The sequence below is a fragment of the Streptomyces griseiscabiei genome (assembly GCF_020010925.1).
Lineage (GTDB): Bacteria > Actinomycetota > Actinomycetes > Streptomycetales > Streptomycetaceae > Streptomyces > Streptomyces griseiscabiei.
The window spans coordinates 2,237,970-2,353,312 of record NZ_JAGJBZ010000002.1; the positions used below are offsets into that span (position 1 = coordinate 2,237,970).

Annotated in this window: 96 protein-coding genes, 1 tRNA gene and 1 riboswitch (2 of these 98 cut by a window edge); of the genes, 59 read left to right on the top strand and 38 right to left on the bottom strand. The window is 71.5% G+C overall.

What is annotated here, in order from left to right; translation table 11 throughout:
- The 5 genes in view from J8M51_RS27075 to J8M51_RS27095 are tightly spaced (each overlapping or abutting the next) and all read right to left on the bottom strand, a layout consistent with a single transcriptional unit that may run on beyond the window.
- Nucleotides 1-27: the 5' end (the start) of a branched-chain amino acid ABC transporter permease gene (locus tag J8M51_RS27075; RefSeq protein WP_086752393.1), read on the bottom strand. 990 nt of this gene lie to the left of the window's left edge; 27 of the gene's 1,017 nt are visible here — the first part of the coding sequence; its start codon is at nt 25-27; its stop codon lies beyond the left edge, outside the window.
- Nucleotides 24-896 carry a branched-chain amino acid ABC transporter permease gene (locus tag J8M51_RS27080; protein WP_086752391.1) on the bottom strand — a complete coding sequence of 291 codons (873 nt, stop codon included), beginning with the start codon at nt 894-896 and terminating at the stop codon, nt 24-26. Before J8M51_RS27080 ends, J8M51_RS27075 begins: the two co-directional genes overlap by 4 nt.
- Entirely contained in the window at nt 893-1,624 is a 732-nt protein-coding gene (locus tag J8M51_RS27085) for an ABC transporter ATP-binding protein (RefSeq protein WP_086752389.1), read from the bottom strand. Before J8M51_RS27085 ends, J8M51_RS27080 begins: the two co-directional genes overlap by 4 nt.
- The gene (locus J8M51_RS27090) at nt 1,621-2,349 is read right to left on the bottom strand and encodes an ABC transporter ATP-binding protein (RefSeq protein ID WP_216587810.1); all 729 of its coding nucleotides are present in this window, start codon (nt 2,347-2,349) and stop codon (nt 1,621-1,623) included. The genes J8M51_RS27085 and J8M51_RS27090 overlap by 4 nt, the downstream gene beginning before the upstream one ends.
- A complete protein-coding gene (locus J8M51_RS27095) occupies nt 2,346-3,674 on the bottom strand; it encodes an ABC transporter substrate-binding protein (protein ID WP_086763366.1) in 1,329 nt (442 codons plus the stop codon). Before J8M51_RS27095 ends, J8M51_RS27090 begins: the two co-directional genes overlap by 4 nt.
- A 260-nt stretch (nt 3,675-3,934) precedes the next feature.
- On the opposite strand from J8M51_RS27095, the gene J8M51_RS27100 reads away from it, so the two are divergent.
- The 9 genes from J8M51_RS27100 (at nt 3,935) to J8M51_RS27140 (ending at nt 14,540) form a co-directional block, all read left to right on the top strand.
- Nucleotides 3,935-5,302, top strand: coding sequence for an amidase family protein (locus J8M51_RS27100; protein ID WP_086763364.1), 1,368 nt, complete (start codon nt 3,935-3,937; stop codon nt 5,300-5,302).
- A 16-nt stretch (nt 5,303-5,318) separates the two neighbouring features.
- Nucleotides 5,319-6,344, top strand: coding sequence for a carbon-nitrogen hydrolase family protein (locus J8M51_RS27105; RefSeq protein WP_086763362.1), 1,026 nt, complete (start codon nt 5,319-5,321; stop codon nt 6,342-6,344).
- A gap of 30 nt (nt 6,345-6,374) precedes the next feature.
- The gene (locus tag J8M51_RS27110; protein ID WP_086763360.1) at nt 6,375-7,112 is read left to right on the top strand and encodes an IclR family transcriptional regulator; all 738 of its coding nucleotides are present in this window, start codon (nt 6,375-6,377) and stop codon (nt 7,110-7,112) included.
- Between the two features lie 131 nt (nt 7,113-7,243).
- A complete protein-coding gene (locus J8M51_RS27115) occupies nt 7,244-8,863 on the top strand; it encodes a thiamine pyrophosphate-dependent enzyme (protein ID WP_267299539.1) in 1,620 nt (539 codons plus the stop codon).
- Nucleotides 8,864-8,905: 42 nt separating this feature from the next.
- The gene (locus J8M51_RS27120) at nt 8,906-9,847 is read left to right on the top strand and encodes a malate dehydrogenase (RefSeq protein ID WP_267299540.1); all 942 of its coding nucleotides are present in this window, start codon (nt 8,906-8,908) and stop codon (nt 9,845-9,847) included.
- A 49-nt stretch (nt 9,848-9,896) separates the two neighbouring features.
- Complete coding sequence (locus J8M51_RS27125; RefSeq protein ID WP_086760277.1) at nt 9,897-11,357, top strand: aldehyde dehydrogenase family protein; 1,461 nt, start codon at nt 9,897-9,899, stop codon at nt 11,355-11,357.
- 91 nt (nt 11,358-11,448) lie between these two features.
- The gene (locus J8M51_RS27130) at nt 11,449-12,156 is read left to right on the top strand and encodes a class I SAM-dependent methyltransferase (RefSeq protein ID WP_086760275.1); all 708 of its coding nucleotides are present in this window, start codon (nt 11,449-11,451) and stop codon (nt 12,154-12,156) included.
- 129 nt (nt 12,157-12,285) lie between these two features.
- Nucleotides 12,286-13,389, top strand: a complete 1,104-nt coding sequence (locus tag J8M51_RS27135; RefSeq protein ID WP_086760279.1) for a hypothetical protein — start codon at nt 12,286-12,288, stop codon at nt 13,387-13,389.
- Between the two features lie 2 nt (nt 13,390-13,391).
- Nucleotides 13,392-14,540, top strand: a complete 1,149-nt coding sequence (locus J8M51_RS27140) for a hypothetical protein (protein ID WP_086760273.1) — start codon at nt 13,392-13,394, stop codon at nt 14,538-14,540.
- A 7-nt stretch (nt 14,541-14,547) separates the two neighbouring features.
- Here the strand turns inward: J8M51_RS27140 and J8M51_RS27145 are convergent, their stop codons facing one another.
- Both J8M51_RS27145 and J8M51_RS27150 read right to left on the bottom strand, forming a co-directional pair.
- Nucleotides 14,548-15,381, bottom strand: coding sequence for a class II glutamine amidotransferase (locus J8M51_RS27145; protein WP_086760271.1), 834 nt, complete (start codon nt 15,379-15,381; stop codon nt 14,548-14,550).
- A 112-nt stretch (nt 15,382-15,493) separates the two neighbouring features.
- Nucleotides 15,494-17,464: a helix-turn-helix domain-containing protein gene (locus tag J8M51_RS27150; protein WP_267299541.1), complete on the bottom strand. Its 1,971-nt coding sequence runs from the start codon at nt 17,462-17,464 to the stop codon at nt 15,494-15,496.
- 253 nt (nt 17,465-17,717) lie between these two features.
- Between J8M51_RS27150 and J8M51_RS27155 the strand changes: the two genes are divergently transcribed.
- The 14 genes from J8M51_RS27155 to J8M51_RS27220 all read left to right on the top strand — a co-directional run bounded on the left by J8M51_RS27155 (nt 17,718) and on the right by J8M51_RS27220 (nt 38,490).
- Nucleotides 17,718-19,520, top strand: coding sequence for an FAD-dependent oxidoreductase (locus J8M51_RS27155; protein ID WP_398856944.1), 1,803 nt, complete (start codon nt 17,718-17,720; stop codon nt 19,518-19,520).
- Between the two features lie 114 nt (nt 19,521-19,634).
- On the top strand, nt 19,635-20,579 hold the full coding sequence (locus tag J8M51_RS27160) for a dioxygenase family protein (RefSeq protein ID WP_086753555.1): 945 nt from the start codon (nt 19,635-19,637) through the stop codon (nt 20,577-20,579).
- Nucleotides 20,579-21,646 carry a maleylacetate reductase gene (locus J8M51_RS27165; RefSeq protein WP_086753557.1) on the top strand — a complete coding sequence of 356 codons (1,068 nt, stop codon included), beginning with the start codon at nt 20,579-20,581 and terminating at the stop codon, nt 21,644-21,646. The genes J8M51_RS27160 and J8M51_RS27165 overlap by 1 nt, the downstream gene beginning before the upstream one ends.
- Nucleotides 21,647-21,747: 101 nt before the next feature.
- Nucleotides 21,748-22,659, top strand: coding sequence for a YceI family protein (locus J8M51_RS27170; RefSeq protein WP_086753587.1), 912 nt, complete (start codon nt 21,748-21,750; stop codon nt 22,657-22,659).
- A 143-nt stretch (nt 22,660-22,802) separates the two neighbouring features.
- Nucleotides 22,803-22,985: an FxSxx-COOH cyclophane-containing RiPP peptide gene (gene fxsA, locus J8M51_RS27175; protein WP_086753559.1), complete on the top strand. Its 183-nt coding sequence runs from the start codon at nt 22,803-22,805 to the stop codon at nt 22,983-22,985.
- The gene (locus J8M51_RS27180; protein WP_086753561.1) at nt 22,985-24,220 is read left to right on the top strand and encodes an FxsB family cyclophane-forming radical SAM/SPASM peptide maturase; all 1,236 of its coding nucleotides are present in this window, start codon (nt 22,985-22,987) and stop codon (nt 24,218-24,220) included. The genes fxsA and J8M51_RS27180 overlap by 1 nt, the downstream gene beginning before the upstream one ends.
- A 328-nt stretch (nt 24,221-24,548) precedes the next feature.
- The gene (locus tag J8M51_RS27185) at nt 24,549-25,886 is read left to right on the top strand and encodes a TIR-like protein FxsC (protein ID WP_086753563.1); all 1,338 of its coding nucleotides are present in this window, start codon (nt 24,549-24,551) and stop codon (nt 25,884-25,886) included.
- Nucleotides 25,876-29,910 carry an FxSxx-COOH system tetratricopeptide repeat protein gene (gene fxsT / locus J8M51_RS27190; protein ID WP_086753565.1) on the top strand — a complete coding sequence of 1,345 codons (4,035 nt, stop codon included), beginning with the start codon at nt 25,876-25,878 and terminating at the stop codon, nt 29,908-29,910. Before J8M51_RS27185 ends, fxsT (J8M51_RS27190) begins: the two co-directional genes overlap by 11 nt.
- Nucleotides 29,911-30,054: 144 nt before the next feature.
- Nucleotides 30,055-31,299 (top strand): TIR-like protein FxsC, encoded by a 1,245-nt coding sequence (locus J8M51_RS27195; RefSeq protein ID WP_179202935.1) that lies wholly within the window; start codon nt 30,055-30,057, stop codon nt 31,297-31,299.
- 72 nt (nt 31,300-31,371) lie between these two features.
- The gene (gene fxsT, locus J8M51_RS27200; RefSeq protein ID WP_086753570.1) at nt 31,372-35,331 is read left to right on the top strand and encodes an FxSxx-COOH system tetratricopeptide repeat protein; all 3,960 of its coding nucleotides are present in this window, start codon (nt 31,372-31,374) and stop codon (nt 35,329-35,331) included.
- Nucleotides 35,332-35,503: 172 nt separating this feature from the next.
- Nucleotides 35,504-35,725 (top strand): hypothetical protein, encoded by a 222-nt coding sequence (locus tag J8M51_RS27205; RefSeq protein ID WP_086753572.1) that lies wholly within the window; start codon nt 35,504-35,506, stop codon nt 35,723-35,725.
- Between the two features lie 26 nt (nt 35,726-35,751).
- Nucleotides 35,752-36,987, top strand: coding sequence for an FxsB family cyclophane-forming radical SAM/SPASM peptide maturase (locus J8M51_RS27210; protein ID WP_086753589.1), 1,236 nt, complete (start codon nt 35,752-35,754; stop codon nt 36,985-36,987).
- A gap of 47 nt (nt 36,988-37,034) precedes the next feature.
- Nucleotides 37,035-37,108: transfer RNA gene (locus J8M51_RS27215), tRNA-Pro, on the top strand.
- Nucleotides 37,109-37,406: 298 nt separating this feature from the next.
- Nucleotides 37,407-37,537: riboswitch (cobalamin riboswitch) on the top strand.
- A gap of 296 nt (nt 37,538-37,833) precedes the next feature.
- Entirely contained in the window at nt 37,834-38,490 is a 657-nt protein-coding gene (locus J8M51_RS27220; RefSeq protein ID WP_086753573.1) for a hypothetical protein, read from the top strand.
- 28 nt (nt 38,491-38,518) lie between these two features.
- Here the strand turns inward: J8M51_RS27220 and J8M51_RS27225 are convergent, their stop codons facing one another.
- Nucleotides 38,519-39,586: a helix-turn-helix domain-containing protein gene (locus J8M51_RS27225; RefSeq protein ID WP_086753575.1), complete on the bottom strand. Its 1,068-nt coding sequence runs from the start codon at nt 39,584-39,586 to the stop codon at nt 38,519-38,521.
- A gap of 269 nt (nt 39,587-39,855) precedes the next feature.
- On the opposite strand from J8M51_RS27225, the gene J8M51_RS27230 reads away from it, so the two are divergent.
- The gene (locus tag J8M51_RS27230) at nt 39,856-40,398 is read left to right on the top strand and encodes a peptidoglycan-binding domain-containing protein (RefSeq protein ID WP_086753577.1); all 543 of its coding nucleotides are present in this window, start codon (nt 39,856-39,858) and stop codon (nt 40,396-40,398) included.
- Nucleotides 40,399-40,454: 56 nt separating this feature from the next.
- Here J8M51_RS27230 and J8M51_RS27235 read toward each other — a convergent pair whose 3' ends face one another.
- Nucleotides 40,455-41,489 carry a glycoside hydrolase family 43 protein gene (locus J8M51_RS27235; RefSeq protein WP_398856950.1) on the bottom strand — a complete coding sequence of 345 codons (1,035 nt, stop codon included), beginning with the start codon at nt 41,487-41,489 and terminating at the stop codon, nt 40,455-40,457.
- Between the two features lie 113 nt (nt 41,490-41,602).
- Between J8M51_RS27235 and J8M51_RS27240 the strand changes: the two genes are divergently transcribed.
- Entirely contained in the window at nt 41,603-42,586 is a 984-nt protein-coding gene (locus J8M51_RS27240) for an aldo/keto reductase (RefSeq protein ID WP_086753579.1), read from the top strand.
- Nucleotides 42,587-42,616: 30 nt separating this feature from the next.
- Here J8M51_RS27240 and J8M51_RS27245 read toward each other — a convergent pair whose 3' ends face one another.
- Complete coding sequence (locus J8M51_RS27245) at nt 42,617-43,036, bottom strand: MarR family winged helix-turn-helix transcriptional regulator (RefSeq protein WP_086753593.1); 420 nt, start codon at nt 43,034-43,036, stop codon at nt 42,617-42,619.
- A 285-nt stretch (nt 43,037-43,321) separates the two neighbouring features.
- Here J8M51_RS27245 and J8M51_RS27250 point away from each other — a divergent pair, with 285 nt between their 5' ends.
- Nucleotides 43,322-44,308 (top strand): alpha/beta hydrolase, encoded by a 987-nt coding sequence (locus J8M51_RS27250; RefSeq protein ID WP_267299542.1) that lies wholly within the window; start codon nt 43,322-43,324, stop codon nt 44,306-44,308.
- 127 nt (nt 44,309-44,435) lie between these two features.
- Here J8M51_RS27250 and J8M51_RS27255 read toward each other — a convergent pair whose 3' ends face one another.
- The 3 genes from J8M51_RS27255 to J8M51_RS27265 all read right to left on the bottom strand — a co-directional run bounded on the left by J8M51_RS27255 (nt 44,436) and on the right by J8M51_RS27265 (nt 49,237).
- A complete protein-coding gene (locus tag J8M51_RS27255) occupies nt 44,436-46,655 on the bottom strand; it encodes an NADP-dependent isocitrate dehydrogenase (RefSeq protein ID WP_086753583.1) in 2,220 nt (739 codons plus the stop codon).
- Nucleotides 46,656-46,924: 269 nt separating this feature from the next.
- Nucleotides 46,925-48,007, bottom strand: a complete 1,083-nt coding sequence (locus tag J8M51_RS27260; RefSeq protein WP_216587828.1) for a mechanosensitive ion channel family protein — start codon at nt 48,005-48,007, stop codon at nt 46,925-46,927.
- 267 nt (nt 48,008-48,274) lie between these two features.
- Nucleotides 48,275-49,237 carry a lysylphosphatidylglycerol synthase transmembrane domain-containing protein gene (locus tag J8M51_RS27265; protein ID WP_086751717.1) on the bottom strand — a complete coding sequence of 321 codons (963 nt, stop codon included), beginning with the start codon at nt 49,235-49,237 and terminating at the stop codon, nt 48,275-48,277.
- Nucleotides 49,238-49,380: 143 nt separating this feature from the next.
- Here J8M51_RS27265 and J8M51_RS27270 point away from each other — a divergent pair, with 143 nt between their 5' ends.
- Nucleotides 49,381-51,285 carry an ABC transporter ATP-binding protein gene (locus J8M51_RS27270; protein ID WP_179202854.1) on the top strand — a complete coding sequence of 635 codons (1,905 nt, stop codon included), beginning with the start codon at nt 49,381-49,383 and terminating at the stop codon, nt 51,283-51,285.
- Nucleotides 51,286-51,376: 91 nt separating this feature from the next.
- On the opposite strand, the gene J8M51_RS27275 is transcribed toward J8M51_RS27270, so the two are convergent.
- Complete coding sequence (locus J8M51_RS27275) at nt 51,377-52,129, bottom strand: hypothetical protein (RefSeq protein WP_256964009.1); 753 nt, start codon at nt 52,127-52,129, stop codon at nt 51,377-51,379.
- A gap of 198 nt (nt 52,130-52,327) precedes the next feature.
- Here J8M51_RS27275 and panD point away from each other — a divergent pair, with 198 nt between their 5' ends.
- Nucleotides 52,328-52,747 (top strand): aspartate 1-decarboxylase, encoded by a 420-nt coding sequence (gene panD, locus J8M51_RS27280; protein ID WP_086751723.1) that lies wholly within the window; start codon nt 52,328-52,330, stop codon nt 52,745-52,747.
- 47 nt (nt 52,748-52,794) lie between these two features.
- On the top strand, nt 52,795-53,139 hold the full coding sequence (locus J8M51_RS27285; protein WP_086751725.1) for a GNAT family N-acetyltransferase: 345 nt from the start codon (nt 52,795-52,797) through the stop codon (nt 53,137-53,139).
- Between the two features lie 397 nt (nt 53,140-53,536).
- Here the strand turns inward: J8M51_RS27285 and gndA are convergent, their stop codons facing one another.
- A complete protein-coding gene (gene gndA, locus J8M51_RS27290) occupies nt 53,537-54,976 on the bottom strand; it encodes an NADP-dependent phosphogluconate dehydrogenase (protein WP_086758812.1) in 1,440 nt (479 codons plus the stop codon).
- A gap of 335 nt (nt 54,977-55,311) precedes the next feature.
- Between gndA and J8M51_RS27295 the strand changes: the two genes are divergently transcribed.
- Nucleotides 55,312-56,430 carry a transglycosylase family protein gene (locus J8M51_RS27295; protein WP_086758814.1) on the top strand — a complete coding sequence of 373 codons (1,119 nt, stop codon included), beginning with the start codon at nt 55,312-55,314 and terminating at the stop codon, nt 56,428-56,430.
- Nucleotides 56,431-56,475: 45 nt separating this feature from the next.
- On the opposite strand, the gene J8M51_RS27300 is transcribed toward J8M51_RS27295, so the two are convergent.
- Entirely contained in the window at nt 56,476-57,645 is a 1,170-nt protein-coding gene (locus J8M51_RS27300) for a DMT family transporter (protein WP_179203246.1), read from the bottom strand.
- Nucleotides 57,646-57,873: 228 nt separating this feature from the next.
- Here J8M51_RS27300 and J8M51_RS27305 point away from each other — a divergent pair, with 228 nt between their 5' ends.
- From J8M51_RS27305 to J8M51_RS27325, 5 genes are all read left to right on the top strand, one after another.
- Nucleotides 57,874-58,614 (top strand): (2Fe-2S)-binding protein, encoded by a 741-nt coding sequence (locus J8M51_RS27305; RefSeq protein ID WP_086758819.1) that lies wholly within the window; start codon nt 57,874-57,876, stop codon nt 58,612-58,614.
- A gap of 95 nt (nt 58,615-58,709) precedes the next feature.
- Nucleotides 58,710-59,870 carry a glycogen synthase gene (glgA, locus tag J8M51_RS27310; protein ID WP_086758820.1) on the top strand — a complete coding sequence of 387 codons (1,161 nt, stop codon included), beginning with the start codon at nt 58,710-58,712 and terminating at the stop codon, nt 59,868-59,870.
- 56 nt (nt 59,871-59,926) lie between these two features.
- Nucleotides 59,927-61,147: a glucose-1-phosphate adenylyltransferase gene (gene glgC / locus J8M51_RS27315; protein ID WP_086758822.1), complete on the top strand. Its 1,221-nt coding sequence runs from the start codon at nt 59,927-59,929 to the stop codon at nt 61,145-61,147.
- Nucleotides 61,148-61,324: 177 nt separating this feature from the next.
- Complete coding sequence (locus J8M51_RS27320) at nt 61,325-62,671, top strand: wax ester/triacylglycerol synthase family O-acyltransferase (RefSeq protein WP_086758824.1); 1,347 nt, start codon at nt 61,325-61,327, stop codon at nt 62,669-62,671.
- Between the two features lie 262 nt (nt 62,672-62,933).
- Complete coding sequence (locus J8M51_RS27325; RefSeq protein WP_086758826.1) at nt 62,934-64,436, top strand: SDR family NAD(P)-dependent oxidoreductase; 1,503 nt, start codon at nt 62,934-62,936, stop codon at nt 64,434-64,436.
- Here J8M51_RS27325 and J8M51_RS27330 read toward each other — a convergent pair.
- On the bottom strand, nt 64,415-64,912 hold the full coding sequence (locus J8M51_RS27330; RefSeq protein ID WP_086758828.1) for an inositol oxygenase family protein: 498 nt from the start codon (nt 64,910-64,912) through the stop codon (nt 64,415-64,417). The two genes, J8M51_RS27325 and J8M51_RS27330, sit on opposite strands and share 22 nt — an antisense overlap.
- Nucleotides 64,913-65,409: 497 nt before the next feature.
- On the opposite strand from J8M51_RS27330, the gene J8M51_RS27335 reads away from it, so the two are divergent.
- Together J8M51_RS27335 and J8M51_RS27340 are read left to right on the top strand one after the other, a co-directional pair.
- Nucleotides 65,410-65,580, top strand: coding sequence for a hypothetical protein (locus J8M51_RS27335; protein WP_005484384.1), 171 nt, complete (start codon nt 65,410-65,412; stop codon nt 65,578-65,580).
- Between the two features lie 51 nt (nt 65,581-65,631).
- A complete protein-coding gene (locus J8M51_RS27340; RefSeq protein WP_086758830.1) occupies nt 65,632-66,114 on the top strand; it encodes a GNAT family N-acetyltransferase in 483 nt (160 codons plus the stop codon).
- Nucleotides 66,115-66,121: 7 nt separating this feature from the next.
- On the opposite strand, the gene J8M51_RS27345 is transcribed toward J8M51_RS27340, so the two are convergent.
- A complete protein-coding gene (locus J8M51_RS27345) occupies nt 66,122-67,489 on the bottom strand; it encodes an amidase (protein ID WP_086758832.1) in 1,368 nt (455 codons plus the stop codon).
- A 153-nt stretch (nt 67,490-67,642) separates the two neighbouring features.
- Entirely contained in the window at nt 67,643-69,067 is a 1,425-nt protein-coding gene (locus J8M51_RS27350) for a lipase maturation factor family protein (protein WP_086758836.1), read from the bottom strand.
- Between the two features lie 77 nt (nt 69,068-69,144).
- Here J8M51_RS27350 and J8M51_RS27355 point away from each other — a divergent pair, with 77 nt between their 5' ends.
- Nucleotides 69,145-71,229: a SpoIIE family protein phosphatase gene (locus J8M51_RS27355; protein ID WP_267299543.1), complete on the top strand. Its 2,085-nt coding sequence runs from the start codon at nt 69,145-69,147 to the stop codon at nt 71,227-71,229.
- Nucleotides 71,230-71,453: 224 nt separating this feature from the next.
- Nucleotides 71,454-72,323, top strand: a complete 870-nt coding sequence (locus J8M51_RS27360) for an Fpg/Nei family DNA glycosylase (protein ID WP_086762913.1) — start codon at nt 71,454-71,456, stop codon at nt 72,321-72,323.
- Nucleotides 72,324-72,417: 94 nt separating this feature from the next.
- Here the strand turns inward: J8M51_RS27360 and J8M51_RS27365 are convergent, their stop codons facing one another.
- The 4 genes from J8M51_RS27365 to J8M51_RS27380 form a co-directional block, all read right to left on the bottom strand.
- Nucleotides 72,418-73,077 carry a hypothetical protein gene (locus J8M51_RS27365; protein ID WP_086762911.1) on the bottom strand — a complete coding sequence of 220 codons (660 nt, stop codon included), beginning with the start codon at nt 73,075-73,077 and terminating at the stop codon, nt 72,418-72,420.
- A 272-nt stretch (nt 73,078-73,349) separates the two neighbouring features.
- Nucleotides 73,350-73,865, bottom strand: a complete 516-nt coding sequence (locus J8M51_RS27370; RefSeq protein WP_086762909.1) for a hypothetical protein — start codon at nt 73,863-73,865, stop codon at nt 73,350-73,352.
- 155 nt (nt 73,866-74,020) lie between these two features.
- On the bottom strand, nt 74,021-74,566 hold the full coding sequence (locus tag J8M51_RS27375) for a sigma-70 family RNA polymerase sigma factor (RefSeq protein ID WP_086762915.1): 546 nt from the start codon (nt 74,564-74,566) through the stop codon (nt 74,021-74,023).
- Nucleotides 74,567-74,768: 202 nt separating this feature from the next.
- Complete coding sequence (locus J8M51_RS27380) at nt 74,769-75,230, bottom strand: universal stress protein (RefSeq protein ID WP_086762907.1); 462 nt, start codon at nt 75,228-75,230, stop codon at nt 74,769-74,771.
- Nucleotides 75,231-75,376: 146 nt separating this feature from the next.
- Here J8M51_RS27380 and J8M51_RS27385 point away from each other — a divergent pair, with 146 nt between their 5' ends.
- Entirely contained in the window at nt 75,377-76,234 is an 858-nt protein-coding gene (locus tag J8M51_RS27385) for a polysaccharide deacetylase family protein (protein ID WP_086762905.1), read from the top strand.
- A 40-nt stretch (nt 76,235-76,274) separates the two neighbouring features.
- Here J8M51_RS27385 and J8M51_RS27390 read toward each other — a convergent pair whose 3' ends face one another.
- Nucleotides 76,275-76,946: a class F sortase gene (locus J8M51_RS27390; protein ID WP_086762903.1), complete on the bottom strand. Its 672-nt coding sequence runs from the start codon at nt 76,944-76,946 to the stop codon at nt 76,275-76,277.
- 344 nt (nt 76,947-77,290) lie between these two features.
- Here J8M51_RS27390 and J8M51_RS27395 point away from each other — a divergent pair, with 344 nt between their 5' ends.
- Nucleotides 77,291-77,782, top strand: a complete 492-nt coding sequence (locus tag J8M51_RS27395; RefSeq protein WP_086762901.1) for a hypothetical protein — start codon at nt 77,291-77,293, stop codon at nt 77,780-77,782.
- 154 nt (nt 77,783-77,936) lie between these two features.
- Here the strand turns inward: J8M51_RS27395 and J8M51_RS27400 are convergent, their stop codons facing one another.
- From J8M51_RS27400 to J8M51_RS27415, 4 genes are all read right to left on the bottom strand, one after another.
- Complete coding sequence (locus J8M51_RS27400) at nt 77,937-78,455, bottom strand: hypothetical protein (RefSeq protein ID WP_086762899.1); 519 nt, start codon at nt 78,453-78,455, stop codon at nt 77,937-77,939.
- A 239-nt stretch (nt 78,456-78,694) separates the two neighbouring features.
- Nucleotides 78,695-79,459, bottom strand: a complete 765-nt coding sequence (locus J8M51_RS27405) for a bestrophin-like domain (protein ID WP_086762897.1) — start codon at nt 79,457-79,459, stop codon at nt 78,695-78,697.
- 27 nt (nt 79,460-79,486) lie between these two features.
- A complete protein-coding gene (locus tag J8M51_RS27410) occupies nt 79,487-79,615 on the bottom strand; it encodes a hypothetical protein (RefSeq protein WP_267299544.1) in 129 nt (42 codons plus the stop codon).
- 16 nt (nt 79,616-79,631) lie between these two features.
- Nucleotides 79,632-79,883, bottom strand: a complete 252-nt coding sequence (locus J8M51_RS27415; protein ID WP_267299545.1) for a hypothetical protein — start codon at nt 79,881-79,883, stop codon at nt 79,632-79,634.
- A gap of 527 nt (nt 79,884-80,410) precedes the next feature.
- Between J8M51_RS27415 and J8M51_RS27420 the strand changes: the two genes are divergently transcribed.
- The 3 genes from J8M51_RS27420 (at nt 80,411) to J8M51_RS27430 (ending at nt 84,671) form a co-directional block, all read left to right on the top strand.
- Nucleotides 80,411-81,409 (top strand): SCO0930 family lipoprotein, encoded by a 999-nt coding sequence (locus tag J8M51_RS27420; RefSeq protein WP_086762089.1) that lies wholly within the window; start codon nt 80,411-80,413, stop codon nt 81,407-81,409.
- Nucleotides 81,410-81,717: 308 nt separating this feature from the next.
- Nucleotides 81,718-82,530, top strand: coding sequence for an SAM-dependent methyltransferase (locus J8M51_RS27425; protein WP_086762087.1), 813 nt, complete (start codon nt 81,718-81,720; stop codon nt 82,528-82,530).
- A complete protein-coding gene (locus J8M51_RS27430; RefSeq protein ID WP_086762085.1) occupies nt 82,527-84,671 on the top strand; it encodes a putative bifunctional diguanylate cyclase/phosphodiesterase in 2,145 nt (714 codons plus the stop codon). The genes J8M51_RS27425 and J8M51_RS27430 overlap by 4 nt, the downstream gene beginning before the upstream one ends.
- A gap of 153 nt (nt 84,672-84,824) precedes the next feature.
- Here J8M51_RS27430 and J8M51_RS27435 read toward each other — a convergent pair whose 3' ends face one another.
- A complete protein-coding gene (locus J8M51_RS27435) occupies nt 84,825-85,709 on the bottom strand; it encodes a LysR family transcriptional regulator (RefSeq protein ID WP_152173094.1) in 885 nt (294 codons plus the stop codon).
- 93 nt (nt 85,710-85,802) lie between these two features.
- On the opposite strand from J8M51_RS27435, the gene J8M51_RS27440 reads away from it, so the two are divergent.
- From J8M51_RS27440 to J8M51_RS27465, 6 genes are all read left to right on the top strand, one after another.
- Nucleotides 85,803-86,537, top strand: coding sequence for a succinate dehydrogenase (locus J8M51_RS27440; protein ID WP_086759109.1), 735 nt, complete (start codon nt 85,803-85,805; stop codon nt 86,535-86,537).
- Between the two features lie 2 nt (nt 86,538-86,539).
- On the top strand, nt 86,540-88,498 hold the full coding sequence (locus tag J8M51_RS27445) for a fumarate reductase/succinate dehydrogenase flavoprotein subunit (RefSeq protein ID WP_086759107.1): 1,959 nt from the start codon (nt 86,540-86,542) through the stop codon (nt 88,496-88,498).
- Complete coding sequence (locus J8M51_RS27450; protein WP_086759105.1) at nt 88,495-89,244, top strand: succinate dehydrogenase/fumarate reductase iron-sulfur subunit; 750 nt, start codon at nt 88,495-88,497, stop codon at nt 89,242-89,244. The genes J8M51_RS27445 and J8M51_RS27450 overlap by 4 nt, the downstream gene beginning before the upstream one ends.
- A 193-nt stretch (nt 89,245-89,437) precedes the next feature.
- Entirely contained in the window at nt 89,438-90,463 is a 1,026-nt protein-coding gene (locus tag J8M51_RS27455; protein WP_086759103.1) for a hypothetical protein, read from the top strand.
- Between the two features lie 156 nt (nt 90,464-90,619).
- Entirely contained in the window at nt 90,620-91,390 is a 771-nt protein-coding gene (locus J8M51_RS27460) for a GNAT family N-acetyltransferase (RefSeq protein WP_086759101.1), read from the top strand.
- A 4-nt stretch (nt 91,391-91,394) separates the two neighbouring features.
- Nucleotides 91,395-92,411 (top strand): lysophospholipid acyltransferase family protein, encoded by a 1,017-nt coding sequence (locus J8M51_RS27465; RefSeq protein WP_267299546.1) that lies wholly within the window; start codon nt 91,395-91,397, stop codon nt 92,409-92,411.
- Here J8M51_RS27465 and J8M51_RS27470 read toward each other — a convergent pair.
- The 6 genes from J8M51_RS27470 to J8M51_RS27495 form a co-directional block, all read right to left on the bottom strand.
- A complete protein-coding gene (locus tag J8M51_RS27470) occupies nt 92,299-93,306 on the bottom strand; it encodes an LLM class flavin-dependent oxidoreductase (RefSeq protein WP_086760024.1) in 1,008 nt (335 codons plus the stop codon). The genes J8M51_RS27465 and J8M51_RS27470 overlap by 113 nt on opposite strands.
- 200 nt (nt 93,307-93,506) lie before the next feature.
- A complete protein-coding gene (locus tag J8M51_RS27475; protein WP_086760616.1) occupies nt 93,507-98,702 on the bottom strand; it encodes a family 43 glycosylhydrolase in 5,196 nt (1,731 codons plus the stop codon).
- Nucleotides 98,703-98,993: 291 nt separating this feature from the next.
- Nucleotides 98,994-99,959, bottom strand: a complete 966-nt coding sequence (locus J8M51_RS27480) for a GNAT family N-acetyltransferase (RefSeq protein WP_267299547.1) — start codon at nt 99,957-99,959, stop codon at nt 98,994-98,996.
- 194 nt (nt 99,960-100,153) lie between these two features.
- Entirely contained in the window at nt 100,154-100,876 is a 723-nt protein-coding gene (locus J8M51_RS27485) for an FAD:protein FMN transferase (protein ID WP_086755162.1), read from the bottom strand.
- Between the two features lie 4 nt (nt 100,877-100,880).
- A complete protein-coding gene (locus J8M51_RS27490) occupies nt 100,881-101,603 on the bottom strand; it encodes an FMN-binding protein (RefSeq protein ID WP_086755163.1) in 723 nt (240 codons plus the stop codon).
- Nucleotides 101,604-101,629: 26 nt separating this feature from the next.
- Nucleotides 101,630-102,973: a ferredoxin reductase family protein gene (locus J8M51_RS27495; RefSeq protein WP_179203045.1), complete on the bottom strand. Its 1,344-nt coding sequence runs from the start codon at nt 102,971-102,973 to the stop codon at nt 101,630-101,632.
- Between the two features lie 147 nt (nt 102,974-103,120).
- Between J8M51_RS27495 and J8M51_RS27500 the strand changes: the two genes are divergently transcribed.
- From J8M51_RS27500 to J8M51_RS27515, 4 genes are read left to right on the top strand one after another with little or no spacing between them, the layout of a single operon-like run.
- Nucleotides 103,121-103,810, top strand: coding sequence for a response regulator transcription factor (locus J8M51_RS27500; protein ID WP_086755165.1), 690 nt, complete (start codon nt 103,121-103,123; stop codon nt 103,808-103,810).
- On the top strand, nt 103,807-105,309 hold the full coding sequence (locus J8M51_RS27505) for a sensor histidine kinase (protein WP_086755166.1): 1,503 nt from the start codon (nt 103,807-103,809) through the stop codon (nt 105,307-105,309). The genes J8M51_RS27500 and J8M51_RS27505 overlap by 4 nt, the downstream gene beginning before the upstream one ends.
- A gap of 10 nt (nt 105,310-105,319) precedes the next feature.
- Nucleotides 105,320-106,483, top strand: coding sequence for a sensor histidine kinase (locus J8M51_RS27510; protein ID WP_086755171.1), 1,164 nt, complete (start codon nt 105,320-105,322; stop codon nt 106,481-106,483).
- A 52-nt stretch (nt 106,484-106,535) separates the two neighbouring features.
- Complete coding sequence (locus J8M51_RS27515; protein WP_086755167.1) at nt 106,536-107,180, top strand: response regulator transcription factor; 645 nt, start codon at nt 106,536-106,538, stop codon at nt 107,178-107,180.
- Between the two features lie 61 nt (nt 107,181-107,241).
- On the opposite strand, the gene J8M51_RS27520 is transcribed toward J8M51_RS27515, so the two are convergent.
- The 3 genes from J8M51_RS27520 to J8M51_RS27530 all read right to left on the bottom strand — a co-directional run bounded on the left by J8M51_RS27520 (nt 107,242) and on the right by J8M51_RS27530 (nt 110,799).
- Nucleotides 107,242-108,696 (bottom strand): DUF1996 domain-containing protein, encoded by a 1,455-nt coding sequence (locus tag J8M51_RS27520; RefSeq protein WP_086755168.1) that lies wholly within the window; start codon nt 108,694-108,696, stop codon nt 107,242-107,244.
- A 206-nt stretch (nt 108,697-108,902) separates the two neighbouring features.
- The gene (locus J8M51_RS27525) at nt 108,903-109,946 is read right to left on the bottom strand and encodes a zinc-dependent alcohol dehydrogenase (RefSeq protein WP_086755169.1); all 1,044 of its coding nucleotides are present in this window, start codon (nt 109,944-109,946) and stop codon (nt 108,903-108,905) included.
- Between the two features lie 85 nt (nt 109,947-110,031).
- Nucleotides 110,032-110,799 (bottom strand): SDR family NAD(P)-dependent oxidoreductase, encoded by a 768-nt coding sequence (locus J8M51_RS27530; RefSeq protein ID WP_086755170.1) that lies wholly within the window; start codon nt 110,797-110,799, stop codon nt 110,032-110,034.
- Nucleotides 110,800-111,220: 421 nt separating this feature from the next.
- Between J8M51_RS27530 and J8M51_RS27535 the strand changes: the two genes are divergently transcribed.
- The 5 genes from J8M51_RS27535 to J8M51_RS27555 all read left to right on the top strand — a co-directional run.
- Nucleotides 111,221-111,970, top strand: coding sequence for a response regulator transcription factor (locus J8M51_RS27535; protein WP_086763800.1), 750 nt, complete (start codon nt 111,221-111,223; stop codon nt 111,968-111,970).
- 297 nt (nt 111,971-112,267) lie between these two features.
- Entirely contained in the window at nt 112,268-113,509 is a 1,242-nt protein-coding gene (locus J8M51_RS27540; RefSeq protein ID WP_216590101.1) for a cytochrome P450, read from the top strand.
- A 57-nt stretch (nt 113,510-113,566) separates the two neighbouring features.
- Nucleotides 113,567-113,764 carry a ferredoxin gene (locus J8M51_RS27545; protein ID WP_086763690.1) on the top strand — a complete coding sequence of 66 codons (198 nt, stop codon included), beginning with the start codon at nt 113,567-113,569 and terminating at the stop codon, nt 113,762-113,764.
- Nucleotides 113,761-114,990 carry an NAD(P)/FAD-dependent oxidoreductase gene (locus J8M51_RS27550; RefSeq protein ID WP_267299548.1) on the top strand — a complete coding sequence of 410 codons (1,230 nt, stop codon included), beginning with the start codon at nt 113,761-113,763 and terminating at the stop codon, nt 114,988-114,990. Before J8M51_RS27545 ends, J8M51_RS27550 begins: the two co-directional genes overlap by 4 nt.
- A protein-coding gene (locus J8M51_RS27555; RefSeq protein WP_086757747.1) for an SDR family oxidoreductase crosses the window boundary here: on the top strand, nt 114,959-115,343 show its 5' end (the start). It continues 467 nt past the right edge of the window; only the first 385 of its 852 coding nucleotides appear in the window; its start codon is at nt 114,959-114,961; its stop codon lies off the right edge, out of view. Before J8M51_RS27550 ends, J8M51_RS27555 begins: the two co-directional genes overlap by 32 nt.

Genomic DNA, 115,343 nt, shown 5'->3' on the forward strand with positions numbered 1-115,343 from the left:
GGTGGCGGGGGCTGTCTGGACGGTCATGCGGGCACACTCCTGCCGAACAGGCCCTGCGGGCGGAACACCAGAACGAGGAGGAAGACCAGATGGCCCGCGAGCAGGGGCAGGTCGGGGGAGATCTGGGCACCGACGGACTGCGCCACCCCGAGCACCATGCCGCCGGCGAGCGTGCCCCACAGGGAGCCCAGGCCGCCGATGATGACGGTCTCGAACGCGAACAGCACGGTGAGCTGACCCTCGTACGGGGTCACACCACCCTGGCGCATGGTGTACAGGACACCGGCCAGGGCGACGGTGCCGAAGGCGATGACCGAGGTCAGGGCGTACACACGGCGGTTGTCGACGCCCATCAGCCGGACCACCGAGCGGTCGTCGGCCGTGGCCCGGACGATCCGGCCGGACTGGGTGCGGTGCAGGAAGAACTGCAGCGCCACCAGCACCGCGACCGCCGCCACCAGGGTGATCAGCGGGAACCAGCCGATCGACAGATCGCCGCCGAGATGGATGCTCGCCGTACCGAGGGAGCCGATGGACAGGGGCTGGGAGTCGTTGCTGAACACCTGCACCAGGACGTTCGGAATGATCACGGAGATGCCGAACGTCACCAGCATCGGGGCGAGTTCGCCGATCCCCATCGCCCGGTCCAGCATCGACCGCTGGACGAGGTAGCCGAGCGCGCCGACCGCGACCATCGACACGACGATGCTGAGCGGGACGGGCACCCCGTAGTGACTGGCGGTCACCGAGGCGACGTAGCCGCCGAGGATCATCAGGTCGCCGTGGGCGAGGTTGGCGACCCGCATCACCCCGAACACGAGGGACAGGCCGGCCGCCGCCATGGCGAAGATGCCGCCGAGCAGCATGCCCTGCACGATGGTGTTGATCCAGGTCATGGGGTGGTCACCTCCGGGTGGGCACCGGTGCCGAAGTAGGCAGCGGTGACCTGGTCACGGGTGAGGTCGGCGGCCGGACCGGTCAGTACGACGCGGCCCTCCAGGACGCAGGCGATCCGGTCGGCCACCGCGAACGTGCGGTGCAGGTCCTGTTCGACGAGGACGACCGTCGCCCCCGTCGCGCGAATGCCGGGCAGCGCGGTGTACAACTGGTCGACGACGAGCGGGGCCAGACCGAGGGAGACCTCGTCGAGCAGCAGCAGCCGGGGGTTGCCCATCAGCGCGCGGCCGATCGCTACGGCCTGCTGCTCGCCGCCGGAGAGTCGGGCCGCCTTGCGGGTCCGGCGGTCGGCGACGAGCGGCAGCGTCTCGTACACCTTGGCCAGGTCCCAGGGCCCCTTCCGCCCGGTGGCGGCGCCCACCTGGAGGTTCTCCTCGACGGTGAGGGACGGGAAGAGGCGCCGGCCCTCGGGTACCAGGCCGATGCCCTGGCGGGCCCGCTGCACGTCCGACGCTCCGGTGACGTCCTCGCCCGCGTAGCGCACCGTGCCGCGAAACGGCCTGAGCGAACCGGCGATGGTCCTCAGCAACGTCGACTTGCCGGCCCCGTTGGCACCCACCAGGGCCAGCAGCTCGCCCTCCGCCACCGCCAGGTCGATGCCGAACAGGGCCTGGAAGTCGCCGTATCCCGCGTCCACGGACTCCACACTCAGCAGTGCCGCGCTCATGCCGCCGTACCTCCGAGGTAGACCTGGGCGACCTCGTCACTGGCCAGCACCTCGTGCGGGTCGCCGTCGGCGTGGATCCGGCCGAAGGCCAGACACACCAGCCGGTCGACGACCTGGACCAGGGCCTTCACCACGTGCTCGATCCACAGGATCGTCAGGCCCGACTCCTTCAACGACAGGACGGTGGCGACCAGTTCGGTGGCCTCGCCCTCGGTGAGCCCGCCCGCGATCTCGTCCAGGAGAAGCAGGTCGGGCGCGGTGGCCAGCGCCCGGGCCAGCTCCAGGCGCTTGCGGCCCAGCAGCGGCAGTGAGCCGGCGGGCTTGTTGGCCAGGGGGAGCAGACCCGTGGTCTCCAGCGAGCGCAGCGCCAGCTCACGGGCGGCGCCGCCCCGCAGGCCCGCGCCGCGCTCGGCGCCGACCAGGGCGTTCTCGAACACGGTCAGGTCGCCGAACGGGCGGGGGATCTGGAACGACCGTCCGATGCCGAGCCGGCAGCGCTCGGCGGTCGAGGTCCGGGTCACGTCCCGCCCCGCCAGCCGCACACTGCCGCCGGTCGCCCGCTCGACCCCCGAGATCGCGCTCAGCAGGGTGGACTTGCCCGCGCCGTTCGGGCCGACGATGCCGACGGCCTGGCCCCGGGGGACGGTCAGCTGAACGTCCTCCAGTACCCGCAACTCGCCGAAGCTGACAGCCAGATGCTCGACCTCCAGCAGGGGGGCGGTCACAGGGCCTTCGCCTTGCCGTCGAGCTTGACCTGGGGCAGCAGCGTGTTGCTGACGACATCGAGGTCGTACGTCTTGCCGCCGCCCTTGACCCACTGGGTGCCGACCATGGGGATCGTCGCGACGTTCTTGACGGGGTTGCCCTTGCCGCCACCGGTCCAGGAGAGGTGGCCGAGCACCGTGTCCAGGGTGGTCCTGCCGATCTGCGCGGCGACGGCCTCCCGGTTCTTCGGGTCGGCGTTGCGCAGGACGTGGTTCGCCACCTCGAACAGCGCGTGGTTGGGGCCGAGGCCCTGGTTCCACGAACGCCCCTTCGACAGCGGGGACTTCTCGTAGTCGGCGGCGAGCTGTGTCGCCGTCTGCCCGGTGAGGGTGGACGTGAAGGGGAACTGGGGCACCCACCAGCTCGCGGTGCACAGCCCGTCGCCCAGCCCGTTCGGCAGCGATGCCACGGAGGACTCGAACAGGATGGCCTTGGAGATCGTTGCCACCTTCGGCCTGAACCCCTGCTGCGCGGCCTGGGTCCAGAACGTCGCGAAGTCCGGCGGCGTCGGCACCCCGGCGAGGATCTCCACGCCCTCCTTCTTGAACGTCGCGATGACCGACGAGAAGTCCTTGGTGCCGCCCTCGTAGGAGCCGGGATCGACGAAGGTGAACCCCTTGGTCGCCGCCTGGGCGCGGTAACCGGTCGCCTTGTCACGGAAGGCGTTGCCGTCCGAGTCGTTCGGCCACAGGACACCGACCTTCTTGTTGGTGTCGAACAGTCGCCACATGTCGCTCTCGACCGTCGCCAGGTGCTCGATGCCGTCGAAGAAGTGGAACGTGTACGTGAAGGTCTTCTTCGCCGAACCGCCCCGCCCGAAGAAGTACGCCTGCCAGGGCTCGATCGTGGAGACGCAGGGCACGCCCTCGCTCTCGCACTTGTCGGCCACCGGGTGGACGGTCTCCGGAGTGGCGGTGACCAGGATCAGGTCGACCCGCTCCTGTGAGATCAGCTCGTCCGCGACGGTCGACGCCTGCTGCGGGTCGGAACCGGTGTCCCGGTCCAGGATCTCCACCTCGTACTTCTTGCCGTTGTGGGTGATCCCCTTGGCGAAGAAGTCCCGGGCCTGCTTGAGAAGGTAGGCGTCGGACTCGGCGAACGCGGCGTAGGCGCCGGTACGGGGACTGACATAGCCGATCTTGATGGTGCTGCCGGACGAGCTTCCCGAGCCTTTGAGGCCGGAGCCGCAGGCCGAGAGCAGCGGCACGGCGCCCATGGCGGCTGCGCCGAGCCCGAGGCCCCTGAGGACGGCACGACGAGTGGGCTGGTTCGCGGGGTGTTCCATGGCGGGCTCCTGAGTGCCTTCAGCCGCAGGGACCGAGGTGTGCTGCGGCGGATGGAGAACGTGGCGCGAAGGTAGGGGCGCCGTCCCCGTCTGGGCAGGACATGGATTCGATATGAGAGACGGCTACGCAAACCGTTGCGAAACGGCGCCGGACGCCGAGGTGACCGGAGCACGGCCACCGGCCCGGTGAGCGCTACCGTGGTCTCGCATTGCGAAACCACCCTGTTCGCGCCCTTGAGCACCCCCTCTAAGGTCCGCACATGCAGACCGCCCTCGCCCGCCTCGCCGCCGGAGAGGTCACCAGCGTCCGGCTCACGCAGGAACTCCTCGCGCGAGCGGAGGAGACCCGTGACCTCGGCGCCTTCATCACCCTCGACGCCGACGGCGCGCTGGACGCGGCCCGGTCCGCGGACCGCGACCCCCGGCGCGGGCCGCTGCACGGGCTGCCGCTCGCCGTCAAGGACAACATCCACGTCGCGGGCCTCCCCAACACGGCCGGCAGCCGGGCCCTGGCCGGTTTCGTCCCCGCGCGGGACGCGCCCGTGGTGACCCGGCTGCGGAAGGCCGGGGCGATCGTCCTGGGCAAGGCGAACATGCACGAGTTCGCCTTCGGGGCGACCGGCACCCGGGGTTCCTTCGGTCCCGCGCGCAACCCCGCCGACCCGGCCCGGTTCGCGGGCGGCAGCAGCGGCGGAACGGCCACCGCCGTCGCCTCCGGCGCCGCGCCCGCGGGGCTCGGCACCGACACCGGCGGCTCGGTCCGCGTCCCCGCCGCGCTCACCGGCATCGCGGGCCTGCGGCCCACCACCGGCCGCTACCCGGGCTCCGGAGTCACCCCGCTGTCCTGGACACGTGACACCGTCGGACCGATGGCCCCGACCGTCGCCGATCTGGTGGTGCTCGACACCGTCCTGGCGGCCGACCCGGCACCGGTGGGCCGCCCACGACCGGCGGACATCGTCCTCGCCGTCCCGCAGCACCACTTCACCGAACTCCTGCACCCGCGTACCGCAGCCGTCTGGGAGCGGAGCCTGGACACCCTCGCCCGCGCCGGGGTCACGCTGGCGCCCGTACGGCTGCCGGACGTGGAGTCGGCCGAGGAACTGATCGGCTTCCCGGTCACCCTGTACGAGGCCGGCCAACTGCTGCCGCCCTACCTGCGGGGTGCCACCGGGGAAGAACCGGCGAACTGTCTGTCACGGGTCGCGGACCCGGACGTGCGCACGGCGCTGGCCGAGTTCGTTCTCGACGACGCTCCGAGGGCCGTGACCGACATGGAGTACCGAGGGGCCCTGCGCAACCGCGACCGGGTCCTCGTCGACGGCTACGCCCGGATCTTCCGCACCGCGGACGCCGTGCTCTTCCCCACGACACCGCTGCCCGCCGGACTGATCACGACGGAGTCCGAGCAGGTCGAACTGCACGGAAGACCCAGGCCGGCCTTTCACACCTACATCCGCAACACCGGACCCGGCAGCGTCGCCGGTCTTCCCGGTGTCACCGTGCCCGCCCCGTCGGCGGACCCGGGACTGCCGGTCGGGCTGGCCCTCGACGGGGCCCCGTACGCCGACCGTCGGCTCCTGGGCATCGCCCTGCTGGTCGAACAGCTCCTCATCGAGGGAGCATGAAGAGAAGGAGACCGACATGACCGAGTCCGTACGCACGTTCCGAGCCGCCGCCGTCCAGGCGGAGCCCGCCTGGACGGACGTCGAGGCGGGAGTGGCCAAGACCGTCGACCTCATCGCCGAGGCGGCACGTGGCGGTGCCCGGCTCATCGCCTTCCCCGAGGTGTGGATCCCCGGCTACCCGCACTTCCTGTGGCTGGGCGCGGTCGCCGACCAGATCCCGCACATCGCCCGCTACCACGCCAACTCGCTCGCCCCCGACAGCCCGGGCATGACGACGATCCGCCACGCGGCCCGCCGCCACGACATCACCGTCGTCCTCGGCCACAGCGAGAAGGACCACGGCACCCTCTACATCAGCCAGACCGTGATCGCCTCCGACGGCAGCGTCCTGCTGCACCGGCGCAAGCTGAAGCCGACCCACGTCGAGCGCTCCCTGTTCGGCGAGGGCGACGGCAGCGACCTCAAGGTCGTGGACTCCCCGCTCGGCCGGATCGGCGCGCTGAGCTGCGCGGAACACGTACAGCCGCTGAGCAAGTACGCCCTGTACGCACAGCACGAGCAGGTGCACGTGGCCAGCTGGCCCTGCTTCGGCCTCTACCGCGACCTCGCCTTCCAGCTCAGCGCCGAGGCCAACATCGCGGCGACCCAGGTGTACGCCATCGAGGGCGGCGCCTTCGTCCTGATGGCGACGCAGGTCATCAGCCCGGCCGGCATCGACCTGTTCGCGACCACACCCGAGCAGCGGCGCCTGCTCACCGCGGGCGGCGGCTGCTCCCGCGTCTTCGGCCCCGACGGCCGCACGATCAGCAAGGAACTCGCCGAGGACGAGGAGGGACTGGTGTACGCCGACATCGATCTCGACCTCATCGACATCGCCAAGAACGCCTACGACCCGGCCGGCCACTACAGTCGGGCGGACGCCGCCTACCTCGTGCACCGCCGCGCGCGGCGCACGCCGGTGGTCGCGGACGGCGCGGACGGCCCGGCCGAGACGGACTTCCCTCCGCTGGAGGGCGAGACCACCGAGGGCGGCGCCGCCTGATACCCCCACGTGCCACGAGGTGACCCGACGATGACCGAGCCCGCCGAAGACTCTCCGGCAGCCGCCAAGCCCTCCGTCCAGACACTCGACCGGGGACTGCGCCTGCTGGAGGTGATCGCGATGTCGGACGTCCCGCTGACGCTGCCGGAACTGAGCCAGCAGATGCGGCTGCACCGCTCGATCGTCTACCGCCTGCTGCGCACGCTCCAGGACCACCAGCTGGTCGCCCACACCCCGCGCGGGTACGTCATCGGCACCCGCGCCCAGTCACTGGGCCGCCGTACCCTGCCCATGCTCCAGCGGATCGCCAAACCGGAGATCGCCAAGCTCACCGCACGTGTCGGCCTGACCTCCTTCTTCGTCGTCCGGGACGCCGAGGAAGCGGTCACGCTCGTCTCCGTCGAGGTCGAGAGCGCCCGGCTGCGCACCGTGTACAGCCCCGGCGACCGGCATCCGCTGACCCTGGGCTCCCCGGGCATCGCGATGCTCGCCGCCGAGACCCCGCGGCCCGGCGAACGTCCCGAGGTGGCCCGGGCCCGGGCATGTGGATACGCCACCACCCGCAACGAGGTCGTGCCCGGCCTCGCCACCGTCTCCGCACCCGTGGTGTCCGCACCGGGGCAGGCGGTGGCCGCGGTCTCCATCCTCTTCACCGTGGAGCGCCCGGGACCGCAGCAGATCGCGGCGGTCCTCGACACCGCCCGCGTGATCACCGGACGACTGCGCACGGAACTGTCCACCGGCGCCGTGCTGCCCGGCCTGGACTGACGCCCCGTCAGGACGGTCGTGGCCTCCTCGGGCCTCCCGTCGGCGGACCGTGTTTCGCATTGAGAACGTGCGGGTGTCCACGGCCGGCAGTGGCCTCTAGCGTCCCCCTACTGCCAGGAAGGGAAGCCGCGATGACCACAGGTGCGACGGCGAAGACCGTCAAGGAACAGACCTTCGACGTCCTTCGCCTGTATGGACTCACCACCCTGTTCAGCAACCCCGGATCCACCGAGGTCGGCTTCCTCGCCGACCTGCCCGCCGACTTCGAGTTCGTCCTCGGCCTGCACGAGGGCTCCGTCGTCGCGATGGCGGCGGGACACGCCCTCGCCGCCGGCGACCCGGCCCTCGTGCTGCTGCACACCACCGCCGGCTACGGCAACGCGGTGAGCGCCCTGGCCACCGCGCGCGCCAACCGGGCGCCCCTGGTCGTGATCGTCGGCCAGCAGGACCGCAGGCATCTGGCCCACGAGCCGTTCCTGGCCGGCCGGCTGGACGGGCTCGCGGGGGAGTACCCGGTGTGGCAGCACACCCCGGCCCGCCCCCAGGACGTGCCCGGAGCCCTCGCCCGTGCCTGGCACGAGGCCCGGGAGGGCCGGGGTCCGGCCGTGGTCGTGGTCCCCATGGACGACTGGTTCGAACCCGCCGACGAGAGCGTGCCGCTCGCCGCCCCGGCCGTGCTGGAAGGCGGCCGGACCGTCCCCGACAGCGCGCTCCGGGACCTCGCCGCGTTCCTCGGCGCGGCCACCGCGCCCTGCCTCGTCGCGGGCGCCGGGAACGACTCGCCGGAAGGCTGGCACGCCCTCACCGAACTGGCCGAGCGCCTTCAATGCCCGGTCTTCCAGGAGGCGTTCGGGGCCCGCGCGGGCTTCCCCCAGGACCATCCGCTCTTCGCCGGACACCTCCCCGCCGTCCGCTCCCGGCTGCGCGCGGCACTGGCCCCGTACGACAGCGTCCTCGTCGTCGGAGCCGCCGCCTTCCGCCAGTACACGTACGAGCCCGGCGACTTCACCGAGCCCGGCACCCGGGTCGCCGTCGTCTCCGACGACCCGGAGGAAGCCCACCGCAGCCCCGCCGAACTGGTCCTGCTGGCCCAACCGGCCGACACCGTACGCCGCTTGACCCCGATGGTCGCCGCCCGCCCCCGCGCCGGGGCGACGCCCCCGGCCGAGGCACCCCGGCCGCCCCGGGACGGCGAGCCGCTGCGCGCTGCCGATGTGCTCACGGCGCTCGCCGAGCGCCTCGCCCCCGACACGGTCGTCGTGGAGGAGAGCCCCTCCAGCCGCCCCGATCTGCACCGGCTGCTGCCCGCCCGCACCTCCCTCGGCTTCCTCAGCGCCGCCATGGGCGGACTCGGCTTCGCGATGCCCGCGGCCATCGGCGTCCGCAAGGCCGCCCCGGACCGCCCCGTCGTCACCGTCATCGGCGACGGCTCCTCCCTCTACTCGATCCAGGCCCTGTGGAGCGCCGCCCACTACGGCGTCGGCGTGCTGTTCGTCGTCCTCGCCAACGGCCGCTACGCGATCATGGACCGGCTCTCCGAACGCGAGGGGGCCGCCGCTCCGGCCTGGCCCGCCTTCACCGAGCTGAGCGTGGGGACGCTCGCCCGGGGCCTCGGCTGCCCGGCCGAGCGGATCGAGGACCACGCGACCCTGCTGTCCGTTCTGGACAAGGTCGTCCCCGGACTGGCGGACCGGCGGGAGCCGCTCGTCCTGGAGGTGGCCGTCGAGGCCGACTCCACGTACCACTCCTGAACCCGCCCGTGACTCTCCGGCACTTGTGAAAGGGAACCCCGCGTGAAGGTCGTCATCATCGGAGGCGCCGGCGGTATCGGCTCCTCCGCCGCGTTCAACCTGCTGTCGGCACAGGGAACGTACGAGATCGTCCTCGTCGACACCCGGCCGAACATGATCACCAGCCACACCATGGACCTGGAGAACGCCCTCGGACTCGGCACCACCGCCGACGTGGTGCGTGGCGGCACCCCCGAGGACGCCCTCGACGCCGACGTCGTGGTGCTCAGCGCGGCCGTCCCGCTGCGGCTGAACTCCTCGCGCTCCGTCTTCCTCGGCGACAACGCCCGGATCGTCGCCGACTGCCTGCGCCCGCTGCGCGAGGCCGGCGACGCCTTCGGCGGAGTGGTGCTCATGCTCACCAACCCCGTCGACCCGCTGCTGACCTGGACCCACCGCCAGGGCTGGCTGCCCCGGCACCGGCTGATCGGCTACACCCTCAACGACAGCCTCCGGCTGCGCACCGGCATCGGTCTCGCCCTCGGCGTCCCCGTCAAGGACGTCGACGCCTGGATGCTCGGCGAGCACGGCGAGGGCCAGGTACCGCTGTACAGCCGTATCACCGTCGGCGGCGAACCCGTACAGCTCACCGAGGAGCAGCGGCGGCAGGCCGAGGAGTACGCCGACACCTGGTACACCCGGCACGTGTCCCTCGACTCCGGCCGCACCTCCACCTGGACGACGGGGCTCGGCACCGCCCGCCTCATCGAGGCCATGGCCACCGGTTCCGACACGGTGGTGCCCGCCTCGGTCGTCCTGGAGGGCGAGTACGGCGTCCACGGCGTCAGCCTCACCGTGCCGGTCCGGCTGGGACCGCAGGGCATCCGGCACATCGAGCGCTGGGACCTGCCCGCCGCCGAACTGGACGGCATGGGCGAGGCGGCCGTCCGCGTCGAGGCGTCCATGGCCGACCTGCCGGCCGTCCCGCTCACCCAGCCCTCCTGACCCGCCGGCGCACCACAAGCACCCCACCCTTCCGAGGAGAGCCGCTCCCATGACCATCACCAGAGAACTGCTGATCGGCGGCAAGGACGTACCCGCCGCCTCCGGACGCACCACCGACGACGTCAACCCGTACACCGGCGAGGTGTACGCGACCGTGGCCGCCGCCGGGCCCGAGGACGTCGAGCGGGCGGTGGACGCGGCGGACGCCGCGTTCGAGGCGTGGGCGGCGCTGGCCCCCTTCGCCCGCCGCGCCGTCCTCCTCAGGGCGGCCGACCTGCTGGAGGGGCGCGGCGACCAGGTCGCCGACCTGATGGCACAGGAAGCGGGCGGCATCCGGCCCTGGGCCCACTTCAACGTGGCCCTCGCCGCGAACATCCTGCGCGAGGCCGCCGCCGCGATCACCGCACCGCGCGGCGAGGTCCTCGGCACCCAGAAGGAGGGCGCCCTGAGCCTCGCGGTGCGCGAACCCCTGGGTGTGGTGGCCGCGTTCGCCCCCTGGAACGCCCCGGTCATCCTCGGCGTACGAGCCGTCGCGGCGCCGCTGGCGGCGGGCAACACCGTGGTCGTCAAGGCCAGCGAGGACGCGCCGATCGCCTGCGCGCTGCTGGTGGGGGACGTGCTGCGGGAGGCCGGCCTCCCCGACGGCGTGCTCAACGTCGTGACCAACGACCGCGCGGACGCCGCGCTGATCGCCGGGACACTGATCGGCGACCCGAGGGTGCGCGCGGTGAACTTCACCGGCTCCACCGGAGTCGGCCGCGTCATCGGCGAACTGGCGGCCCGTCACCTCAAGCCCGCCGTACTGGAGTTGGGCGGCAAGAACTCCGTCATCGTGCTCGACGACGCCGACGTCGACTACGCGGTCGACGCCGCGACCTTCAGCGTCTTCATGAACTCCGGCCAGATCTGCATGTCCGGCGACCGGATCCTCGTCCACGAGTCGCTGGCCGGGGAGTTCACCCGGAAGTTCACCGCGAAGGTCGCCGCGCTCCAGGCCGGCGACCCCGCCCACCCGCACACCGTCGTCGGGCCGCTGGTCAGCTCCGACGCCGCCCAGCGGGTGGCCGGGCTGGTACGGGACGCCGTGGCCAAGGGCGCGACGGTCCTCCTCGGCGGCGGAGCACCGGAGGGTGCCGTGCACCCGGCCACGGTGCTCACCGACGTACCGAAGGACGCCGACCTGTACCACGGCGAGGCGTTCGGGCCGGTGTGCGTGCTGGAGACCTTCACCGACGACGACCGCGCGGTGGCCGTCGCCAACGACACCGACCACGGGCTGACCTGCGGCGTCATCACCGAGAACGCCACCCACGGACTCGCCGTCGCCCGCCGGATCCGCACCGGCATCGTGCACGTCAACGACCAGTCGGTGGCCGACGAGCCCATGGCCCCCTTCGGCGGGGTGAAGGCCTCCGGCTACGGGCGCTTCGGCGGACGCTGGGGCATCGAGGCCTTCTCCAGCACCCGCTGGGTCACCATCGCCACCCGGCACGCCCACTACCCGTTCTGACGCGCCCCGGCCGCCCGGAGGGCCGCGCCGGCCGGTGAACCGACATCCGCGGTCCCCGTGGACCGCGGATCCCTCCGCTACTGTCGCCCGCATGGTCGAACCCGCTGCCCACCAGGTCACCCGCGACGCGTACGACGCCGTTGCCTCCCTCTACGCCGAGACGTTTCGCGAAACCCTGCGCGACCGGCCCCTGGACCGCGCGATATTGGGCGTCTTCGCCGAAGCCGTACGGGAGACAGGAGGGGACGGAGGGGACGGAGGGAGCGAGGAGAGCGGGAGGAACGAGGAGCGCCGGGTCGCGGACCTGGGGTGCGGGCCCGGTTATGTCACCGCCCATCTGGCCGGGCTGGGCCTGGCGGTGTTCGGCGTCGATGCCTCGCCCGCGATGATCGAACTGGCCCGGGAGGCCTGCCCCGGCCTGCGGTTCGACGTGGGCTCGATGCAGGCGCTCGACATCGCCGACGGTGAACTGGACGGCGTCCTCTCCCGCTGGTCCGTCATCCACCTTCCGCCGCCCGAACTCCCCGCTGTGCTCGCGGAGTTCCACCGGGTGCTGGCCCCCGGCGGTCATCTGCTGATCGGCTTCTCGGCGAGCGAGGACGCGTCGCATCCGACCCAGGTCTACGACCACGCGGTGGCACCCGCCTACCGATGGTGGCCCGATCACCTGGCCGCACTGCTGCGCGACACCGGGCTGGACGAGGTGGCGCGCATGGTCCGTGAGCCCCAGCCCACCGACCGACGCCAGTTCCGGGAGGTCCAACTGCTCGCCCGCAAAGCCCCGACGGACGCTGCCTGATCCACCGGAGCCGATCCGGGACCGCTGTCGCCGTGGGCCCCGGAGCGAGCCGTGATCGGCCGGATGCGGTCTGTGCACGAGTGGGCCAACGCCAGTAACTTGTGCGGCCTTCGCGTCCTGGGGGGTCTCGTGAACCGTCTCCGTACGCTCGTCGTCTGCCTGCTGATCGCGGGTACGGCGGTCGCGTCACCGGCCGGGGCGGTGACGCCGACCGCCGCCGGCACAGCGGCCCGCGCCGCCGTGCCCGGCGCGGCGGCGAAGCCGGGCTGGTCGGCGCTGCCCGTGCCGGCCGCGGCCCCGCCGGTGACCGTGTCCGGTCTCGCCGCCCGCGGGCCGCGCGAGGCGTGGGCGACCGCGTCCGAGCAGACCGCCGACGGCCCGCGGCCGGTGCTGTACCGGTGGGACGGCACGGCCTGGAGCCGGGACACCACCTTCCCCGGCGCCGACGAGCCGGGGACGCTCCGCGAGGTGCGGTTCGTGGGTGAGGAGATGTGGACCCTTCATGTCCGCGCGGGGGAGGGGGAGATCCTGCGCCGGTCGGCGGCCGGCTGGAGTGCCCTCCCGCTGCCCGGAACCCTGTGGACGTACCAGGACTTCGCCGCCGTACCCGGTGCGGCGTGGGTGGTCGGCGAGGACTCCACCGGACTGAAGGTGCTGCACCACGACGGTTCCGGCTGGACCGTACAGCCCACCCCGGACGATGTGCTGTACCTGATGGGCGTCACCGCCCGGGCCGCCGACGACGCCTGGGCCTGGGCGGACACCGGCACCGGGACCACTGTCCTGCGCTGGGACGGCACGGCGTGGCGGGACGCGCGGGTGCCGCTGCCGCCCGACGCCAACATCCACACGATCCTGCTCGAACCGTCCGGCCGGGCCACCATCGGCGGCAGCCAGTACGTCGACGGCGCCGCCCGCACCTATCTGATGACCTTCGACGGCCGTACCTGGCACACCAGTTACCCACGGCTCGGCGACACCGACGCCTCGGCCGTCGTACGCGGCCCGGACGGCGCCCTGTGGCTGCCGGTACGCAGCGACCGCGCGTTCCAGTCGAAGTACGCCCGCGTGGACGGCGCCCGCACCACCTTCTCCTACGGACCCGAGCGCACGAACGCCATCGACGTCAGACCGCGCGCCCTGGCGCGCGGCGGAGGCTCACTGCTGTCCTTCGGGACCGTCGAGATCTACGGCGCGAAACCGAACCTCATGAGCGAGCGGCTGGGAGGCTGACCATGGCACGTGGACCACTCGTCGCGCCGCTCGCCACCGCCCTCACCTGCGCTCTCCTGACCGTCATGGGCCCCATGGGGTCGGCCGCGGCGGACACCCCGCGATCGGCCACGGCGGACACCCCGGCCTGGCGGCACCTGCCGGTCCCGGCGCAGGCGCGCCCGCAGGCCGCGCTGAACGAGGCCGTGGCGTTCGGGCCGGACCGGGCGTGGGCGGTGGGTACCGACGCCGTGGGCCGTGAGGCGCCGGGCTTCCCGCTGGTGCTGCGCTGGGACGGTACCGCGTGGCAGCGCCGGAACCTGCCCGGGACCGGCTGGCAGGGAGAGCTGTTGTCCATCGCCGCGACCTCACCGTCCGAGGTCTGGGCGGTCGGCCGCGACGCCGCCGGCGGTACCCGTCTGCTCCGCAACGACGGCGGCGCCTGGTCCGAGAGCCGGCCGCCGCGCGGAGTCCTCCTCACCAAGGCCGTCGCCGGCGGCGGTGAGACCTGGCTGACCGGTACGCGGGACGGCGCGCAGGCCCTGCTGCGCCGGGACGGGCGCGGCTGGCAGGACATGCCGGTGCCGCCGGGCACGGTGTACGGCCTGCACGTCCTGGCCGCCGACGACGTCTGGGCCGCAGGCGCCACCGACGCGGGCGCGGCCGTGTCGCACTGGGACGGGCGGGAGTGGCGGCAGACGATCGTGGACGGGTTCCCGAGGTCGGCCGTGAGCAGCGTGCTGGCGGTCTCGCCGACGGAGGTGTGGGCGGGCGGCACCGCCGGGTTCGTCGGCGGCCCGCCGGGCCGGCCGATCCCGCCCCTGCTGGCCCGCTTAGACGGACAGACCTGGAACCGGGTGACCGTGCCCACCGACTTCGGCGCGATCGCCTCACTGGCACCCACCCCGTCCGGCACCCTGGGCTGGGTCGCGGTGGCCCGCTCCCAGAAGTGGGGCCCGCCGGGCAGCGTCCCGCCGTTCGTGCCCGGGCCCGCCTTCCTCGCCTGGGACGGGCAGGCGTTCACGGCGTACGACGAACCGGTGGTGACCGGGGAGGGCGGCTCGTCGGCGCTGCGGCTGGCACCCGTGCCGGGTACGGCGTCGGTCTGGTCGGTCGGCCGCGCCGACGGGCCGGAGGGCACCTTCGCCCCACGAGTCCTGCGCTTCGGCTGAGGGGCCGCTACGCGGCCTGCGGGACGAACGAGTGCATGGCGTCCGCTCCGGGCCGGACGACGCCGTAGCTGCTCTCGGGAACTTCGTTCCAGGCGCCGGGCATGTCACCGAGGGGCTCGGAGACGATCAGCCGGGTCTCGTCGGAGACCTCCCGCAGGAAGGCCAGATCGGGGTGGAGGGAGCGCAGGGTCTCCACCCGGGTGCTGTAGAAGAGCGAGCGGGACGTCTTCTGGCTGGAGTAGCGGAAGGTCCACAGCGACTCTCCGTCCGTCACCGCGACCGTCATCTGCAACGGGAACTCGATCCCGTGCTCATGGCCGGTCCGCTCCACCAGACCCGCCATCCGCGCGACGGCGCCCGGCGGATCCTCCTCCAGACCGAGGGTGAGCGCCAGGTAGAACATCAGCTCGGAGTCCGTCGAACCCTCGACGGAGGCGAAGAGCTCCGGGGCGACGGCGAGGGAGAGGTCCCGCCGGACCAGGTGGAAGTCGGCGATCGCGCCGTTGTGCATCCACATCCAGCGGCCGTGCCGGAACGGATGGCTGTTGGTCTGCTGCACCGCCGTACCGGTCGAGGCCCGGATGTGGGCGAAGAACAGCGGGGAGCGGACGTGGTCGGCGATCTCCCGCAGATTGCGGTTGCTCCACGCCGGGCCGATGTCACGGAAGACCGCGGGTGTCTCCAGGTCCGGCGAGTACCAGCCGATGCCGAATCCGTCACCGTTGGTGGTCTCGACGCCCAGCCGGGAGTGCAGACTCTGGTCGATCAGGGAGTGCGCCGGCCGGTAGAGGATCGTGTCGAGCAGGATGGGCGTTCCCGAGTAGGCGAGCCACCGGCACATCGGTTACCACCTTCCTGACGCACGGGCCGCGAGGGTGAACCGGCCGTGCGGGACCCCTGGGGACTGGCACTCCCATGGTCGTGCGGCCGTCCGTTGATCGCCACAGGACGGGTCAGTCCCGGTGGCCCCGATAGCCGCGCAGTTTCCGGTACAGCGTGGCGCGGGCGATGCCCAGGGACGCCGCCGCGCGGGCCTTGTTGCCTCCGTTGCGGCGGAGGGCCTCCAGGATGGCGGAGCGTTCGGCGTGCTCCATGGGGCTGAGCCGCCGCGCGGCGGGGCCCTCACGGACGGCGTCCGGCAGCTCGGCGCGCCGGACGGGCCCCGTCGCCCGCCGCTGTTCGGCCAACGCCCGGACGACATGGACGAGTTCGGTGACATTGCCGGGCCACGGATGCTGTTCCAGGGCGCGCAGGGCGTCGAGGGTCCAGGTGAGCGGGGGCTGTCCGGGCGCCGGCTTCGGGGCGAGGGCCGTCAGCAACTCCCGGATGTCCTCCGGCCGTTCACGCAGCGCGGGGAGGGTGACCGAGCGGGCGGCCAGGGTGTCCAGGAGCCGTTGGAGGCAGGGACCCGGCGGGGTTCCGGGGGTGTAGGTGACCAGCAGCGGGGCGCCTGGGTGGGTGTCGAGGAAGGAGTTGAGGGCCGCGGTGTCGGGTTGCGGGAGTCGCTCGACATGGCGGACCAGGAGTGCGTGGCCGCCCGTCAACGCGTCGGTCAGGGAGCCTGGTTCACCTTCCGCCGCGTCGACCGTCCGTAGCCCGGGGGTCAGTTCGCGGGCGAGCGCCGTCTTCCCGGTGCCACGCTCACCCACGAGCAGCAGTGGCTCGGACGACCGCGCCAGCTCCGTCGCGCGCCCCACCGCGTGCCGCCACGGCACCGAGTGCCCGGCCAGCCCCACGGCACCGGCACCCCGCGCGGCCCCCACGGCACCCCCCTCCTCCAGGGCCTCCAGCACAGCCACCGCGCCGATGACCGCCCCGCGATGCGACACGGCCGCGACCGTCGCGAAACCCGGCACCCCGTCCGGAAGCCGGATCCGGTGAGCACCGGGGGACATGTCGCTCGCTGTCGCAGCGGACTGCGCCGTACCGGACTGCGCCGTACCGGTATGTGCCGCACCTGTAGGGGTCGCACCTGCATGTGCCGCACCGGTGTGCGCCGCAGCGGTCTGCGCCGTGGCGGCCACCGCCGTCGGCGTAGCCCCGGCAGAGCGCACGGTCGCACCCGCCACGTCCTCTCCCCCTTCATCCCCGTCATCCCTCTCACCTCCCGCCCTCCGCTCCCCGTTCGCGTCCCGCAGCAGCGAGGTGACGCTTCGTTCCAGCGCGTCCAGGGACTCCGGTGACAGCAGGCGCCCCGCGGCCTCGTTCACCAGGCGGTTGCGGCCGTCGAGGGCGACGACGGCCCGGTCCCGGTCCCGCGTGGCCCGCAGATACGCGTCGAGGAGGACCCGCTCGGCCGGCTGGGACCGCGCCAGCAGCTCCGCCTCGACGGCACCGGCGGCGGCCTCGGCGAGGGAGGCCCACGGATGGGGAACGCACTCGGCACAGAGCCCGGAGGTGACCGTCACCGTGCCGAGGGTCCGACCGGTCTCCGGGGCGAGCACGGGCACACTGACCGCGGACACGTCCTGCCACAGATCGAGGAAGTGCTCCGGCCCGTGCACCTCGGAGCGTCGGCGGGTGCGCAGCGCGAGCGCCGCGCTGTTGTGGCCGACCACCTGCTCGGAGAGGTCCTCGCAACAGGGATCACCCGGCGCGCACCCGGTCGCCCACAGCACCCGCAGCCGCTCGTCGGTCAGCACGAGCGCCGTCCGCCCGGTGCCGACGGCGGGGCCGAGCCGTTCCAGCACCGGCCGCGCCGCCGCCAACAGGGCGGACTCGTCCGGCCGTACGGGATCGCGGGGCGGGCCCGCCGCGGTGCCCGGCACATCGTGGCGTACGCCGAAGAACCGGGCCCGCCGCCAGGCGGCGACGACCTCCTCCGGCACCCCGTCCGGCAGCCGGTGTCCTTCGAGGAACAACTCACGGGCCCTGCGCAGCGCCGCCAGGGCAGGGTGGACGGGAAGACGCTCTGCGGTGGTCACGACGGCACTCACCGTACCCGGCGAAGTTGAAGAGGCGACAACCGGCCCGAATCCGCCGGCGAGCGAGCGCGCGAGCGCGCGCGACGACCAGTGCACGCGCCCCCTGAACGGCCACGGCCCGGCTTCCGTATCCCTCCCCGTCCAAGGCCCGGCAAACCGCGCCCACTGTCTCTTATTGAGACACCCACGCTCCCGCACCACCGTCCATGATCTTGAACGGTCGGTGCTTGTTCTCATTTTCAGGAGCGTTCCCGTGCACACCGTCGAGCCGTTCGCAGAGCCGGTCGCCGAGCCGCAAGTCGAGCCGGATGTCGTGACCGACGTACTGATCGTGGGCAGCGGCCCGGCGGGCGCGTCCGCCGCGCTCGCCCTGAGCACGTACGGCGTCCCGAACATCGTGGTCACCCGCTACGCGAGCCTCGCGGACACGCCCCGCGCGCACATCACCAACCAGCGCACCATGGAGGTGCTGCGCGACCTCGGCGTCGAGGACGAGGTGATCGCCAAGGCCACCCCGCAGCACCTCATGGGCGACACGACCTTCTGCACCAGCCTCGCGGGGGAGGAACTGGGCCGGGTCCGCTCCTGGGGCAACGACCCGCTCGTACAGGCCGCGCACGAACTGGCCAGCCCCACCCGGATGTGCGACATGCCGCAGCACCTCATGGAACCGGTGCTCGTCGACGCGGCCGTGGCGCGCGGCACGCGCCTGCGCTTCAGCACGGTCTACAAGTCCTTCGTCCAGGACGACGACGGCGTCACGGTCACCGTCGAGGACCGGCTGCGCGGTGACGAGTACACCATCCGCGCCAAGTACCTGATCGGCGCGGACGGCGGCCGTTCCCAGGTCGCCGAGGACGCCGGGCTGCCCATGGGCGGCCAGATGGGCGTGGCCGGCAGCATCAACATCGTCTTCGACATGGACCTGTCGAAGTACACCGCGCACCGCCCGTCCACGCTCTACTGGGTGCTGGCCCCCGGCGCCACCGTCGGCGGCATCGGCGCGGGCCTCGTGCGGTGCGTACGGCCGTGGAACGAGTGGCTGATCGTCTGGGGCTACGACGTCACCGCGGGCGCCCCCGACCTGACCACCGAGTACGCCGAGTCGATCGTCCGCAGACTGGTCGGCGACGACGAGATCCCGGTGACCATCAAGTCGTCGGCGGCCTGGACCGTCAACGAGATGTACGCGGAGACCTACGCGAACGGGCGGGTCTTCTGCGCCGGCGACGCCACGCACCGCCACCCACCGTCCAACGGCCTCGGCTCCAACACCTCCATCCAGGACGCCTACAACCTGGCCTGGAAGCTCAAGCTCGTCCTCGACGGCACCGCGTCCCCGACGCTCCTCGACACGTACACCGCCGAACGTGCCCCGATCGGCAGGCAGATCGTCACCCGCGCCAACAAGTCCATCGGCGAGACCGCCCCCGTCTTCGAGGCCCTCGACGGGCTCTCCCCACAGACCCCCGAACAGCTCTGGGCCAACATCGCCGCCCGCAAGGACGCCACCGAGGCCGCCGAGAAGCAGCGGGCGAGGCTCCGCGAGGCGATCGCGTTCAAGGTGTACGAGTTCAACGCGCACGGCGTCGACCTCAACCAGCGCTACTCCGCCGGGAGTTCCGCGGCGGTCGTGCCCGACGGCACGCCCGACCCCGGCTTCGACCGCGACCCCGAGCTGTACCACCAGCCCAGCTCCCGCCCCGGCGCCAAACTCCCGCACGCCTGGATCACCTCCGGCACCCGCACGCTCTCCACCCTCGACACCGTCGGCCGGGGCCGCTTCACCCTGCTCACCGGCATCGGCGGCGCCGACTGGATCCGGGCCGCCCAGGCCCAGCCCCTGGACATCGCCACCGCCGTCATCGGCCCCGGCCAGGAGTACGAGGACCCGTACGGCGACTGGGCCCGGCTCCGCGAGACCGCCGACGGGGGAGCCCTCCTCGTACGACCGGACGGTTACGTCGCGTTCCGCCACGCGTCGCCGGCCGCGTCCCCGGCGGACGCCGAGCGGCTGCTGACGGAGGCGGTGCGGCGGATTCTCGGCCGTGCCTGAAAAGGGGCGGCCGTGGCGTACCCCAAAGGGGGTGACCACGGTTTGCCTGAAAGGAACGGAACGGCATCGCGCCCAGCCGTGGCGCGGGCGCAGGAACAGTCGTAGGAGTGGGGCATGACCACCGAATTCACCACCCGGATCACCGAGGCGGTCGTCGACAGTCTCGACGGCACGGCCGACCCTCGGCTGCGGGAACTGCTCGCCGCCCTCACCCGCCACCTCCACGCCTTCGTCCGCGAGACCGAGCCGACGACGGCGGAGTGGGAGCGGGCGATCGCCTTCCTCACGGCGACCGGCCAGGCCTGCACGGACACCCGCCAGGAGTTCGTCCTCCTCTCGGACGTCCTCGGCGTCTCGATGCTCGTCGAGACGATCAACAGCGGCGAGGGCGACGAGCACCAGAGCGAGGATGACGAGCACAGGAGCGAGGGGCCCGGCGGTGTGACCGAGTCGACCGTCCTCGGCCCGTTCCACATGACCGAGTCACCGGTCCGGGAACTCGGCGCGGACATCGACCTGCTCGGCCGCGGCGAACCGTGTGTGATCAGCGGGCGCGTGCTGTCCCGGGACGGCACGCCGCTGCCCGGCGCGGTCCTCGACGTCTGGCAGGCCAGCGCCGACGGCTACTACGACGTCCAGCAGCCCGACACCCAGCCGGCGGGCAACGGCCGTGGACTGTTCACGGCGGACACCGACGGCCGCTTCTGGTTCCGCACCTGTGTGCCGAGCCCGTACCCCATCCCCACGGACGGCCCCGTCGGCGACCTCCTCCGGGCGACCGCCCGGCACCCGTACCGCCCGGCCCACATCCACTTCATCGCCTCGGCCGAGGGGCACGCCCCGGTCACCACGCACATCTTCGTGGCCGGCGGCGACCACCTCGACTCGGACGCGGTCTTCGCGGTCAAGGAGAGCCTCGTCCAGGACTTCACGGAGACCGACGATCCGTCCCTGGCACAGGAGTTCGGCATGCCGAACCCGTTCCGCCACGCCCGCTTCGACCTCGTCCTGAACCCCCGGCCCACCGCGCCCGGCGCCGGCGACGCGGAGCGTGCGTGATGGAATTCGTGCACGAGGCCCGGCCCATGCGGGTCGTCATGCGCGCGGGCGCGGCGGTGACGGCGGTCGCGGGGGAGGCCGAACGGCTGGGCCTGCGAAGGCTGTTGGTGGTGTCCGGCCCGAGGGGCGAGGAGACGGCCCGGGCCGTCGCGGACCCGCTCGGCGACACGTGCGCCGGACTGTTCACGCGGGCGCGCCAGCATGTGCCGGTGGACGTGGCCGACGAGGCGGAGCGGATGGCGCGGGCCGTGGACGCGGACGGCTGTGCGGCCGTCGGCGGCGGCTCGGCGATCGGCCTGGGCAAGGCGATCGCCCTGCGCACCGGACTGCCGCTGATCGCCGTGCCGTCCACCTACTCCGGCTCCGAGATGACCCCGGTCTGGGGCCTGACCGAGCACGGCGCCAAACGCACCGGCCGCGACCCTTCGGTCCTGCCCCGCAGTGTCGTCTACGACCCCGAACTCACCCTCTCCCTCCCGGTCCCCCTCTCCGTCACCAGCGGTCTCAACGCGGTCGCCCACGCCGCCGAGGCCCTGTACGCGCCGGACGCCTCGCCGCTGGTGTCGCTGACCGCAGAGGAGGGCGCGCGGGCCATGGCGGGCGCGCTCCCCGAGGTGGCGGCCGACCCCGGTGACCTGGAGGCGCGCGGCCGGGCCCTCTACGGCGCCTGGCTCTGCGGCACCGTGCTCGGCGCGACCACCATGGGCCTGCACCACAAGCTGTGCCACGTCCTCGGCGGCACGTTCGGCCTCCCGCACGCCGAGACCCACACCGTCGTCCTCCCGTACGTCCTCGCCTACAACGCCCCGGCCGCGCCGGCGGCCATGACGGCACTGGGCCGCGCCCTGACCGCCGACGACGCCCCCATGGCCCTGTGGACCCTGTCGGGCAGCCTCGGCGCCCCTCGCTCCCTGGCCGAACTGGGCCTGCGCGAGGCCGACTTGGCGAAAGCCGCGGCTCTGGCGACCGCCCAGGCGTACCCCAACCCGCGCGAGGTCACCACGGCGGACGCCCTGGAGGTCCTGAGAGCCGCGCACGGAGGCGACCGCCCACCGGCCTGGTCCTGACACCCGCCGAGTGGCCGAGGGACGGACGGGCCGACGCCGACGGGCCACCGACCACCACAGAGCACAGACCGAACAGAATCAAGAACCGAAAGGTGATCACCATGGCCCTCGGACTGCTCCGGCGGCGCTTCAGGAATGCCCCCGGAGGCGCCGCGGGCGCCATGTTCCCGGTGCCGGACGGCGCGGGTGTCGTCCTGCGCGAGGTACTGGACCCGGTGAACCAGCCCATGGGCGCGGCCGATGTGACGGTCACGGAACTGCGCAGCCACCGCGTCGCCGCTCGCGGTGCGACGGACCCGTACGGCTTCTTCACGGCCGTACTGCCCCCGGGCACCTACAGCATGCTGATCATGGCCGAGGGCCTGGAACCGCACCGCGAGACGGTCGAGGTCCTGCCGGACGCCGGTGTCTCACGGGAGCGGGTGTGGCTCCAGTCGGCGAGGGCGCTCGAACTCCCGGCCCCCGGCACCTGGCTCTTCGACCCGCCGCACACCGCGATCCGCTTCATCGCCAAGCACGTCGGGATGGCCCATGTGCACGGCCGTTTCGAACGTTTCGAGGGCGGCCTCGCGATAGCCCAGGACATGAGCCAGTCCCGCGTGCACGTCCGGATCGACGCGTCCAGCATCACCACGGGCAACAACACCCGTGACACACACCTGCGTTCCGCCGACTTCCTCGACGTCGAACGCTTCCCGTACATCGACTTCGCCAGCACCCGCTTCGCCTATCGCGGCGGCAGCAAGTGGACCCTCCAGGGCAGCCTCACCATGCACGGCGTCAGCCGCTCCGTCTCCCTGGACACCACCTACCTCGGCACCGTCAACGGCGGCTACGGCGAGGAACTCCGCTGCGCCGCCCTCGCCAAGGCCGAACTCCACCGCGAGGACTACACCCTCAACTGGCGCTCCATGCTCGCCCGCGGCATCGCGGTCGTCGGCCCCACCGTCCAACTGGAGCTGGACGTCCAGGCGATGTACCGCACCCATGACACGCCCACTCCGCCGGAATAGCCCGGACCGCCGATGCGTGTAGAGGCCAGCTGACGTCTTCTGCCTTGTGGACGTGCGAAGTGCACTGACAGAGCATGGACAGGGAATACATCCGGGCGGGGCACCTTCTCCGCACTCAGCGGCTCTCAGGGAGGCAGCAAGGCATGGACGCGCCTCGGAACAGCCACAACAGCACACGACTGGTCGACATCTCCACGGTGCCGACCGGTCGGCTGAAGGTGGAGGCCCGGAAGGACACGGTGCTGGGTCACACCGTCCGACGTCACCTGGAGGAACGCGAGGGTGGGACGAGGACGTCCGACATCGTCTTCGACAGCGCCCTGTGATGCGGGAGGAAACCGGGTCCGGGGGTTTACCCGTGGTCCCTCTCCGGCAGTTCCTGCTGAAAATACACAGCTTATGCAATTTGTCCTGCGACTACTGCTACGTATATTTCGCCGCCGACCAGAGTTGGCGCCGCCGGCCCACGTCGATGTCCCTCGACACCGTGCGACAGGCCGTGGACCGGATCGCCGAACACGTCCGTGAGCACCGGCTTCCCGCGGTGCGGATCATCCTCCACGGCGGAGAACCCCTGCTCGTCGGCAAGACGCACCTCGAAGACGTGCTCGGCGTCATCGAGGAGCGGCTCGCCACCAGGGTGGAGGTGCGCTGCTCGATGCAGTCGAACGGCATCCTCCTCGACGAGGAGTTCCTCGCTCTGCTGCGCCGCCACCGCGTGGGCGTGGCGGTCAGCCTCGACGGTTCCCGCACGGCACACGACCGGCACCGGCGGTACGCGAACGGCCGCCCCAGCCACGTCCGGGTCGCCGCGGCCCTGCGTCTGCTGAACGGCCCGCGGAACAGGGGCCTGTTCCGGGGATTGTTGTGCACGGTGGACCTCGCCAACGACCCTGTCGACACGTACGAGGCGCTGCTCGACTTCGCCCCGCCCCGCATCGATTTCCTTCTGCCGCACGGGACGTGGGACCATCCACCGCCCGGCCTCGAACACCGCGAGGTACCCCCGGCCCGGCCCCCGCTCCTCGCACCGCCGGACGAGCCGACACCGTACGGCCGCTGGCTCTCCGTCGCCTTCGACCGCTGGTTCGACGCCCCCCGGAAGGAGACCCGGGTCCGGATGTTCGAGGAGCTCCTGTCCGGGGTGCTGGGCGGCACCGTCAACACCGAGGGGCTCGGGCTCGCGCCGGTGGACCTCGTGGTCGTGGAGGCCGACGGGAGCCTGGAGCACTCCGACTCGCTCAAGGTCGTCGCCGAGGGGGCACCCGAGACCGGCCTCGACGTCTTCCGGCACTCCTTCTCCGACGTCCTCGCGACGGAGACGATGCGCGGCAGACAGGCCGGACTTCTCGGTCTCGGCCCCGTCTGCCGCCGGTGCGCGCTGGTCGAGACGTGCGGCGGGGGCCTGTACGCCCACCGTCACTCGCCGACCGGCTTCGCCGGCCCGTCCGTCTACTGCTTCGACCTCGCCGCTCTCATCACTCACGTCGGCTCCCGCATTCGCGCGGCGACGGCACAGTTCGCGGAGGCTCCACCGGAACGCCCGTCTGCCCTCTCCTGAGCCGGAGCGCGACTCAGGGCGCACGCGCAACGGTCGTGCCGCATTCCGTGAACAAGCACACGGTGAACGCGAGTTGGATGCGGAGATCGGGGGAAGCATGGATTCGGGTCCTGCCGAAAAGGGGCCTGTCCGGCCGGACAGGGGTATCGTTCTCTGTCTCGGCACGACTCAACCAAGGCCAAGGCTGAGGGGTACCGGTTGGGGGGTGAGGAGGTGTGGGAGGCGACCGAACCGCGTGCACTTCCGCCGGTGTCGGGCCCCTTCCGAGGCGAGAGAATCCATCCACCCCACGATAGGGACCCCGCGGACGCGTCACCTCGGGGGCTCCTTGGAACCGTACTTCTTCCTGAGCTATGCGCGCAGGCGTGGACCCAAGGTCCTCGTCAAGCGTTTTTACGACGACCTGTGCGCGGAATTACGCCAAGAATTACGGCGATTACACAACGGCAATGCCGTGCCCTTCGACCGCCCATTCCTCGATGTGCAGTCCATTCAAGTCGGACAGGACTGGAACGCGGCCCTCGGCGAAGCCCTCGGACACTGCCGCACGATGCTCGCCCTCTACACCCCCGACTACTTCAGAAGCGACTTCTGCGGCCGCGAGTGGAAGGCGTTCGAGGACCGGCAGCGCAGCCACAGAGAAGTGACGGGAGTGGACGCGAAGGCACTCATCCCCGTTCTCTGGGAGCCGGTGCAGAACATCCCCCCGGGCGCGGCCCATATCCAGTACGACAACCTCGATCTCGGCGAGAACTACGCGCAATGGGGCCTGCGCCGCATCCTGGTCGCGGACCCGGGCGGCGAGGAGTACCGCCGCATCGTCAACCTCATCGCGCACCAGATCCTCATCGCCGCCGAACACTTCCGCATCCGGCCCGTCAACGGCCTGGACATCAGCGGCCCGGACTCCGCGGGCCCCTTCCCGTCCGCCACCGAACGCGCCGAACCGGGCAGCCAGGCACTGCTGTTCGTGGCCGCCCGGACCTCGGCGAACGCCCACCGGAAGGCGACGGACCCGGGCTGCCACGGGGAGAGCCCGACGGACTGGAACCCTTACCACGCCGAATTCCCGGAACCGCTGGCCGAAAGAGCGAGCCTCCTGCTGAGGGAGCGTGGCTTCACGGTACGGACCGAGATCGTCTCGGACGTGCTCGGCGCCACCCTGGACGAGGCTCGGGGGCAGGGGCAGGTCGCGGTCCTCCTGGTGGAGGCCTCGGCCGCCGCGGACGAGCCGTTCGGACGAGCCCTCCGCGCCTACGACCGGAGCAACCATCCGGGCAGCGCGGCCATAGTCCCGTGCGCGCCCGACGAGGCGGGTGACGGACCCCGGAGCAAGGCCTACTGGGAGGCGGTCCGGGGCGCCCTTCCGTTCAACTGGGCGAAGGGAGCAGGGGACCCCCTGCCGCTCCTGCAGTCGGGGATAGGGTCGGACGATTTCGACGGGGCGCTGCACGCCGTGGTCGCGAAGGCGCAGAACCATCTCGTCTCGTTCCTCGAGACTCTCAAGTTCACCCCTCTGGAGATGTCCCGGATCACGTCCGCCGCGCTCCCTGTGCTGACCACCGTGGCCACCCCGCGCAGCCGTACCGGGCTGGCACCCCCGATCACTGCCCGCGCCTCCTCCACACCGCAGCCCTTTGAGAAGGAGCAGGAAGATGACCCATGACGACCGCGGCCGGGGCACCATCATCACCTTCTACTCCTTCAAGGGCGGTACGGGCCGCACCATGGCGCTGGTCAACACCGCCTGGATCCTTGCCAGCAACGGCCTGCGCGTCCTCGTCGTGGACTGGGATCTGGAGGCCCCAGGACTGCACACCTACCTCCAGCCCCTGCTCGCCGACCCCGAACTCACCGAGAGCGCGGGCGTCATAGAGATGGTCAGCGACTTCGCCCGGCACGCGGTCACCCCACGGGTGGGCTCCGGCGTCGACGGCGGGGGCGCGGCCGGACCACCCCGGCCCAACGGGGGAGGCCTGCCAGAGGAACCCGACCACCGGGAGCGGGCCCGCGTCGACCGGTACGCCGTCGGCACGGAGCTACGGCTGCCGCCGGGCGGAAAACTGGACCTGCTGCCCGCCGGCGTCCAGGACCCCGACACCTACGCGGTCAAGGTCAGCACCTTCGACTGGGGCACCTTCTACCGCATGGGCGGCGCCGACTTCCTCACCGCGCTGCGCGACGACATGACCGCGCGCTACGACTACGTACTGATCGACAGCCGTACCGGCCTCAGTGACACCGCGAGCATCTGCACGGTCGTCATGCCGGACATCGTCGTGGACTGCTTCACCCTCAGCCGTCAGGGCGTCAACGGCGCCGCCCACGTCGCGCGTTCGATCCGCCGTGTCTCCCACACCCAGCGCGACATCCGTATCGTCCCCGTCCCCATGCGTGTCGAGGACGCCGGCCGCGACCGCCTGGAAGCGGGCCGTTATCAGGCGCGCAGCCTGTTCGCCCCCTTCCTGGACTGGGTGCCGCCCGAGGAGCAGGACCAGTATTGGAGCAGCGTCGAGATCCCGTACAAACCCAGCTACGCGTACGAGGAGATCCCCGCGACGGTGGGGGAGCGCCGCCAGGACGGCACCCTGCTGGCCGCGTTCGAACGACTGACCGCAAGGCTCACCGACAACCGGGTGACCCGCCTGAGCAACATGCCGGAGCCGTACCGCCAGACGCTGCGCGCGGAGTACGAGCGGACCTCCCCGATCATGCGCAAGGACTTCTACGTCAGCTACGCCGCGACCGACCGGCTGTGGGCCGACTGGACCGTCACCGTGCTCCGGGCGGCCGGCTACGAGGCGACGCTCACCCCGATCGAGGTCGACGACGTCACGGCCGGACCCGTCACCCCGACCGGCCTCGACCGTACGCTGGCCGGCGAGGGGCGCATGGTCGTGCTGCTCTCCCCGCAGTACACCGCGCTGCCGCACGCGCGGGAGATCTGGCAGCGGACCAGCCGCAGGGACCCGTCCGGCCAGATCGGCATGATCGTCCCCCTGCGGGTCGACGACACCCCGCCCCCGGCCGAGTTCGCGCCCCTTTCGGCCGTCAGCCTTGCGGGTGTCACCGCCGAGGAGGCGGTGGCCCGCCTCCTGACCACCGTCGACCGCGCCGGTTCGGTCGAGCCGGGGTCTCGTCCCGCAGCCATCGGACTGGCCGCGGCGGCCCGGCTCCCGGGTACTCCACCGCAGGTCATCGGGGGCCGCCCACAGCGCAACGCCGTCTTCACCGGCCGTCGGACACTCATCGAACGACTGCGCGACAGCCTGCTCTCCGGCACCACCGCCGTGCTGCCGCAGGCACTCTACGGACTCGGCGGAGTGGGCAAGACGCAACTTGCGCTCGAGTACGCGTACCGCTTCGAGTCGGACTACGATCTCGTCTGGTGGATCAACGCCGCGGAGCCGACGCAGATCCGCCAGGACCTGAACACGCTGGCCGGGCATCTCGGTGTGCCCCTTGGTGGCAAGGACTTGACGGCCGTATGCAACGAGGTTCTGGACAAGCTGCGTCGCGGCACCCCCCACGCGCGTTGGTTGCTCGTGTACGACAACGCCGAGAAGCCGGCCGACCTGGACGGTCTGGTTCCGGTCAGTGGGCCCGGTCACCACATCCTCATCACCTCGCGGAACCCGGCCTGGGCCGAACGCGCCGCGCGCATCGAGGTGGACCTCTTCACCCGTGAGGAGAGCGTCGCGCTGTTGCGCCGCTACAACCAGGCACTCGAACCCGCCGAAGCGGCTCGAGTGGCCGAGGAACTCGGGGACTTCCCGCTGGCCGTGAGCCTCGCCGCCGCCTCGCTCCAGGAATCGGCGATGCCCGTGGACACCTATGTGGAGATGCTCCGTACCCAGATGACCGACATCCTGCGCAGCCAGTCTGCCCCCGACTACCCGACCTCGGCAGCGGCCAGCTGGTCACTCGATCGGCTGAAGTCCCGCACGCCGGCCGCAGCCGCACTGCTCCAACTGTGCGCGTTCTTCGGGCCGGACCCGATCCCCCGGGACATGCTCAGCGGTCGGCCCGCCCTCGAACTGCTCGAACGCCACGACCCCAGCCTCTCCGACCCGCTGCTGATGAGCAGGCTCTACGGCGAGATCGTCCGCAACGGCCTCGCCCAGGTCGACCAGCGGACCGACACGCTGACCCTGCACCGGCTGATCCAGCGCGTCCTGCGGGACCAGCTCACCCCCGACGAGCAGACCGCCATGCGGGAGCGGGCCCAGGCCGTCCTGGGCCAGGCCAACCCCAAGGACCCCGACGAGTCCGACACCTGGCGGCGGTACGCCACGCTGCTCCCGCATCTGTGGCCCACCCAGGCCAAGGAGAGCGACAACCTCCCCGTCCGGCAGTGGATCTGCGACTCCGTCCGCTACCTCTGGCGCAGCGGCGATGCCGACACCGCCAACAGCACCGCCGAACGGGTCCTCGCCAGCTGGCTGCCCCGCTTCGGCGAGGACGACGCGCTCGTCCTGCGGCTGCGCACCGAACTCGGCAACGCGCTGCGCGACCAGGGCCGCCTGCCCGAGGCGTACGAAGTGACGCGTGATGTCTACGAGCGAGGCAGCACGATCCTCGGCGGGGACCACCCCTACACCCTCGGCGCCGCGATGAGCCTCGGCGCCGACCTGCGCGGTGTCGGCCGGTACGCCGACGCCATGGAGAGCGACCGGGAGACCCTGCGGCGGACCCGGCGGATCTTCGGCGACAGCCATCAGCGGACCCTCCAGGCGGCCAACAACCTCGCCGTGTCCGAGTTCCTGTCCGGCAACCGGCAGGCCGCCCGCGAGACCAACCGGGACATCCTCAAACAGCGCCGCGAGATCTTCGGCTCCGACCAGCGCTCCACGCTCAACTCCGCCATCAACTACGCACGGGACCTGCGTGCCGCCGGCGCGTTCCGGGAGGCGCTGAAGCTCATCGAGGACACCCTGAAGCGCAGCCGGCGCGCGCTGGGACCCGACCACCTGATCACCTTCCGGGCCTCCCTCGGCGCCGCCATCCTGTACCGGAGGCAGGGCGAGTACGAGAAGGCGTACACCGCGACGAGCGAGACGTTCGAACAGGCCCTCAAGCAACTGGGCCCCGACCACCCCGACACCCTCGCCGTCGCGACGAACCTGAGCGCGGACCTGTACGACCGGGGGGAGTCCGTGCGGGGCCGCGAGCTGGCCAAGGAGACCCTCGACCGCTACGAGCGCCGGTTCGGTCCCGACCACGTCTTCACCCTCGCCTGCGCCACCGACCTGGCGGTACTGCAACGGCTGACCGGTGAGCCGGAGGCCGCCCTGGAGCTGTCGACCCGTACCGTCGACCGCTTCCGCCGCCTCCTCGGCCCACGCCACCCCTACACCCTCACCTGCCGGCTGAACCACGCGACGGATCTGTCCGAGAACGGCGAGCACACACGCGCCGTGAAGGCGGGCCGTGAGGCGCACGAGGGGCTCACCGAGATCCTCGGCCCCGATCACTACCTCGCCATCGCGGGCGTCTCGAACCTGGCGGCCCTGCTGCGGCGGGACACCTCGGACGAGGCCGAGCTGCTGCACGTGGAGGCCGGCCGACTCCACGACGAGGCGGAACGGCGGGCCCGCGAGAGCCGGGAACTCGGCGGCGACCACCCGATGACCCGGGCGGTCACCCGTTGGCAGCCGATCGACGCGGACATCGAGCCGCCGGTCACCTGACGGCCGACGGCTCGGACAGAGCACGAGGACCGGAGACCGGGCCCCGCGGGCGATCCTGCCCGCGGGGCCCGGTCCCGGTCGCCGGGCGTGCACTCGACAGTCGTCCGTATGTCTGAGGTCGGCGGTGGCAGGGTAGGACCTTCGATGCCGTCGATGCGGTGGGGCATGCTGGGGGGCGCCTTGGATCAGCCGTACTTCTTTCTCAGTTACGCCAGGCGGGACGACCGGGCGGCGTATGTGGGGCGGTTCTACGAGGACCTGCTGGACGCCCTCGACCTCCCGGGCTCGGTGTCGGACCGGCAGCCCACCTTCCGTGACGTCGTGAACATCATGCTCGGCGACGACTGGCTGCTGGAACTGAGCAGGGCCGTCGGCTCCTGCCGCTCCATGGTCGCGCTCTACTCGCCGGCGTACTTCCGCAGCGAATACTGCGGCAAGGAGTGGACCCACTTCGCCGCACGGGTGAAGCGCTACCAGGACATGACCTCCGTGCCGCCGCGCGCACTGGTCCCGGTGCTCTGGGAGCCGGTGCCGCAGCGCAGGATGCCCGCCGAGGTCCGGGCCGTGCAGTACACCGAACCGGGGCTGGGGGAGGAGTACCTCAGACATGGGCTGCTGCAACTGATGCAGTCGGAACCGGGCGGACCCGCGTACACGCACGTCGTCGAGGAGATCGCCCGCCGGGTACGCGCGGCGGCGGACCCCTTCAACCTGCCCGTCGACGCGCCTCCCGCCTTCGACCTCTCGGAGGTCCGTGGCTGTTTCCCCGTCAACGAGCGGCCGGAACTCGGAGGGCACGTCCGGATATTCGTCGCGGCCTGCACCAAGGAGCAGCCTCCGGTGGGCCGTTCGCACACCGCCTACTACGGGGAGGCGCCGTGGATGTGGGCGCCCTACAGCCCGCCACGGGTGCCGACCGTCGTGGAGCGGGCCGAGCGGGTCATCACCGGTGACGGGCACACCACGAGCGTCGAGGCCGTGAGCCCCCAGCTGATCCGCCATCTCAACCGGGCCCGCCACCTCAACCAGGCGTGTGTCCTGCTCGTCGACGCCTGGTCGGCGCGCGAGGCACCGTACCGGGGAGCGCTCGTGAGATACGACGAGCTGTACCACCCGACGACCGCCGTCCTGGTGCCCTGCCACGAGCACGACAGGGAGTCGGGCACGGAGAACGAGGCGCTGTGGGACGCGGTCAGAAGGGTCTTCGAGCGGAACTGGATGCGGCGCAACGACCCCCATGACCCGGTGTTCTGGGCCCCCGTCGACCAGCACGAGTTCGACGACATGCTGGCCCGGGCGGTGACCGTGACCCAGAACCGGATCGCCGCCAGCGGCCATGTCCGGCGCCTGCCGCCGGGCGGGCCGCCGCCGTCGATGCCCCGCCTCTGACCGCCCGCCCCAGCCGACCACCGCCCCGAGGACCACGACCGCCCCGAGGACCACGACCGCCCAGGAGACCGGATGAGCCCCGCCAGAGCCCCGGACGGCCGAGGCCAGATCGTCACCTTCTACTCGTTCAAGGGCGGCGTCGGCCGCACCATGACCCTGGCCAACGTGGCCTGGATCCTGGCCAGTCGGGGCAAACGCGTGCTCGCCGTCGACTGGGACCTGGAAGCGCCTGGGCTGCACAGCTACTTCCACCCGCTGCTCACCGACCCCGAACTGCGCGACACCGACGGGCTGATCGACCTGCTGCGCGCCTACCAGCAGGCCGTGCTCCTGCCCGGCCGGGAGGAGGCCCCGCGCGACGACGACTGGTTCCGCCGGACGCTGGACCTCACGCCGTACGTCGTCGGCCTCGACCTCAAGTTCGCGAGCGGCGGGCGGCTGGACTTTCTGCCCGCCGGGCGGCAGAACGCGGCCTACTCGGACTCGGTGACCTCCTTCGACTGGCACGCCTTCTACGAACGGCTCGGCGGCGGATCGTTCCTGCTGGAGCTGCGCGAGGAGATGGCCGCCCGCTACGACTACGTCCTGATCGACAGCCGCACCGGGGTCACCGACAGCTCGGGCATCTGCACGGTGCTCCTCCCCGACACCCTCGTCCTGGGCTTCGTCTACAACGTGCAGAACATGCGCGGCTCCGCGCACGTGGCCCGCGCCGTGACGAAGGGCTCCCGGCGGCCGATACGTCTGCTGCCGGTGCCCATGCGTGTCGAGGACGCGGAGCGGGAGCGCCTGGAGATCAGCCGCGACCGTGCCCGGGAGGTCTTCGGCGGCCATCTGTCGTGGCTGGAGGAGAGCAGCGTCGAACGGTACTGGGGGGACGTGGAGATCCCGTACAAGACGTTCTACGCCTACGAGGAGATCGTCGCGCCCGTCGGTGACCGCCCGTTGCAGGAGGGCACCGTGCTCAAGGCCTGCGAACGGCTCACCGACTGGCTCACCGACGGTGAGGTCCGGCGGGGCGTCCCCCTGCCGGACGACGACCGGCAGCGTCTGCTGACGGCGTACATGAACAAGAGCCGGGCCATCAGCGCCTGTCTCTTCGTCAGCTACGCCCCCGAGGACCGGGTCTGGGCGGAGTGGACGGCCTGGCACCTGGAATCCGCCGGCTTCCGGGTCACCCTGCACGACATCACGGCCACCCGGCCCGGTGAGACCGCCCCGGAGGTGGTGCGCGCCCTGGCGGAGGAGGGCAGGGTCCTCGCGCTGCTGTCCGAGGGGTACGCCGAGGTGCCCCAGTCCGCCGCGCTCTGGCGGGCCCTGACCGGCAGGGAGCGAGCGCTGGCACCGGAACTGATCGCCGTCCGTGTGCACGGCGGCGAACGCGCCCTGGAACCGCCCTTCGACCTCGCCGCGGCCCCGAGCATCGCCCACCTCACGGCGGTGAACGCGGTACGGCGGCTGCGGCAGAGCGTCGGCCCGCCGCCCTCGGTGCCGGGCCCGGCACGCGGCACCCCCGCCCTGCTGGCGCCGGAACCACCGCGCTACCCCGGCACGAATCCGCCCGTCGAGTCGCTGCCCCCGAGGAACACCGGCTTCACCGGCCGGAACGCGTTGCTGCACGAGCTGCGGGACCGCCTCACCGCCGCGGAGGACTCCACCACGCCCCAGGTGCTCGTGGGCCTCGGCGGAGTCGGCAAGACCCAGACGGCGCTGGAGTACACCTACCGCTTCCGCGGCTCCTACGACGTGGTCTGGTGGGTCCCGGCCGCCGAACCCACGGTCATCGCCAGTGAGTTGGCCCGCCTCGCACCCCAACTCGGCATCGAGCAAGGGGAGGACACCGCGCTCACCGCCCAACGGGTGCTCAGAGCGCTGTCCGGCGGGACCCCGTACCGCAGGTGGTTGATCGTCTTCGACAGCGCGGGTTCACCGGAGGAGACGGCCGAATGGCTTCCCGCCGGGACGCCGCGCGGCGGGCATGTGCTCGTCACCTCCCGCGACCGAACCTGGGAAGAGGCCGGAAGCGTCCTGCCGGTCGAGGTGTTCACCCGCTCCGAGAGCGTGGCCCTCCTCGCGCGGCACAACCCGGGCCTCGCCCCGGACGGCAGCCGGCAGATCGCCCACGAACTCGGTGACCTCCCGCTCGCCGTCCACCAGGCAGCCCTGTGGCTGAGCGCCACGGCCATGCCCGTCGACCGGTATCTGCAACTGCTGCGCACCCACGCGACCGAGCTGCTCAAGCGCACGGAGAAACGCTCGCTGGAAATGGCGGGCTGGCTGGTGTCGTTGGAGGAGATCCGCGCCAACAGCCCGGCGGCGGCCGACCTGTTGGAGATCTGCGCCTTCTTCGGCGCCGACCCCATCCCCATGGACCTGCTCTACACCCGCTCCCTGATGGACGCCCTCACCCTCGACGAGGACGAACCCCGGGACGAGGTGACCATCAGCGAGGTCTTCCAGGAGATCAACCGGTTCGGGCTCGCCCAGGCGGACCAGGAGGAGGGCACCGTCGTCGTCCACCGCCTGGTGCAGGCCGAGATCCGCCACTCGATGCCCCTGGAGCGACGTCTGCAACTGCGCGCGGTCGTGCACTCCGTGCTGGCCGCGGGGAACCCCAAGTCCCCCGGCGCGCCGGAGAGTTGGCCGCGCTACGCGCAGCTGCTGCCACATCTGTGGCCCAGCCGGGCGGTGCGCAGCGACGACCCCGAGGTACAGCAGTGGATCATCGAGACGGTCCGCTGTCTGTGGCGCCGCAACCTGCTGGGATCCGGACGGGACACCGCCGAACGCGTCCTCGTCGAGTGGACCGGACGCCGGGGCCCCGACGACACCCAGGTCCTGGCCCTGCGCACCCAGCTCGGCAACATCCTGCGCTCCCAGGGCGCTTCGCGCGACGCCTGGCGCAACGACCTCGACGTCCACCGACGGCTCGCGGCCCTCGTCGGCCCCGACCGCCGCCGTACGCTGATCGCCGCCGCCAACGTGGCCGCCGACCTCAACGCCCTGGGTCGCTATGCCGAGGCCCGGGAGTGGGACCGCGCCACCTACGAGGCCAGCAAGGCGGCCTGGCCCCCCGACGATCTGCGGCTGTCCATGCACGCCAGCAATCTCGGCGTGTCCGAGTACCTGTGCGGGGACCGGCGCGCGGCACTGGAGATCCACCGCCGGGTCTACCGCGACCGGCTCGACCTCAAGGGCCCCACGGACATCTACACCCTCAGCGCGGCCTCCAACTACGCCCGCGACCTGCGCGAGACCGGTGACCTGCGGGCCGCCCTCGTACTCCTGGAGGAGACCTGCCAGTTGCTGTGGGAGCGGCTCGGCCCGCGTCACGCACAGACCCTGTCCACGCAGCGGAACCACGCGGTGGCGCTGCGCCGGTCAGGACGGTACGAGGAGGCCCGTGATCTCGTCGCCTCCGTCCATCTGATCTACGCGGAGGACCGGGGCCGTGACCACCCGGACACTCTGGCCGCCCGCGCCGATCTGGCCAATGTGCTCGCGGCCCTGGGCGACGTCGACAGCGCCCGCGACCACGCCGATCACATCCTGACCCGCCAGCGGCAGACCCTGGGGGAGTCGCACCCCTACACCCTCGGCTGCCAGAACAACCTGGCGATCTATCTGCGGCTCGGCGGCCACGCGGCAGCCGCCCGCGCCACCTCCGAACGCGCCCTGCGGGCCCTGACCGACACCCTCGGGGAACGTCATCCCTACACCCTGGACGCGATGATCAACTACGCCAACTGCCTGGTCGACACCGGTGAGACGGAGGCCGCGATCGCCCTCGAACGCGAGGCGCTCGCAGGGGTGTTGGAGACCCTGGGCGCAGACCACTACGACGTCGTCACCCTGCGCTCCAACCTCGCGGTCGACCTCGCGGGGGCTGGTGTGACTCAGGAGTCCGAGGAGCACTACAGTGAGGCCCTGCAACTCGCCGCCCAGACCTTGGGAGTGGACCACCCGACCTACGAGGCGGTGGACAGCGGGGTGCGACTGGACGCGGACATCGAGCCACCCTTCACCTTCTGATTCCGTGTCCCGGAGAGCGGTGTGAGTCCCATCCGGAAGGGTGAGGTCTTCTTTACGGCGCTTTGTGTTGATTCCTGCCGTTTTCCTTTGCTTCGCTGCTATTCTCCGCTCACCGCCATGGGCGCCGTCCGCCCGGCGGACGCCCCGTGTCAGCATGGCCCCTAGGAGTGCGGTGTCACCCTTCTTGTCCTCGCCGAACGGGTCTGCGGGACGCGCCCCTGCCGGCGCGGGTCCGGTCAGGCCTGCCGAGGACCGCCCCGCCACCGTCGCCGAGAACAGCGCCCTCGGTCACGTACTGCGTCGTCTCGCCCGGGAGGCCGTGCATCCGGAGGTCTCGTACCTCGCCGAGTTCGAGTCCTCGCTCCCCTGCGAAGCGGAAGCGTCGATGGGGTGACGTCCCCGTCGGTCCCGTCGGCTCCCGTGTCCCCGCGTCCCGTGTCCTTACGGCAGTTCGTGCTCAAGGTGCACAGCCGCTGCAACCTGGACTGCGACTACTGCTACGTCTACCACTCCGCCGACACCAGCTGGCGTGCCAAGCCCCGGGTCATGGAACCGGCGGTCGCGGAACAGGTGTCCCGGCGGATCGCCGAGCACGCCATGACGCATCGGCTGCCCGACGTCCGGATCGTGCTGCACGGCGGGGAGCCGCTGCTGCTCGGGGCGGACCGGCTGGGGGAGTTGCTGGGGATTCTCGGGACCGGGCCGACGCGGGCGGGAGTTCCCGTCCGGTTCTCGATGCAGACCAACGGGGTGCTGCTCACCCCCGACATCCTGGACGTGCTGCACCGCTACCGGGTGGGCGTCAGCGTCAGCCTCGACGGCACCCGGGCCGGCCACGACCGGCACCGGCGCTTCCCGAAGGGCGAGGGGAGCCACCGGCTGGTGACGGCGGGGCTGGAGCGGCTGAGGTCCGCCGAGCACCGCTTCCTGTACGCGGGCCTCCTCTGCACGGTCGACCTGGCCAACGACCCTGTCGACACCTATGAGGCCCTGCTCGCCGCTCACCCTCCTCGCATCGATCTCCTGCTGCCGCACGGCACTTGGGACACACCGCCCCCCGGCCTCACGGACCGCCGCGACCGGACACCCGCCGCGCCGCCCTTGGCCGCCCGGGGCGCGACGGCCCACCCAGGGGAGACACCGTACGCCGACTGGCTGCGGCTGGTGTTCGACCGCTGGTACGACGCCCCCGTACGGGAGACCGGTGTCCGGCTCTTCGAGGAACTGATGGCGGGCGTGCTCGGCGGCTCGATCCGCACCGAGTCCGTCGGGCTGGCCCCGGCGACGCTCGTCGTCATCGAGACCGACGGCTCCATCGAGCAGTCCGACTCCCTCAAAGTCGCCTACGAAGGAGCGCCGGAGACCGGGCTCGACGTCTTCCGCCACACCCTCGACGACGTCCTCGACCAGCCGCTCATCCGCCAACGACAGTCCGGAGCAGCCGAGTTGGGGCCGACCTGCGCGCGCTGCCCCCTGCTCGCCGTCTGCGGAGGCGGCCTCTTCGCCCACCGGTACGCCTCCACGAGCGGCTTCCGCAACCCGTCCGTCTACTGCGCCGACCTCGCCGCGCTGATCCTGCACATCCGCGACCGGCTGCGAGCCGATCTCAGCGGGGCGTGGCGGGGCCTTCCCGAACTCGACCCCAGGGGTACGTAGGGTAGGGTTTACCTGCGCGTTCACACGAGACATCGTGCACAACGCGACGGGACGTGGCGCAGCTTGGTAGCGCACTTGACTGGGGGTCAAGGGGTCGCAGGTTCAAATCCTGTCGTCCCGACTGGAGACAGTCGCAGTTCAGGGCCGGTTTCGGAGGCATCCGAGACCGGCCCTTGATCGTTCTTGGGGACCAGGCGGGGCCTGGCGGGGAACAGGGAGGTTGTCGATCCCAGGGCTCTGTTCTTGTGGTGGCGCCATGGCACTCGATGTCCCCGATCGTGCCGGCAGTGGTCCGGGCCCGTGTCCGCAGTGCTCTGAGCCAGGGATGGATGCCCGCGCGCCCCCGTACCCCATTCCCTCTGACGAGACGGCGATCCGGACGGCCTGATCGGGTCGGCCGAGCCACATCCGAGGCCAGAGAATCCGGTGCGAATCCGGAACTGACGCGCAGTGGTGAGGGGACGGACGGGGCGCGCACGCCCCTGGGAGACCGGGAAGGCGCCCCGACCGAACGAGCCCCGACCCTCGAGGCATGCCGCGTGCCCGAATTCATCAGAAGCCGGCATCCCGGGCTTCCTCGACAGCTCTCAGCAGAGGGGTGACGATGTTCCGGAGGACTCCGGGCTCCCTGTCCCGGGCCGGCAACCGAAGTCTGAATTCCGGTGCCGAGGCCCTCATGAAGTCGGGTGGGGGAGTGTTGGAGCGCAGGACCGGGTTAGTCCCCCGGCCCCGGCCCGAAGATTGGCGTGTTCATGGCGATACGGACGGGGTGCCGACGCCCAATACTGCGGTCTGGACCAGTCGGACCTTCCGGCCGGTCGGCACACGACCCCAGGAGACCGTCGTATGAGTGGATTACGGGTGACCGGACGTCTGAGATCGCTGGTCGGCATCGTGGCGGCGGGCGCGTTCATGGCCGCCGGTCTGTCCGGTACTGCGGCGTACGCGACGGAAGCGGCCCCGCTCGGCGCCGCTCCGCAGCTCGGCATCCAGTTCAACGCCGACGGCGACGCCGGTCAGTGCGGCGGGAGGACGGGGGAGCAGTGGACCGCCTCGCCGGACTGGACGCAGGCCATCCGCTTCGACACCGACAACCGCGGCGGCGGCTGCCAGTTGGCGTTCGGCGTCCACGACCCCGACGGCGCCCTGGCGGGCTCCTCGATCAGCTACTCCCTGCGGCCCAGCGCCGGCGGTGACGCCGGTCAGTGCGGGAGCAACCAGGGCACGTACGCGGTGCCGATCCTGCCCATCCCGGTGTTCGGACAGGCCGTCAGGGTCGACACCGACAGCCGGCCCGGCTGGTGCAACCTCACCCTCACCGTGACGGGCAACATCGTCCTCGACGTCCAGTTCTACCCCGACGGCGACGCGGGCCAGTGCCCGGACGCCTCGCCCGCGGGCCAGTACCGCTCGGCCTTCGTCGGCACCCCGGTCACGGTGAAGATCGACGCCGACGGACGCTCCGGCGGCTGCCAGTTCCTGCTGCGTCTGCGGCACTTCTAGGCCGACGGGGCCTGGCACGTCGGCGGGATCAACGGGAGTCGTCGTACGCCCGCTCGCAGTACGGCCAGTCGTCGAAGTTCCCCGCGCGCTGCCACAGGCGGTGGGCCGCCTCGATGTTCCACTCGGGGTCCAGGGCCTTGCGCGGGGTCCCGCCGAGCTTGGGCAGGCGGGCGTCGGAGATCTGGAAGACGCCCCAGTTCCGGGTGCCGTTGGTGTTCGGAAGGATGTGGAGGGGGTCGAGGAAGGACTGGCAGTCGGCGATGGCGACCGCGTGGTCGGGTTCCTCGGCGAAGACCTGGCGGATGCGTTTGCGCACCTTCTCCGGTGACCAGCTCCGTATCCGTGTCCTCGGGGCGTAGAGCGCCTCCTTGGTCTCGGCGCCGACCACACCGTCCGCGTCGAGGCCGTGCAGCACCTGGAACGCGGTGACGCGGCGCAGCGTCTGCGGACCGAAGGAACTGTCCACGTCGATGTCGGCGCCTGCCGCGGCGAGCAGGCGCTGCACCTCCTCGACACAGGAGTCGTGCTGCCCCATACCGACCGGTTCCGCGCACGCGGCGGAGAAGAGCAGCCGCCCGTCGTCCTTGCCCTCGGCCGCCGCCCGCTGACGTGTCGCCAGCGTCATCCAGGTACCGCCGGCCACCAACAGCAGGAAGCACACGCCGAGGACGGGCAGGGCGCGGCGGCGCCAGCGGGTACCCGTCGGCGCGTTCACCGGTGGGAGGCCGTCGGCGACCGTCTCCGGTGCCTCCTCCTCGTCCCCGATGTCCCCGATGTCCCCACCATCCCGGGTGTCCCTTGTGTCCCCGGCATTCCCGCTGTCCCCGATCCGGCTCATGTCGGCCACCGCCCAGAGCCGGTGCAGTTCCCGTAACTCGTTGGGGGAGGCTCCGCAGATCAGGGCGAAGCGGTGCACGGGGCCGTAGTCCGGCGGGACGTAGGAACCGGAGCAGTAGCGGTGGAGGGTGGACCTGCTGCTGCCCGTGCGCTGGGCGAGCGCCTCGTAACTGAGGCCCGACCGCTCCTTCAGCGACCGCAGGAGCGCAGCGAATCTCTCCGGTCCCTCCGATCTCTCAGGATCGGCGGTGGCTGTCACAGGTTACCCCTAGTAATCGGTCGGTCGGAGACCGGGACCCTAGACCATTTCCATCCCGTGCGCATCCCGTGTTCACGGAGTGCGTGTTCCGTGTACACCACCCCGATGTCTCATCGGCGTCCCACAACTCCCGCAAACCCGCAGGCAGTTGACGGGACGGCGTCTCACTCTCCCGTGACCTGCGGTTTTCCTTGCCGGGCCGGATCTTCGTCGTCAGTGTCTGCGGTGCTCACCGGGCACCGGCCCGGTGGCTCGAAGAGAGGACTCCCATGAGCTTGCGCACGCGATTCAAGCCGGCCGTCTGCGTCGTCGGCGCCGTGGCCGCGGCCACCCTCGCGCTCGGGACCACGCCGGCCGCCGCGAGCGGGACGTACAGCGGGCTCGCGTACGTCTACGGTGCCGACACCTACATCGACGACTGGGGCAACGAGGGCATCCTGTCGACCGGCACCAACACCAACTCCAACGCCACCTGCCTCTGGCAGAAGATCCTCTGGGCGGACGGCTTCCTCGACTCCGCCTCGGACATCGACGGGAAGTTCGGCTCGCAGACCAAGGCCGCGACCGAGGACCTCCAGGACTACTTCAACCTGGGTGTCGACGGCTCGGTCGGTCAGGAGACCTTCGGACACATGGACCAGTGGCTGTACTTCGTCTCCGGCAGCACCGCCGACGGCTACACCGCGAACCTGCGCTACGACGGCATCGTGCGCGACTTCACCCTCAGCCGCAACGCGGACGGCAACTACACCTTCCCCGACGGCGACGGCAACACCCGGCTCGCCGGCTACAACTACCTGACCTGCACCTGATCCCCCTGCGCGGCTGACGGAGCCCGACCGCGGCCAGGGGGGTGTCGCGGTCGGGTTCAGCCGCCCCCGTCGAGATCGTCACGGCGGCGCAGCACGCTCAGCTCATGGCCGTCGAGCCGCATCTCGTAGAGCTTGCCGCGGGCGTTCTCGAAGGGGCGGTGGAGGATCATCATCAACCGGCCGTCGAAGGTGTGGAACAGCATGCCGTGGCCGCTGTCCTCCCGTACCAGGGGCCGATGCTGGGTCCACGGCCCCTCGATCTCCCCGGATCCGGAGACGGCGTAGGTCTGCGCATAGCCGCCGCTGACGGTGCCGTCGTCACCGGCCACGTTCTTCTCGTACGTCGACCACAGCATCAGCAGGGACCCGTCGGGTGTCCGGTACAGCTGGGGCCCGTCGGTGATGTACGGCGCGAGCTGGTGCGGCATCCCGGCGGGGATCTGCTCGGTGAGCCAGGACGCGTCCGAGGCCTTGAACAGGAAGACCGGGTCCCCGAGGGTGCGGGTCAGATCCGGGGCCAGCCGGATCGCCTCCATGGTCCCGTCGACGGTCTGCAGCCACTCGTGCGCGTACACCATCCAGGGCTGCCCGGCCGGGTCGACGTACAGGGTGCCGTCGAGGGTCATCAGGTGCTCGGGAGGGGTGGGCCGCGCGGGGTCCACGACGGTGAACGGGCCCAGCAGCGAGTCGGATACGGCGGTGACCGTGCCGCGCATGTGGTTCGGGAGTCGGAAGGGCGTGCCGTACCGGCCGGCCGCTGGCACCTCCAGCGGCTTCCCCTCGTCGTGCAGCGTGGTGAACAGGTAGTACCTGCCGTTCCACGCGTGCACTTCCGGCGCCCATGCCCCGTCCGTCGCCCAGATCCCCTGCTGATCGGCCGTCCGGAACACCACGACGGGCCGCGTCCAGTCCCGCAGGTCGGCGCTGCGGTAGACCATCGTGCCGGTGCCGTCCACGCCCGAGACGGCCGGATCGTTGGACGTGTAGAGGTGATAGGTGCGGGTCTCGGCGTCGGCGACGACGAACGGATCGTGCAGCGGCATGCCGGGAAGCCGCAGGTCCGCGAGGTGTATGGGCTCGGTTTCGGTCACGGTCGAAGGATAGTGACCGGAGATCGTCCGGCGAAGGGCGTTGACTTCGCGTGCGCTTCAAGTTGAAGACTCCCCCTCGGGCCCGAGAGCCGGGCCGAACGGGAGGCGACGGCATGAAGTACCGCACGATGGGCAGTGATCCTGCGACCCGCCGCGAGGTGAGCGTGCTCGCGCTCGGCGCGATGCTGTTCGGCTCGCGGACGGACGAGAAGACCTCCTTCGCCCTGCTCGACCGCTATGTCGAGGCGGGCGGGAACTTCATCGACACGTCCGACAACTACGCGTTCTGGACCGACGGCGGACAGGGCGGCCAGAGCGAGGAACTCCTCGGCCGCTGGCGGCGCAGCCGGGGCGTCGGCGACGAGATCGTCATCGCCACCAAGCTCGGCGCCCGGCCCCTGGCGCCCGGCACCGGTTATGTGGACAACGCGGAAGGCCTGTCGGCGAAGGTGATCCGCGAGTCGGCCGAACGCAGCCGGGAACGGCTCGGCGTGGAGCGGCTGGACCTGCTCTACGCCCACATCGAGGACCGTACGGTGCCGGCGCGGGAGACCGTCGAGGGGTTCGCGGAACTCGTCGCCGAGGGCACGGTCGGCCTGCTCGGCGCGAGCAACCACGCCGTGTGGCGGGTGGAGCGGGCCCGCGCCCTCGCCGCCGCGGCCGGGCTGCCCGGCTACGAGGTGCTCCAGTACCACCACAGCCTGCTGCGCCCGCGCACCGACGTCCCGGGCGACCTCTGGCCGGACGGCACCCTCGGCGCGGCCACCGCCGAACTGCTGAGCTATCTGGAGGCCGAGCCCGGCCTCACCCTGGTCGCCTACTCGCCCCTGCTCAAGGGCGGTTACGTACGGCCCGGCGCCCTGCCGCCGGACTACGACCACCCCGGCACCCCCGCCCGGCTGAAGGTACTGGGCGAGGTGGCGCGGGAGACCGGGGCCACGGTCAACCAGGTCGTACTGGCCTGGCAGTTGGGCGGGCGGTTCCCGATCGTGCCCCTGGCCGGGGTGTCGTCACTCGCCCAACTGGAGGAGAACCTGGGCGCGTTGGAGCTGGAGCTGACGGAGGATCAGCGGGTCCGGTTGGGCGCCGCGCACTAGGTGTGATGTCGGGAGGGGGCGTGCCCGGGTTCAGTTCCGGCCGACGTTCGCCGTGAGCAGCCGGAGCAACTGCTTGGCCATGGTGTGCTGTTCGGGGGTCAGGCCCATGGCCGCGCCGATGTCCACGGGGACGGTCCGGGCCCGCTCCTCCAGCCGGGCACCGGACTCGGTGAGCCGGATGGCGACGGAACGCTCGTCGTCCGTACGGCGCTCACGGCGCAGCAGCCCGCCGGCCTCCAGCCGTTTGAGGAGCGGGGACAGCGTGCTGGACTCCAGCTGCAGCGCGGCACCCAGGTCGCGTACGGAGATCGAGTCCTGCTCCCAGAGCACGAGCATGACCAGGTACTGCGGATAGGTCAGCCCCAGCCCGTCGAGCAGTGGCCGGTAGCGGGCCGTGACCGCGCGCGAGGCGGCGTACAGGGCGAAGCAGAGCTGGTCGTCGAGGAGCAGGCTGGGCCCCGATGCCGATGCCGATGCCGATGCCGATGCCGATGCCGATGCCGGGTCCCGGGTCGTCCCGGTCGTGCTCACGCTCTCACCGACTGTGCTCACGGTGTCGCTCCTCCGCCCTGTGCTCCGCATGACGATCTCCAACCCTACCGTCAGGTTTCCAGTTATGGCGAGAGCTACTTAGTTGTGCACGACTTAATCGTGCGCTACTTTCATGGGGTGCCGCCGCCCGGCGAACCCCCGTCGGCCGGGCCTGCCCGTGGCACCTTGTCCGAGGAGAGCGCCATGTCCGAAACCACCCCCGACATCGCCACCGGTCCCCGCCCCGTGCTGGAGCCCGCCGCCGCGGCCTTCGCGGAGGCGACCGCCAACCCTCCGTACCTCTTCGATCTCGGCCCGGTGGAGGGCCGCAAGACGGTCGACGAGGTGCAGTCGGGGGACGGCGTCGAGAAGCCCGCCGTGGACGAGGAGTGGGTGACCGTGCCGGGCGGACCGACCGGCGAGGTCAGGGCCCGGATCGTCCGCCCGGAGGGTGCCCGGGGCGTCCTCCCGGTGATCCTCTACATCCACGGCGCGGGCTGGGTCTTCGGCAACGCCCACACGCACGACCGCCTGGTGCGCGAACTGGCCGTCGGCGCGCGGGCCGCCGTGGTCTTCCCCGAGTACGACCTCTCGCCCGAGGCCCGCTATCCGGTGGCCGTCGAGCAGAACTACGCGGTGGCCCGCTGGATCGTCGCCGAGGGCGCCGGCCACTCGCTGGACGCCGGCCGTATCGCCGTGGCCGGTGACTCCGTCGGCGGCAACATGACCGCCGCGCTGACCCTGATGGCCAAGGAACGCGGCGATGTCCCCCTGGTCCAGCAGGTGCTGTTCTACCCGGTCACCGACGCCGCCTTCGACACCGGCTCGTACCACCGGTTCGCCGAGGGCTACTTCCTGCGGCGCGACGCGATGCGGTGGTTCTGGGACCAGTACACGACCAGCGAGCGGGAGCGCGCCGAGATCACCGCCTCACCGCTGCGCGCCACCCCCGAGCAGCTCACGGGGCTGCCTCCGGCCCTCGTCGTCACCGCCGAGGCCGACGTCCTGCGCGACGAGGGCGAGGCGTACGCGAACAAGCTGCGCGAGGCCGGGGTGCCGGTGACCGCCGTGCGCTACCAGGGGATCATCCACGACTTCGTGATGCTCGACGCGCTGCGCGGGACGCACGCCGCCGAGGCCGCCATCGGCCAGGCGGTCGCGACCCTGCGGACGGCCCTCGGGACCGGCTGACATCAGGACCGGCTGACGGCAGGACCGGGAAAGCGGCCGACCCCGGCCGGGAGTGATCCCGGCCGGGGTCGGCGTCATGCGCAGGGGGTGAGCCATGCGCAGGGGTGGGTCATGCGCAGAGGACGGGTCAGGCGAAGTTCGCCAGCGCCTCGTTCCACGTGGCCGAGGGGCGCATGACGGCGGCGGCCTTGGCCGGGTCGGGCTGGTAGTAGCCGCCGATGTCGGCGGGCTTGCCCTGGACGGCGATCAGCTCGTCCACGATCTTCTGCTCGTTCGCCGTGAGGATCTCGGCGAGCGGCGCGAAGGCCTTGGCCAGGTCGGCGTCGTCGGTCTGCGCGGCCAGCTCCTGGGCCCAGTACAGGGACAGGAAGAAGTGGCTGCCGCGGTTGTCGATGCCGCCGACGCGACGCGAGGGGGACTTGTCCTCGTTGAGGAAGGTCGCCGTGGCGCGGTCGAGGGTGTCGGCGAGGACCTTGGCCTTGGTGTTGCCGGTGGCCGTCGCGTACTGCTCCAGGGACGGGACCAGCGCGAAGAACTCACCGAGGGAGTCCCAGCGCAGGTAGTCCTCCTTGACCAGCTGCTGGACGTGCTTCGGGGCGGAGCCGCCGGCGCCCGTCTCGAAGAGGCCGCCGCCCGCCATCAGCGGGACGACCGACAGCATCTTGGCGCTGGTGCCCAGCTCCAGGATGGGGAAGAGGTCCGTGAGGTAGTCGCGCAGGACGTTGCCGGTGACCGAGATGGTGTTCTCGCCGCGGCGGATGCGCTCCACCGACAGCTTGGTGGCCTCGACGGGGGCGAGGATCCGGATGTCCAGGCCCTCGGTGTCGTGCTCCGGCAGGTAGGCGTCGACCTTGGCGATCAGGTTGGCGTCGTGCGCGCGGGTCTCGTCCAGCCAGAACACCGCCGGGTCACCGGTGGCGCGGGCGCGGGTGACGGCCAGCTTCACCCAGTCACGGATCGGGTCGTCCTTGGTCTGGCAGGCGCGGAAGATGTCACCGGCGGAGACCGCCTGCTCGATGACCACGTTCCCGGCCTGGTCGACGAGGCGGACCGTACCCGTGGTGGGGATCTCGAAGGTCTTGTCGTGGGAGCCGTACTCCTCGGCCTTCTGCGCCATGAGGCCGACGTTCGGGACGGAGCCCATGGTCGACGGGTCGTAGGCGCCGTTGGCGCGGCAGTCGTCGATCGCGACCTGGTAGACACCGGCGTAGGAGGAGTCCGGGAGGACCGCGAGGGTGTCGGCCTCGGCGCCGTCCGGGCCCCACATGTGGCCGGAGGTGCGGATCATGGCCGGCATCGAGGCGTCCACGATGACGTCGGACGGCACATGCAGGTTGGTGATGCCCTTGTCGGAGTCGACCATCGCCAGCGCCGGGCCCTCGGCCAGTTCGGCGTCGAAGGCGGCCTTGATCTCGGCGCCCTCCGGCAGGGCCTCCAGACCCTTGAAGATGCCGCCCAGACCGTCGTTCGGGGACAGACCGGCCGCGGCCAGCGTCTCGCCGTACTGGGCGAACGTCTTCGGGAAGAACGCGCGCACGACATGACCGAAGACGATCGGGTCGGAGACCTTCATCATCGTGGCCTTGAGGTGCACGGAGAACAGCACGCCCTCGGCCTTGGCCCTGGCGACCTGCGCGGTCAGGAACTCGCGCAGCGCGGCGACACGCATCACGGAGGCGTCGACGACCTCGCCCGCGAGGACGGGTACGGACTCGCGCAGCACGGTGGTGGAGCCGTCGTCGCCGACCAGCTCGATCTTCAGTGAACCGGCCTCGGAGATCACCGCGGACTTCTCGGTGGAGCGGAAGTCGTTCTCGCCCATGGTCGCCACGTCGGTCTTCGAGTCCGAGGACCAGGCGCCCATGCGGTGCGGGTGGGTCTTGGCGTAGTTCTTGACCGAGGCGGGGGCGCGGCGGTCGGAGTTGCCCTCACGCAGGACCGGGTTCACGGCGGAACCCTTGATCTTGTCGTAGCGGGCGCGGATCTCGCGCTCCTCGTCGGACTTCGGGTCGTCCGGGTAGTCCGGCAGCGCGTAGCCCTGGCCCTGCAGCTCGGCGACGGCGGCCTTGAGCTGCGGGATCGACGCCGAGATGTTCGGCAGCTTGATGATGTTCGCCGCGGGGGTCTTGGCCAGCTCGCCCAGCTCGGAGAGGGCGTCCGCGATGCGCTGGCCCTCCTCCAGGTACTCCGGGAACACGGCGATGATGCGTCCGGCCAGCGAGATGTCACGGGTCTCGACGGAGACACCGGCCTGCGAGGCGTACGCCTTGATCACGGGCAGGAACGAGTGGGTCGCCAGGGCGGGCGCCTCGTCAGTGTGCGTATAGATGATGGTCGAGTCAGTCACCGGGTGCTCCGCTCCACGTCTGCAACATTGCTCGACATCAAGATATCTCGTGCGGGGGAGGGACTCGACAGGGGTCGGTGTGTGGGGCGCGCCACGGGCGAGTGCGTTGTCGGGTGCGGGTGGGTGGGGCTTCTCGCGCAGTTCCCCGCGCCCCTGAAAAGCAGGGGCTGCGCCCCGTGCTTTTCGCCCCTGAAATGCGCCGTAGGCCTTGCAGGGGCGCGGGGAACCGCGCGAGAAGCCCCACCGGGCCCGCGCCCGACAACCGTCCCCTACGGCGCCACGTCGACGGCGCTCCCTCGTTGATGCGGGATCTCCACACTCCCCCCACCCGTCTGCAACGTGATCGCCCGCCGAGGCACCGGCACACTGATCCCCTCGGCCCGGTACCGCTTGTGCAGCCGCTTGATGAACTCGTGCTTGATCCGGTACTGGTCGCTGAACTCCCCGACCCCGAGGATCACGGTCATCCCGATCCGCGAGTCACCGAAGGTGTGGAACCGCACGGCCGGCTCATGATCGGGAACCGCCCCCTCCACCTCCTTCATCGTCTCGCCGATCACCTCGTTGGTCACCCGCTCCACATGCTCCAGATCGCTGTCGTAGCCGACCCCCACCTGCACCAGCAGCGTCATGTCCTGCTCGGGCTGGTTGAAGTTGGTCATGTTCGTGCCGGCGAGCTGCCCGTTGGGGATGATCACCAGGTTGTTGGAGAGCGACTTGATCGTCGTCTGCCGCCAGTTGATGTCGACGACATAGCCCTCCTCACCGCTGCTCAGCTTGATGTAGTCACCGGGCTGGACCGTCTTCGAGGCGAGGATGTGGATGCCCGCGAAGAGGTTGGCGAGGGTGTCCTGGAGGGCCAGCGCCACCGCGAGACCGCCGACACCGAGGGCGGTGACCAGCGGGGCGATCGGTATGCCCAGCGTCTGGAGGATCACCAGACAGCCGATGGCGAGGACCGTGACCCGGGTGATGTTCACGAAGATGGTGACGGAGCCCGCCACCCCCGCCCGGGACTGGGCGAGCGTACGCACCAGACCGGCGATCACCCGGGCCGACGTGATCGTGGCGACCAGGATGAACAGCACCGTCAGGGACTGGTTCACGTTGTGCTGCACGGTCTTCGTCAGCGGCAGCACCGCCGCCGCGGCAGCCGCGCCCGCGACGAACGTGCCCCACGGCACCAGCGACCGGAGCGTGTCCACGATGACGTCGTCCCCGCCCCAGCGGGTCTTCGTCGCATGGCCGCCGAGCCAGCGCAGCAGCAGCCGCAGCAGGAACGCGGCCAACAGGCCCGCGACCAGGGTGATTCCGGCCACGAGGTAGTCGTCGAGGGTGAGGGCCCGGGTCATCGGTCGCCTCCCGAGGGGCGCGGGGACCGGCCGGCGAGCCGTATGTCAGGTCCCGTGGGCCGTATGTGATGTGTCGTCACTTGCCACCTGCTCGAATCCGTCATGCACGATCAGCACCTGCCCGGACGCGTGTACGACGTCGGGCACGACCGCTCATCCTGCCGTATCCGCGCGGCTGATCGGCACCGGACCTGCGCGGATCGGCCGACGACAGGCCCCGTGCCACCGGGAATGTCCGGATGTGCTCGGCGGTACGGTGCCGCCTGCTCAGATCACCTTCAGCCGGACCAGCGCGCCCAGCGTCAACGCCCCCGGCAGCAACGGCAGCCAGAGCGTGATGACCCGGAACACCAGCACCACCGCGGTCGCCACGGCCGCCGGGCCACCGGCCGCCACCAGCGCCACCACGAGCGCGGCCTCCACCGAACCGAGGCCGCCCGGCGTCGGCACGAGGGCGACCGCGACCGTGGCGGCGAGATAGGCGAGCGCCATGTGCGTCACGGGAATGTCGAGCCCCAGCGCCAGCCCCACGGTGACCAGGACACCCGCCTGCAACGCCGGGAACGCCAGCGAACCACCCCACAGCGCCAGCACCCGCGTCGGTCGCGCGTGCACCGCCCTGGCCTCGCCCGACGCGGTGCGGAGGAAACCGAACACGGCCGCACGCAGCCGCCGTACCAGGAACACCGCGGCCACGGCGCAGCACCCGACGGCGACGGCCGTGACCAGCAGGGGAGTCGAGGCGCCGGCGGGCAGGAGCGGGCCGAGCCGCAGGGCCCGGGGGAACGCCACCAGCAGGGCCAGCAGCAGGCCGACGCGGGCGACGGACTCCGCCAGCAGATACAGCGCGAGCGCCGCCGACGAACGAGCGGCCGACACCCCGCACACCATCATGAACCGCAGGTTCACCGCGCTCGCGCCGAGTCCCGTCGGCAGCAGATGATTCGCCGCGCCCGCCGCGAACTGGGTGGCCAGCAACCGCCGCACCGGCAGCCGCTCGACAAGCGCCCCCTGCCGGGTCACGGCCGCCGCGACCCAGGTCAGACAGGTCACGCCGACCGCCACGACCAGCCAGGGCCACCGCGCGGTCGCCAACTGGGCGAAGCCCTCGGCGAGAACGGAACGGTGCCGCACCGCGACCACCAGGACCAGCGCGAGCGGGAGCAGACAGAGGATCCGCCGCACCGGAACGCGCCTGATGAGTGGTCGGGGAAGCTGTGTGGCTGTCACACCGGGAGAGGTTCTCCGTGCCCGGCCAACAGGGGGTTGCGGGTGCGCGGACGGCGGTTGACCGGCGGCGGACGTCACCGCGCTCCGGCGTACGCCGAAATACGTTTGACCTCAAGCTTGGTCGAGGTTCTAGCGTCGTCCGCATGAGTATGGAGACCACCGCCTGGACCCAGCTGCAGGGCATGATGACCGCCCAGCGGCACAACCGCCCCCTCGCCCGGACGACGCTACGGCGCGTCGGCGTCTTCGCCCGTCCACATCGTCGCCGTATCGCGTGGTTCGTCGGCATCGGCGTCGTGACCGCGCTGCTCGCCGTGGCGACGCCGGTGCTCGCGGGGAACGTCGTGGACGTGATCGTCTCGGGCGGCGACGAGGACGTCGTCGTCCGCCTTGCCGTGCTCATCGCCGCCATCGCCGTCGCCGAGGCGGCGCTCGGCCTCGTGGCCCGACGCCTGTCGGCGACGCTCGGCGAGGGCCTCATCCTCGATCTGCGAACCGCCGTCTTCGATCATGTGCAGCGCATGCCGGTCGCGTTCTTCACACGTACTCGTACGGGAGCGCTCGTCAGTCGTCTCAACAACGACGTCATCGGCGCCCAACGCGCGTTCAGCAACACCCTGTCCGGAGTCGTCGGCAACGTGGTCACGCTGCTGCTCACCCTCGCCGTGATGCTCACCCTCTCCTGGCAGATCACCCTGCTCTCCCTCGTTCTGCTGCCCGTCTTCGTGCTCCCCGCCCGGCGCATGGGCAAGCGGATGGCCCGGCTCCAGAGGGAGGCGGCCGACCTCAACGCCGCCATGGGCACCCGGATGACCGAGCGCTTCTCGGCGCCCGGCGCCACCCTGGTCAAACTCTTCGGACGACCGGACGACGAGTCCGCCGAGTTCGCCGAACGGGCGAGCCGGGTACGGGACATCGGCATCCGTACGGCGATGGCGCAGTCGGCGTTCATCACGGCCCTCACCCTCGTCTCGGCCCTCGCGCTCGCCCTGGTGTACGGCCTCGGCGGCTGGTTCGCGCTGCGCGGCACCCTGGAGGCCGGCGCGATCGTGTCCCTGGCCCTGCTGCTCACCCGGCTGTACGCGCCGCTCACGGCGCTCGCCGGGGCGCGCGTGGAGATCATGAGCGCCCTGGTGAGCTTCGAGCGCGTCTTTGAGGTACTGGACCTCACACCGCTCATCGACGAGAAACCGGACGCCCGAGAGGTCCCCGAGGGCCCGGTGGCCGTGGAGTTCGACGACGTCCGCTTCGGCTACCCGTCCGCCGACAAGGTCTCCCTCGCCTCCCTGGAGGAGGTGGCCGCCCTCGACACCCGCGGCGGCACCGAGGTCCTGCACGGCGTCTCCTTCCGCGCCGAACCCGGCCAGACCGTCGCCCTCGTCGGCTCCTCGGGCGCCGGCAAGTCCACCGTCGCCCAACTGCTGCCCCGGCTCTACGACACGGACACGGGCACGGTCCGGATCGGCGGCGTCGACGTACGCGACCTCAGCGCGGTGTCACTGCGCGGCACCCTCGGCATGGTCACCCAGGACGGCCACCTGTTCCACGACACCGTCCGCGCCAACCTGCTCCTCGCGCGCCCCGAGGCGACGGACGACGACCTGTGGGAGGTGCTGCGCCGGGCTCGCCTCGACGACCTCGTGCGCGCCCTGCCCGACGCCCTCGACACCGTCGTCGGCGAGCGCGGCTACCGCCTCTCCGGCGGCGAACGCCAGCGCATGACCATCGCCCGGCTGCTCCTGGCCCGCCAGCGCGTCGTCATCCTCGACGAGGCCACCGCGCACCTCGACAACACCTCGGAGGCCGCCGTCCAGGAGGCCCTCGCGGAGGCGCTGGAGGGCAGGACCGCCGTGGTCATCGCCCACCGCCTGTCGACCGTGCGCACCGCCGACCAGATCCTCGTCGTCGAGGCGGGCCGGATCGTGGAGCGCGGCCGGCACGAGGAACTGCTCGCGGCGGACGGGCGTTACGCGGAGCTGTACCGGACCCAGTTCGAGAGGCCGACGGCCCACGCACCCGGGGCGGAGGCACCGGTCGCGGCGGTCTGACGGCCGGACGGCCGGACGGTCCCCGGGGATCCGGGCCGGGCCAGACGGATCGAGAGGATCGCCGTCGGGACGGCGGCGATCGAACTCGGCCTCAGGTCGTGCCGCCCCGGCCCGGAGCGGCAGGGGTCGGGCCCCGCTCTGCCGCCCAGGTGCGCAGTGCGGCTTCGGCTTCCTCGCGGGACTGGGGGCCGCGGTCGATGTGGAGCTGCTGGAGGTGGCGGACGGCCGCCCCGATCGCCGGGCCCTGAGGCAGGCCGAGCAGGGCGATGACGTCCCTGCCGTCGAGGGGCACGGGGACGCCGGACAGCCGCTCACGGACGGCTCGCTCGGCCGCGGCACGCGCCTCGGACTCACGCTCGGCCTGGTCTCTCGCATGCCACGCGTCGTAGTCGGCCGCGTCGCGGGCCCGCGACGCGGCCCTGTGCCAGTCGTCCTCGTCCCGCCCCCGGCCGAGGCCCACTTCCACGAACAGATCGCGGTGGTCCGGCGCGCCCGGGCCGGCCGGCGGCACACCGAGCCGGGCGAGCGCCGCGTTGATCGGCCAGTCCTCCCGGGGACCACTGAAGTCCGAGGTGTGCGCCGGCCCCCATTCCCGCACCCCGGCCCGCCACAGGACGGCGGTCTGATCCCCCTCGCCGCCCCAGAAGTCCGCCTGCACATGCGCCACCGGCCCCCTCAGCGACAGGTCACGAAGCGCCCCGGCCAGGTCGGAGCGGAGCGCGGCGGACAGCGGCAGCAGCCCCATGCGATGCCCGAGCGGGGCGACCACCGCCCCCGGCACACCCTCGGCCCAGCTCCGCAGGCGGTCGAAGTCCCCTACGACGGCATCGAGTCGGTACGACATCCGCGTACAGTAACCGCGTCCCGGCCGGCCCCCTCAGGGCCCCCGCACGGGACGGAACCCCGGCCGAGCCCCCGCCCGTTGTGGCGATCCTCACGGAGGTCGGCGAGGGGCATCGCGTACGCGTTCCGCTGTAAGGTGCGAGAACAGCCCTTGACCTGCAGATTCGCGGGCAGGGAGCCTACTCATGGGAGTCCGCCGATGCTGCGTACCATGTTCAAATCCAAGATCCACAGGGCCACCGTCACCCAGGCCGACCTGCACTACGTCGGGTCCGTCACCATCGACGCCGAACTGCTCGAAGCCGCGGACCTGCTGCCGGGTGAGCTCGTGCACATCGTCGACATCACCAACGGCGCCAGGCTGGAGACGTACGTCATCGAGGGCGAGCGGGGCTCCGGGGTGATCGGGATCAACGGGGCCGCGGCCCATCTCGTCCATCCCGGAGATCTGGTGATCATCATCAGTTACGCTCAGGTCCCCGACGCCGAGGCCCGCGCCCTGAAGCCCAGGGTCGTGCACGTGGACCAGGGCAACCGGATCGTGGCGCTGGGCTCGGACGCCTCCGAGCCGGTGCCGGGTTCGGACCAGCGGCGCAGCCCGCAGGCCGTCACCGTCTGACTCCGCGAGGGCCGCCCGGCGTCCCCGATCCGCACGCGAGGAGTGCCATGAGCGACGTACAGATCCGCGACGACCGGGCGGCCGGCCGTCTGGAGGCCCTCGCCGGCCACGAACTGGCCGGTCACATCCAGTACTTCGTCCTCGAATCGCCGCGGCGCGCCCTCGTTCCGGTCCATACGATCGTCGAGCCCGCGCACGAGGGACAGGGCGTCGCGGGCTCGCTGGCCCGGGAGTTGTACGGCATCGCGGCCCGCGAGGGCATGGTCGTCGCCCCCCTGTGCCCGTACGTCGTCAGGTGGGCCGAGCGGCACCCCGAAGCGGCCCCGGCCGTCGACCCCGAGCTGCTGCGGGCCGCGAAGGACTGGCTGATCGCCCACCCCGAGGGCTTCTGAGGGACCCGGCGGCGGACCCCTCGCGGCGGCTCCGCCGACCGGGTGACTGCCCGCACCGGCGGCGGGTACCCGTGCCCCGAGTCCATGGCGGACGTACCCATGGCTGGAGGACGCGATGACACACCCCGACCCGGACCCCGTGCGGCCCGGCCCCACCCCGGGCCCGGGCCCCGACCGCCCCGAACCCTTCCCGCCGCCCCCGTTCCCCGATCCCGTGCCCACCCCCGACCCGGACCCCGTCCCCAGCCCTCCCGGCCCGGACCCGGTCCCGGGCGAACCGAGGCCGGGCCCGCTGTCGTAGGAAGTGGGCAGAGGAACGGGGGGCCGGAAACAGAAACGCGGCCCGGCGTGAACTTCTCACGCCGGGCCGCGTCACCAAGGTTCAGGTGCGCGGCGCTCAGGCCTCGATCTCGCCCCGACCCTGCCCCCACAGCGTGTGGAACGACCCCTCCCGGTCCACCCGGCGGTAGGTGTGCGCCCCGAAGAAGTCCCGCTGCCCCTGGGTGAGCGCCGCGGGCAGCCGCTCGGCGCGCAGAGCGTCGTAGTACGCCAGCGCCGCCGCGAAACCGGGCGTCGGCACGCCCTGCCGCGTCGCGGCGACCAGCACCTCGCGCCAGTCGTCCTGCGCCGCCGCGATCTCCTGGGCGAACGTCTCGTCGGAGAGCAGGCTCGGCAGGTCGGGCCGGGCGTCGTACGCCGCGCGGATCCGGTCCAGGAAGGCCGCCCGGATGATGCAGCCGCCGCGCCAGATGGAGGCGACCTTGCCGAGGTCGATGTTCCAGTCGTACTCGTCGCGGGCGGCGTCGATTTCGTGGAAGCCCTGGGTGTACGACACGATCTTGGAGGCGTACAGCGCCTGCTCGACCCGGTCGGCGAAGGCACCCGCCTCGGCCGCGCTCAGCGGGGTGGCCTTGGGGCCGGCCAGCGAGCGGGACGCGTCGCGCAGCGCGGCGTGGCCCGACAGCGAGCGCGCGAAGACGGCCTCGGCGATACCGGAGACCGGAACGCCCAGGTCCAGGGCGATCTGGACGGTCCAGCGGCCGGTGCCCTTCTGCTCGGCCTGGTCGACGACCACGTCCACGAACGGCTTGCCGGTGGCCGCGTCCACGTGCGCCAGCACCTCGGCGGTGATCTCGATCAGATACGAGTCGAGGCGCCCGGTGTTCCAGGTGCGGAAGATCTCGGCGATCTGCGCGGGGGTGTAACCGGCCACGTCGCGCAGCAGCTGGTAGGCCTCGCCGATCAGCTGCATGTCGGCGTACTCGATGCCGTTGTGGACCATCTTCACGAAGTGCCCGGCGCCGTCGGGGCCGACGTGCGTGACACAGGGCGCGCCGTCGGCGGCCTTCGCGGAGATCTTCTCCAGCATCGGGCCGAGGGAGTCGTACGACTCGACCGGGCCGCCCGGCATGATGCTCGGGCCGTTGAGCGCGCCCTCCTCGCCACCGGAGATACCGGCGCCGACGAAGTGGATGCCCTGCTCGCGCAGCGCGGCCTCGCGGCGGCGGGTGTCGGCGAAGTGCGCGTTGCCACCGTCGATGATCATGTCGCCGGGCTCCAGGAGCGGCGCGAACTCCTCGATCACCGCGTCCGTCGGCCCGCCCGCCTTCACCATGACGACCAGGCGCCGGGGGCGCTCCAGCGCCTGTACGAAGTCCTTGGCGGTCTCGGCCGCGATGAAGTCGCCCTCGTGCCCGTGCTCCTCGATCAGCGCGTGGGTCTTCGCCGCGGAGCGGTTGTGGACCGCGACCGTGTAGCCGTTGCGGGCGAAGTTGCGGGCGAGGTTGCTCCCCATGACCGCGAGGCCGGTGACGCCGATCTGGGCTGAAGTGCTCATACGGTTGGCTCCTATGGATCCTGATATCGGTGGTGCCGTTCCTGCCCGCCAGTATTGTCCTTCCGGCCATCCTGACGTGCACCGGCCCCGTCCGCACTGCGCGGCCTGCCGTGGGTGAGTACGCAGGAAGGGCCCTACCTGCCTCAATGGGGAGCGCAACCCGGGTGCTTGTGCGCCGTCGCTTGTCACGCACGCGCCGGGGGGCGGCACTTACGCGCCGGAACAGGGTGCTAACCCGCCACTCACGGGACGGGAGCGGCTGATTTTTCGTCTTGTCATGGCCGGTTCGTGGCGCTTACTTTTGCGGCTCATGGCATAGGCGAGGGGGCTTTTCCATGGCCGTACGCGGTCGGCACCGTCGGTACCAGCCGAACAGGATCAATCGCGCCTCACTCACGGTCACGGCGGGCGGTGCCGGGATGGCGCTCCCGCTGATCGGCACCGGGGTCGCGGAAGCGGCCGATGTCGAGACCTGGGACAAGGTCGCGGCCTGTGAGTCCACCAACGACTGGAACATCAACAGCGGGAACGGCTACTACGGCGGTCTGCAGTTCAGCCAGTCCACCTGGGAGGCCTTCGGCGGTACCGCCTACGCCGCCCGCGCGGACCTGGCCACCAAGGAACAGCAGATCGCGATAGCCGAGAAGGTCCTCGACGGACAGGGCCCCGGGGCCTGGCCGCTCTGCTCGCAGCGCGCGGGACTCACCCGCGGCGGCGACGGGCCCACGCGCCGGGTCGAGGACGTGAAGCCGCAGACCACACCCCAGTCGCAGGCCGGCAAGGTCGAGATGTACACGGTGGTCCGGGGCGACACGCTCTCCGAGATCGCCGACTCCCAGGACGTGCGGGGCGGCTGGCGCAAGCTCTACGACGCCAACCGCAAGGCCATCGGCTCCGACCCGGACGTGATAATCCCGGGCCAGCGGCTGAGCCTCGACACGGCCGGCCGGCAGAAGGAGAGCAAGCAGGAGAGCAAGCAGGAGAAGAAGAAGGTCCAGAAGGAGCGGAAGCCGCAGAAGCAGCAGGCGTCCGAGAAGCGGCAGGAGTCGGGGTCCCTCGTGGCCCCGGTCAGCGCCTCCCTCGGCACGCCCTACCGCGCCTCGGGCTCCTCCTGGTCGAAGGGCTACCACACGGGGGCCGATTTCCCGGTGGCGACCGGTACCTCCGTGAAGTCCGTGGCCGCCGGGGAGGTCGTCACCTCGGGCTGGGGCGGCTCCTTCGGCTACCAGGTGGTGATCCGCCACGCGGACGGCCGCTACACGCAGTACGCGCATCTGTCGGCGATCTCCGTGAAGGCCGGCCAGAGCGTGAGCACGGGCCAGCGCATCGGCCGCTCCGGCTCCACCGGCAACAGCTCGGGCCCGCATCTGCACTTCGAGGTGCGGACGGGGCCCGGCTTCGGCAGCGACATCGATCCGATCGCCTATCTGCGGGCGGGAGGGGTTCGGATCTGACGTGGTGGCCTGACGTGGTGCGGGAGGCCCGTCCGGGCCTCCCGCTCAGGTTTTCACGCGGTCGCGATGCCGGTCGAGGAGTGCCCTGGGCACATACAGCTCGCCGTGGAAGGGCCGCAGCAGCGGATCGGGCGGCGCGTCGTCGTCCGCGCCCGCCGCGCTCCTCCCCAGGAACGGAGCCGGTACGACCACCCGTTTGTCGAGGCCGAGGTCGAGACCGAGGGGGATCGGGTCACCGATGCCCGGGGCGCCCACCGTCTGCCGGGGAAGCCCGGCGAGCAGCTCCTCCAGGGCCAGGGACTCCCGGTCCCGGCCGGTGACCGGAGCCATGGCGTCCGCGCCGGCCACATCGGCCCGCTCCGCCCCGGCCCGCTCCGCTTCGGCCTCGTCACCGAGGCGTTCGGTCGTCAGCAGGATCAGACCGCCCGCGGCGACGACACCGCAGCCCAGCGCGAGCAGGGTGCCGGTCGTGCCGTAGCGGAAGGTCTCGCCGAACATCGTGATGCCGACCGCGGCCGCCACCACCGGGTTGACCACGGTGAGCGTGGCGAGCGGGGCCGCGAGGCCGCCGCCCCGGTAGGCGGCCTGGGACAGCAGCAGACCGGCCGTGGCGAAGACGCCGATGACCGCGAGGGTCGGCAGGTCGGAGAGGGTGACGCCGTCCGTCCAGTCGACGGCGACCGTCTTGGTGAAGACCGAGGACATACCGAACGCGACACCGGAGGCGACCGCCAGCAGGATGCTGCGCACCGCCGGATGCCGGTGCGCCGCGCGCCCCGCCACCGTCAGCGCGGCCACCGCGCCCCCGCTGACCACGCCCACCAGCACCCGCTGGGCGGTGTCCAGCGACTGCGCGTCGGCCGTGCCGACCAGGGAGAGCAGACCCGCCAGCCCGACCGTCGCCATGATCGCGCCCCGCCAGGCCGTCGAGCCCGCCCTGCGGCCGACGAACAGCGCCGCCATGGGCAGCGCGAAGACGATGGTCAGCGCGCCCAGCGGCTGCACCAGGCTCAGCGGGCCGTAGGCCAGGGCCACCACGTGCAGCAGCCCGCCGAGGCCGTTCAGCCCGACGGCGGCCCACCAGACCGGCCGGCGCAGCGGCGCGTAGGACTGGCCGGGGGAGGACACCGCGACACGCTCCTGGACGATCGCCCCGCCCGCGTACGCCACGGCGGAGACGAACGACAGCAGCACGGACAACGCGAGGGCACTCATCTGCGGCTCCTCGGCGCAGCGCGGGGGCTCCCGGCCCGGCGCGGTGAACGCTCGGCTTTCATGGTGACCACGATGCCTCGCCGAAGCGCTCACGTCGTCGTACCTGAGCACTCAATACGTCCTACTGCCGTTGGAGTACGACCCGTCCCGCGTCATACCCAAGAGGGGCGACACAGGGTGTACACCGCCAGGTGAACGCGCCCGCGGACCCTGGTACTACTCGTCCTCGTGGAACACGACCCCGGCCTCACCGCGCTCTCGGCCCTCGGCGGTTTCTTCGTACTACGCACGGGAGAACCGCCGCACGGCACACCGCCCACGCTCGCGGAGGCCTATGCGGCACCGGGTGCCGAAGTGGAAGAGGAGGTTTACGCGAATCCCGTAATTTTCCGTGTCCACAAGGTCGCCCGGAGTGTGCGGGCTCCGGAACCGCGGGTGGCCGCCTCCATCGCCCACCTCGGCCTCGCCGCCCGCCTGTGGTCCGTGGCCCTCGGCGCGGCGGCCCTGTACGGCCGTGTCCCGGACCTCGACCCCCGCCTGCTGCGCTGGGACGCGGACGCGAGCGCCCCGGACGACCTGTGGCTCACCGAGGTGCGGAGCCTGCCCGCCGAGCGGATCGGCGAGGTCGTACGGGACGGCCACCTGCTGCCGCTGGCGGCGGCGCTGCGCGCTCGACTGCCCGTCTCCGAGCGGCTGCTGTGGGGGAACGCGGCCTCCGCGCTGATGGGCGCCGTGCGCCAGATCGACCGCTGGGCCGCCGCCAACGGCCGTGGCGAGGCGGCGAGTCGGGCCCGTGCGCTCGCCGCCGACCTGTTCGCGCACCCGTCCCTGACGGGCACGCTCGACCCGGTGACACACCGCCGCCGCAGCTGCTGCCTCTACTACCGGCTGCCCGGCGGCGGGCTGTGCGGCGACTGCTGCTTCGACCGGCCGCCCGGCGCACGCCCCCGCCGCGCCCCCCGCTCCTGACATCGGGCGTGCGCCCGCGCGCACATCGTGGTCTTCCGCAACCGACCCTTCTGGGTGACCATGTGGGAACCAGCCGCTGAGACAGGGGGTTCCGGGTGCGAGTCGGCCTGCTGACCCGGGAGTATCCGCCCGACGTCTACGGTGGCGCGGGTGTCCATGTCGAGTTCCTCGCCCACGAGTTGCGGTCCCTGATCGACCTGGACGTGCACTGCTGGGGCGAGGGGGCGAGCGGCGGCGTCGTGCGCCACCGGCCCTGGTCCGCGCTCGACGGCGCCAACGACGCGCTGCGCACCTTCTCCGTGGACCTCGCCATCGCCGCCGGTCTCGAAGGCCGTGAACTGGTCCACTCGCACACCTGGTACGCCAATCTCGCCGGCCACTTCGGCAAGCTGCTGCACGGCATCCCCCATGTGGTGACCGCCCACTCGCTGGAGCCGCTGCGTCCCTGGAAGGCCGAGCAACTGGGCGGCGGGTACGCCCTGTCCAGCTGGGCCGAGCGCACCGCCGTCGAGTCCGCCGACGCGGTGATCGCCGTCTCCGGCGCCATGCGCGACGACATCCTCGGCTGCTACCCCGCGCTCGACCCGGCGCGGCTCCACGTCGTGCACAACGGCATCGACACCTCCCTCTACCGCCCGGACCACGGCACGGACGTCCTCGACCGGATCGGCGTCGACCCCGGCCGCCCGTACGTCCTGTTCGTCGGGCGGATCACCCGGCAGAAGGGCGTGCCCCATCTGCTGCGCGCCGTCCGGGACATCGACCCGGGCGTGCAGGTCGTGCTGTGCGCCGGCGCACCGGACACCCCGGAGATCGACCAGGAGTTCCGTGACCTCTTCGCGGAGCTGGGCCGCGCACGCGAGGGCCTGTTCTGGATCCCGCAGATGCTGCCGCGCCCGGACGTCATCCAGCTCCTCACGCACGCCGCCGTCTTCGTCTGCCCGTCGGTGTACGAGCCGCTCGGCATCGTCAACCTGGAGGCGATGGCCTGCGGTACGGCGGTGGTGGCCTCGCGGGTCGGCGGCATACCGGAGGTCGTGGAGGACGGTGTCACGGGCCTGCTGGTGCCGACCGAGGACGACGCGGAGGGCTTCGAGGGCCGGCTGGCCCGCGCCCTGGACTCGGTGCTCGCCGACCCGGCGACCGCCGCCCGCATGGGCGCGGCCGGGCGGGAGCGGGCGGTGCGCGAGTTCGGCTGGGACGCGGTCGCCCGTCGGACGGTGCGGCTTTACGAGGAAGTCCTCAAACCGGGGTAGTCAAGGGGCAGGCAAAGAGCAGGGTTCGGCACGAGCGGGTGTAGAGGGGCGGCGGCATGCGGCGCGGTGGACCTTCGGTGCTGGGAATCGTACTGGCGGGCGGTGAGGGCAAGAGACTGATGCCTCTGACCGCCGACCGTGCGAAACCAGCGGTGACTTTCGGCGGCACGTACCGCCTGGTGGATTTCGTTCTCTCCAACCTCGTCAACGCGGACATCCTCCGCATCTGCGTGCTCACGCAGTACAAGTCGCACTCGCTGGACCGGCACATCACCACGACCTGGCGGATGTCGAGCCTGCTGGGCAACTACGTCACCCCGGTCCCGGCCCAGCAGCGACTGGGCCCGCGCTGGTACCTGGGCAGCGCCGACGCGCTCCTGCAGTCCCTGAACCTGGTGCACGACGAACGGCCGGAGTACGTGGCGGTGTTCGGCGCGGACCATGTCTACCGCATGGACCCCCGCCAGATGCTGGCGCAGCACATCGAGGGCGGCGCGGGGGTGACGGTGGCCGGGATCCGGGTGCCGCGCACGGAGTCGTCGTCGTTCGGGGTGATCACGCCCGGCTCCGACGGCCGGGCCGTGGAACGCTTCCTGGAGAAGCCGGCCGACCCGCCGGGCCTGGCCGATGACCCCGAATGCGTGTTCGCCTCGATGGGCAACTACATCTTCACCACCAAGGCCCTGGTGGAGGCGCTCCAGCGGGACGCGGAGGACGAGGACTCCGTGCACGACATGGGCGGCTCGATCCTGCCCCAGCTCACCGACCGGGGCGAGGCCCAGCTGTACGACTTCAGCGCCAACCACGTGCCCGGTGAGACCACCCGCGACCAGGGCTACTGGCGGGACGTCGGCACGCTCGACGCGTACTACGACGCCCATATGGACCTCATCGCCGAGCGCCCCGCCTTCAACCTCTTCAACCGCAGCTGGCCCATCTACACCAGTTCCGGCCAGCTCTCCCCGGCCCGGTTCAACGCGGGCGGCATGGCCAGCGAGTCGATCATCAGCGCGGGCTGCCTGATCCGCGGCCAGGTGACACGGTCCGTCCTCTCGCCGGGGGTGGTCGTGGACCCGGGCGCCGTCGTCCAGGGCTCGGTCCTGCACGACAACGTCCACATCGGACGGGGTGCGGTCGTCCGGGGCGCCGTGATCGACAAGAACGTCCAGGTGCCCCCCGGCGCCACCATCGGGGTCAACCCGGAGAGGGACGCCGAGCTGTACACCGTCTCCCGTGACGGGGTGATCGCGTTGGGCAAGGGTCAGCAGGTGCCGTAGGCCTGGGGATAGCCCTTCAGGGTGACCGCTGTGCACACAGATGTCCCATGAGTCCCGCCTCCATCAGGTGGCGGGACTTAATCTGTTGTTAACTGTGCGTAGCTTGATCGTACTTGACCGTAATCGGCCAATGACGATTGACTGCTGACTCACCCGTCGTCGACGCGAGGCAAGCCCTTGACTTCTGACCTGCTCGCCCCACTCGACCTGGCGTTCTGGAACATCGAGTCCGCCGAACACCCCATGCACCTGGCCGCCCTGGGCGTCTTCCCGGCGAACTCGCCCACCGCGGGTGCCCACGCCGCCGAGCTGCTCGCCACCCGGGCCGCCGCCGTGCCCGGGCTGCGGATGCGGATCCGGGACGTCTGGGTCCCCGACGTCCGGCTGCCGCTCGCGTTCGGCGGCGCGACCCGTGAGCCCGTCGCCGACTTCGAGCCCTTCGACCACGTGCGGCTGCACGCGCCGACCACCGACTTCCACGAGGCGGCCGGGCGGCTGATGGAACGCCCGCTGGAGCGCGGCCGGCCGCCGTGGGAGGCGCATGTGCTGCCGGCGGTGGACGGCACCTCGTTCGCCGTGCTGTTCAAGTTCCACCACGCGCTGGCCGACGGACTGCGGGCGCTGACGCTCGCCGCCGCCGTGATGGACCCCATCGACATGCCCGCCCCCCGGCCGCGCCGCGCCGAGCCGCCGCGCGGCCTGATCGGCGAGGTGCGCAAGCTTCCCGACCTTGTCCGGGGGACCCTCTCCGACCTGGGGCGCGCCCTCGACATCGGCGCGTCCGTCGCCCGCACCACGCTCGACGCGACCCTCGGCGCCCGGTCCTCCGCCGCGCTCACCTCCGAGGCCAGCGGGACCCGCCGTACGGCCGGGGTCCTCGTGGACCTCGACGATGTGCACCGGATCCGCAAGACCGTAGGCGGCACCGTCAACGACGTCCTCATCGCGGTGGTGGCGGGCGCGCTGCGGCGGTGGCTGGACGAGCGCGGGGACGGCAGCGAGGGGGTCGCGCCCCGGGCGCTGATCCCGGTCTCCAAGCGCCGGCCGCGCACGGCGCATCCGCAGGGCAACCGGCTCTCCGGATATCTGATGAAACTGCCGGTGGACGATCCGGATCCGCTGCGGCGGCTGCGTACGGTCCGCGCGGCGATGGACCGGAACAAGGACGCCGGGCCGAACCGGGGGGCCGGGGCGGTCGCCCTTCTCGCCGACCATGTGCTGCCGCTCGGCCACCGCCTCGGGGGGCCACTGGTGAGCCAGGCCGCCCGCCTCTGGTTCGACATCCTCGTCACCAGCGTGCCGCTGCCGAGCCTCGGTCTTCGCCTCGGGGGCTGCCCGCTGTCCGAGATCTACCCCCTCGCCCCGCTCGCCCACGGGCAGTCCCTCGCCGTCGCCGTCTCCACGTACCGGGGGAGCGTCCACTACGGCCTCGTCGCCGACGCGGAGGCCGTCCCGGACCTGGAGCGGCTGTCCCGTGCGGTCACCCGGGAGGTGGAGGAGCTTCTGGCGGCGTGTGAGGTGTGACACGTAGGGGGTGCGTCGTCGGGTGCGGGTCCGGTAGGGCTTCTCGCGCAGTTCCCCGCGCCCCTGAAAGATGCCTGCGGCCCTTTCGGGGAAAAGCACGGGGCGCAGCCCCTGCTTTTCAGGGGCGCGGGGAACTGCGCGACCAGCCCCCACCGGACCCGCACCCGAAGTTTGGTCACCACACCCTCCGCTCCGTACAATTCCCCGTTCGACAGCGGACGCGTCCCGGCGTGCCGCACGTGATCAGGGAAACGGCAGCGCGATGACGGTGACAGAGGACGGCCCGGCGACCACGGACGAGGTCGTGTACGGCCCGGGGATCGACCCGGAGCGGCTCGCCGTGTGCCTCAGCGTGCTGGACGAGCTGGACAAGCTGGAGGTCGACCACCCGGACGCCATCGCCGTGCGCCGCGCGACCGCCGGCGTCTACCGCACGGTCAAGCAGCGCCGCCGCCAGGAACGCCGCGCCGCCAAGACCGCCCACGACAAGGCGGTCACCGAGTCCACCGCCACCGGCTCCGCCCAGCGCATCGACGACGAGACCGAGGGCATCCTGCCGTCGTCCGTCACCGCGGAGGGCAAGATCGCGGGGATACTCCAGCGCCCCCGCTCCTGCTACACCTGCAAGACCCGGTACGTCGAGGTCGACTACTTCTACCACCAGCTCTGCGCCGACTGCGCCCGCCTGAACCGCGGCAAGCGCGACGCCCGCGCCGACCTCACCGGCAAGCGCGCCCTGCTCACCGGCGGCCGCGCCAAGATCGGCATGTACATCGCCCTGCGGCTGCTGCGCGACGGCGCGCACACCACGATCACCACCCGCTTCCCCAAGGACGCCATCCGCCGCTTCAAGGCGATGGACGACTCCGCGGACTGGATGCACCGCCTGGAGGTCGTCGGCATCGACCTGCGCGACCCCGCCCAGGCCGTCTCCCTCGCCGACCAGGTCGCCGAGGCGGGCCCCCTCGACATCCTCATCAACAACGCGACCCAGACCGTCCGCCGGCTGCCCTCCGCCTACGCCGCCCTGGTCGACGGCGAGAGCGCCCCGCTGCCCGCCGGGGAGCTGCCCCCGTACCACGTCATCGGCGCCTTCAACTCCGGCGCGGTGGACGGCCTGACCGGCAGCGCCGCGCTGCCCGTCGGCACCAGCGGCCTCGACGCGCAGCGGGTCGCCGACCTCGCCCTGGTCGCGGGCAACGCCAGCGTCGCCCGGCACCTCGACGGCACCGCCATCGACGCGGGCGGTCTCGTCCCCGACGTCGTCGACACCAACACCTGGGTGCAGACCATCGAGCAGATCTCCCCGGTGGAGCTGCTGGAGACCCAGCTCTGCAACTACACCGCCCCCTTCATCCTGATCAGCAAGCTCCGCCCGGCCATGGCCGACGCCGCCCGCAAGGCGGCCAGCGGACGGGCGTACGTCGTGAACGTCTCCGCGATGGAGGGTGTCTTCGGCCGTGGCTACAAGGGCGCGGGCCACCCGAACACCAACGCCGCCAAGGCCGCGATGAACATGGTCACGCGGACCAGCGCCCAGGAGATGTTCCAGAGCGACGGCATCCTGATGACCTCCGTCGACACCGGCTGGATCACCGACGAGCGCCCCCACTTCGACAAGCTCCGCCTCGCCGACGAGGGCTTCCACGCCCCGCTCGACCTCGTCGACGGCGCGGCCCGCGTCTACGACCCGGTCGTCCTCGGCGAGCAGGGCGAGGACGTGTACGGCGTCTTCCTGAAGGACTACGCGCCCGGCAAGTGGTGAGTGGACCGGGCCCGGTCCGACACCAACTCCAGTACCGTCCGCCAGTCCTCCAGGACCCCGGCGTCCACGCCGGGCGTCCAGCCGGCCTCTGCCGCGTGCCGTAGCGCGAGTACGTCCTCGACGAGCCCGGCGTCCGCCCAGCCGCCCGCGTGCATCCGCACGAGGTCGTCCGCGCCGAGCGTGTGCAGGCGTACGAGCCGGGCGACCCGCTCGCCGAGCAGGGGCCGTACGGTGTCGGCCGCCAGGTCGGCGTGGCCGGTGTCGTCACCCGGACGGAGCAGCCGGCCCAGGGCGTGCACCAGACCGGCCACCTGGAGTTCCTTGTCGGCCGGCCGCCCTCGGCGCAGCAGCGCGGCGGTCTGCAACGCGTGTTCGCGGGAATCCACCGGAGCGCCCCGGCGGCGGTCCGGCGCCGTGCCGCCGTCCCGGCAGGCGTGCAGCAGATCCATCAGCTCGTCGACGCTGCGCAGTTCCATCCGCCGGTCCTCCCGAGTCCGCCCACGAGAAATGCCGTTGCGGCACATGAGCAGATCATGGTCGGCTTGCTATTCGGCCAACGGGACCTGAACTACGTACCGGGGCCAGCGATCCGATGGGTCGTCGGACCGGTGCCGGGTTCGAGTACTGAGCCGAACGGGTGATGCGAAAACCTGCTAAATGGGTCAAATTGCCCTAGCGTAAGGGCTGCTGGGCGCTGAACGACTCAAGACAGTTACCTCTTGTTTTCAGCCCCATCGAGCGGCCACCCGCTCATTTGGTTACTCTGTACCGGACGGACAGCCTTATATGGGTCCCACCCACACCCACGGTCCGTCCCGGGACAAGCCGGTCACCACGGTCTGTTCTCGCACCCAGAAAATCCGGCGCCACCGCGTCCGTACTGACATCGACTCAGACCCGAGCGGACGTCAAGCGCACAGCGGCAGGCTGGGCCCGACGTCCCGAGGGTGACCCGACACATAAGGAGTGCGCGGTGACACCAGAGAAGACGAATGGCGATCAACGCCCCAAGGAACGCACCGAGGGCGGCCGGTCGAAGAAGGAACTCGGCAGCCTGGACGTGTGGGCCAGGTCCGCCCCGATCCGACTGGCGGGCTACGAGGACGACCTCGCCGAGCCCCACATCCTGCCCAGCGTGGACTGACCGGCAGGACCGTGTGATCGCCGTCTGCATGGGCGTGCCAGACTCGCGCCCATGCAGATCAGAGAAGCCACCGCCGCCGACTGGCCCGGGATCTGGCCGTTCTGGCACCGCGTCGTCGCCGCCGGTGAGACCTACACCTGGGACCCGGACACCTCCGAGGAAGCCGCCCGCACCCTGTGGACGGCGCCCCCGAAGCGCGTGTACGTCGCCGAGGACGAGACCGGAGCGGTGACCGGCTCCGCCTTCCTCACCCCCAACTACGCGGGCCCCGCCGCCCGTATCGCCAACGCGGGCTTCATGGTCGACCCCGACCGGGGCGGCCGGGGCATCGGCCGCGCCCTCGCCGAACACGTCCTCGCCGAAGCCGAGGACCAGGGTTACCGGGGCATGGTGTTCAACGCCGTCGTGGAGACCAACCCCGCCGTACGGCTCTGGACCTCGCTCGGCTTCACCGTCCTCGGCACCGTCCCGGACGCCTTCGCGCACCCGAAGGACGGCCTGGTGGGGCTGCACATCATGTACAAGGCGCTCTGACGCCCGCCTACCCGACGGGCGCCGTCCGGCGCCACGGGCTCAGCTCCTCCAACCGCCCCGCCACCGCCAGGAGTTCGAGCTCCGAGCCCGGGCGGCCCACCAACTGCACCGCGCAGGGCGCGCCCGACGGCAGGGTGCCGAACGGCACCGACAGCGCCGGCCAGCCCGTGAGGTTCCACGGCGGCGTCAGCGGCGAGTAGTTGGTGTTCACCAGCAGATTGCGCAGCCACCCCCGCTCGTGCCAGTTCGCGGCGGCGGGCCCGCGCCGGGCGAGCGCCGGGGTGAGCAGCACATCGTGCTCGGCGAAGAACGGCTCCAGCCTGCGGCGCAGTTGCTCCCGCCGGTCGCCCGCGCGCACCCCCTTCACGAAGCGCCGCCCCAGGGCCGCGTGCACCCGCGTGCGCCGGGTGAGCAGCCGGGGGTCGAGATCCTCGGCGTCCACCGCCGTCCCCGCCGTCCAGTGCGCCAGCGAGGTCGTGCCCAGCCAGACGGGATAGGGGGGATCGGCCGGCCGTACGGTCAGCCCGGCGCCGGTCAGCAACTCGGCGGCCCGGCGCGCGGCATCGGCGTACGGACGCGTGACGGCGACGCCGAGCAGAGGGCTGCGCACGGACAGGGCGACGCTCGGCGAGGGCGAGGGCGAGGGCGAGGATGAGACGGGCTCGGACGGCCTTGTGTCGTCCGAGCCCGCGAGTATCCCGAACATCAGCCGGGCGTCCTCGACCGTCGTCGCGAGCGGGCCGTTCTCCGACATGCCGAACCAGTCGCCGTGCCCGATGTCCGCGGGGACGACACCGAAGCCCGGCTTGAGGCCGAGCAGCCCGCAGTTGGCGGCCGGTATCCGCAGCGAACCCATCCCGTCGTTGCCGAGGGCCAGCGGCACCATCCCGGCGGCCACCGCGGCCGCGCTGCCGCCCGAGGAACCGCCGGTCGTGCGCGAGAGGTCCCACGGGTTGCGGGCGATGCCGTGCACCCCGTCCGTCGTACCGAAGACACACAGCTCGGGCACATTGGTGAGCCCCACGACCACCGCGCCCGCCGCCCGCAGCCGGGCCACGGTCACATGGTCCTCGCCGGCCGGTGTCTCGGGGGTCGCGGCGGACCCGTTGCGGGTGGCCTCGCCCCGCACGGCCAGGTTGTCCTTGATCGCCACCGGCACACCCGCCAGCGGAAGTTCGGCGAGATCCGCCCGGCCCGCCACCTCGTCGGCCTCCGCGAGGGCCGCCTCCGTCCGTACCCTGCGGAACGCGCCGATCCGCCCGTCCAGCGCCTCGATCCGGGCCAGATGCTCCGCCACCACCTCACGCGGGGTGACCCGCTTCTCCCGTACGGCGGCGGCGATCTCGGCGGCGGTCCGGCCGGTCCAACTGGTCACGGGCGCTCCCTGGCGGTGTCGTGCGCGCCGGTGCCGGACGCGACGGAAGGGCGTACCCGCGAGTAGTGGTCGAGCACGAGGAGCACTGTGCCGTGTGGGACGCCCCCGCGTCGAGAGTCCGCCGGGAAGAAAGAGCCCTGGACGGCCGTCCCGCTACGAGCCTGTCGTGCGCGAGCCGGCCAGCCGGGTCGGCGGCAGGAACTCCCGCACATACGTCCGCTCCCAGCACGCCCCGGTCTCCCGCAGCTCGCGCCAGGTCGTGTAGCGGTACCGGAAGAGGCGGGCTCGGACGAAGCGGGGCGGGGCGTCCGGGGGGAAGGGCGAGCGGCGGAGCAGACGGAGCGTGTCGCGGTCGTTCTCCAGGAGGCGTTCCACCAGGACCCCGAACCAGGGGTCGGCGTACGCCGGGGAGAGGCCGGCGAACCACATCAGCCAGTCGAGCCGCAGATGGTACGGGGCGAACTGGCGCGGCCAGCGTCTCGGATCGCCCGGCTTGCCCTTGAACTCGTACGCCCGCCACCCGGAGTCCTCGCGCGGCACCTCGTCCGCCGTGCCCTCGACCACCACCTCGTACCGCACCCGGCTGACGCTGCCGAACGCCCCGTAGGTGTTGACCAGGTGCAGCGGGTCGAAGGAGCGGTTCATGACCTGGCGGCGGGAGACCATGTTGCGGACCGGGTGGTAGCTGAGCCCGAGGACGAGGGCGGCGACGGCGAGCACGACGACCGTGTACCAGAGGGGTGCGTCCGGGGTGTCCGGGGCGGTCGTGCCGAAGTCGACGGCGGACAGGGCCAGCGCGATGGTGATCCAGTTCAGCCAGGAGAAGTTGCCCGACAGGACCAGCCACAGCTGGGTCAGGATCATCAGCGCGGCGGCGGCCGTGGCGATCGGCTGCGGGGTGAAGAGGAGGAAGGGGACCACGAGCTGGGTGACGTGGTTGGCGGCCACCTCGACGCGGTGGAACGGCTTCGGGAGGTGGTGGAAGAACCAGCTCAGCGGGCCCGGCATCGGCTGGGTCTCGTGGTGGTGGTCGAGGCAGGTGAGCTTCCGCCAGCACGCGTCGCCGCGCATCTTGATCAGCCCGGCGCCGAACTCGACCCGGAAGAGCACCCAGCGCAGCAGGAACAGTACGACCACCGGCGGCGCGACCTCGTCGTTGCCGAGGAGGACGGCCAGGAAGCCGACCTCCAGGAGCAGCGACTCCCAGCCGAAGGAGTACCAGGTCTGCCCGACGTTCACGATCGACAGGTACATCGCCCAGGGCACGAGCCACAGCAGCATGCCCGCCCAGAGCGGCAGCAGCGAGTCCAGCCCCGCGACCAGCGCCGCCGACACCGCACAGCCCGTCCAGGCCCAGCCCGCGAAGAAACGGTTCGAGTAGTGGCGGTGGAACACACTCGGCGCCCGCCGGAACGGCACCCGCGCGACGAAACGGGGGATCGGCAGCATCCCGCGCTCACCGAGCAGCGCGCGGAACTGCAGGGCCGCCCCCAGGAAGGCGACCAGATAGAGGACGGCCAGGGCCCGCTGGAAGAGCAGCCGGCTCAGCCAGTAGTCGGGTCCGGTGAACCACTCCACGGTACCGACCATAGTGGGCGGATCGATGAGGGTTTCCTCCACTCGATTATTCGGGCAAATGCTGTCAAAGTGGCCCCATGGTTGATCGGGGAGCGAGCGAATCGGACGTCCCGGACGACTGGCTCTCCCACCCGGACCCCGTCCTGGCGCTCAACCTCATGGGCACCTTCGACTGGGACCTCGACGCCGGTGCGTTCCACATGGACGCCAAGGCCCACGAGATCTTCGACGTGCGCCCCGACGAATACGACGGCAACCCCGAGACCCTGTCGCTGCGGGTGCCCCCGATGGAGGGCCGCAGACTCGACACCCTCGTCTCGCAGGCCCTCAAGGACGGCAGCGAGAACTACGGCGCCTACTTCCGCATCCGGACCCGCGAGGGCATCCTGCGCTGGACCCACACCCAGGGCTACATCCGCCGCGACGCGACGGGCCGCCCGTACCGCGTCATCGGCATCGTCCGGGACGCCACCCGGGAGCTGCGGGAGATCCGCTCCCGCACCGAGCGGGCCGCGCTCGACGAGGCCCGCCGAAGACAGCCCAACGTCGTCCAGGTCATCACGGCCGCCCTGGCCCACGCCCGGACCGTCCAGGACGTGATCGACGTCCTGGAGGACACCGACGGCCTCACCCACCTCGGCGCGACCAGCCTGGTCATGGGCCTGGTGGAGGCCGGGCGGATCCGGATGGTCGCCGCCGGCCCCGAGGACAGCTATGTGCCCGGCACCCGGATCACCCGCCTCGACGTGAAGTACCCGATGAACGAGGTCGTACGGCATCTCGTACCGCACTTCATCGAGTCGCCGGAGGAGTTCGCCGAGTCGTATCCGCTGCTCTGGCCGCACATCACCGACCTCAAGATCACCTCGGCCGCCTATCTGCCGCTGATCGTGCAGGCCCGCCCCATCGGGGCGATGGGGCTCCTCTACAACGACCGGCGGGGCTTCACCTCCGAGGAGCGCGACGTCCTCATCGCGCTCGGCAGCAGCATCGCCCAGAGTCTCCAGCGGGCCATGTTCTACGAGGGGGAGAAGGACCTCGCCGAGGGCCTCCAGCAGGCCATGCTGCCCCGCTCGATCCCCAGCGTCCCGGGCGCCGACATCGCCGTCCGCTACCGGGCCGCGTCCTTCGGGGGCTCGCTCGGCCGGGACATCGGCGGCGACTGGTACGACCTCATCCCGCTGCCCGGCGGCCGGGTCGGCGCGGTCATCGGCGACGTCCAGGGCCACGACACGCACGCGGCGGCCGTCATGGGCCAGCTCCGTATCGTCCTCAAGGCCTACGCCACCGAGGGGCACACCCCGGCCACCGTGATGGCCCGCGCCTCCGCCTTCCTCCACGAACTCGACACCGACCGCTTCGCGACCTGTCTGTACGCGGAGGCCGACCTCGCCACCGGGGTCGTCCAGGTGGTGCGGGCCGGACACATCGACCCGCTGCTGCGGCACACCGACGGCACCTGCCACCGGGTGGTCGTGGAGGGCGGACTGCCGCTCGGGCTGTCCGCCGAGTTCGGCGGTCTGGAGTACCCCGTCACCACCGTCGAGATGTTCCCCGGGCAGACGCTGCTGCTCTGCACCGACGGGCTCATCGAACAGCCCGGCGCCGACCTCGACGACGGCATGCGGACGCTGAAGGCGCTGATCGCCACGGGTCCCGACGACGTCGACGACCTCGCCGACCGGCTCATCGACGTGGCGGAGGAGCGGGGCGGCGACGACGACGTGGCCCTGCTGCTGCTCCGGCGGCGCAACCGGAGCGCCGAGCAGCCCGGTGGGCGGCTCCAGCAGCATGTCGGGCCCGGTGATCCGGAGGCGCTCACCGAGGCGCGGCACATGATCGGGGCGGCGGTGCGGACGTGGGGGGCGCGGGATCGGGCCGACGAGATCGAACTGGTCGCGGATGAGCTGATCACCAATGCGCTGATGCATACGGAGGGGTCCGCCATCGTGACCTTGCGGGCGCTGGCCGGGTCCGATCGGCGGTTGCGGGTGGAGGTGGAGGACTCGTCCAGTGCGTTGCCGCGGCGGCGGGAGGCGGGGGAGGCGGGGGTGTCGGGGAGGGGGTTGCTGCTGGTGGACCGGCTGGCGGATGTGTGGGGGGTGGAGGCGCGGGGTGGGGGGAAGTGTGTGTGGTGCGAGTTCGTGTTGCCGGGCGCGTAGTGGCTCCGCCGAACAGGGTGCGTTGTCGGGTGCGGGTGCGTGGGGCTTCTCGCGCAGTTCCCCGCGCCCCTGAAAAGCCGGGGCTGCGCCCCATGCTTTTCAGGCCCTGCCTCCGGTTGCCCTTCAGGGCCGTGGGGGGCCGGTCTCTTAGGGGCGCGGGGAACTGCGCGATCAGCCCCCACCGGACCCGCACCGTCCCACCCACCTCATGGCACCCTGGACCTATGCCTGAATTGCCCGAAGTCGAAGCGCTCCGGGACTTCCTGGTCGATCATCTCGTCGGTCATGAAGTCGTCCGCGTGCTGCCCGTGGCGATCAGTGTGCTGAAGACGTACGACCCGCCCGTGAGCGCGTTCGAGGGGCGGGTGGTCACGGGCGTACGGCGGCACGGGAAGTTCCTCGACATCGAGGCGGACGGGGGCGAGCTGCACCTCGTGACGCATCTGGCGAGAGCCGGCTGGCTGCAGTGGCGGGACCGGCTGCCGGACGGCCCGCCGAAGCCGGGCGGCAAGAGCCCGCTGGCGCTGCGGGTCGCCCTGGAGACCGGCGAGGGCTTCGACCTCACCGAGGCCGGGACGCAGAAGCGGCTGGCGGTGTACGTCGTACGGGACCCGGCACAGGTGCCGGGCGTCGCCCGCCTCGGTCCGGACCCCCTCGCCGACGAGTTCGACGTGACCCGGTTCGCCGGACTGCTCGCGGGGGAGCGGCGGCAGCTCAAGGGCGCGCTGCGGGACCAGAGCCTGATCGCGGGCGTCGGGAACGCGTACAGCGACGAGATCCTGCACGCCGCGAGGATGTCGCCCTTCAAGCTGGCCTCGTCGCTGAAGCCGGAGGAGGTCCGGTATCTGTACGAGGCGCTGCGCGCCACGCTCACCGACGCCGTGGAGCGCTCCCGGGGGCTGGCGGCCGGGAGGCTGAAGGCGGAGAAGAAGAGCGGGCTGCGGGTGCACGGCCGGACCGGGGAGCCCTGCCCGGTGTGCGGGGACACCGTCCGGGAGGTCTCCTTCAGCGACTCCTCGCTCCAGTACTGCCCGACCTGTCAGACGGGCGGCAAACCACTCGCCGACCGACGCCTGTCCCGGTTGCTCAAGTAGCGGGGCCGTGGCGCCGAGGGCGCTCGGGAGGGCCCGGATCCGCGGCCGACCATGATCCGCAACCATTGAAGGTACGGACCAATGCGGGCCGTGCTCAGCGCCAGGCCGGGGCCTTCAGGGTCGCCAGCACCTCGCCGTCCTGGCTGCGCACCTCGAAGTGGCTGATGTCCTCGCGCTGCATGGCGGTGCCGCCCACCATCTCGGAGGCCTTGTCGGCGCCCTCCGGGGACTTCCAGTTGGCGGCCGTCTCCTCGGAGCCGTCCTTGCCGATCACCACGAGCCGGCAGGCGTGGGCGCCGTTCGACTCCTTGACCTTCAGCTCGATGTCGCTGCCCCAGAGCCGCTCCTCGGCCTTGATCTCGGCCCAGACGCCGGTCTTGGCGTCGGTGGCGGCGACGGTGTCCGGTGCCTCGCCCGGACCTGCGAGAACGGCCACGGCGGGGCCGCCCACGGCGATGACCACGGAGGCCGCCAGGGCGAACAGCCAGCGCCTGCGCTTCGCCCGGTGCCGGGCGGCCACCTCGTCGAGGAGCCGTCCCAGCATCCGGGGGCCGGGCGCCGCGAAGGGGTGCACCGCACGCGGCGTGGCGTTGCGGTACAGCATGAGCTGGCGTGCGGCGGGACGGAACTCGGTGACCTGTACCGCGCACTGCGGGCAGCCGCGGACATGGTCCTCGAAGTGGAACGAATCCACCTCGTCCAGCACGCCCAGCGCGTACGCGCCGACGTCGTGATGACGATCCTGGGACCACATGGCAATTCCTCGGGCCGGTGTGCGGTGGGGGTTGCTTCCTGCCCCCACCGGTACGGACCGGACCGGCGAATCATTCAAGCCTCACGGCCAATGCCAACCAAAAGATTCGGAGCCCTCCGCCGGGCGGATTGGTCCGGGACCGAAAAATATGGTCCGCCCGGGGCACGACAGCCGGATGGCCGCCCGCTGAACACAGGGTGTCCGGGCCCGGACACGGGGTGTCCGCCTTACGGGCGGCGACGGCAATCGTCGGACGGCTCCTGCGACAGGCCCTAGAAGAGGTGGATCGCCAGATGCCCCAGCGGCAGGCCGAGCCGCCAGGCCGGGGTCCAGACCTTCGGCCCGTCGTCCTCTCCCAGCGCCGCGCCGCCGCCCGGCACCGCGTCGAGGTCGGGGGCGAGCAGCTCGGTCTCCTCCAGCCAGCGCCAGGCCGCGGCCGCCAGATCCAGGTCCGGTGACGGGTCGCCCGACTCCAGCGCCTCGGCGGCGAAGTGCGCCATGCGCTCGCACACCCAGTCCTGCCACGGCTGGTCGTACGCGGTCAGCGACAGCCAGGTCTCCAGCTGGGTCACGACCCGGATGCCGGAGAGCTCACCGCCCGCGTCCGAGAGGAAGATGGTCAGCGCCAGGGCGTCGCGCCCCGCGCGGAACTCGAAGGACGTCGGCGGCATCAGGTCGCCCGTCCGCAGCAGCTCCTCCGCGATGTACTCGGCGTAGAACCACGCCATCGGGACGGCCAGTTCGCCGCTGCCGGCGCCGTCCGTGCTCTCCTGCCCTCTGTGCAGCATCCCTTCCTGCCTTCCTCCGGTGCGTGCGCGTCGCCCGACCCCGGGCCTGGAGACCAGGCCCCGGCCCCCATCCGGAACACGGATAGAAGACAGCTGATTGCTCAACCGGGGTCTTCAGCAAGGCGCTTTACGGAGGTTTGACTCGGCCATGGGTTTCAGTGCAGGTCGGCCGCGTATCCCGGAAGCACCCTGCGAAGGGCGCGCAGCGCGTAGTACGCGCGGGACTTCACCGTACCGGGCGGGATTCCGAGGGCTTCCGCGGCTTCCGCCACACTCGCCCCCTGGAAGTACACCTGCACCAGTACTTCCCGGTGCTCGGGAGTGAGTGTCTTCACAGCTTCCCGTACATCGAGGGTCGCCACCGACCGTTCGGCGTGATCCGCCATCACTCGGGCGTTCTCCAGCACCGCGTCCCCCACCTCGGCGGGACGCGCCTGCCGGGCCCGCCGCGCGTCGATGGCGAGCCGTCGCCCGACGGTGAGCAGCCAGGGGCGTACGGAGTCGAAGTCGTCGGCGCGCAGCGCCTCGGGGTGTTGCCAGGCGCGTACGAAGGTCTCCTGCACCAGGTCCTCGGCGCGGTGGCGGTCTCCGTCGGAGAGCCGCAGCAGCAGGGCGAAGAGGGGGCGGCCGTGTTCGCGCTGGAGCTCGGCCAGCTCGTGTTCGGCGGTCGTCCCGTAGGTGATCGTGGTTCCGGCCGTCATGGCCGTATGGGAACGCGGGGCGCCGCGCGGGGACAGGGGCCGGTCACGGGTGTGCGGCGGGCGGTCGAACCTGTCGACGAACGGTGCGACGAACGGTCTGCCGGTGGTGCGCGAGCGCCGGGCGGGCGTACCGCGCAACCGTGCGCCGGTGTTGTGCTCTTGGCGCCGGATGGGCGCCGCGGTGGCAGGAGGGGCGGCCGGGTCAGGGCACCACCGTCACCGGCCAGCGGCCCGCCTTCACCAGGCGCAGTGCCACCGAGCCGACGATGCGGTGGCCGGCCTGCTGGGAGGCGCCCACCACGACCGCGTCCGCCTTGAGCCGCTCCGCCGCCGTCACCAGACCGTTGAACGGGTCGCCGCGGAAGGTGTGGAACTCCCAGCGCACCTCGAAGATGCCCTTCACCTGCTCGGCGGCCTCCCGGATCTCCGCGACGAGATGCTCGGCGATCTCGTCCGTCGTCCCCGCCACCGGCACCCCGAGCGCCGCACCGGCCGCCAGCAACGGCTGCACGTACACGATGGCGAGCAGCGCGTGCTGACGGCGGGCGAGGCCGGCCGCGTAGGACACGGCGCGCAGGGAGGTGTCGGAGCCGTCCAGCCCGACGAGGACGACCTTCGGCCCGTCGGTGCCGCGTTCGAACCGGTGTGCTTGCTGATCGGTCACGGTCGCGAGGCTATCCGAGCACCCGTGCCCCGGCGTGCGCCGGGCGCCCGGCGCAGGCGCGCAGAAGTACTCCCATCGGGTGTTTCCGTGCCGCCGCACCGGTGTCGTGGTGGTGCGCCGTCCCCGCCTTGGTCGACTGATGAGTCATGACGAAGGATCAGATGTTCACGCGTCGCCATGTGGTGACGGGCGCCGCCGCCTTCCTGGGCGCGGCCGGCACGGCGGGCACCGCCGCACTGCTCATCGGCGACGGGGGCCCCGCTCCGGCACCGGCCGGTGCCCCCGCCCCGGCGGCCGGCCCCGGGGCCCGCCCGGCGCTCCGGCCCTCCTCCTACCGTCTCCAGCCCCTCACCGGCTACGGCCGGCCCGCCCGGCGCCGTGCCCTGGTCCCGGCCGGCGTCCGCAGCGAGCCCTTCCTGCGGATGGAGGGGCGCGGCCGGAGCATGGTGCTGACCTTCGACGACGGCCCCGACCCCCGCTACACCCCCGACATCCTGCGCGTCCTGCGCGATCACGACGTCCGGGCGATGTTCTTCGTCTGCGGCGAGATGGCGGTCCAGCACAAGGACCTGCTGCGGGAGATGGCCGACGACGGCCATGTCGTCGGCAACCACACCTGGTCCCATCCGCTGCTCACCAGCCTCTCCCGGTCCCGGGTGCACGAGGAGATGGCCCGCACCAGCGACATCATCGAGAAGGCCTACGGCGAGCCGCCGCTGTGGTTCCGCGCCCCGTACGGCGCCTGGAACCGGGCCGCGTTCCGGTTCGGCGCCGAACTCGGCATGGAGCCGCTGGGCTGGACCGTGGACACCCTCGACTGGCGGACCCCCGGCGCGCACACCATCGCGGAGCGGGTCACGGACGGAGCGGGCCCCGGTGTCGTCGTGCTCTCCCACGACGCGGGCGGCGACCGCTCGCAGAGCGTGGCGGCCCTGCGCGACTATCTGCCCGAACTCCTGGACTCCGGATACCGCGTGACCGTGCCCCAGCGGAAATACGCCTGACGCGACCCGCACGGACTCTCGCCCGCCCGGCCGGGAACGCTCAGCGCACCTCGACCAGGCGGGCGAACACGACGACGTTCCCGTCGTAGCCGTTCTGCTTGGAGAAACCGCCCCCGCAGGTGATGACCCGCAGTTCGGGAATTCCGCTGTTCCCGTAGACCCGGTCGCCCGGGAAATTGTTCTTCTCGAAGACCTCGATGCCGTAGATCTCGAAGACGGCGGTCTTCCGGTCCGCGCGCCGGATCTCGACCTCGGTGCCTTTCTTCAGCGCCCCGAGTCCGTAGAACACGGCGGGCCCCTGATCGTTGTCGACATGGCCGACCACGACGGCCGTGCCCTTCTCCCCGGGGGAGACCGCCCCGGTGAACCAGCCCGCGAGATTCGGGTCGCGGGCCGGCGGCGCGTCCACCCAGCCCTGCGCGTCCAGCCCGACGGCCATGGCCGGCGCGTCCACCCGGATCGAGGGGATCCGCACCCGGTCGACCATGGAGTACGGCAACGGGTCGGGAACGTCGGTGAAGGTGCCGTGCGGGGTGGCGCCGCTGTCGGCCGCCGCCGCGGACGCCGGCTGCGGCGGACCCACGTCGAACTCCCCCGAGCCATTGCGGATCAGAGCGAGACCGGTCAGCAGAACAAGCGCTATCACGCCCCACGGAGCACGCTTCTTCCGCCGCTCCTCCCATTCGGCCTCGGCCGGTCCGGACGAAGACATTCGCCATCCCCTCTCGACCCGGCCGTCGCCGTGTCCGTCGCGCATACGACAAAAACTAAGCGTGCCGCACGTCGACGGCGACGGGGCAGGTGCGAACGGGTGGCGGTGAAGCCGGCTTCTGCGCCATCCGAGTTCGCCGCCCGCAGGAATTTTCTGACGGTCCGTGACCTGCGGCGATATCCCATTCACGGAAAGACGCCCCGGCGTGTCCCCGAGCGGCACTCACCAGGACGGACCAGCGCCGAAATGCGGCCCCGCGCACGGCGTTCGAGGGTCGTTCCGGGAGACGCTTTCTCGCCGATCGACCGGGGACGGGACCCGGGGCGTCTTCCGCGGAGGATCACATGCGTAACTCTCGTGTCCTGGCGGCCTCGGCCGCCGCGGTCGCCCTGGTCGGCGTCGCCGCGCCGACGGCCGCCGCCTGGGACCAGCCGAGCAAGGTCACGGCCGCCCCCAATGTCATCGCCCGCGGCGGGCAGCTCGTCCTCACCGTCAGCGGCGGTGACGCGTGCGCGATCGCCGGCAGCACCGTCAGCTCGAACGCCTTCCCCACCACCAACCTCACCTCCATGGGCGGCACGACCGCCTCGGCCTCGGTGCGGGTCAACTCCGACGCGAGCCCCGGTTCGTACAGCGTCACCACCAACTGCGAGGGCAAGCGCAAGACGTTCACCGGTGCCTTCACCGTCATCGGCGGTGTGCGCGGCGGCCTCGGCGGCAGCACGTCCACCGGTGCCACGACGACCGACGTCGCGATCGGCGGCGGACTGGTGACGGCGGCGGTCGTCGCCGGCGGGGTCTTCTGGATGCGCCGCCGCGCCGAGAACAAGATCTGAGAGCGCGGGACCCCGGGACCACGAGGACCCGGTACCCCGAGAACAGGATCCGGCCCGCCCCTTCGGAGCATGGATCGCACGCGGCACAGCCCTTCGCCCCGGAGCCCGTAACGGTCCGGGGTGAAGGGCTGTCGCGGTGCGACGGGAACAGTGGTCAGCTGTGGCCGCCGTCCTCCGGGCGGCGGCCCGACCAGCGCCAGGCCACGCCCAGCGTGCCCGCGACGAGCGCGGCTCCGAGGCCGATCTCCGTGAGGTCGAAGCCGGCGACGGTGCCGCCGGCCCCGGCGTGGGAGCCCCGGGAGGGATGGTGGGTGGGGTGGTGCGTCGGGTGGCCGGAGGAGAGGGTGAGATCCGTGCGCCCGGTCTCGTCACCGCACTGGAACGTCACCTCGTACACCGTGCCGGGTCTGGCGTCCCGGTCGACGGTCGCCGTGGCGGAGGACTGGCCGTGGGGGATGACGACGGCGTCGAACACGCCCGAGGACACCGTCGTACGGTGCCGGCAGCCGTCCACGCGCAGCGTCACCTGCCCGCCGGGGGCGACCGTCGAGGGCACCACGGAGAAACCGAACGACGTGATGTCGCCGGCGCGTGCCGCGTGGGCGGCGGGAGCGGTGAGGGAGAGGGCGGTCACGCCCAGCAGAGCGGCCGAAGCGACGCGTATCGCGCGCATGGATGAGCCTCCGGGTCCCCGAGGAGCCTGCCGCGGACCGATTCCGCCTGCGCCGGAAATGCACCTCGATGACCGAAACGCTAGGAAGGCGCGCCGTGCGGCGCGATCTCAGTCGCGCGAATGGGGCACGGATGTGCTCCGCCCAGGGGACCCGCATACGTACGGCCGGGGGACGGGCGCGGCGTGGCGCTCGTCCCCCGGCCGTGGAACAGGCTCCGGGGACCGGGGTTGAGGGTCCGTCACCCGCCCGCGTTCGGGAACAGGGCGAGGAACGGGTCCGCCGTGGCCGACAGGCCCCGGCTGTAGGGCGCGTCGAAGTCCCAGACGAGGAACAGCAGGAACGCGATGAGGGCGGAGAACAGTCCCGCGAGGATCAGCTCGCGCGGAGTGCGGCGGATCTGCAGGGCGAACACCATGCCGACCGTCACGACGGCGCCGATGATCAGGCCGAACCACACCACCCCGGGCATCGTCTCGCCGGTGGAGTCGGCGCGGGTGCCGCGTGCGGCGTCGGCCTGGGCGACCTGGTCGAGCAGCGGCTGATAGGCCTGTGCCTCGAAGTCGCTGGCCGGTTCGTAGTCGGTGACGTCATGGCGGACGGTCTCGAACAGCTCGGTGCCGCGCTCGGTCACCTCGCCCTTCTCGGCCATGACCTTCCACTCGGTGGTCACCACGTGGCCGACATAGGCGTCGATGTCCGCGCGGATCCGGTCGCGCACGTCCTCGGGGTACACCCGCACCCGCTCACTGATCTCGTGCAGGGCCTGCGCCTCCGCCTGGACCTGGTCCTGGGCGGCGCTGCGGGCCTCCCAGACACCGGCGATCGCCAGCCCCAGCACGATCGCGTACACCACTCCGATCATCATGGTGATGTACTCGATGACGTCCGGGGTCTCGGACGGGTCCTCGTCCGCGGGTGCGGCGTGATGCCGTACTACGGCCACGATGAGGACGACCAGACAGGCCGCCCCCATCGCGAGGGTGAGAACAAGCCATTCCGACAAGAGGTTCCTCCAGGGATCGGCGCGGGTCTAGCGCGGACGCAGAGCGGCGGCGGCGAAGACCGCGGGCACGGTGACGAGCAGGGCGAGCGAGACGAGGGACGGGCCCGAGCGCCTGGCCGCCGAGTGGGCCGGGGCCCGGTAGGGCGGATAGCTCACCGGGGTCGGTGACACCTCAGGACGCGGACTCGGCGAGGGCTTCGGCTTCGGTGGGGGAGTCGGGGCGGGCGCCGGCCGGGGCGCCTCGGTGACGGGCGGCGGTGGCGCCGGCGGCGGCGGGGCGGGCGGCGGTGGCGCGGGCCTCGGGGGCGGTGTGGGTGCCGGCTTCGGAGGGGGCGGAGGGTCCGGAGCCGGATCCGGGGTGGGCGTGGGAGTCGGCGGGGGATCGGGGCTGGGGTCGGGCGACGGTGTCGGCTCCGGTGGGCACGACGGTGTCGGAGAGGGCGGCGGGGGCGGCGGAGGAGGGGGCGGCGGCGGGGTGGTCGGGGGCGGCGACTCGCAGGAGCCGGTGCCTCCGATCGCCACGGCGACCGCGCCGCCGCCGCCCGGGCCGACGACGGCGTACGCGCAGGCGTCGGCGACCGCCGTGCCGCTCGGTGCTCCGGTGAGGAGCCAGGTCAGTGCGAGCAGGGCCGGCAGCCGCAGGGCGAGAGCGGATCGGGTCCGCTGGGGTCCTTGCACGTCGGAGATCATCCGTGCTCGCGCGCCCGCGTACGCGGGAGCACGGATGGATTGCTCCAAAAGAGGGAAGAACGGGCCCCGAATGTTTGAGTGCGGGCACCCGATGCTGACTCTTCATTCGACTCCCGCGCAGGCCGCGCCGCGGGCTCCGGCACAGACTTCCGAAAGAAATTCGTGCAGCGTTGAACACATCAGCCACTCCCACGCGTACCTAGGGCCAGCAAGCGGCGCAGTAGGGCGCTGCAACACCCACCGGATACACGGGGAGTTGGAATGAAGACCTCCTGGCGGAGCGCCTCACTCGTAGCGACAGCTGCGGCTGTACTGGTGCTGACGACGGCGTGCGGTCAGGAACAGGGGTCGACGTCCTCGCAGAACGTGGGCGCCGCTTCCACACCGACGCTCGGTGCCGGAACCATCGCGGGCACCGGAACCGGCACGGCCGGCGCGGGTGCGGCGGGCTCCGGAACCTCGGCCCAGTCCACCACGGCGGCCTCGGCGGGGCAGCTGACCGTGTGGAACAGCGACGAGTACGGCAAGGTCCTCACGGACAGCGCCGGTCGCACCCTGTACCGCTTCGACAAGGACTCCTTCGAGCCGCCGAAGACGACCTGTGAGGGCGAGTGCGCCACCACCTGGCCGCCGGTGCCCGCCGCGGGCGCCACCGCCGCCGCGGGTGTCGACAAGGCGCTGCTCGGTGAGGTCAGCCGTCCCGACGGCACCAAGCAGCTGACGGTCGGCGGCTGGCCGCTGTACTACTTCGCGAAGGACACCAAGGCCGGCGACATCAAGGGCCAGGGCCTCAAGGGCACCTGGTTCGCGTCGGACCCCAAGGGCAAGAAGGCCTCCACCAAGGGCGGCGGCGGTGGAGCCGACACGGGCGACACCGGTGGTGGCCAGGCGGTCGAGCAGGCCGGCCTGACCACCCGCAAGGACGCCAAGCTCGGCGAGATCGTCGTCGACAAGAACGGCATGACGGTGTACCGGTTCCTCAAGGACACCCAGTGGCCGATGTCGACCAAGTGCACCGGCGCCTGCCTCGACAAGTGGCCCGTCGTCGCCCCGGTCGACAAGAACGACACCAAGGGCATCCTGCTGAAGGGCTACACGGTCTTCGACCGTCCTGACGGCTTCAAGCAGCAGACCATCAACTGCATCCCGCTCTACACCTTCGCCAACGACAAGTCCCCGGGCGACACCAACGGCCAGGGCGTCGGCGGTACCTGGTTCGCCATCAACGGCGACGGAGAGCCGATCGGAGCCGACAAGTAGGTCGCGCCTTCCCCACGCACCGCAGCGCGGCCGATCCAGGTCCGCCCCCTCCGCACCGCACGGAGGGGGCGGACCGCTTGGTGTGTCCGGACCGGCGTGACAGGCGTCCGCGGGGCGGGCCTTGACGCTTTCGGGAATGTTCGGGCCCGAACAGGCATGGCCGGGGCGGCGGTTGGGCATGTGCCATCGGCAGCGACGTTGAACGGACGGTCAATTTCCGTTTTCGCTCGCTCCTTCGGCGGGCGGTCAGTAGCCTCAGCTCGAACACCGGATCGCCTACGCCACCCCCGACGCGTTGGAGAACACAGATGGAGCGTCCCGCCTGGGCGCCGCGGAGCATCGACATCTCGATGCCGTCCGTGGCGCGCATGTACGACTACTACCTGGGCGGTTCGCACAACTTCGAGGTCGACCGTGAGGCGGCCCGCCGGGCCATGGAGTTCGTGCCCGGACTGCCCAAGATCATGCAGGCGAACCGCGCCTTCATGCGGCGCGCCGTGCGCTACGCCGTCGACGCGGGCGTCACCCAGTTCCTGGACATCGGATCCGGAATCCCCACCTTCGGAAACGTGCACGAGGTCGCCCGGGAGGCCGGCCCCGGCACCCGGGTCGTCTACGTCGACCACGACCCCGTCGCCGTGGCGCACAGCCAGGAGGTTCTGCGGGGGAACGACGACGCGGACGTGATCGCGGCCGACCTCCGCAAGCCCCGGGAGATCCTCGAGAGCCCCCGTGTCCGGGAACTGATCGACCTGAACCGGCCGGTGGCGCTGCTCCTGGTTGCCATACTGCACTTCGTGGAGGACACGGACGACCCGTACGGAGCGGTGGCCGAGCTGCGCGACGCGCTCGCGCCCGGCAGTCTGCTCGTCGTCTCGCACGCCTGCCGCGAGGGAATTCCGTTGCCCCAGGAGCGGACAGCGGGCGCGGTGGACGTGTACAGGAACATTCGCAATCCGCTGACCATGCGCTCGTCCGACGAGGTCGTGCGGTTCTTCGAGGGGTACGACATGGTGGAACCCGGAGTGGTGCCGATGGCGAAGTGGCGGCCCGACACGGCTTCCGAGGACGAGGATCCGTACGCCTTCGCGCAGTTCGCCGGCGTGGGGATCAAAGCGTGAGGGCGGAGCCGGACGGGCCGGAGGACAGACTCCGCAGGTTCGCGACGATCTGGAGCCGCGCGGTCTTCCCCGCCACCTCCACGTCGCTGACCCGGCCCGAGTTCGAGGAACAACTGCTGCCGCTGGCCCGCAGGCTCAGCGAGGCGCTGCGGGCCAGGACGTACGACGCCGAGGAGGGCCGGGCCGTCGGCGCCGCGCTCGTCGGGGCGCACTGCACCGAACCCGAGGCGCTCAGCCGGACCCTGGACTGTGTGGAGGCCTATCTGGTGCTCTACTGCGGCGGCGACGGACCCCAGGAGGATCTGCGGGCCCGTGCCGCGCGGCTGCAGTCCGCGATGGCCGCCGGTTACGCGGAGGCGCTGCGGCAGCGGACGCTGGCCGAGCAGGAGGCGATCGCCCGCGCGGCGCTGGAGGCCCAGGGCGCGGTCGCCCGGGCCCTGCACGCGACCGAGGCCCGCTTCCGCGCGGTGTTCGAGGGCGCTGCCATAGGCATCGGCATCGCCGACCTCGACGGCAACATCCTCCAGGTCAACGGCGCGCTGCTACGGATGTTCGGGGTCACCGAGCAGGCGATGCGCGGGCGGGTGGTCCCCGAGTGGCGGCACCCCGACGACGCGCCCCAGGTCTGGCGCCTCTACGACGAGCTGGTCCGCGGCGACCGCGAGCACTACCACACCGAAAAGGCGTTCTCCCGGCCCGACGGAACGGTCCTGTGGACCAATCTGACGGTCTCCCTGCTGCGCGACGCGGACGGCCGGCCCCAGTACCAGCTGGCCCTCATGGAGGACACCACCGAGCGGCGGCTGCTCAACCTCCGCCTCCGCTACGAGGCCACCCATGACGCGCTCACCGGGCTGCCCAACCGCACCCTGTTCTTCGAGCGCCTGGAGAAGGCCCTCTCGGCGGGCGACGGCCAGCGCTTCGGCCTGTGCTACCTCGACCTCGACGGCTTCAAGACCATCAACGACAGCCTCGGGCACGCCGCCGGCGACCGGCTGCTCGTCGAGGTCGCCGACCGGCTGCAGTCCTGCGCGACCGCGCCCGGCGAGATGGTCGCCCGGCTCGGCGGCGACGAGTTCGTGGCGCTGACCACCGGCACCGACACCGAGCGCGAGGTCGACGAACTCGCCGACCGCATCATGAGCGCGCTGGTCACCCCCGTCCGTATCGACGGCCGGGAGCTGCTGGTGCGCGGCAGCATCGGCATCGTCGAGGGACCGGCGGGGGAGCGCGGCCCGGCCGAGGTGCTGCGCAGCGCCGACATCACGATGTACCGGGCCAAGTCGGCGGGCGGCAACCGCTACGAGATGGCCGACGCGGAGGCCGACGCCCGCGCCATCACCCGGCACGGACTCACCACGGCGCTGCCCGCCGCCCTGGACCGGGGCGAGTTCTTCATCGAGTACCAGCCGCTGGTCCACCTCGGCGACGGCACGGTACGCGGCGCGGAGGCCCTGGTCCGCTGGCTGCATCCGCAGCACGGCGTCCTCGGCCCCGACCGGTTCATCCCGCTCGCCGAACGCACCGGGCTGATCGTGCCGCTCGGCCGCTGGGTGCTGGAGCAGTCGGTGCGCCAGGCACGGGAGTGGCAGGAGCGGCAGGGGGGCACGGGCGCCACCGGGCCGCTGCGCGTCAACGTCAATCTGTCGCCGTGCCAGCTGACCCACCCCGGACTCGTCCAGGACACGGTCGACATCCTGGAGCGCGCCGGCCTCGAACCCGACGCGCTCTGCCTGGAGGTCACCGAGTCCGCGCTCATCGGCGCCGACGACGACCTGCTCAAACCGCTGCGCAGGCTCTCCGAGATGGGCGTCGACATCGCCCTCGACGACTTCGGCACCGGCTACTCCAACCTCGCCAACCTCCGCCGGCTGCCGGTCCGTGTCCTGAAGTTGGACCGTTCCTTCACCCAGAGCATGCAGCAGTTCCCGGCCGACCCCGTCGATCTGAAGATCGTCGAGGGCATCGTCTCCCTCGCCCACAGCCTCGACCTCGCGGTCACCGTCGAGGGCGTGGAGACCGGAGCCCAGGCCGAACAACTGCGCATACTCGGCTGCGACACGGCCCAGGGCTGGTACTACGCCCGCCCGGGGCCCCCGGACCGCCTCCACGAGCTGGCATTGGTGGACGCGACGGGATAGGGGGACCTTCTCAACCGCCGGGCTCTTTCTGGGGGCGCGCAGCGCGCCCCTCCAGGGGCGCGGGGAACTGCGCGACCAGCCACGACGAACCCGCAGACCCCAACGGAGGCTCACCACCAACGGCGAGACCGGGACCCACGCCAAGACCCCGGCTCACCGCTCCACCAACATCCGCTGCAACTCCCGCGCGGCCCGAGGCGGAGCCACATCGCTGCGGTGGGCGAGGGCGATCGTCCGATGCAGGCCGGGCCGGGCCAGCGGGGTCACCCGCAGGCCCCGCCCGGAGCGCGTGGCGACCATCCGCGGGACGACGGCCACACCCAGTCCCGCCCGCACGAACCCCAGAACCGCGTCCATCTCACCGCCCTCCACCGCGAAATCCGGCTCGAACCCCGCGGAGCGGCACGCGGCGACGGTGAGTTCCCGCAGGTCGTAGCCGTGGCGGAACATCACAAGGCGTTCGCCCTCCAGGTCCGGGACCCGGACCTGGCGCCGGCCGTCGCCCGGCCTGGGCGCGTCCGGGGAGGAGACCACCACCAGATCCTCGCGCAGCAGCTCCACCGTGGTCAGCGCGGGGGAGGGCGTGGGCAGCGGGAGGACGACGAGGGCCAGGTCCAGCGCGCCGCGCGCCAGCTGCCGTACGAGGTCGTGCGAGCCGCCCTCCTCGATCAGCAGCCGGATGCCCGGATAGCGGTCGTGGAAGGCGCGCAGCACGTCCGGGAGCAGACCCGTGCACAGGCTCGGGGTCGCGCCGAGCCGGACCCGGCCGCGCCGCAGCTGGACCAGCTCCTGCACCTCGTGCCGGGCGGTGTCCGTGTCGGCGAGGATCCGGCGGGCCAGCGGCAGCAGCGCCTCACCGGCGTCGGTCAGCGTGATGTTGCCGCGCGCCCGCTGGAAGAGGTCCGCCCCCAACTCCCGCTCCAGCGCCTTGATCTGCTGCGACAGCGACGGCTGCGCCACATGGACCAGCTCGGCGGCCCGGGTGAAATGCCTGGTCTCGGCTACCGCCACGAAGTACTGGAGCTGCTGGAACTGCATCCCTCAACGATACGGGACGATAGGAGATGACTATCGAAACGAGCTGTTTCATGTCTTGGACCGATGGGGTGGCACGGTTCTAGCGTCATGGGCATGGCTCTGGCAACGCGGACGGACCGGGCGGAACAGGCGGACCGGGCGGAACGAAAACCGTCCTTCGCGCGCTCGGCGTGGGACAGCTCCCTCGGCAAGAAGACGGTGATGGCCGTCAGCGGACTGATCATGCTGGCGTATCTGGTCGTCCATATGCTCGGCAACCTCAAGATCTTTTTCGGCTCGGACGAGTTCAACGGCTACGCGCACTGGCTGCGCACCCTCGGCGAGCCCTTCCTGCACTACGAGTGGGCCCTGTGGATCGTCCGCGTGGTGCTCGTCGCCGCGGTCGTCGCCCACGCCACCGCCGCCTACCAGCTCAGCCGCCGTGACCTGAGGGCCCGGCCGAGCAAGTACGTCCACAGGAAGCGCCGGGCGAGCTACGCGACCCGCACCATGCGCTGGGGCGGTGTCATCCTCGCCCTGTTCATCGTCTGGCACATCCTCGACCTGACGACCGGCACCGTCCACCCCGGCGGCTTCCAGGCCGGACACCCGTACCAGAACGTGATCGACACCTTCTCCACCTGGTACGGCAACGTCGTCTACATCGTCGCGGTGCTCGCGCTCGGCCTGCACATCCGGCACGGCTTCTGGAGCGCCGCCCAGACCCTCGGCGCCGGCAGCCGCACCCGTGACCGGGCCCTGAAGACCACGGCCAACGTCCTCGCCCTGGTGCTGACCGTGGGCTTCGTCTCCGTCCCCGTCGCCGTCATGACCGGAGTGGTGAGCTGACCATGAGTACCTCCTCCACATACGCGGACTACGTCACCGGTGTGCCGGTCGTCGACGGCAAGGCCCCCGAGGGCCCGGTCGCCGAGCGCTGGGACCGGCGCCGGTTCGAGGCAAAGCTCGTCAACCCCGCCAACCGCCGCAAGCACACGGTGATCGTCGTCGGCACGGGTCTCGCGGGCGGTTCCGCCGGCGCCACGCTCGCCGAACAGGGCTACCACGTCGTCCAGTTCTGCTACCAGGACTCCCCGCGCCGCGCCCACTCGATCGCCGCGCAGGGCGGCATCAACGCCGCGAAGAACTACCGCAACGACGGCGACTCGGTGCACCGGCTGTTCTACGACACCGTCAAGGGCGGCGACTTCCGGGCACGGGAGTCGAACGTCCACCGGCTCGCGCAGATCTCCGTCGAGATCATCGACCAGTGCGTGGCCCAGGGCGTGCCCTTCGCCCGGGAGTACGGGGGGCTGCTCGACACCCGCTCCTTCGGCGGCGTCCAGGTGTCGCGGACGTTCTACGCGCGGGGGCAGACGGGGCAGCAACTGCTGCTGGGCGCCTACCAGGCGTTGAGCAGGCAGATCGCGGCCGGGAACGTCGAGATGCACCCGCGCACCGAGATGCTCGACCTGATCGTGGTCGACGGGCGGGCGCGCGGGATCGTGGCCCGGGACCTGATCACGGGGAGGATCGACACCTACTTCGCGGACGCCGTGGTGCTGGCGAGCGGCGGATACGGGAACGTCTTCTATCTGTCGACCAACGCCATGAACTCCAACGCCACCGCCGTGTGGCGGGCGCACCGGCGGGGCGCGCTGTTCGCGAACCCCTGCTTCACACAGATCCATCCGACGTGCATCCCGCGCACCGGCGACCACCAGTCCAAGCTGACGCTGATGAGCGAGTCGCTGCGCAACGACGGCCGGATCTGGGTGCCCAAGGCGCGTGGCGACCAGCGGCCGGCGCACCAGATCCCCGAGGACGAGCGCGACTACTACCTGGAGCGGATCTACCCCTCCTTCGGCAACCTCGTCCCCCGTGACATCGCCTCCCGCGCCGCGAAGAACGTCTGCGACGAGGGGCGGGGCGTGGGGCCGGGCGGGCAGGGCGTCTATCTCGACTTCGCCGACGCCATCGCGCGGATGGGGCGGAAAGCGGTGGAGGCCAGGTACGGCAACCTCTTCGACATGTACCAGCGGATCACCGACGAGGATCCGTACCGGGTGCCGATGCGGATCTACCCGGCCGTGCACTACACGATGGGCGGACTCTGGGTCGACTACGACCTCCAGACCACCGTGCCCGGACTGTTCGCGATCGGGGAGGCCAACTTCTCCGACCACGGCGCCAACCGGCTCGGCGCCTCCGCGCTGATGCAGGGCCTCGCCGACGGGTACTTCGTGCTGCCGGCCACCATCAACGACTATCTCGCCCGGCATCCCCAGCAGGACGGGATCGGGCCCGAACACCCCGCAGTCCAGGAGGCGCTGGCCGAGACCGAGGACCGGCTGAACCTGCTGCTGGCCGTCGACGGCGACCGTACGCCCGACTCCTTCCACCGTGAACTCGGCGAACTGATGTGGGAGTTCTGCGGCATGGCCCGCACCGACAGCGGACTGCGCAAGGCGCTGGAGCGGATCCCGCAGATCCGGGAGGAGTTCTGGCGGCGGATCAAGGTCCCGGGGACGGGCGAGGAGTTCAACCAGTCCCTGGAGAAGGCCAACCGGATCATCGACTATCTGGAGCTGGCCGAGCTGATGTGCCTCGACGCGCTGCACCGCGCCGAGTCCTGCGGCGGTCACTTCCGCGAGGAGTCCCAGACGGCCGACGGTGAGGCGGAACGCCGCGACGAGGAGTTCTCGTACGCCGCCGCCTGGGAGTTCACGGGCACCGGTACGGCCCCCGTGCTGCACAAGGAAGACCTGGTCTTCGAGTACGTCCACCCCACCCAGCGGAGCTACGCATGAAGCTCACCCTGCGCGTCTGGCGGCAGCGGGCCGCCGACGCCGACGGCGCCATGTCCACGTACGAGGTCGACGGCATCTCGCCCGACATGTCCTTCCTGGAGATGCTCGACACGCTCAACGAGGAACTCATCCTGCGCGGCGACGACCCCGTGGCCTTCGACCACGACTGCCGGGAGGGGATCTGCGGGGCGTGCTCGCTCGTCATCAACGGGGACGCGCACGGGCCGGAGCGGACGACGACCTGCCAGCTGCACATGCGGTCCTTCTCGGACGGCGACACGATCGACGTCGAGCCGTGGCGTGCGTCCGCGTTCCCGGTGGTCAAGGACCTGGTCGTGGACCGGTCCGCGTTCGACCGGATCATCCAGGCCGGCGGGTACATCACGGCGCCGACCGGGGCCGCGCCGGAGGCGCACGCCACGGCTGTGCCGAAACCGGACGCCGACTTCGCGTTCGAGCACGCGGAGTGCATCGGGTGCGGGGCGTGTGTGGCCGCGTGTCCCAACGGGGCGGCGATGCTGTTCACCTCGGCCAAGGTCAACCATCTGAACGTGCTGCCGCAGGGGGCGCCCGAGCGGGAGTCGCGCGTCCTGGACATGGTCGCGCGGATGGACGAGGAGGGGTTCGGGGGGTGCACGCTCGCCGGGGAGTGCGCGACGGCTTGTCCCAAGGGGATTCCGTTGATGTCCATCACCACGATGAACAAGGAGTGGCTGCGGGCTGCTCGCAGGAGTGGGAAGCGGTAGCGCCGCAGGGGGCCTGTCGTCCTCGGGGTGCGCGTGGTCCGTGGCTGGTCGCGCAGGTCCCCGCGCCCCTTCAGGGCGCCGCAGCAGACCGTGGTCACAAGTGAACGTTCGCCGAAAGGTGCGGACGGGCGGGGCCGGGAGTGGTGCTCATCCCCGGCCCCGTCTGGATTTTCTGTGTGGATAGGCTGCGCGCATGAGGTTCGGGCGGAGGGCGCGGCAGCGGTTCCTGGAGGCCGTCGCCGGTTTCGACGCCGCGGTACGGCAGCGGGACGAGGCCCGGATCCAGCGCGCCTACCAGGAGATGCACCGGCGGTTCGAGGGAGCCGGGCGGCACGAGATCGTCCAGGCGGCACCCCGGCTGGCCGCGCTGCTGCCCGAACTGCCCGCCGGGCCGGACACCATGGTCGCCATCGTGATCGGCGCCTGTGTCGAGCGGGGCGCCGACCCCGCCGACTGCGCGCCGCCGATCCTGCGGGGGCTCGACTGGGCGCTCGGCGCCGCCGGGGAGTTCTGCGAACGCTGGTCCGCGACCGGCGGCGGGGAGTTCCCGGAGCCCGACAACGCCGACCCCGCCCCCGACGTCGTCGCACGGGTCGGCATGGCAGCCGCCCTCGGCTGGTGGCTGCTGCCGCGCTGGGAGATGGCGTCCGTCGCGCTGCTCGGCCGGCGCGCCGTACGGGCCGGACTCGACGCCGGGCGGCGCACCCGGCTGCTCCGGGCGCTGCGGGGCGTGGAGGAGGCGTCCGGGCACGACTTCAAGCGCCTCACGTACGCCCTGCTGGTGCTCGACGACGAGCCGTTGATCGTGCTGCACCGCCCCAGCGGCACCGGGTACGCGATGCGCATGAGCGGCGTCGCGGACAACTTCCAGCTGCACACCCTGCTCGCCGGGGTGCTCGTCGGCGGCGGGCACGTCGACGGACGGGCGCCGTCCGAGCGGGAGGTCGCCGTCTGCCGGGACGCGCCGGGCCGGACGCCGACCACCGGGTCGTTCAACCTCGTGACGCCCGGCGGGGAGTGGGTGTGGAACGAGGGCACGCCCAGAGATCTCCCCGTGGTCGACGGCGTACGGCTGCTGGTGCTCGATCCGCCGCCGTACGAGCGGAGCTGGTCCGCCGGACGGTTCCTCCCCTCGATGACGGGCGATCTCGTCCTGGAACGGGTCCTCGACACCGATGAAACCCGCACGTGGCTCGGGGGTTGCGTCCCGGCCAGATGACGGCCACCGGGACCGTTCCGTTCAGCAAGCGCACATCCGGGCTCCCGCAACCGGTCACGCCAGTGTCAGCCGGCGTCGGAAGAACTGGGGCGGCGGACCGCACGTCCCCAGGTCCGCCCCTGACGCCGCCGAGTCGGCCCGTGACCAGGAGATGCCATGACCGCCTCCACCCTCGACAGCCCGCCCCAGTCCGCGGCCCCCACCCGCTACATCGTCACCCTGGCCCGCGGCGAGGAGGACGTCCGCGCCGCGCAGCGGCTGCGGCACGAGGTGTTCGCCGGGGAGATGGGCGCCCTGCTGGCATCGCCGCGGCCGGGGCTGGACGTCGACCCCTTCGACGCCTACTGCGACCACCTGCTCGTCCGGGACACCCGCACCGGACAGGTCGTCGGCACCTACCGGCTGCTGCCGCCCGAGCGGGCCGCGGTCGCCGGACGGCTGTACTCCGAGGGCGAGTTCGACCTCGGCCGGCTCGACGGGATCCGCCCCTCGATGGTGGAGGTCGGCCGCTCCTGCGTCCACCCCGACCACCGCGACGGCGCCGTGATCAGCCTGATCTGGGCCGGGATCGCCCGCTACATGGTCCGGGGCGGCCACGAGTGGCTGGCCGGCTGCTGCTCCGTCCCGCTCGCCGACGGCGGGGCGCTCGCGGCGGGCACCTGGGACCGGGTGCGGGCCAGGAACCTGGCGCCGGAGGAGTACCGGGTACGACCGCTGCTGCCCTGGGTCCCCAAGGGCGAGGCCCCGCAGGGCCACACCGAGCTGCCGCCGCTGCTGCGCGGCTATCTGCGGCTCGGCGCCTGGGTCTGCGGCGAGCCCGCGCACGACCCGGACTTCGGGGTCGCCGACCTGTACGTGCTGCTGTCGATGCGCCGGGTCAACGCCCGCTACCTGCGCCACTTCCTCTCCCTCGCCCCGGCGGCGTGACCCGATGAGCGTATGGCTGCCCAGCGCGCCCTGCAGCCCGCAGGCGTGTGTGGAGGCGGGCAGCGCGGCCGCCGCCCTGCCCCGGGCCGGCGCGCGGTTCACGGCGGTCGTGGCGCTGGTCCTCCTCGGGGTGCTGGTGAGCGTCGTCGGGCTGCGGCCGCCGGCCGGCGTGGTGCGGTGCTGGTGCCGGTGGACCGTACGGGCCTCCGGGGTCCGGGTACGGATCACCGGCACCGCCCCGGCCACCGGCGGACTGCTGCTCGTCGCCAACCATGTCTCCTGGCTGGACATCCCGCTGCTCGGCGCGGTGCGCCCGGCGCGGATGCTCGCCAAGTCCGACATCCGGGCCTGGCCGGTGGCGGGCCCGCTCGTCGCGCGCGGCGGCGTGCTGTTCATCGAGCGGGACCGGATCCGGGCGCTGCCGGAGACGGTCGCGCGCGTCGCCGACGCCCTGCGCGCCGGCGCGGCCGTCGTCGCCTTCCCCGAGGGCAGCACCTGGTGCGGGCGCGCCCAGGGCCGCTTCCGGCGGGCCGTCTTCCAGGCGGCCCTGGACGCGGACGTGCCCGTGCAGCCCGTGCGCGTCCGCTACCGGTCCACCGGGGGCGGGGCGAGCACCGCGCCGGCCTACGTCGGCGACGACTCGCTGCTCAGCTCGGTGTGGCGGGTGGTGTCCGCGACGGACGTCGTCGCCGAGGTGGACGTACGGCCCGTCATCGCCCCGGCCGCCCATCTCGACCGGCGGGCCCTCGCGGGGGCCGCGCAGACGGCGGTGACCGACGTGGCGGCCATGGCCGAGCACCTGCCCGACGCGGGCGGTGGCCGCCGGGGCGTACGTCCGGCTTCCGTGCGGGGGCTCAGGAGGCGGGAGGGGGCGAGGGCGGAGACGGGCTCGGGTACGCGGTCGGGGGTCAGCGTCGGCCGAGACCCGCGATCCGGGCCAGTCGCGTGTACGAGTCCAGCAGTGCCGCGCGGTCGTACGTACTCGTCGTCACCAGGATCTCCTGGGCGCCCGTCTCCTTGATCACCGACTCCAGCTCGTGCGCGACCTGCTCCTCGGTGCCGTACACCTGGCCGGTCAGCCCGGACTCGTAGAAGCCCCGCTCCCTGGCCGTCATCGTGCGTCCCTCGACCTCCTCCGCCGGGGCGAGCGGCGGGAACGTGCCGTGGGTCCGGGAGTGGGCCATCGCCCAGGCCTCGGGGAGGAGGATGCGGCGCGCCTCCTCCGGCGTGGCGGCGACGGCGACCGTGCCCGACACGACGACGTACGGCTCCTCCGCCCACGCGGACGGGCGGAAAGCGGCGCGGTAGCGGTCGATGCCGCGCCGCATCCGCTCGCGGTCGCGGAGGTCGCCGATCACCATCGGCAGACCCGCCCGCGCGGCGATGTCGGCGCCCTCACCCATCGCCAGCACGAACGGGGGCACGGCGAGCCCCTCCGCCGGGCGGGCGCGCACCCCCGTCGGGGAGGTGCCCCGGAACCAGCCGAGCAGCTCGTCGAGCTGGCACTCGAAGTCCTCGGCGTCGTCCTTGTCCTTGCCCAACGCCTTGCGGACGCCGTCCGTGAAGCCGACGGAGCGGCCGAGGCCCATGTCGACGCGGCCCGGGAACAGGGACTCCAGGACGCCGAACTGCTCCGCGACGATCAGGGGGCGGTGGTTGGGGAGCATGACGCCGCCGGTGCCGACGCGGATGGTGTGCGTGGCCGCGGCGATGGCTGCCGCGAGGACGGTGGGGGCGGAGCCGGCCACTCCGGGGACGCCGTGGTGCTCCGCGACCCAGAAGCGGTGGTAGCCGAGGCGCTCCGCGTGCCGGGCCAGGTGCACGGTGTCCCGTAGGGCCTCGGGGGTGGGGTGGTGCTCGCGGGTGCGGGAGCGGTCGAGGACGGAGAGGCGGGTTGTGGAGAGGGCCGAGGTCATATGGGGTTCAACGTTCTGGGGGTGGGGGGATTCCCCGCGTCGCGGGGTGCGGGCCCGGTGGGGGTTCTCGCGCAGTTCCCCGAGCCCCTGAAAAGCGGGGGCTGCGCCCCTTGCTTTTCGGCCCGAAAGAACCGGAGGCCCTCAAGGGGATGGCCCCCTACCCCATGCTGCTCGGGGTAGGGGGCCAAGAGAGAGGGGCGTCACTTGCGGCCGATCGTGATTCCCTTCGTCTTCGCGGCCGTGGTGTTGTCGTAGACGACCGCGTCCGTGGACTTCTGCCAGATCTTGATCCGGAAGGTGTCCGGGTCGTCGGTGGCGGTCACGCGGAAGAGGTAGCCGCCCTTGCCGTTGACCGTGCCGTAGCCCTGGTAGACGGCCTTGGAGCCGGTGACCACGAGCCAGGTGGAGCTGGTGGAGCGGAACTTCAGCTTGGCCCCGGCGAAGTCGAGCGAGGCCTTCCCGGACGGCGTGGTGTCGTTCTTGCCGTACTTGGCGGTGAAGGAGAACTCCGCCTTGCCCGTCAGCTTCGGCTGGGCCGGGAACGCCCCGGCGGGTGAGGTGAAGCTGCCGTCACCGGTCGCCGAACCGGCGTTCCGGTCGTAGACGATCAGCTCGGGGACCGTGGTGCTCGCCGAGGAGCCGTCGTCGTCGGTGACGGTGATCACCGGGGCGAAGATTCCGGCCGTGCGGTAGCTGTGCTCGGCCTTGCAACTGCCGGCGGTGACCTTGCCGGCGGTCGGCTTGCCGCCGTCCTTCCAGTCGATCGCGCAGCTCTGCTTGTCGAGGGTGCCCGGGTCGGTGAACTTGACCCTGATCCTGGCGTCCTTGCCGGTCACCACGGTCTTGGGGCTGCTCACCGAGGTGATCTTCGGTGCCGCGTTGGTGACCGTCACGGTGGCCGTGTCGCTGCTGCGACCGCCGGTCAGGGTGACCGTGTAGGTGCCGTTGTCGGCGCAGGTGACCGTGGTCTTCGCGGACTTGGCGTCGGCGAAGACACAGGGCACGTTGTTGCCGATCGTCCACTGGGCGGTACCCGCGCCGGAGACCGTGCCGTTCAGCTGGATCTTGTCGCCTTCCTTGCCGGAGGCGTCCGCGCCGGCCCGGGCGATGGTGACCGGGTCGATGCTCTCCAGGGTGGGGACGACCTTCTTCAGCAGGCCGTCGGCGCCGAACTCCAGCTTGTCGATGGTGGTTTCGCGGTGTGTGCCGTCTCCGCCGGGGATGGCGAAGCGGTGGTAGACGATGTACCAGTCGTCGGTGTTCGGGACATGGACCACCGAGTGGTGGCCGGGGCCCTTGACGCCGAGCGAGAGGTCCTTCTCCAGGATCAGGCCCTGCTTGGTCCAAGGGCCGGTGGGCGAGGAGCCGGTGGCGTAGGCGACCTGGTAGTTCTCGTCACGTGTGTCGTTCTCCGACCACATGAAGTAGTAGGTGCCCTTGCGCTTGATGACGAAGGTGCCCTCGTTGTAGTTGCTCGGCGTCATGTCGGTGACCTTCGAGGCGTCGAAGGAGACCATGTCGTCGTTGAGCGGGACCGCGTAGGCGCGGCCGTTGCCCCAGTAGAGGTACGGCGTGCCGTCGTCGTCGGTGAAGACCGCCGGGTCGATCATCTGGCCCCGGTAGTCACCGGCCTTCAGCAGCGGCTTGCCGAGCGCGTCCTTGAACGGGCCGGTGGGCGAGTCGGAGACCGCGACACCGATGTTCGCGTCGGCGCAGAAGTAGAAGTAGTACTTGCCGTTCCTCTCCTCCATCGCCGGTGCCCAGGCCCTGCTGTCCGCCCAGGAGACGTCCGGACCGAGGTCCAGGATGACGCCGTGGTCCTTCCAGTTGACCAGGTCCTTGGAGGAGTACGCCTTGAACTGCGTACCGCTCCAGCCCTCGAAGCCGTCGGTGGTCGGGTAGATGTAGAAGGTGTCACCGAAGCGGACGACGTTCGGGTCCGCGTTCAGGCCCGGCAGCACCGGGCTCTTCATCTGCACGGCCGACACCGTCCAGGTGCGCTTCTTGCCGTCCGAGCCCGTGACCTCGTACGTCCGCGGCTTGGTGAAGTCGCGCAGGGTGCCGGAGGCCGGGCTGATGGTCGCGCCGTGGGCCAGGGTGAACTCCGGTGCCAGGGCCTTGACATCACTGCCCGGGGTGAGCGGCAGGACGATCTTGCTGTCCTTGTCGGTGATGATCGCGTCGGTCTTCAGCGCCGGGTGGGTCGCCGCGGCGATCCCGGTGGTGTTGCCGCCCAGCTCCAGGACCTCGGCGGGCGTCAGGGCCCGGTTGTAGATCCGGAAGTCGTCGACCTCGCCGCCGAAGTACGGGTCGGGGGAGTAGAGGGACTTGCCGATGTAGCCGGAGTAGTCCTTCGCCGAGTCGTACAGGTCCGACGGCTTGATGGTGACCCCGCCGACCCGGGAGACCTCGGCGCCGTCGACGTAGAGGACCGCCGTCTCGGTCGCGCCGTTCAGCGTGACCGTGAGGTGCTTCCACTCGCCCGCGGTGAGCTTGGAGTCGCCGATCATCTGCTTCTCACCGGACCAGGTGGCCTTGGTGATCGCGGAGAACAGCTTGCCGCTGCCGTTGGACGGGGAGGCGAACAGGTACTTGTTGCTGTCCGGGCCGAGGCCGAACAGCCACTGGAAGTTGTCGCCGCCCTTCCACTTGACGTACGTGGAGACGGTGACGCTGGTGGTGTCCTTCAGGACGCCGTTCGGGATCTTGACGTACGGCGAGCTGGAGCCGCTGTTGCCGCCGGACATCTTGAACGAGCCGCCCTCGACGCCGGTCCCGAAGTCGGGCGTACGGACGTAGGTGCCGTGGTAGCCGTGGCCGCTGGAGTCGCGGGCGATGCTGCCGCCGGTCTCGTCGAAGTCGTAGCGCAGGAGCAGGTCGGCCGGGACGTCCGGGCCGTCTGCGGAGACCGTGACCTCCGCGGTGGCCTCGATCGCCGAGTCGCCGGCGATGTCGCCCTTCACGGTGAAGGTGCCGGCCTGCGCGTACTGCGACGCGTCCACGTCCGCCCAGGTGACGGCGATGGGCCGCTTCACGCCGCCGCCGGTCTCGGCGATGACGGTGGCGGGCAGGACCGGGGCGTCACCGATACGCGTCTTGACCTTGACGTCCTCGACGCCCGTGATGATCTGGTCCGGCTGGTACGTCTTCAGCAGCCGGTCGTACTCGGCCTGGGTGACCGGGAGCACCGTGCCGTGCCGGGGCTTGGACGGCAGGTCGTAGCCCGTGGACGGGGTCCAGACGCCCGAGGCCAGGTCGGTCGTCTCGAAGGGGATGTAGCCGCGCCCGCCGAACTCGTCGAGGAACGCGTACCACTTCTCCTCGGTGTTCGACTTGAACACCAGCGGACCCTCGGCGGCACTCATCGCGCCCTTGCCGATGCCCTCGGAGACCGCGGTCCAGGACAGGTTCTTCAGCGAGTCGCTCTTCTCCTCGAAGATGAACTTGCTGTTGGGCGTGGAAGAGGAGTTGTTCCGCTCGTCCTTGGAGAGGCGGTAGTACTCGCCGCCGTGCTGGATGACCGTGGAGTCGATGACGGAGTAGCCGCGGTCGACCCAGACCTTGGGCTCGCTGAAGGTGTAGAAGTCACGGGTCGTCGCGTACATCATGCGGTTGTACGTGTCGCCGGAGTGGGCCTCGTTGTCGTACAGCTTCGACGCCCAGAACACCACGTACTCGCCGAGCTTCTCGTCGTAGTACGCCTCGGGGGCCCAGGTGTTGCCGGCCGAGTCGGGGGAGACCTTCACCAGGCGCTGGTTCGTCCAGTTCACCAGGTCGGTGGACTCCCAGACCATGATGGACTTGCTGCCGGTGCGCTGGGAGGCGTCCCAGTCGCCGTTGCCGTAGATCTTCAGGTCGGTGGCGATCTGGTAGAACTTGTCGCCCTCGGGGGAGCGGATGATGAACGGGTCGCGCAGACCCTTCTCCCCGAGCGTGGACGTCAGGACGGGCTTGCCGTCGTTCAGTTCCCGCCACTTCAGCGGGTCGTTGCCCTTGCTGAGAGCCGCGTAGAGCTGCTCGCCGTCCGAGGTTCCCTCGCCGGTGAAGTAGCTGAACATATAGCCCTTGAGGGCTTCCTTCTTCGGCAGCTCCGGCACCTTCACCGCGAAGACGCGGGTCTTCTTCGCGGTGCCCTTGGTGACGGTCGCGGTCAGCTCGGCGGTGGTGGCGCCGTCGCCGTGCGCGGGACGCTTCACCACGCCCTCGGCGGAGACCACGTCCGGGTTCGCGGAGGACCAGGAGACCTCGGTGCCGAAGGTGCCGGTGGTCGGGAGCGTGAGGTTGCCCCGGGCGTCGTCCGCGTTGTGCACGGTGAGCGCTTCGGCGGCCTGCCGGACGGCGGTGGTGTCGTCGAAGGCGGGCAGGACCGTGACCTCGAAGGTCTTGGTGGCGCTGGCCGGGCCCTTCTTCAGGGTCGCCGTCAGCGTGGCGTGACCGTCCGGCTCACCGGCGGCGGGACGGGTCACCGCGCCGGAGTTCGAGACGACGTCCGTGTTGTCGCTCGACCAGCTGATGGTCGAGCCGCCGGCCGTGCCGGTCTTCGGCAGGTCCAGATCGGCGGTCACCGCGCTGGTGTCGCCCAGGGTGAGGGCGGCCTTGTCGGCGGCGAGACCCTCCTCGGCGATGGGGAGCGAGAGCTGCTCGACCTCGGAGCCGGCCAGCGCGCGGTCGTAGACCCGGAAGTCACGGATCTTGCCCTTGAAGAGCTTGTCGCTGGTGTAGACCGACTTGCCGATGTAGTTGGCGGTGGTCGTGCCCGAGCCGATCGACCCCGGGGTGGTGGTCACCGAGGTGTTGCGGCCGACCTCCACGCCGTCCTCGTACAGCACGCCCGTGGTGCCGGTCTGGGTGTAGGTGAGCTGCTTCCACACCGAGCGGGTCAGGTTGTGCGAGTCGGAGGGCCGGGTGTTCTGCTCGGTCGACCAGTTGCCGGAGGCTATGGCGGTGCGCAGCGAGTTGCCGGTGGCGAAGAGATAGCCGTTGCCCGCGCCGCTGGTGGTGTTGCCGAAGCCGTAGATGAAGTACGGGCCGACCTGCGACTCCTCCATCAGCACGTCCATGGAGACGCTGATCGAGTTCATGCCCTTCATGACGTCGTTCGGGACCTTGATGTAGGTGTCCGAACCGTTGAAGGCCAGGCCCTGGCCGTTGCCCGTCCAGCCGGCGGTGCCGTTGACCGTGCCGTTCCGGCCGTTGCCGGAGGCGTCGGTGGCCGTGGTGCCGGAGGTGGCGTCGAGTTTGTACCACAGGGCCAGGCCGTCGGTGAGGTCGGCGTCGTCCGCGGCGGCCGGGGCGGCGGGCCCGGCAAGGCCGAGGAGCAGTGACGCGGCGGTCAGTCCGGCGAGCGGACCCGCCCAGCGTCTCGCGCGGCCGCGCAGACGTTCTCTGTACGTCATGTCGAGTATCCCTGCTGAGAGCACGGCTGATGAAGGGGTGGCGAAGGCAAGGGGAAGGCGTCGGAGACGCATCGGGAAGGGTCGGAAGCAAGGGCGGAAGGCGGCCGGGAACCCTCGCCCCGGGATCCCGCTTGTTTCGGCCTTGTGACGTCGTGTTGCGAGAGTGTCAATCGGCGTGCGGTGGGGCGTCAAGAGGTTTCGAACAATGTCCGATGGGTCGAACGGGCGGAAACGCACGAAACCCCCGTTCCCTGCGGGAGTCGGGGGTTTCGGTGCCGTGCCGTGACATGCCTACTTCACGGGGCGTACCAGTTCCCAGGTGTCGACCGCGAAGTCCAGCTTCATACCGTGCCGTTCGTAGAGCGCGAGGGCCCCGGTGCTGTTGTCGGTGTCGACGCCGAGGCCGATACGGTCGCGGCCGAGCGCCGCGTAGTGGGCGAAGGTGTGGCGGAGCAGCAGGCTGCCCAGCCCGCGGCCCCGGGCCTCGCGCAGCACACCGATACTGGCGATCCAGGCCATCGCGGAACGGTCGTTGCGGGACCGCAGCGCCGCCATGTCACCGAGCCCGTCCACGTGCGCGATCCAGACCAGCGACCAGTCGACGTTCTCGGCGTCGATGTCGTCCAGCCACTGCTCGTACGTGCGCGGCTGGTGGTCGAAGTGGTCGGCGAAGGCCGTCTGCAGCAGGGCGTGGGCCGTCCTGCGGTCCGCCTCGCCACCGGTACAGGCGCGCAGGGTGACACCGGGCGGGGGCGTCGGCGGCTGCTGCTCGGCGGGGGAGAGGGGGAGGGCCAGCACGTGGTAGCGGCGGACCGTGCGCCAGCCGCGTCCGCGCAGCGCGTCCAGGTCCGTCGTGGGCGCGGTGTTGAGATGCAGGTGCACGACGGCGCGGTCCGCGCCGTTGGCCGCCGCGCGCTCCGCCGCCCGTGCCTCCATCAGGTCGAACAGGTGCAGGGCGCCGAGGGGTTGGTCCGGCAGCGCGTAGTGGTCCATGTCGACGCGCTCGCCGCCGGACTCGTCCCAGACCAGGCCGTACGCCACCAGGCGGTCCCCGTCGAACAGCAGCCAGGAGTCCCGCTCCAGGTCCGCCTCGGGGTGCTTCAGATCGGCCTGCACCTCGCCCAGTTCGGTCTCGGCACGGCCGACCTCCAGCACGTCGATCTCGTTGAGCAGCGCGCACACCGCCTCCGCGTCGGCGAGGGTGGCCGGGCGCACGGTCAGGCCGGGCGGGAGGGGGGTGGGGTGCGTCGTGGTCATGGGGCCACTGTCGGGGGGCCGGGGTTGGGGGCGCAACGGGATTTCGGGGCGGGACCGTGGCAGCGGGGCCACCCCGAGGGGCGCGGGGAACTGCGCGATCAGCCACGTACTGCCCTCGGCCGCCGAACGACCCGCACTCCCGAGCTGTCAGGCGCACCCTCACCGCACCCCCGAGCCGTCAGGCGCCCCGAGCCTTACGCCGCCACCGGCAACCCCGGCGTCCGGAAGACCCTCTGGTTCGCGTCGACCGCGAACACCTCGCACCCCTCCCGCGACGCGGCCCACTCCACACCCTCGGCGCCCATCGCGAACGCCGCCGTCGCCGTCGCGTCGGCCTCCGTGAGGGACGGGGCCACGACCGTGAGGCTGAGCAGACCCGTCGCCGGGCGGCCGGTGCGCCCGTCGAGGATGTGGTCGCCGCGCTCGTAGCGCGCGGACGTCGCCACCGCGCCGTCCGTGACCGACAGGACCACGCAGAGCCGGTCGGCCCGCTCGGGATGGCGTACGCCCACCCGCCACGGACCCCCGGTCGCCGCCACGTCGCCACCCGCGTTGAGGCACAGCCGCCTCGCGCCCAGCCCCGTCAGCAGCTCCGCCGCCCGCTGCACCGCCCAGCCCTTCACCATGGCGCAGGGATCGAGCCCGCGCCCCGGCAGCCGTACGTCGAACGCGCCGCCCGTGGCCACCCGGTACTCCTCGCAGAGGGCCAGCACCTCGGCCAGGTCCCGGCTGACCTCCTCCGGTGCCAGCTCGCCCCGGTCCAGCCGGGACACCTCGCTGTCGGCGCGGAACGGGCTGAACCGCGCGTCGACCTCGCGCAGCCAGGCGAACGCCGGTTCCGCGGCCTCGGCCGTGGCGTCCTCGTCCTCGATCAGCAGGGAGATCGGGAAGCCCATGATGTGTTCGACGCGGCGCACCGGATCAGGCCTTCGCGTCGATGGCGGCCTGGAGGGACTCCCGGTAGCCGTCGCTGGTGATGGTGGCGCCGGAGACGGTGTCGATGTCGGCGCTCTGCGCCGCCAGCGTCTCCTTGATCAGCACCGGGACGGCCGCCTCGGTCTGCGGGTGGTCCGGCTGCTTCAGCATCTCCACCGTGGTGATCTTCTCGCCCTCGAAGGTCACCTGGACCTGGACGTCACCCTTGGAGGTGCCGACGGTCGGGCCCGCGACGGTCCGGGCCGCGCTCTCCGCCGAGTCCTCCGAAGCCGAGCCGGAGCCCGACGCGGAGTCGGACGAGGCCGCCGCCTTGCCGTTCTCGTCGATCGCGGCCTGGAGGGACTCCCGATAGGCGTCGCTGGTGATGGTGGCGCCGGAGACGGTGTCGATGTCGGCGCTCTGCGCCGTCAGGGTCTCCTCGATCAGCACCGGCACCGCGGCCTCGGTCTGCGGATGGTCCGGCTGCTGCAGGAACTTCACGGCGGTGATCTTGTCGCCCCTGAAGGTCGCCTGGACCTGGACGGGTCCCTTCTCGGTGTCGACCGTCGGGCCCGTGACCACGGTGGAGCCCGACGACGTGGACGCGGAGGCCGACGGGGCGGGTTCGGCGGTCGTCGTCGTGGACGTCGTGTCGGTCGAGGGGGCGTAGCGCCAGACGGGCACCAGCGCGGCGGCGCTCAGGACCAGGGCGGGTATGGCTCGTTTCACAGTGCTGTCCTCGTGTCCCGGTGTCCTCAGCCAGCCAGGCTGAAGCGTTCGAAGTGGATCTGCTGCTTGGGCACGTCCAGTTCGCGCAGGCTGCCCAGGACCGCGTTCATCATCGGCGGCGGCCCGCACAGGAACACGTCCCGGTCGGTGATGTCCGGCACCATGCGCTGCAGTTCGCGCGGCGCCAGCAGGTCGGGGCTGACGGGGCCGGAGAGCAGGTGCAGTTCGGCGCCCTTGTCGAAGGCGAGCTGCTGCAACTCGTTGTAGAGGACCGCGTCCTGCTTCGTGGCCACCCGGTAGATGACCACGGCATGGCCCTCGATGTCCTCCAGCAGGGCGCGGATCGGGGTGACACCGACGCCGCCCGCGATGAGCACGGACTCCGGCCGGGTGCGGTGCATCGCGGTGAAGGCGCCGTACGGGCCCTCGGCGAAGACCCGGGTGCCGACCTTGACGTGCCGCAGGGCGGCGGAGCCCTCGCCGGCCGCCTTCGCGGTCAGCCGCAGCTGCCTGCCGTCGGGCGCGGCCGACAGCGAGAACGGGTTGGCCTGCCACCAGCGGTCCCGGGTCAGGAAGCGCCACAGGAAGAACTGGCCGGCCCGGGCGGGCATCCGGTCCAGGTCACGGCCGGTCATATAGATCGAGACGACGTTGTCGGCCTCGGGGACGACGGCGGTGACGCGGAGCTGGTGCCGCCAGTTGCGCCACAGCGGGAGCACCAGCCGGCCCGCGAACACCGAGGCCAGGGCCGCGCCCCACAGCACGTACCAGTAGGCCGTCGCGGTCTCGGAGGAGGCGAACGACGTCCCGGCGGTGACCTGGTGCGTGAAGGCCAGCACCACGGCGACGTAGGTGTAGAGGTGGATGAAGTGCCAGGTCTCGTAGGCCAGCCTGCGGCGGGCGAAGCGGGCCGAGACGACACCGATCACCATGATGATGCCGAGCGCGACGATCGCGCGGAGCACGCCCTCGACGGTCTCGGCGAGGTCGACGACCTGGCTGACCGGGTCCAGATCCGAGGACTGGGCGTAGCCGAAGGCGATGAAGACGCCGTGCGCGACCAGCAGCCACAGCACCGAGAAGCCGGTCCAGCGGTGCCAGGAGGTCAGCCGGTCCATGCCGATGCGCCGGTCGAACCAGGGCAGCCGGGCCACCAGCACCAGCTGGAAGGCCATGAGGAGCGCGCCGAACAGGCCGGTGAGGCGGCCCAGCACGATGAGGGCGTTGGAGGCGAAGCCCGCCTGGACGAAGAAGAAGGTCACCGCGGCGACGTTCGCCGCCAGTACCGCGTACAGGCCGGTGCGGGCGACCACTTTGGGACGCGCTCCCGGGCGGCTGACCGCCGTGGGGGGTTGTTGGACAGTGGTCACGGGGAGAGCTCCTTGATCAGGTGGGGATACGAGCTTCTCCGGTGAGTGCTGTCGTTTTCCTGTCGGACAACTTTCAAGTTTTTATCGATCCGCTGCCAAGCTGTGAGCGGCTATGGTGCGACGCGATCGGTAGCGCAGTATGAGGATGTGGAAAAAGTGCGACTGCTCGTGGTGGACGACGACCCGCCGATCGCGGACCTGGTGGCGACCGTCGCCCGTTACGAAGGCTGGGACGCGGTGACCGCGCACTCCGGCGAGGAGGCGCTCAGGCAGGCCGCCGAGTTCCGTCCCGACATCGTGGTCCTGGACCTGATGCTGCCGGGCGTGGACGGCTTCGGCGTGCTCGACCGGCTGCGGCAGTCCGGCACGATGGTGCCCGTGGTGTTCCTGACCGCCCGCGACGGCGTCGCCGACCGTGTCGCCGGTCTCACCCGGGGCGGCGACGACTACCTCGTCAAACCGTTCGCCGTGGAGGAGCTGATGGCCCGGCTGCGCACCGTGCTGCGCCGCAGCGCCGGGCCCGCCTTCCAGCGGTCCGTGCTCCAGGTCGCCGACCTGTCGATGGACGAGGACACCCGCGAGGTCCGCCGCGGCGACAAGCTGCTCACGCTCACCCCCACCGAGTACGAGGTCCTGCGCTACCTGATGCGCAAGTCCCCGACCGTCCTCACCAAGGCACAGATCCTCGACCACGTCTGGGAGTACGGCTTCGGCGGCCGCTCCAACGTCGTCGAGCTGGTCGTCAGCCGGCTGCGCCGCAAGCTCGACGACACCGGGGAACCGCTGATCCACACCGTCCGGGGCTTCGGCTACGTCCTGCGCCAGGCCACCGAGTGATCGCCCGGCTCCGGCAGAGCTACCGCTCCCTGCGCCTCGGCACCCGGCTGGCCCTCGGCCTCGGTGCCCTGGCGCTCGTCGTGTTCGCCGTCGTCGGCAACGCGCTGACCATGTACATGCGCGACTACCTCTCCGCCCAGCTCACCGAACAGCTGAGGATCGCGCAGGTCGCCCAGTCCAAGAGCATCGCGGACGACGGCACGCTCAAGGGCAAGAAGTACTGGGGCTGGTACTACGCGGTGTACGACACCTCCGGCGGCACCCCGGTGCTCCGTACGCCCGAGGACCCCGCCGACGTGCCCAAGGACATCGAGGAGTTCGCCCTCGTGGCCAAGGCGCTGACCGCCGAGGAGACGGAGGTCACCCGCACCGAGTACCTCAAGGGCGCGGGCCAGTACCGGCTGCGGGGCTGCGAGGTCGAGCCCGGCCTGGTCCTCGTCAGCGCCGCGCCGATGGAGGACATCGACGACACCGTGACCCGGCTGATCACGGTCCAGGTCGTCACCTTCGCGCTCGCCCTCATGGCGCTCGTCGTCTTCGGCCGGGCCATGCTGCGGCGCGGCCTCAAACCCCTGAGCGACATGGCGCACACCGCCCGCGGCATCACCTCGCACGATCTGACGGACTCGGCGCGGCTGCCGGTCCGCCACGACAACCGCGACGGCGGCCCCGAGGTCGAGGAACTGCGCACCGCCTTCAACACGATGCTGGAGCACATCGACGACGCGTTCGCCGTCCGCACCGAGGCCGAGCAGCGGCTGCGCCGCTTCGTCGCCGACGCCTCGCACGAACTGCGTACGCCGCTGATGTCGGTACGCGGTTACGCCGACCTCTTCCAGTACGCCGCCGCGCACAGCCCCGAGGAACGCGACAAGCATCTGGCCCGGCTGCGCGCCGAGGCCGCCCGTATGGGGTACCTGCTGGACGACCTGCTGATGCTCGCCCGCCTCGACGCCGCGGATGTGGAGACCCCGCTGCGGCTGGAGGACGCCGACCTGGTGGTGCTCGCCCAGCAGGCGGGGGACGCGTTCCGCGCGGGTCACCCCGGCCACCCGCTGACCGTGACCACCGGCCCGGACCCGCTCCCCCTGCGCCTCGACCCCCTCCGCCTGCGCCAGGTCCTCGACAACCTCCTCACCAACGCGGCCGTGCACACCCCGCCGGGCACGAAGGTCCGCCTGGAGGTCGCGGTCGAGCCGGGTGGCGCCGAACCGGGCGGAGCCGGCTCCGGCACGGTGGACGTACGGATCACCGACTCCGGGCCCGGCATCCCGGCCGACGACCAGGAGCGGGTCTTCGACCGGTTCTACCGCGTGGACAAGGCCCGCAGCCGCGACCGCGGCGGCAGTGGCCTCGGCCTCGCCGTCGCCCGCTCCCTGGTCCGCGCCCACGGCGGCACCATCACCGTGACCAGTGAGCCGGGCACGACGACGTTCACGGTCCGGCTGCCACGGGACGGGATCGGCTGGGACGGGCGGGACTCCGCGGACACCACCTAGGCTGATGCGCATGGGCAAGACGGTGCGGCGGGCCGCGCGGGCCACGTCTCATCTGGGTGTCGCCGCGGCGATGGCCTTCGGGCTGTACCTCTTCGTCACGGTGCTGCTGATCACCACGATCGCCACGCTCGCCGTCGTGGGCGCCTGGATGCTGCCCGAGACCGTGGCGCTGATCCGCCGCATCGCCGGGGCGAAACGCCACTTCACGGCGGCGTGGACCGGCCGGACCGTCCCCGAGGCCTACCGGCCCATCGAGGGCACCCTGCGCGAGCGCCTGCGGATCGCGGTCCGCGACCCCGGCACCCGCACCGACGTCCGCTGGATGCTCGCGTACTACGTCTACGGCGCGCTTTTCCTCCTCGCCGTCCCCCTGTGGCCGCTGGGCCTGCTCGTCGACGGCGTGTGGTGCGGGCTGGCGCGCCGCGACCCCGTGGTCCTCCCGTGGATCGGCCGTCTCGCCGACCTCGACGCCCACTGGTCCGAGACCCTGCTCAAGCCGTCCCCCAAGGCCCGCCTGGCCGAGCGGGTGCGGGAGCTGGCGGCGACCCGGGCCGACGCGATCGCGGCCCACGGCGCCGAACTGCGCCGTATCGAACGCGACCTGCACGACGGTGCCCAGGCCCGTCTGGTCTCGCTCTCCCTGCGGATCGGCCTCGCCCGGCGCGCGTACGACCGCGACCCGGACGCCGCCCGCGCGTTCCTCGCCGACGCCCAGGACCAGGCCGAGGCCGCGCTCACCGAACTCCGCCACGTCGTCCGCGGCATCCATCCCCCGATCCTCACCGACCGGGGCCTGGCCGGAGCCGTACGGGCGCTGGCGGCGAGCAGCGGCCTCGACGCGACCGTCGACGTACGGGGACTGGAGGACGACGACGGGCCGCGCCCGCCCGCGGCCGTGGAGGCCGCCGCGTACTTCGTCGTCGCCGAGGCCCTCACCAACGCCGCCAAGCACAGCGGCTGCGACCACGCCGAGGTCCACCTCGCCCGCACGGCCCGGGGCATCCGGATCCGGGTGCGCGACGACGGCCGCGGCGGCGCCGAGGCCGCCGCGACGGACGGGTCCGGACTCCTCGGGATGCGGCGGCGGGTCGCCGCCCTCGACGGGAGCACGGCTGTGACCAGCCCGGTCGGGGGTCCCACCGTGATCGACGTGCAGCTTCCCTGCGTATGGTGAGCGGCAGGCGGAACGGAACCGTCGACCGCTCCGGGACAGAGGTGGGACTGCCGTGCGTGTGGTGATCGCCGAGGACAACGTCCTGCTGCGGGAGGGCCTCGTCCTGCTGCTGACCTCGGCCGGACACGAGGTGGCGGCCGTCGCCGGCACCGGACCCGAGGTCCTCCCCGCCCTGCTGGAGCACCACCCGGACGTCGCCGTCCTGGACGTCCGGATGCCGCCCGGCTTCCGCGACGAGGGCCTGCGCGCCGCCCTGGAGGCCCGCCGGAGGATCCCCGGCCTGCCGGTGCTGGTCCTCTCGCAGTACGTGGAGGAGTCGTACGCCGCCGAACTGCTCGGCGGGGGAGCGGGCGGGGTCGGCTATCTGCTCAAGGACCGGGTCGGCCGGGTGGACGAGTTCCTGGACGCGCTCGACCGGGTCGCGGCCGGCGGCACCGCCCTCGACCCGGAGGTGGTGACCGAACTGCTCACCCGCCGCAAGGACTCACCGCTGGACTCGCTCACCCCGCGCGAACGCGAGGTACTGGCACTGATGGCCGAGGGACACGACAACGCCACCATCGCCCGGACCCTCGTCGTCACCGAACGCGCCGTCAGCAAGCACATCGGCAACGTCTTCCTCAAGCTCGGCCTGCCGACCGGCGACAGCGGCCACCGCAGGGTGCTGGCCGTGCTGGCGTATCTGAACAACACGTAGCGACGGACGACAAGAGGGGGGCGCCGTCAGAACGACGGCGCCCCCACTCAGCTGTCCGGACTCAGCTGCACTTACGTCCGGTGTTGATGCACTGGACCGCCTTGTTCATCAGCTTCTGGTCGAAGACGTTGATGAAGTCGCCGTGGTCGGTGACCGGCTTGTGCTGCTGCTCGGGGAAGCTGTCGAGCGAGTAGAACGGACGGCTCTTGCCGTTGTCCTTCACGCTGGGCGCGTCCACGTCGTACACCAGACGCTGCACCAGCTGCGGGATGGCCTTGAACCCGGCCGCGCAGTTCCCGTTCGCGTCGGCGAAGGCCACATGCGTACGGTGGTTGGCGCTGTCGATGTTCTTGCCGTCCCAGCAGCTCTGGAACTTGAAGGTGCGCACCACGTCGCTGCCCCGGGGGCAGAGCGGGTACTTGTCCTTCAGCTGCACCTTGTTCTCGAAGCCGGTGCAGCTCCAGGACGCGTTGGCGTTGCCCGGGCCGTTGACGAACGCCTTGGCGTCACCGGTGATGATGCGCAGCAGCCTGGGCATCGCCACCACCTTGCCGCGGGGGCTGCCCACGAAGTTCAGGGTGGCCTTCTTCGCCGTCAGGATCCGGCCCGAGTTGCCCTCGGCGCCGCCGCCCTGCTGGGTGGCGTCGAACTCCTTGGTGCCGTCCTGGAGACGCAGCACCGGCCAGAAGTACGACGACCTGTCACCCTTGTTCCGGCAGCTGGTTCCCGCCTTGGCGAGGTCCTGGTCGCTGGAGAAGGCGTCGTTGTCCTGGTTGCCGACGTAGTCGTGCATGTGGTGCGCGCCGTTGGTGACACCGGGCGCCACGATGACGTTGTCGCTGTTGTACAGCTTGTTGGCGTTCACACCGCACTGGGTGGCGAAGGTGCCCTTCGAGGCCTTCGACGACCGGGCGGGCGTCCGCACGTTGGGCTTCACCTTGGTGATGTCCACGAAGTCGGCGGCGACGGGACCGTTGCCGGCCACCCCGGCGTTGGTGTTGTTGCCGCCCTGGTTGCCGCCGCTCGGCGCGGGGGCGGGCTGGTTGCCGGTGGCACGCAGGGTGCAGGGCGCCAGGGCGTCGAGGCCCTGCGGCTTGGCGGCAACCCGGCCGATCGCGGTGGCGATCCGGTCGATCGTGGCCTTCCGCTTGTCCTTCAGGGGACCCACGATCGCGTTCTGCGCGAAGTTGGGATCCTGTGCGATCGCCCGCTGCGAGGTGGACAGCCGCTGGTACGCCTCGGAGATCTGCTTGTCGAGAAGAGCCAGCTCCCTGTCGACCTGAGCCTTGGCCTGGGCCGGTACCGCCGTCAGCTTCTGACCCACGTCGGGGCAGTCGATGGTGGACGTGCCGGCCGCGAGCACCTGGTTCTGTGCGGGACCCTTCGACGCGCCGGTCTCGCCGGCGGAGGCGTAGTAATTGACCGCCACCAGACCGCCGGCACCGATGGCCACAGCGGCTGCGGCGCCCACCGCTCGGCGGGCGGTGTTCGATCTCTTTCGCGTGTTGCGTCTCATCAGGCCTCTCAAGGACAACTCCGGAGCCGGTGGGACAACCGGCACGGGTCAAGCGCGTCCTCACATACGTACGTGAGCGCCAAATGCTCAGCGAATTCTCAGATTCGTAGCATCCTCCATGCGAATAACCCCTCATGAGTGCGCATTACGGACCAGGGGGCCCGCCTCCGGTGGCAACCGGCGGCAGGCCCCCCTCAGTTCGTCCCCTACGCCTCGAACGTCACCACGACCTTCTCCGCTGCCCCCGGCGTCAGCGCCAGCTCGAAGGCCCGCTCGGCCTCGTCGGCCGGCACCCGGTGGCTGATCAACCGGGCGAAGCGCTCGTGGTGTTCGACGATCTCGGGGGTGACCTCGAAGATCTCGGTGGGGTAGCCCTGCGAGGCGATCAGGGTCAACTCGCTGCGGAGCATGCCGCCGAGGTCGATCTCCGAACCCTTCTTCTGCACGGCGACCATGACCAGCTTCGCGCCCCACTTGGCGGCGCCCACCACGGTGTTGAACACGGCGGGCGCCCCGGCCGCGTCGATGAAGATGTCGGTACCGGGCCTCGGCTGCCCGAGCGCGTTGGCGGCCTGCCCGTGCAACTCGGTGAGCCGCGCGGCGACATCCTCCCTGCCCGAGTCGACGACGGCGTCCGCACCCACGGCCAGCGCCTTCTCCAGCCGGGAGGGGATGACATCCGCGACGACCACGTGCTTCACCCCGCGCAGCTTCAGCCAGATCGCCGCACCGAGACCGATGGGCCCCGCCCCGAACACCACGACCTTGTCGTCGGGCCCGGCCTCGGAGCGGTTGACGCAGTGCCGGGCCACGGCCATCGGCTCGTTGAGCGAGGCGACGTCGAAGGGCACGGTGTCGGGAAAGACCGCCACGCCCTTGCCGGCCTCGGCGTTCTCGATCAGCAGATACTCGCTCATCCCGCCGTACGTCCCGCCGCAGCCGATGATGCCCGTCGGCGCGTCCTGCGGGTTGACCACCACCCGGTCCCCGACCGCGAGTCCGGCGACCTCGGCACCGACCTCGACGATCTCACCGGCCGGTTCGTGACCGAGGGCCACCGGGACCAGCTCGCCGCCCAGATGGGCGCGGGAGGGCATGCCTCCCATGTGAAGGAAGGTGACGTCGGTGCCGCAGATGCCGCAGGCGCGGACGCGGACGAGCACGTCCTTGGGGCCGGGTACGGGACGTTCGACGTCCACGGTCTCGACCTTGCCGACACCGGCGGTCCGGACGGACTTCATCGTCGCCATGGGTGACTCGCTTTCTGGGGGAACCGGGGGAGGGGCACCGCCACGCGGGCGGCGCAGGACGGAGGAGACCCTGGATCGGGGCAGGTCAGACGGCGGCCCAGGCGTCGTCGACCGGCAGCACCACGCCGTTGACGAAGGCGGCGGCGTCGGAGGCGAGGAACAGGATCGCGTCGGCCTGCTCCTCGGCCGTGCCGAACCGGCCGATGGTGGCGCCGATCAGTCCGCCGATGACCGCGGGACCGTGCGCCTGCTGGTCGGCGTCGACCTGGATGTTGGTCACCGTGGGGCCGGGGGCTATCGCGTTGGCCCGGACGCCCTGCTTGCGGTACATCACCGACAGGCTCTTCACCAGGCCGACGATCCCGTGCTTCGACGCGGTGTACGCGGCACCGGCGGCGCTGCCGCGCAGGCCCGCCTCGGAGGCGGTGAACACGATCGAGCCCCGCTCCGCCTTCAGCATGTGCGGCAGGGCGGCCCGGGTGAGCAGGAACGGCGCCGTCAGATTGACCCGGATGACCCGCTCCCACTCGGCGTCGTCGACATCCGCGAGGGCGGACATCCGGTCCATGATCCCGGCGTTGTTCACCAAGACGTCCAGCCCGCCGAAGGCCTCCACGGCTCGCGCGACGACCTCGTCCACCACCGTCTGCTCGCTGAGATCGCCGACGACCGCCAGCGCGGTGCCGCCGTCCGTCTCGATCGCCCGGAGGGTCTCCTCGGCGGCCTCCTTGTTCAGGTCCGCCACCACCACCTTCGCGCCCGCCGCGGCGAACTTCAGGGCCGCGGCCCGGCCGATGCCGGAACCGGCGCCCGTGACGACGACGCTGCGGCCCTCGAGACCGATGCTGCTCATGCGGTGTCCCTCTTCCGTCGGCTTGCGGAGCCGTTCGTCCGACCCCGCCGTATTGCTTGAGTTAGGCAAGCATATGCGACTTACTTGAGTCAATCAATCGAACCATCCAGGGATTGCTTGAGTTAGGCAACGAGAAGGGTAGGGTGATCCTCGAGTCCGCAGGCGCGGTACCCCCACAGCGGGTCGGCCGCAAGGCGACGGAAGGGGCCGTGCCGGTGCGTAGCAGCCCGTCGCTTACAGCGGCCCAGCGAACGGCTCCCTGTTCCACCCCCGGGCAGTACGTCCACCCGCGACGGGCTCTGCGCACCGGCGCGGCCCCGCCCCACCCGCCAGCCGCCCGCGCCCCCACAGGGGCGCGGGGAACTGCGCGAACAACCCCCACGCACCCGCACCCGAAGAACACACCCGAGAAGGCACCCCCATGCCCTTAGCGACAAACACCGACCCCACCCCCGACAAGCCCCCACTCCCACGCGGCACAGGCCAACACGTCCTCATCGCAGCAGACGACCCCTCCACCGCCGAACTCCTCTCCACCACCCTGGAACTGGCGGGCTACCACCCCCACACCACCCCCACCGGCCGAGAAGCCGTCGCCCGCCTCACGGACCACCGCTTCGACCTGGTCGTCCTCGACCTCGCCCTCCCCGACCTGGAGGACCTCGGCCGGGAGCGCCACCCCGTGGCCCACCGCCCACCCGTCCTCTTCCTCACCCAGTACGACTCCCTCGGCAAGCTCCTCCCCGAACTCGGCCTGGGGGAGCAGGACTACGTCACCAAACCCTTCCGTGTCGCCGAGGTCCTGGCCCGCGCCCAGGTCCTCCTGCGGGGCCGAAAACCCGTCCGCCGCGACGGCGAACTGTCCTACTGCGACCTGGTCCTGGACGACCCCGCCTGCCAGGCCCTGCGCGCGGGCCGGGCGTTGAACCTGACCCCGGCCGAGTACCGCCTGCTGCGCTATCTCCTCGTCAACGCCCACAAGGTGCTGTCGAAGGAGCAGATCGGCCGCTACGTCTGGGGCGACTTCCACGGCGACAACGCGATCGAACAACTCGTCTCCCGCCTCCGCCGCAAGGTGGACCGCGAGGGCCCGCCCCTCATCCACACCCGCCGCGGCTTCGGCTACCGGCTCGGCACGGCCGCCGAGCGAAGCGAAGCAAATTCGCCCTGAACCCACGTGATGGCGCCCCACGAGGCCCGGACGAAGAACGCCACGCCACGAAACACACCCTTCTCCCTCCCTCTCCCGCGAACATCAACCACCCAAAGCCACAAGCAAGTTGTGGCCGAAAGACCACCCCTCCCCCCGACACTCCACCCACCCGCGATGTGATCCGGCTCACGTCAGCTTCCTGTCAGCCAACTGACCGCGACCCGTCAGACCACTCTGTTTGCATACGTTCATCGAGGCCTCGACGCATCCCCCGGCGCTCCGCCCCACCGGAGCCCCCACCACCGAGGAGAGACCATGGCCGACACCCTGACCGACACCGCCTCCGACACGAGCGGCCAGTGCCCGGAGTACCCGATGCCCAGGGCGGCGGGCTGCCCGCTGGCCCCACCCCCGGCCGCCGCCGAACTCCGCGGCGAGCAGCCGATCACCAAGGTCCGGATCTGGAACGGCAGCACCCCGTGGCTGATCACCCGCCACGCCGACCAGCGCACCCTGCTCACCGACCCGCGCGTCAGCAACGACGACCACGAGCCGGACTTCCCCCACGTCAACGCCCACCGCGCGGCCATCGCCCCGCACACCCCGAAGCTGATCACCAACACGGACGCGCCGGAACACACCCGGCTGCGCCGCTCGGTCAACGCGCCGTTCCTGGTGAAGCGGATCGAGGCGATGCGCCCGGCCGTGCAGAAGATCGTCGACGATCTGATCGACGCCATGCTGGCCGGCCCCAACCCGGCCGACCTGCTCACCGCCCTCGCCCTGCCCGTGCCCTCGCTCGTCATCGCCGAACTGCTCGGCGTGCCGTACAAGGACCACCACTTCTTCCAGGAGAACAGCAACCGCGTCCTCGACAGCTCCGTCTCGGCGGAGGAGGCGGGCCGGGCCGGCCGGGCGCTGGGCGGATACCTGGACACCCTTCTGCGGGAGAGGCTCGTCGAACCGGGCGACGACGTGCTCTCCGAGATGGGCGCCCGCGTCAAGGCCGGCGAGATGGCCCACGAGGAGGCCGTCAGCATGGGCGTGGCCATGCTGATCGCCGGGCACGAGACCACCGCCACGATGATCAGCCTCGGCACGCTCGCCCTGTTCGAACACCCCGACCAGCTGGCCGTGCTGCGCGACACCGAGGACCCGAAGGTGGTGGCCGGCGCCGTCGACGAACTGCTGCGCTATCTCTCCATCGTCCACTCGGGCCTGCGCCGGGTCGCCAAGGACGACATCGAGATCGACGGCCAGGTCATCCGCAAGGGCGACGGCCTGCTCTTCGACCTCCAGACGGCCAACTGGGACCCGGACGCCTTCCCGGAGGCCGAGCGCCTCGACCTGAGCCGCCCCGCCCGCCAGCACAACGCGTTCGGCTACGGCCCCCACCAGTGCCTCGGCCAGAACCTGGCCCGCCTCGAACTCCAGGTCGTCTACAGCACCCTCTACCGCCGCGTCCCCACCCTCCGCCCGGCCGCCCCCATCGACCAGCTGGCCTTCAACCACACCGGCACCACCTACGGCGTGAAGTGCCTGCCCGTCGCCTGGTGACGGCCTGACCACCCCCCCCACCCCCCCCCACGACTACGCGCGAATCAAGGAGCACCCATGCGTGTGGAACTCGACGAACCCAAGTGCGTGGCCTCCGGCCAGTGCGTGATGGCCTCCCCGGAGGTCTTCGACCAGCGTGACGAGGACGGCGTCGCGATCCTGCTGGAGGAACACCCCGGCGACGACCTCATGGACGGGGTGCAGGAGGCCGTCGCGATCTGCCCCGCCGCCGCGATCCGCCTGGTCGACCGGTGAGGCGGATCGTGGTCGTGGGCGCCTCGGCCGCCGGACTGGCGGCGGCCGAGACGCTGCGCCGCGAGGGCTACGACGGCACGCTCACCCTCGTCGGCGACGAACCCCACGCCCCGTACGACCGGCCCCCGCTGTCCAAGCAGCTCCTCTCCGCCGAGTGGGACACCGACCGGCTGACCCTGCGCGCCCCGGCCCACCTCGACGGCCTCGGCCTGGACCTGCGCCTCGGGACCGCCGCGACCGGCCTCGACCTGACCGGACGCCGCGTACGGCTCGCCGACGGCGACGAGGTGCCGTACGACGCACTGGTCGTCGCGACCGGCGTACGCCCGCGCAGGCTGCCCGGTGAGGGCGCGCATGTGCTGCGCACCCTGGACGACGCGCTGACGCTGCGGGAGCGGCTGACACCGGGGACGCGGCTGGTGGTGGTCGGCGCCGGGTTCCTCGGCGCGGAGGCCGCCGCCGTCGCCTGGCGGCTCGGCGCGAAGGTCACCCTGCTGGAACCGGCCCCGGTGCCGTTGGCGCACGCGGTCGGCGCGGAGGTCGGCGCGGTGCTGTCCCGGGCCCATCTCGACCACGGCGTGGACCTGCGCACCGGAGTCACCGTCACCGAGGTGACCGAGGACGGCGTACGGCTCGCGGACGGCGAGGTGATCGAGGCCGACGAGGTGCTGGTCGCCGTCGGTTCGCTGCCCAACACCGAGTGGCTGGCGGACAGCGGCCTCGGCCTCGGCGACGGCGTGCTGTGCGACGCGTACTGCGAGGCCGCGAAGGACGTGTACGCCGCCGGGGACGTCGCCCGCTGGTACAACCCGCTGTTCGGCGTCCCGATGCGGATCGAGCACCGGACGAACGCCGCCGAGCAGGGCATGGCGGTGGCCCGCAATCTGCTGGCCGCCGACCCGGGGGCGCGCAAGGTGTTCGCGCCGGTGCCGTACTTCTGGTCCGACCAGTACGACATGAAGGTGCAGGCGTACGGCTTCCTGCGCGGCCACGAGGAGGTGTCCGTCGTCGACGGGGACCTGGCCGGACGCCGTTTCGTCGCCGTCTACCGCACCGGCGACCGGGTCACCGGCGCCCTCGCGGTCGGAATGCCGCCGAAGGCGATCCGGCGGTGGCGGCAGGCCATCGCGTCCGGCGCCGGATGGCGCGAGACGTTCCCGCCGGGCACTCCGGCACCACAGGAGGAGGTCGACCATGGTGGAACAGCAGCCCGGCCGGTCGCGTGAGACGACCCGTGACGTGGTCGTGGTCACCGGGGCCGGCGGGATGGGTGTGGCGATCGCACGTCGTATCGGCAACGGCCGTACGGTCCTGCTCGCGGACGCCTCGCAGCGTCAACTCGACCGATCCGTCGGCGCGTTGAGCGACGAGGGCTACGCGGTCCAGGGCGTCCCGACGGATGTGTCCGAGCGCGGCTCCGTCGACAGGCTCGCGGCGGAGGCGGCCGGCGAGGGCCGGGTGGCCGCCGTCGTGCACACCGCCGGGGTCTCCGCCGCGCAGGGCGCGGCGAGGACGATCCTGGAGGTCAATCTCCTGGGCACCGCCCATGTCATCGACGCCTTCGAGGGCGTGGCCGGGC

Excerpts from the sequence above, each read along its gene's own strand:
- J8M51_RS27240 (WP_086753579.1), top strand. The coding sequence starts at position 41,603 with ATGAAGTACCGCACGATGGGCAGTGATCCTGCGACCCGCCGCGAGGTG.
- J8M51_RS27145 (WP_086760271.1), bottom strand. The coding sequence starts at position 15,381 with ATGTGCCGGTGGCTCGCCTACTCGGGAACGCCCATCCTGCTCGACACG.
- J8M51_RS27140 (WP_086760273.1), top strand. The coding sequence starts at position 13,392 with ATGGCACGTGGACCACTCGTCGCGCCGCTCGCCACCGCCCTCACCTGC.
- J8M51_RS27385 (WP_086762905.1), top strand. The coding sequence starts at position 75,377 with ATGACGAAGGATCAGATGTTCACGCGTCGCCATGTGGTGACGGGCGCC.
- J8M51_RS27325 (WP_086758826.1), top strand. The coding sequence starts at position 62,934 with ATGACGGTGACAGAGGACGGCCCGGCGACCACGGACGAGGTCGTGTAC.
- J8M51_RS27475 (WP_086760616.1), bottom strand. The coding sequence starts at position 98,702 with ATGACGTACAGAGAACGTCTGCGCGGCCGCGCGAGACGCTGGGCGGGT.
- J8M51_RS27465 (WP_267299546.1), top strand. The coding sequence starts at position 91,395 with ATGAGCGTATGGCTGCCCAGCGCGCCCTGCAGCCCGCAGGCGTGTGTG.
- J8M51_RS27400 (WP_086762899.1), bottom strand. The coding sequence starts at position 78,455 with ATGCGCGCGATACGCGTCGCTTCGGCCGCTCTGCTGGGCGTGACCGCC.
- J8M51_RS27230 (WP_086753577.1), top strand. The coding sequence starts at position 39,856 with ATGAGCTTGCGCACGCGATTCAAGCCGGCCGTCTGCGTCGTCGGCGCC.
- J8M51_RS27250 (WP_267299542.1), top strand. The coding sequence starts at position 43,322 with ATGTCCGAAACCACCCCCGACATCGCCACCGGTCCCCGCCCCGTGCTG.
- J8M51_RS27300 (WP_179203246.1), bottom strand. The coding sequence starts at position 57,645 with ATGAGTGCCCTCGCGTTGTCCGTGCTGCTGTCGTTCGTCTCCGCCGTG.
- J8M51_RS27525 (WP_086755169.1), bottom strand. The coding sequence starts at position 109,946 with ATGGCGACGATGAAGTCCGTCCGGACCGCCGGTGTCGGCAAGGTCGAG.
- J8M51_RS27170 (WP_086753587.1), top strand. The coding sequence starts at position 21,748 with ATGGCCCTCGGACTGCTCCGGCGGCGCTTCAGGAATGCCCCCGGAGGC.
- panD (WP_086751723.1), top strand. The coding sequence starts at position 52,328 with ATGCTGCGTACCATGTTCAAATCCAAGATCCACAGGGCCACCGTCACC.
- gndA (WP_086758812.1), bottom strand. The coding sequence starts at position 54,976 with ATGAGCACTTCAGCCCAGATCGGCGTCACCGGCCTCGCGGTCATGGGG.
- J8M51_RS27450 (WP_086759105.1), top strand. The coding sequence starts at position 88,495 with ATGAAGCTCACCCTGCGCGTCTGGCGGCAGCGGGCCGCCGACGCCGAC.
- J8M51_RS27445 (WP_086759107.1), top strand. The coding sequence starts at position 86,540 with ATGAGTACCTCCTCCACATACGCGGACTACGTCACCGGTGTGCCGGTC.
- J8M51_RS27130 (WP_086760275.1), top strand. The coding sequence starts at position 11,449 with ATGGTCGAACCCGCTGCCCACCAGGTCACCCGCGACGCGTACGACGCC.
- J8M51_RS27165 (WP_086753557.1), top strand. The coding sequence starts at position 20,579 with ATGGAATTCGTGCACGAGGCCCGGCCCATGCGGGTCGTCATGCGCGCG.
- J8M51_RS27100 (WP_086763364.1), top strand. The coding sequence starts at position 3,935 with ATGCAGACCGCCCTCGCCCGCCTCGCCGCCGGAGAGGTCACCAGCGTC.
- J8M51_RS27275 (WP_256964009.1), bottom strand. The coding sequence starts at position 52,129 with ATGTCGTACCGACTCGATGCCGTCGTAGGGGACTTCGACCGCCTGCGG.
- J8M51_RS27080 (WP_086752391.1), bottom strand. The coding sequence starts at position 896 with ATGACCTGGATCAACACCATCGTGCAGGGCATGCTGCTCGGCGGCATC.
- J8M51_RS27195 (WP_179202935.1), top strand. The coding sequence starts at position 30,055 with ATGCCGTCGATGCGGTGGGGCATGCTGGGGGGCGCCTTGGATCAGCCG.
- J8M51_RS27220 (WP_086753573.1), top strand. The coding sequence starts at position 37,834 with ATGAGTGGATTACGGGTGACCGGACGTCTGAGATCGCTGGTCGGCATC.
- J8M51_RS27365 (WP_086762911.1), bottom strand. The coding sequence starts at position 73,077 with ATGTGGTCCCAGGATCGTCATCACGACGTCGGCGCGTACGCGCTGGGC.
- J8M51_RS27260 (WP_216587828.1), bottom strand. The coding sequence starts at position 48,007 with ATGACCCGGGCCCTCACCCTCGACGACTACCTCGTGGCCGGAATCACC.
- J8M51_RS27435 (WP_152173094.1), bottom strand. The coding sequence starts at position 85,709 with ATGCAGTTCCAGCAGCTCCAGTACTTCGTGGCGGTAGCCGAGACCAGG.
- J8M51_RS27395 (WP_086762901.1), top strand. The coding sequence starts at position 77,291 with ATGCGTAACTCTCGTGTCCTGGCGGCCTCGGCCGCCGCGGTCGCCCTG.
- J8M51_RS27180 (WP_086753561.1), top strand. The coding sequence starts at position 22,985 with ATGCGGGAGGAAACCGGGTCCGGGGGTTTACCCGTGGTCCCTCTCCGG.
- J8M51_RS27085 (WP_086752389.1), bottom strand. The coding sequence starts at position 1,624 with ATGAGCGCGGCACTGCTGAGTGTGGAGTCCGTGGACGCGGGATACGGC.
- J8M51_RS27340 (WP_086758830.1), top strand. The coding sequence starts at position 65,632 with ATGCAGATCAGAGAAGCCACCGCCGCCGACTGGCCCGGGATCTGGCCG.
- J8M51_RS27330 (WP_086758828.1), bottom strand. The coding sequence starts at position 64,912 with ATGGAACTGCGCAGCGTCGACGAGCTGATGGATCTGCTGCACGCCTGC.
- J8M51_RS27455 (WP_086759103.1), top strand. The coding sequence starts at position 89,438 with ATGAGGTTCGGGCGGAGGGCGCGGCAGCGGTTCCTGGAGGCCGTCGCC.
- J8M51_RS27360 (WP_086762913.1), top strand. The coding sequence starts at position 71,454 with ATGCCTGAATTGCCCGAAGTCGAAGCGCTCCGGGACTTCCTGGTCGAT.
- J8M51_RS27105 (WP_086763362.1), top strand. The coding sequence starts at position 5,319 with ATGACCGAGTCCGTACGCACGTTCCGAGCCGCCGCCGTCCAGGCGGAG.
- J8M51_RS27110 (WP_086763360.1), top strand. The coding sequence starts at position 6,375 with ATGACCGAGCCCGCCGAAGACTCTCCGGCAGCCGCCAAGCCCTCCGTC.
- J8M51_RS27270 (WP_179202854.1), top strand. The coding sequence starts at position 49,381 with ATGAGTATGGAGACCACCGCCTGGACCCAGCTGCAGGGCATGATGACC.
- J8M51_RS27520 (WP_086755168.1), bottom strand. The coding sequence starts at position 108,696 with ATGAGACGCAACACGCGAAAGAGATCGAACACCGCCCGCCGAGCGGTG.
- J8M51_RS27510 (WP_086755171.1), top strand. The coding sequence starts at position 105,320 with ATGGGCAAGACGGTGCGGCGGGCCGCGCGGGCCACGTCTCATCTGGGT.
- J8M51_RS27160 (WP_086753555.1), top strand. The coding sequence starts at position 19,635 with ATGACCACCGAATTCACCACCCGGATCACCGAGGCGGTCGTCGACAGT.
- J8M51_RS27480 (WP_267299547.1), bottom strand. The coding sequence starts at position 99,959 with ATGACCACGACGCACCCCACCCCCCTCCCGCCCGGCCTGACCGTGCGC.
- J8M51_RS27425 (WP_086762087.1), top strand. The coding sequence starts at position 81,718 with ATGGAGCGTCCCGCCTGGGCGCCGCGGAGCATCGACATCTCGATGCCG.
- J8M51_RS27470 (WP_086760024.1), bottom strand. The coding sequence starts at position 93,306 with ATGACCTCGGCCCTCTCCACAACCCGCCTCTCCGTCCTCGACCGCTCC.
- J8M51_RS27355 (WP_267299543.1), top strand. The coding sequence starts at position 69,145 with ATGGTTGATCGGGGAGCGAGCGAATCGGACGTCCCGGACGACTGGCTC.
- J8M51_RS27285 (WP_086751725.1), top strand. The coding sequence starts at position 52,795 with ATGAGCGACGTACAGATCCGCGACGACCGGGCGGCCGGCCGTCTGGAG.
- fxsA (WP_086753559.1), top strand. The coding sequence starts at position 22,803 with ATGGACGCGCCTCGGAACAGCCACAACAGCACACGACTGGTCGACATC.
- J8M51_RS27125 (WP_086760277.1), top strand. The coding sequence starts at position 9,897 with ATGACCATCACCAGAGAACTGCTGATCGGCGGCAAGGACGTACCCGCC.
- J8M51_RS27535 (WP_086763800.1), top strand. The coding sequence starts at position 111,221 with ATGCCCTTAGCGACAAACACCGACCCCACCCCCGACAAGCCCCCACTC.
- J8M51_RS27095 (WP_086763366.1), bottom strand. The coding sequence starts at position 3,674 with ATGGAACACCCCGCGAACCAGCCCACTCGTCGTGCCGTCCTCAGGGGC.
- J8M51_RS27115 (WP_267299539.1), top strand. The coding sequence starts at position 7,244 with ATGACCACAGGTGCGACGGCGAAGACCGTCAAGGAACAGACCTTCGAC.
- J8M51_RS27390 (WP_086762903.1), bottom strand. The coding sequence starts at position 76,946 with ATGTCTTCGTCCGGACCGGCCGAGGCCGAATGGGAGGAGCGGCGGAAG.
- J8M51_RS27540 (WP_216590101.1), top strand. The coding sequence starts at position 112,268 with ATGGCCGACACCCTGACCGACACCGCCTCCGACACGAGCGGCCAGTGC.
- J8M51_RS27370 (WP_086762909.1), bottom strand. The coding sequence starts at position 73,865 with ATGCTGCACAGAGGGCAGGAGAGCACGGACGGCGCCGGCAGCGGCGAA.
- J8M51_RS27530 (WP_086755170.1), bottom strand. The coding sequence starts at position 110,799 with ATGAGCAGCATCGGTCTCGAGGGCCGCAGCGTCGTCGTCACGGGCGCC.
- J8M51_RS27460 (WP_086759101.1), top strand. The coding sequence starts at position 90,620 with ATGACCGCCTCCACCCTCGACAGCCCGCCCCAGTCCGCGGCCCCCACC.
- J8M51_RS27375 (WP_086762915.1), bottom strand. The coding sequence starts at position 74,566 with ATGACGGCCGGAACCACGATCACCTACGGGACGACCGCCGAACACGAG.
- J8M51_RS27440 (WP_086759109.1), top strand. The coding sequence starts at position 85,803 with ATGGCTCTGGCAACGCGGACGGACCGGGCGGAACAGGCGGACCGGGCG.
- J8M51_RS27295 (WP_086758814.1), top strand. The coding sequence starts at position 55,312 with ATGGCCGTACGCGGTCGGCACCGTCGGTACCAGCCGAACAGGATCAAT.
- fxsT (WP_086753565.1), top strand. The coding sequence starts at position 25,876 with ATGACCCATGACGACCGCGGCCGGGGCACCATCATCACCTTCTACTCC.
- fxsT (WP_086753570.1), top strand. The coding sequence starts at position 31,372 with ATGAGCCCCGCCAGAGCCCCGGACGGCCGAGGCCAGATCGTCACCTTC.
- J8M51_RS27420 (WP_086762089.1), top strand. The coding sequence starts at position 80,411 with ATGAAGACCTCCTGGCGGAGCGCCTCACTCGTAGCGACAGCTGCGGCT.
- glgC (WP_086758822.1), top strand. The coding sequence starts at position 59,927 with ATGCGGCGCGGTGGACCTTCGGTGCTGGGAATCGTACTGGCGGGCGGT.
- J8M51_RS27545 (WP_086763690.1), top strand. The coding sequence starts at position 113,567 with ATGCGTGTGGAACTCGACGAACCCAAGTGCGTGGCCTCCGGCCAGTGC.